This window comes from Balneola sp. (assembly GCA_002694685.1).
Taxonomy (GTDB): Bacteria; Bacteroidota; Rhodothermia; order Balneolales; family Balneolaceae; genus Gracilimonas.
Genome location: NZMW01000010.1, coordinates 57,672 through 173,014, shown reverse-complemented (window position 1 = coordinate 173,014; position 115,343 = coordinate 57,672). Strand labels below are relative to the sequence as shown.

Annotated in this window: 111 protein-coding genes and 1 tRNA gene (2 of these 112 cut by a window edge); 67 read left to right on the top strand and 45 right to left on the bottom strand. The window is 41.6% G+C overall.

The window, feature by feature from the left end:
* Positions 1-134: the 5' portion of a cysteine desulfurase gene (locus CL667_10370; GenBank protein ID MAL18106.1), read on the bottom strand. Its footprint begins 1,039 nt before the window's first position; 134 of the gene's 1,173 nt are visible here — the first part of the coding sequence; it begins with the start codon at positions 132-134; the stop codon falls past the left edge of the window.
* A gap of 80 nt (positions 135-214) precedes the next feature.
* Between CL667_10370 and CL667_10365 the strand changes: the two genes are divergently transcribed.
* From CL667_10365 to CL667_10330, 8 genes are all read left to right on the top strand, one after another.
* The gene (locus CL667_10365; GenBank protein ID MAL18105.1) at positions 215-1,045 is read left to right on the top strand and encodes a nicotinate-nucleotide diphosphorylase (carboxylating); all 831 of its coding nucleotides are present in this window, start codon (positions 215-217) and stop codon (positions 1,043-1,045) included.
* A gap of 117 nt (positions 1,046-1,162) precedes the next feature.
* Complete coding sequence (locus CL667_10360) at positions 1,163-2,272, top strand: quinolinate synthase (protein MAL18104.1); 1,110 nt, start codon at positions 1,163-1,165, stop codon at positions 2,270-2,272.
* Positions 2,273-2,485: 213 nt separating this feature from the next.
* Entirely contained in the window at positions 2,486-4,204 is a 1,719-nt protein-coding gene (locus CL667_10355; protein ID MAL18103.1) for a hypothetical protein, read from the top strand.
* Between the two features lie 6 nt (positions 4,205-4,210).
* Complete coding sequence (locus CL667_10350) at positions 4,211-4,408, top strand: hypothetical protein (GenBank protein ID MAL18102.1); 198 nt, start codon at positions 4,211-4,213, stop codon at positions 4,406-4,408.
* 3 nt (positions 4,409-4,411) lie between these two features.
* The gene (locus CL667_10345; GenBank protein ID MAL18101.1) at positions 4,412-5,998 is read left to right on the top strand and encodes a hypothetical protein; all 1,587 of its coding nucleotides are present in this window, start codon (positions 4,412-4,414) and stop codon (positions 5,996-5,998) included.
* Positions 5,999-6,012: 14 nt separating this feature from the next.
* Positions 6,013-6,720, top strand: a complete 708-nt coding sequence (locus CL667_10340) for a biopolymer transporter ExbB (protein MAL18100.1) — start codon at positions 6,013-6,015, stop codon at positions 6,718-6,720.
* Positions 6,721-6,725: 5 nt separating this feature from the next.
* Positions 6,726-7,139 (top strand): biopolymer transporter ExbD, encoded by a 414-nt coding sequence (locus tag CL667_10335; GenBank protein MAL18099.1) that lies wholly within the window; start codon positions 6,726-6,728, stop codon positions 7,137-7,139.
* Positions 7,140-7,143: 4 nt separating this feature from the next.
* A complete protein-coding gene (locus tag CL667_10330) occupies positions 7,144-7,965 on the top strand; it encodes a hypothetical protein (GenBank protein MAL18098.1) in 822 nt (273 codons plus the stop codon).
* Here the strand turns inward: CL667_10330 and CL667_10325 are convergent.
* From CL667_10325 to CL667_10310, 4 genes are all read right to left on the bottom strand, one after another.
* On the bottom strand, positions 7,962-8,987 hold the full coding sequence (locus tag CL667_10325) for a mechanosensitive ion channel protein MscS (protein MAL18097.1): 1,026 nt from the start codon (positions 8,985-8,987) through the stop codon (positions 7,962-7,964). The two genes, CL667_10330 and CL667_10325, sit on opposite strands and share 4 nt — an antisense overlap.
* A 138-nt stretch (positions 8,988-9,125) precedes the next feature.
* Positions 9,126-11,600: a glycogen phosphorylase gene (locus CL667_10320; GenBank protein ID MAL18096.1), complete on the bottom strand. Its 2,475-nt coding sequence runs from the start codon at positions 11,598-11,600 to the stop codon at positions 9,126-9,128.
* A 102-nt stretch (positions 11,601-11,702) separates the two neighbouring features.
* Positions 11,703-12,581, bottom strand: a complete 879-nt coding sequence (gene ispE, locus CL667_10315) for a 4-(cytidine 5'-diphospho)-2-C-methyl-D-erythritol kinase (GenBank protein MAL18095.1) — start codon at positions 12,579-12,581, stop codon at positions 11,703-11,705.
* Positions 12,581-13,990, bottom strand: coding sequence for a tRNA nucleotidyltransferase (locus CL667_10310; protein ID MAL18094.1), 1,410 nt, complete (start codon positions 13,988-13,990; stop codon positions 12,581-12,583). The genes ispE and CL667_10310 overlap by 1 nt, the downstream gene beginning before the upstream one ends.
* A 115-nt stretch (positions 13,991-14,105) precedes the next feature.
* Here CL667_10310 and CL667_10305 point away from each other — a divergent pair, with 115 nt between their 5' ends.
* Positions 14,106-14,507, top strand: a complete 402-nt coding sequence (locus CL667_10305; protein ID MAL18093.1) for a hypothetical protein — start codon at positions 14,106-14,108, stop codon at positions 14,505-14,507.
* Between the two features lie 3 nt (positions 14,508-14,510).
* On the opposite strand, the gene CL667_10300 is transcribed toward CL667_10305, so the two are convergent.
* A complete protein-coding gene (locus CL667_10300; GenBank protein ID MAL18092.1) occupies positions 14,511-14,741 on the bottom strand; it encodes a hypothetical protein in 231 nt (76 codons plus the stop codon).
* A gap of 209 nt (positions 14,742-14,950) precedes the next feature.
* Between CL667_10300 and CL667_10295 the strand changes: the two genes are divergently transcribed.
* Positions 14,951-15,784, top strand: coding sequence for a nucleotide excision repair endonuclease (locus CL667_10295; protein MAL18091.1), 834 nt, complete (start codon positions 14,951-14,953; stop codon positions 15,782-15,784).
* On the opposite strand, the gene CL667_10290 is transcribed toward CL667_10295, so the two are convergent.
* The 4 genes from CL667_10290 to glpK form a co-directional block, all read right to left on the bottom strand.
* Positions 15,781-16,434, bottom strand: a complete 654-nt coding sequence (locus tag CL667_10290) for a hypothetical protein (protein ID MAL18090.1) — start codon at positions 16,432-16,434, stop codon at positions 15,781-15,783. The two genes, CL667_10295 and CL667_10290, sit on opposite strands and share 4 nt — an antisense overlap.
* A 5-nt stretch (positions 16,435-16,439) precedes the next feature.
* The gene (locus CL667_10285) at positions 16,440-17,153 is read right to left on the bottom strand and encodes an aquaporin (GenBank protein MAL18089.1); all 714 of its coding nucleotides are present in this window, start codon (positions 17,151-17,153) and stop codon (positions 16,440-16,442) included.
* Positions 17,154-17,155: 2 nt separating this feature from the next.
* A complete protein-coding gene (locus tag CL667_10280; GenBank protein MAL18088.1) occupies positions 17,156-18,727 on the bottom strand; it encodes an FAD-dependent oxidoreductase in 1,572 nt (523 codons plus the stop codon).
* A gap of 141 nt (positions 18,728-18,868) precedes the next feature.
* A complete protein-coding gene (gene glpK / locus CL667_10275; protein MAL18087.1) occupies positions 18,869-20,362 on the bottom strand; it encodes a glycerol kinase in 1,494 nt (497 codons plus the stop codon).
* A 162-nt stretch (positions 20,363-20,524) separates the two neighbouring features.
* On the opposite strand from glpK, the gene CL667_10270 reads away from it, so the two are divergent.
* Positions 20,525-22,429 (top strand): sialate O-acetylesterase, encoded by a 1,905-nt coding sequence (locus CL667_10270; protein ID MAL18086.1) that lies wholly within the window; start codon positions 20,525-20,527, stop codon positions 22,427-22,429.
* A gap of 5 nt (positions 22,430-22,434) precedes the next feature.
* Here the strand turns inward: CL667_10270 and CL667_10265 are convergent, their stop codons facing one another.
* From CL667_10265 to CL667_10255, 3 genes are read right to left on the bottom strand one after another with little or no spacing between them, the layout of a single operon-like run.
* Positions 22,435-23,316, bottom strand: a complete 882-nt coding sequence (locus tag CL667_10265) for an esterase (GenBank protein MAL18085.1) — start codon at positions 23,314-23,316, stop codon at positions 22,435-22,437.
* The gene (locus CL667_10260; protein MAL18084.1) at positions 23,310-24,197 is read right to left on the bottom strand and encodes a hypothetical protein; all 888 of its coding nucleotides are present in this window, start codon (positions 24,195-24,197) and stop codon (positions 23,310-23,312) included. The genes CL667_10265 and CL667_10260 overlap by 7 nt, the downstream gene beginning before the upstream one ends.
* Positions 24,198-24,638, bottom strand: a complete 441-nt coding sequence (locus tag CL667_10255) for a D-tyrosyl-tRNA(Tyr) deacylase (protein MAL18083.1) — start codon at positions 24,636-24,638, stop codon at positions 24,198-24,200.
* 441 nt (positions 24,639-25,079) lie between these two features.
* Between CL667_10255 and CL667_10250 the strand changes: the two genes are divergently transcribed.
* The 6 genes from CL667_10250 (at position 25,080) to CL667_10225 (ending at position 29,674) form a co-directional block, all read left to right on the top strand.
* Entirely contained in the window at positions 25,080-25,604 is a 525-nt protein-coding gene (locus CL667_10250) for a metal-dependent hydrolase (GenBank protein MAL18082.1), read from the top strand.
* A 6-nt stretch (positions 25,605-25,610) separates the two neighbouring features.
* Positions 25,611-26,618: a phosphoribosylformylglycinamidine cyclo-ligase gene (locus CL667_10245; protein ID MAL18081.1), complete on the top strand. Its 1,008-nt coding sequence runs from the start codon at positions 25,611-25,613 to the stop codon at positions 26,616-26,618.
* An 18-nt stretch (positions 26,619-26,636) separates the two neighbouring features.
* Positions 26,637-27,422 (top strand): hypothetical protein, encoded by a 786-nt coding sequence (locus CL667_10240; protein ID MAL18080.1) that lies wholly within the window; start codon positions 26,637-26,639, stop codon positions 27,420-27,422.
* A gap of 349 nt (positions 27,423-27,771) precedes the next feature.
* Positions 27,772-27,966 carry a hypothetical protein gene (locus CL667_10235; protein MAL18079.1) on the top strand — a complete coding sequence of 65 codons (195 nt, stop codon included), beginning with the start codon at positions 27,772-27,774 and terminating at the stop codon, positions 27,964-27,966.
* The gene (locus CL667_10230) at positions 27,967-28,254 is read left to right on the top strand and encodes a plasmid stabilization protein (protein ID MAL18078.1); all 288 of its coding nucleotides are present in this window, start codon (positions 27,967-27,969) and stop codon (positions 28,252-28,254) included.
* 328 nt (positions 28,255-28,582) lie between these two features.
* Positions 28,583-29,674, top strand: a complete 1,092-nt coding sequence (locus tag CL667_10225) for a hypothetical protein (protein MAL18077.1) — start codon at positions 28,583-28,585, stop codon at positions 29,672-29,674.
* A gap of 93 nt (positions 29,675-29,767) precedes the next feature.
* Here the strand turns inward: CL667_10225 and CL667_10220 are convergent, their stop codons facing one another.
* From CL667_10220 to CL667_10200, 5 genes are all read right to left on the bottom strand, one after another.
* Positions 29,768-30,187, bottom strand: coding sequence for a hypothetical protein (locus tag CL667_10220; protein ID MAL18076.1), 420 nt, complete (start codon positions 30,185-30,187; stop codon positions 29,768-29,770).
* Positions 30,188-30,198: 11 nt separating this feature from the next.
* Positions 30,199-31,374: a hypothetical protein gene (locus tag CL667_10215; protein MAL18075.1), complete on the bottom strand. Its 1,176-nt coding sequence runs from the start codon at positions 31,372-31,374 to the stop codon at positions 30,199-30,201.
* Between the two features lie 347 nt (positions 31,375-31,721).
* On the bottom strand, positions 31,722-31,934 hold the full coding sequence (locus CL667_10210) for a transcriptional regulator (GenBank protein ID MAL18074.1): 213 nt from the start codon (positions 31,932-31,934) through the stop codon (positions 31,722-31,724).
* Position 31,935: 1 nt separating this feature from the next.
* Complete coding sequence (locus tag CL667_10205; protein MAL18073.1) at positions 31,936-32,382, bottom strand: hypothetical protein; 447 nt, start codon at positions 32,380-32,382, stop codon at positions 31,936-31,938.
* Positions 32,383-32,456: 74 nt separating this feature from the next.
* Complete coding sequence (locus CL667_10200) at positions 32,457-32,678, bottom strand: hypothetical protein (protein MAL18072.1); 222 nt, start codon at positions 32,676-32,678, stop codon at positions 32,457-32,459.
* 88 nt (positions 32,679-32,766) lie between these two features.
* Here CL667_10200 and CL667_10195 point away from each other — a divergent pair, with 88 nt between their 5' ends.
* Positions 32,767-34,503, top strand: a complete 1,737-nt coding sequence (locus CL667_10195; GenBank protein MAL18071.1) for a carbon starvation protein A — start codon at positions 32,767-32,769, stop codon at positions 34,501-34,503.
* Here the strand turns inward: CL667_10195 and CL667_10190 are convergent.
* Complete coding sequence (locus CL667_10190) at positions 34,500-36,197, bottom strand: potassium transporter TrkA (protein ID MAL18070.1); 1,698 nt, start codon at positions 36,195-36,197, stop codon at positions 34,500-34,502. The two genes, CL667_10195 and CL667_10190, sit on opposite strands and share 4 nt — an antisense overlap.
* 199 nt (positions 36,198-36,396) lie before the next feature.
* On the opposite strand from CL667_10190, the gene CL667_10185 reads away from it, so the two are divergent.
* The 4 genes from CL667_10185 to CL667_10170 all read left to right on the top strand — a co-directional run bounded on the left by CL667_10185 (position 36,397) and on the right by CL667_10170 (position 40,034).
* On the top strand, positions 36,397-36,990 hold the full coding sequence (locus tag CL667_10185; GenBank protein ID MAL18069.1) for a 2OG-Fe(II) oxygenase: 594 nt from the start codon (positions 36,397-36,399) through the stop codon (positions 36,988-36,990).
* 143 nt (positions 36,991-37,133) lie between these two features.
* Complete coding sequence (locus CL667_10180; protein ID MAL18068.1) at positions 37,134-37,811, top strand: DNA-binding response regulator; 678 nt, start codon at positions 37,134-37,136, stop codon at positions 37,809-37,811.
* Complete coding sequence (locus CL667_10175; GenBank protein ID MAL18067.1) at positions 37,808-38,893, top strand: hypothetical protein; 1,086 nt, start codon at positions 37,808-37,810, stop codon at positions 38,891-38,893. The genes CL667_10180 and CL667_10175 overlap by 4 nt, the downstream gene beginning before the upstream one ends.
* Before the next feature lie 55 nt (positions 38,894-38,948).
* The gene (locus tag CL667_10170; protein ID MAL18066.1) at positions 38,949-40,034 is read left to right on the top strand and encodes a mannose-1-phosphate guanylyltransferase; all 1,086 of its coding nucleotides are present in this window, start codon (positions 38,949-38,951) and stop codon (positions 40,032-40,034) included.
* On the opposite strand, the gene CL667_10165 is transcribed toward CL667_10170, so the two are convergent.
* The 3 genes from CL667_10165 to CL667_10155 are packed head-to-tail and all read right to left on the bottom strand — an operon-like array spanning position 40,031 to position 41,816.
* Positions 40,031-40,795 (bottom strand): MBL fold metallo-hydrolase, encoded by a 765-nt coding sequence (locus tag CL667_10165; GenBank protein ID MAL18065.1) that lies wholly within the window; start codon positions 40,793-40,795, stop codon positions 40,031-40,033. The two genes, CL667_10170 and CL667_10165, sit on opposite strands and share 4 nt — an antisense overlap.
* Positions 40,792-41,091, bottom strand: a complete 300-nt coding sequence (locus CL667_10160; GenBank protein MAL18064.1) for a hypothetical protein — start codon at positions 41,089-41,091, stop codon at positions 40,792-40,794. Before CL667_10160 ends, CL667_10165 begins: the two co-directional genes overlap by 4 nt.
* Entirely contained in the window at positions 41,088-41,816 is a 729-nt protein-coding gene (locus CL667_10155) for a hypothetical protein (GenBank protein ID MAL18063.1), read from the bottom strand. Before CL667_10155 ends, CL667_10160 begins: the two co-directional genes overlap by 4 nt.
* A gap of 62 nt (positions 41,817-41,878) precedes the next feature.
* On the opposite strand from CL667_10155, the gene CL667_10150 reads away from it, so the two are divergent.
* From CL667_10150 to CL667_10130, 5 genes are all read left to right on the top strand, one after another.
* Positions 41,879-42,427, top strand: coding sequence for a glutathione peroxidase (locus tag CL667_10150; GenBank protein ID MAL18062.1), 549 nt, complete (start codon positions 41,879-41,881; stop codon positions 42,425-42,427).
* Positions 42,428-42,565: 138 nt separating this feature from the next.
* Positions 42,566-42,642: transfer RNA gene (locus CL667_10145), tRNA-Asp, on the top strand.
* Between the two features lie 200 nt (positions 42,643-42,842).
* A complete protein-coding gene (locus CL667_10140; protein MAL18061.1) occupies positions 42,843-44,729 on the top strand; it encodes a tRNA uridine-5-carboxymethylaminomethyl(34) synthesis enzyme MnmG in 1,887 nt (628 codons plus the stop codon).
* 2 nt (positions 44,730-44,731) lie between these two features.
* A complete protein-coding gene (locus tag CL667_10135) occupies positions 44,732-45,382 on the top strand; it encodes a hypothetical protein (protein ID MAL18060.1) in 651 nt (216 codons plus the stop codon).
* A gap of 3 nt (positions 45,383-45,385) precedes the next feature.
* The gene (locus CL667_10130; protein MAL18059.1) at positions 45,386-46,324 is read left to right on the top strand and encodes a transcriptional regulator; all 939 of its coding nucleotides are present in this window, start codon (positions 45,386-45,388) and stop codon (positions 46,322-46,324) included.
* Positions 46,325-46,413: 89 nt separating this feature from the next.
* On the opposite strand, the gene CL667_10125 is transcribed toward CL667_10130, so the two are convergent.
* Both CL667_10125 and gyrB read right to left on the bottom strand, forming a co-directional pair.
* Positions 46,414-48,894 carry a DNA gyrase subunit A gene (locus tag CL667_10125; protein MAL18058.1) on the bottom strand — a complete coding sequence of 827 codons (2,481 nt, stop codon included), beginning with the start codon at positions 48,892-48,894 and terminating at the stop codon, positions 46,414-46,416.
* A gap of 45 nt (positions 48,895-48,939) precedes the next feature.
* On the bottom strand, positions 48,940-50,877 hold the full coding sequence (gyrB, locus tag CL667_10120; protein ID MAL18057.1) for a DNA topoisomerase (ATP-hydrolyzing) subunit B: 1,938 nt from the start codon (positions 50,875-50,877) through the stop codon (positions 48,940-48,942).
* 269 nt (positions 50,878-51,146) lie between these two features.
* On the opposite strand from gyrB, the gene rpmB reads away from it, so the two are divergent.
* The 9 genes from rpmB to CL667_10075 all read left to right on the top strand — a co-directional run bounded on the left by rpmB (position 51,147) and on the right by CL667_10075 (position 56,757).
* Positions 51,147-51,392, top strand: a complete 246-nt coding sequence (gene rpmB / locus CL667_10115; GenBank protein ID MAL18056.1) for a 50S ribosomal protein L28 — start codon at positions 51,147-51,149, stop codon at positions 51,390-51,392.
* A gap of 4 nt (positions 51,393-51,396) precedes the next feature.
* On the top strand, positions 51,397-51,561 hold the full coding sequence (rpmG, locus tag CL667_10110) for a 50S ribosomal protein L33 (GenBank protein ID MAL18055.1): 165 nt from the start codon (positions 51,397-51,399) through the stop codon (positions 51,559-51,561).
* 8 nt (positions 51,562-51,569) lie between these two features.
* Complete coding sequence (locus CL667_10105) at positions 51,570-51,740, top strand: DUF4295 domain-containing protein (protein MAL18054.1); 171 nt, start codon at positions 51,570-51,572, stop codon at positions 51,738-51,740.
* An 86-nt stretch (positions 51,741-51,826) separates the two neighbouring features.
* Positions 51,827-52,285: a glutamyl-tRNA amidotransferase gene (locus tag CL667_10100; GenBank protein ID MAL18053.1), complete on the top strand. Its 459-nt coding sequence runs from the start codon at positions 51,827-51,829 to the stop codon at positions 52,283-52,285.
* 3 nt (positions 52,286-52,288) lie between these two features.
* On the top strand, positions 52,289-52,858 hold the full coding sequence (locus CL667_10095) for a hypothetical protein (protein ID MAL18052.1): 570 nt from the start codon (positions 52,289-52,291) through the stop codon (positions 52,856-52,858).
* Positions 52,859-54,073, top strand: a complete 1,215-nt coding sequence (locus tag CL667_10090; protein ID MAL18051.1) for a tyrosine--tRNA ligase — start codon at positions 52,859-52,861, stop codon at positions 54,071-54,073. It begins immediately after the preceding gene.
* Positions 54,074-54,079: 6 nt separating this feature from the next.
* A complete protein-coding gene (gene xth, locus CL667_10085) occupies positions 54,080-54,847 on the top strand; it encodes an exodeoxyribonuclease III (protein ID MAL18050.1) in 768 nt (255 codons plus the stop codon).
* Between the two features lie 55 nt (positions 54,848-54,902).
* Complete coding sequence (locus CL667_10080) at positions 54,903-55,352, top strand: MarR family transcriptional regulator (GenBank protein ID MAL18049.1); 450 nt, start codon at positions 54,903-54,905, stop codon at positions 55,350-55,352.
* 214 nt (positions 55,353-55,566) lie between these two features.
* The gene (locus tag CL667_10075) at positions 55,567-56,757 is read left to right on the top strand and encodes a hypothetical protein (GenBank protein MAL18048.1); all 1,191 of its coding nucleotides are present in this window, start codon (positions 55,567-55,569) and stop codon (positions 56,755-56,757) included.
* Positions 56,758-56,858: 101 nt separating this feature from the next.
* Here CL667_10075 and CL667_10070 read toward each other — a convergent pair whose 3' ends face one another.
* Entirely contained in the window at positions 56,859-57,416 is a 558-nt protein-coding gene (locus tag CL667_10070; GenBank protein ID MAL18047.1) for a hypothetical protein, read from the bottom strand.
* A gap of 6 nt (positions 57,417-57,422) precedes the next feature.
* On the bottom strand, positions 57,423-59,474 hold the full coding sequence (locus CL667_10065) for an excinuclease ABC subunit B (protein MAL18046.1): 2,052 nt from the start codon (positions 59,472-59,474) through the stop codon (positions 57,423-57,425).
* Between the two features lie 227 nt (positions 59,475-59,701).
* On the opposite strand from CL667_10065, the gene CL667_10060 reads away from it, so the two are divergent.
* From CL667_10060 to CL667_10035, 6 genes are all read left to right on the top strand, one after another.
* Positions 59,702-60,835, top strand: coding sequence for a bifunctional chorismate mutase/prephenate dehydrogenase (locus tag CL667_10060; GenBank protein ID MAL18045.1), 1,134 nt, complete (start codon positions 59,702-59,704; stop codon positions 60,833-60,835).
* 1,247 nt (positions 60,836-62,082) lie between these two features.
* On the top strand, positions 62,083-63,597 hold the full coding sequence (locus CL667_10055; GenBank protein MAL18044.1) for a hypothetical protein: 1,515 nt from the start codon (positions 62,083-62,085) through the stop codon (positions 63,595-63,597).
* Between the two features lie 2 nt (positions 63,598-63,599).
* Positions 63,600-64,127 (top strand): hypothetical protein, encoded by a 528-nt coding sequence (locus tag CL667_10050; GenBank protein ID MAL18043.1) that lies wholly within the window; start codon positions 63,600-63,602, stop codon positions 64,125-64,127.
* 83 nt (positions 64,128-64,210) lie between these two features.
* Entirely contained in the window at positions 64,211-67,354 is a 3,144-nt protein-coding gene (locus tag CL667_10045) for a hypothetical protein (protein MAL18042.1), read from the top strand.
* Positions 67,355-67,436: 82 nt separating this feature from the next.
* Positions 67,437-68,108, top strand: a complete 672-nt coding sequence (locus CL667_10040; protein ID MAL18041.1) for a DNA-binding response regulator — start codon at positions 67,437-67,439, stop codon at positions 68,106-68,108.
* Positions 68,109-69,877: 1,769 nt separating this feature from the next.
* Positions 69,878-70,339: a hypothetical protein gene (locus CL667_10035; protein MAL18040.1), complete on the top strand. Its 462-nt coding sequence runs from the start codon at positions 69,878-69,880 to the stop codon at positions 70,337-70,339.
* Positions 70,340-70,420: 81 nt separating this feature from the next.
* On the opposite strand, the gene CL667_10030 is transcribed toward CL667_10035, so the two are convergent.
* The 3 genes from CL667_10030 to CL667_10020 all read right to left on the bottom strand — a co-directional run bounded on the left by CL667_10030 (position 70,421) and on the right by CL667_10020 (position 73,132).
* Positions 70,421-71,482, bottom strand: coding sequence for a glyoxalase (locus tag CL667_10030; protein ID MAL18039.1), 1,062 nt, complete (start codon positions 71,480-71,482; stop codon positions 70,421-70,423).
* A gap of 246 nt (positions 71,483-71,728) precedes the next feature.
* Positions 71,729-72,337, bottom strand: a complete 609-nt coding sequence (locus tag CL667_10025; protein MAL18038.1) for a thioredoxin — start codon at positions 72,335-72,337, stop codon at positions 71,729-71,731.
* A 126-nt stretch (positions 72,338-72,463) separates the two neighbouring features.
* Positions 72,464-73,132 carry a nitroreductase family protein gene (locus tag CL667_10020; protein ID MAL18037.1) on the bottom strand — a complete coding sequence of 223 codons (669 nt, stop codon included), beginning with the start codon at positions 73,130-73,132 and terminating at the stop codon, positions 72,464-72,466.
* A 260-nt stretch (positions 73,133-73,392) separates the two neighbouring features.
* Between CL667_10020 and CL667_10015 the strand changes: the two genes are divergently transcribed.
* Positions 73,393-74,343 (top strand): hypothetical protein, encoded by a 951-nt coding sequence (locus CL667_10015; protein ID MAL18036.1) that lies wholly within the window; start codon positions 73,393-73,395, stop codon positions 74,341-74,343.
* A 181-nt stretch (positions 74,344-74,524) separates the two neighbouring features.
* On the opposite strand, the gene CL667_10010 is transcribed toward CL667_10015, so the two are convergent.
* The 5 genes from CL667_10010 to CL667_09990 form a co-directional block, all read right to left on the bottom strand.
* Positions 74,525-74,950, bottom strand: coding sequence for a hypothetical protein (locus CL667_10010; GenBank protein MAL18035.1), 426 nt, complete (start codon positions 74,948-74,950; stop codon positions 74,525-74,527).
* A 45-nt stretch (positions 74,951-74,995) separates the two neighbouring features.
* Positions 74,996-76,087 carry a hypothetical protein gene (locus tag CL667_10005; protein ID MAL18034.1) on the bottom strand — a complete coding sequence of 364 codons (1,092 nt, stop codon included), beginning with the start codon at positions 76,085-76,087 and terminating at the stop codon, positions 74,996-74,998.
* Between the two features lie 42 nt (positions 76,088-76,129).
* On the bottom strand, positions 76,130-78,265 hold the full coding sequence (locus tag CL667_10000; protein MAL18033.1) for a hypothetical protein: 2,136 nt from the start codon (positions 78,263-78,265) through the stop codon (positions 76,130-76,132).
* Positions 78,266-78,330: 65 nt separating this feature from the next.
* Positions 78,331-78,708 (bottom strand): hypothetical protein, encoded by a 378-nt coding sequence (locus tag CL667_09995; GenBank protein ID MAL18032.1) that lies wholly within the window; start codon positions 78,706-78,708, stop codon positions 78,331-78,333.
* Positions 78,709-78,795: 87 nt separating this feature from the next.
* Positions 78,796-79,650: a proline dehydrogenase gene (locus CL667_09990; GenBank protein ID MAL18031.1), complete on the bottom strand. Its 855-nt coding sequence runs from the start codon at positions 79,648-79,650 to the stop codon at positions 78,796-78,798.
* A gap of 134 nt (positions 79,651-79,784) precedes the next feature.
* Between CL667_09990 and CL667_09985 the strand changes: the two genes are divergently transcribed.
* The 4 genes from CL667_09985 (at position 79,785) to CL667_09970 (ending at position 86,083) form a co-directional block, all read left to right on the top strand.
* The gene (locus CL667_09985) at positions 79,785-80,723 is read left to right on the top strand and encodes a hypothetical protein (GenBank protein ID MAL18030.1); all 939 of its coding nucleotides are present in this window, start codon (positions 79,785-79,787) and stop codon (positions 80,721-80,723) included.
* Between the two features lie 137 nt (positions 80,724-80,860).
* On the top strand, positions 80,861-83,677 hold the full coding sequence (locus CL667_09980; protein MAL18029.1) for an excinuclease ABC subunit A: 2,817 nt from the start codon (positions 80,861-80,863) through the stop codon (positions 83,675-83,677).
* 112 nt (positions 83,678-83,789) lie between these two features.
* Complete coding sequence (locus CL667_09975; protein ID MAL18028.1) at positions 83,790-85,340, top strand: hypothetical protein; 1,551 nt, start codon at positions 83,790-83,792, stop codon at positions 85,338-85,340.
* Entirely contained in the window at positions 85,325-86,083 is a 759-nt protein-coding gene (locus CL667_09970; GenBank protein ID MAL18027.1) for a hypothetical protein, read from the top strand. The genes CL667_09975 and CL667_09970 overlap by 16 nt, the downstream gene beginning before the upstream one ends.
* Positions 86,084-86,093: 10 nt before the next feature.
* On the opposite strand, the gene CL667_09965 is transcribed toward CL667_09970, so the two are convergent.
* Entirely contained in the window at positions 86,094-86,684 is a 591-nt protein-coding gene (locus CL667_09965; protein MAL18026.1) for a hypothetical protein, read from the bottom strand.
* Positions 86,685-86,686: 2 nt separating this feature from the next.
* On the bottom strand, positions 86,687-88,384 hold the full coding sequence (locus CL667_09960) for a GMC family oxidoreductase (protein ID MAL18025.1): 1,698 nt from the start codon (positions 88,382-88,384) through the stop codon (positions 86,687-86,689).
* Between the two features lie 100 nt (positions 88,385-88,484).
* On the opposite strand from CL667_09960, the gene CL667_09955 reads away from it, so the two are divergent.
* From CL667_09955 to CL667_09940, 4 genes are all read left to right on the top strand, one after another.
* Positions 88,485-89,351 carry a hydroxypyruvate isomerase gene (locus CL667_09955; protein MAL18024.1) on the top strand — a complete coding sequence of 289 codons (867 nt, stop codon included), beginning with the start codon at positions 88,485-88,487 and terminating at the stop codon, positions 89,349-89,351.
* Positions 89,352-89,425: 74 nt separating this feature from the next.
* A complete protein-coding gene (locus CL667_09950; protein MAL18023.1) occupies positions 89,426-90,118 on the top strand; it encodes a hypothetical protein in 693 nt (230 codons plus the stop codon).
* 102 nt (positions 90,119-90,220) lie between these two features.
* On the top strand, positions 90,221-90,637 hold the full coding sequence (locus tag CL667_09945) for a hypothetical protein (protein ID MAL18022.1): 417 nt from the start codon (positions 90,221-90,223) through the stop codon (positions 90,635-90,637).
* 67 nt (positions 90,638-90,704) lie between these two features.
* Entirely contained in the window at positions 90,705-91,556 is an 852-nt protein-coding gene (locus tag CL667_09940; GenBank protein ID MAL18021.1) for a hypothetical protein, read from the top strand.
* Between the two features lie 134 nt (positions 91,557-91,690).
* Here CL667_09940 and CL667_09935 read toward each other — a convergent pair whose 3' ends face one another.
* Entirely contained in the window at positions 91,691-92,164 is a 474-nt protein-coding gene (locus CL667_09935; GenBank protein ID MAL18020.1) for a gaf sensor protein, read from the bottom strand.
* 122 nt (positions 92,165-92,286) lie between these two features.
* Here CL667_09935 and CL667_09930 point away from each other — a divergent pair, with 122 nt between their 5' ends.
* Together CL667_09930 and CL667_09925 are read left to right on the top strand one after the other, a co-directional pair.
* Positions 92,287-92,961 carry a stress protection protein MarC gene (locus tag CL667_09930; protein MAL18019.1) on the top strand — a complete coding sequence of 225 codons (675 nt, stop codon included), beginning with the start codon at positions 92,287-92,289 and terminating at the stop codon, positions 92,959-92,961.
* The gene (locus CL667_09925; GenBank protein MAL18018.1) at positions 92,958-93,401 is read left to right on the top strand and encodes a hypothetical protein; all 444 of its coding nucleotides are present in this window, start codon (positions 92,958-92,960) and stop codon (positions 93,399-93,401) included. The genes CL667_09930 and CL667_09925 overlap by 4 nt, the downstream gene beginning before the upstream one ends.
* Before the next feature lie 6 nt (positions 93,402-93,407).
* Here the strand turns inward: CL667_09925 and CL667_09920 are convergent, their stop codons facing one another.
* Positions 93,408-95,270, bottom strand: a complete 1,863-nt coding sequence (locus CL667_09920) for an aryl-sulfate sulfotransferase (protein ID MAL18017.1) — start codon at positions 95,268-95,270, stop codon at positions 93,408-93,410.
* Between the two features lie 190 nt (positions 95,271-95,460).
* Here CL667_09920 and CL667_09915 point away from each other — a divergent pair, with 190 nt between their 5' ends.
* The 3 genes from CL667_09915 to CL667_09905 all read left to right on the top strand — a co-directional run bounded on the left by CL667_09915 (position 95,461) and on the right by CL667_09905 (position 100,337).
* On the top strand, positions 95,461-96,816 hold the full coding sequence (locus CL667_09915) for a sodium/alanine symporter (protein ID MAL18016.1): 1,356 nt from the start codon (positions 95,461-95,463) through the stop codon (positions 96,814-96,816).
* Positions 96,817-97,187: 371 nt separating this feature from the next.
* Positions 97,188-99,569, top strand: coding sequence for a peptidase (locus CL667_09910; protein ID MAL18015.1), 2,382 nt, complete (start codon positions 97,188-97,190; stop codon positions 99,567-99,569).
* A 183-nt stretch (positions 99,570-99,752) separates the two neighbouring features.
* Positions 99,753-100,337, top strand: a complete 585-nt coding sequence (locus CL667_09905; protein MAL18014.1) for a leucyl/phenylalanyl-tRNA--protein transferase — start codon at positions 99,753-99,755, stop codon at positions 100,335-100,337.
* Positions 100,338-100,559: 222 nt separating this feature from the next.
* Here the strand turns inward: CL667_09905 and CL667_09900 are convergent, their stop codons facing one another.
* The 5 genes from CL667_09900 to CL667_09880 form a co-directional block, all read right to left on the bottom strand.
* On the bottom strand, positions 100,560-101,738 hold the full coding sequence (locus tag CL667_09900; protein MAL18013.1) for a hypothetical protein: 1,179 nt from the start codon (positions 101,736-101,738) through the stop codon (positions 100,560-100,562).
* A 55-nt stretch (positions 101,739-101,793) separates the two neighbouring features.
* The gene (locus CL667_09895; protein ID MAL18012.1) at positions 101,794-102,474 is read right to left on the bottom strand and encodes a hypothetical protein; all 681 of its coding nucleotides are present in this window, start codon (positions 102,472-102,474) and stop codon (positions 101,794-101,796) included.
* On the bottom strand, positions 102,467-103,060 hold the full coding sequence (locus CL667_09890) for a hypothetical protein (GenBank protein MAL18011.1): 594 nt from the start codon (positions 103,058-103,060) through the stop codon (positions 102,467-102,469). The genes CL667_09895 and CL667_09890 overlap by 8 nt, the downstream gene beginning before the upstream one ends.
* A gap of 387 nt (positions 103,061-103,447) precedes the next feature.
* On the bottom strand, positions 103,448-104,335 hold the full coding sequence (locus CL667_09885) for a flagellar motor protein MotB (protein MAL18010.1): 888 nt from the start codon (positions 104,333-104,335) through the stop codon (positions 103,448-103,450).
* A gap of 2 nt (positions 104,336-104,337) precedes the next feature.
* Positions 104,338-104,706, bottom strand: coding sequence for a hypothetical protein (locus tag CL667_09880; protein ID MAL18009.1), 369 nt, complete (start codon positions 104,704-104,706; stop codon positions 104,338-104,340).
* A gap of 551 nt (positions 104,707-105,257) precedes the next feature.
* Between CL667_09880 and CL667_09875 the strand changes: the two genes are divergently transcribed.
* The 7 genes from CL667_09875 to CL667_09845 all read left to right on the top strand — a co-directional run bounded on the left by CL667_09875 (position 105,258) and on the right by CL667_09845 (position 110,768).
* Positions 105,258-106,598, top strand: coding sequence for a signal recognition particle protein (locus CL667_09875; GenBank protein MAL18008.1), 1,341 nt, complete (start codon positions 105,258-105,260; stop codon positions 106,596-106,598).
* A gap of 39 nt (positions 106,599-106,637) precedes the next feature.
* Positions 106,638-107,576, top strand: a complete 939-nt coding sequence (gene rpsP, locus CL667_09870) for a 30S ribosomal protein S16 (protein MAL18007.1) — start codon at positions 106,638-106,640, stop codon at positions 107,574-107,576.
* Positions 107,577-107,593: 17 nt separating this feature from the next.
* On the top strand, positions 107,594-108,130 hold the full coding sequence (rimM, locus tag CL667_09865; protein MAL18006.1) for a 16S rRNA processing protein RimM: 537 nt from the start codon (positions 107,594-107,596) through the stop codon (positions 108,128-108,130).
* Positions 108,130-108,822, top strand: coding sequence for a tRNA (guanosine(37)-N1)-methyltransferase TrmD (locus tag CL667_09860; GenBank protein ID MAL18005.1), 693 nt, complete (start codon positions 108,130-108,132; stop codon positions 108,820-108,822). Before rimM ends, CL667_09860 begins: the two co-directional genes overlap by 1 nt.
* Positions 108,823-108,861: 39 nt before the next feature.
* Positions 108,862-109,212 (top strand): 50S ribosomal protein L19, encoded by a 351-nt coding sequence (locus CL667_09855; GenBank protein ID MAL18004.1) that lies wholly within the window; start codon positions 108,862-108,864, stop codon positions 109,210-109,212.
* A gap of 111 nt (positions 109,213-109,323) precedes the next feature.
* On the top strand, positions 109,324-109,878 hold the full coding sequence (locus CL667_09850; GenBank protein MAL18003.1) for an adenylate kinase: 555 nt from the start codon (positions 109,324-109,326) through the stop codon (positions 109,876-109,878).
* Between the two features lie 149 nt (positions 109,879-110,027).
* Entirely contained in the window at positions 110,028-110,768 is a 741-nt protein-coding gene (locus tag CL667_09845) for a hypothetical protein (GenBank protein ID MAL18002.1), read from the top strand.
* 8 nt (positions 110,769-110,776) lie between these two features.
* Here CL667_09845 and CL667_09840 read toward each other — a convergent pair whose 3' ends face one another.
* Entirely contained in the window at positions 110,777-111,682 is a 906-nt protein-coding gene (locus CL667_09840) for a hypothetical protein (protein MAL18001.1), read from the bottom strand.
* A 134-nt stretch (positions 111,683-111,816) separates the two neighbouring features.
* Between CL667_09840 and CL667_09835 the strand changes: the two genes are divergently transcribed.
* From CL667_09835 to CL667_09820, 4 genes are all read left to right on the top strand, one after another.
* A complete protein-coding gene (locus CL667_09835; protein MAL18000.1) occupies positions 111,817-112,980 on the top strand; it encodes an MFS transporter in 1,164 nt (387 codons plus the stop codon).
* Between the two features lie 101 nt (positions 112,981-113,081).
* Complete coding sequence (locus CL667_09830) at positions 113,082-113,663, top strand: hypothetical protein (GenBank protein ID MAL17999.1); 582 nt, start codon at positions 113,082-113,084, stop codon at positions 113,661-113,663.
* Between the two features lie 97 nt (positions 113,664-113,760).
* Positions 113,761-114,390, top strand: a complete 630-nt coding sequence (locus CL667_09825) for a hypothetical protein (GenBank protein ID MAL17998.1) — start codon at positions 113,761-113,763, stop codon at positions 114,388-114,390.
* Between the two features lie 77 nt (positions 114,391-114,467).
* Positions 114,468-114,905 carry a hypothetical protein gene (locus CL667_09820; GenBank protein ID MAL17997.1) on the top strand — a complete coding sequence of 146 codons (438 nt, stop codon included), beginning with the start codon at positions 114,468-114,470 and terminating at the stop codon, positions 114,903-114,905.
* Here the strand turns inward: CL667_09820 and CL667_09815 are convergent, their stop codons facing one another.
* Positions 114,906-115,343, bottom strand: the 3' portion of a protein-coding gene (locus CL667_09815; GenBank protein ID MAL17996.1) for a hypothetical protein. The gene runs 420 nt beyond the window's last position; only the last 438 of its 858 coding nucleotides appear in the window; the start codon falls outside the window, past its right edge; it ends in the stop codon at positions 114,906-114,908.

Sequence of the window (115,343 nt, the reverse complement as noted above, 5' to 3'; positions counted from 1 at the left end):
AAAATCTGCTTGGCCAAAGAACCCTCATCGTGCATACTGCTGGAATTTCCAAAGTAGTGCTTCGAAACGTTTACATACACCTCCAAAGCTTTGTCGCTGATGGGCGTTGTAGCAGCATGGTCGAGATATATCATCGATGATCGCTCTTATGATTAAAAAAAGGTATCTTTGTTGCCCTTTTAAAATAGACAAATAAAACGGCTGATTCACTTTTATGAACCAACTTGAGCTTAAAGAAATTCTGCGGCACGCTTTCAGTGAAGACATAGGAATGGGAGACCTCACTTCGGATTCCATTTTTCCTCAAAATCAATTTGGTAAAGGAGTTTATACCGCTAAAGCTGATGGGGTTTTAGCGGGACTTGAAATCATTGAGCTTGGGTATGAACTTTTGGGAGAAGCAGCTAACGTTTCTTTTCACAAGAACGATGGAATGCCGGTTAAAAAAGGTGAGATAATTGCCGAGGTTGAAGCACCCGTCAGAGTGTTGCTTTCAGCTGAAAGAGTCATTTTGAATCTAATTCAGCATTTAAGCGGCATTGCAACTTCAACCCGACAGGTTATTGAAAACTTGGGCGACTCTACTATTACAATCACCGATACACGGAAAACACTACCCGGCTTGCGAGCACTTCAGAAGTATGCTGTGCGATGTGGCGGTGGCCGAAATCACCGCTTCCGGCTTGATGATGGAGTCATGATTAAAGACAATCACATTAAAGCCGCAGGAAATATTAAGAGCGCTGTAGAGTTAGTCAGGTCCCGTGTTGGGTATATGGTAAAGATTGAAGTAGAAACGGAAAATAAGCAGCAGGTGTTAGAGGCTGTGAAAGCTGGTGTTGATGTCATTATGATGGATAACAGATCACCTGAAGAAGTAAAAGAGTTGATGGCTTTGATACCTGATGAGATCCTTGTTGAAGTTTCAGGAGGAATCACCCCGGAGAATATTTCAGCTTACAAAGGTTGTGGCGCTGATGTTATTTCTCTTGGCTGGTTGACCCATTCTGTTAAGGCCTTAGACATCAGCTTTAATCTGGAATAAGCCGCTGGTTGATAGGCACGAATTCATTGGTTTTTTTATTAACTTTGATCTTATTCAATAACTTGTATTAAAATAGCTTCAAATCCGGTTATCGGTTTTGTGGCAAATGTGAGTGTTATGGAAGTTTTAGATGTTTTAGAAATTGAGTCAAAAGTATCCCTTCCAAAGAGATACAGCGAGCTTTCTGTGGAAGAAATGGAAGCCCGTATTCTTGAGATCAAAGCTAAATTTGGTGATCGCCTTTTCATCCCCGGACACCATTATCAAAAGGATGAAGTCATTAAGTTTTCTGATGCTCGTGGCGACTCTCTGAAGCTTGCTCAAATATGTGCTGAAATGCCCGATGCTGAATTTATCGCTTTCTGCGGAGTTCACTTTATGGCAGAAACAGCAGATATGCTTACCAAGCCGAACCAAAAAGTTATACTCCCTGATTTACGCGCCGGTTGTTCCATGGCCGACATGGCTGATATTGATCAAACCGAAGCGGGTTGGAAAAAAATGCAGGACATTTGGGGTGATACGATTCTGCCGCTGACCTACGTCAATTCTACAGCCGCTATAAAAGGATTTGTTGGAAAGCACGGTGGAGCTACCGTCACCTCCTCTAACGCTAAGAAAATGCTGGAATGGGCCTTCACCCAAAAAGAGCGTATTCTATTTTTACCTGATCAACATTTAGGGCGAAATACTGCTTTTGATTTAGGAATTTCTCTGGATGAAATGGCAATTTATGCTCCCTTGGAAGGAAAATTTGAGTACGAAGGTGATTTCGATAATGTGAAAGTGATCCTCTGGAAAGGTCACTGCTCTGTTCACGAGAAGTTTAATATCAAGCATATCGAAAATCTCAGAAAGCAAGAGCCGGACATGAAAATCCTGGTTCATCCGGAATGTACTTATGATGTCGTCCAAGCTTCCGATCTCGACGGCTCAACCAGTTTCATTATTGATACTATCGAGAATGCTGAGCCCGGTTCTAAATGGGCCATCGGTACCGAAATGAACCTCGTAAATCGATTGGCTGAAGAAAACCCGGATAAGAAGATTGTTTCTTTGAACCCTTTCATGTGTCCTTGTTTAACCATGAATCGCATTGATCTTCCTCATTTATTATGGTCACTGGAGAAGCTCGAAAAAGGGGAAGTGGTTAATCAAATCACGGTTCCTAAGAACGTAGCTGAAAATGCGGTGCTTGCACTGAATAGGATGCTTGAGCGGTCTTAAGCTGAGTTTCCTTTGCGTCATTCCTGCGAAGTCAGGAATCTGGGATTGATTAAACGTCCAGATCCCGGTTTTCGCCGCGATATGACTTTTCCAAAAACAACTGCTCCATCTTTAAGCCGGAACACAATCCCATAATTCTCAGTACATCTTTTCGTTAGCTAACCCTTAAACCTTCCTTCAAAAATTAGTACATTCAGGAAACGCAGTTCAATGATGAGAAACAGACCGCTATTATTTTCCCTATTTATCGTTTTATGCCCTCTTTTCGCCTTTGCCCAAGGTGGACAGCAAGCTGCAGATAACTCCCTCTTGCCGGAAATTAACCCCCAGGATATTGAGATTAGAAGTGAGTTTCAGGCTCGCTTTCCCGGATTAAGAAGACAACCTATTCTGGGCTTTAACCCAACCCCGCGTGTATTCCAAATTGACCCAAACAGAATGCCTTTCATGGAAACGCGGGATGAGTCCGTTGCAGATATTTCAATCACCCAATTGGGACGGCCCGACCCGCCCACAAGGTCTGTCCTAACAAACCCAAGCCGAATTAATGCATACCTCCGCGGTGGCTTCGGAAGTTTTATTTCACCCGAACTAAACGGATATGGGTTTTATAAGCTCAACGACAAAAGTCTTGTTACAGCTGATATAAATCTCCGTGCCTCAGATGGTCATTTAGACTCACAGGAAAGCGGCTTCCGATATATGGACGCCAATGTAAAGTACATCACCAAGCTGAAGAATGATCTTAAGCTTGTTGTAGATGCTGGAGCGCTCAACGACTTCAATTACCTTTTCAACCTGAATGAAAACAATTTTCAGCAAAATTTTATAGGAGAAACTTCCGATAAGACTTATACCGGCGGTAGTGGACAAGTTTCTCTTCAAAAAACAAAAAATACGCTAGACGGCTGGCAACTTAGCGCTGGAGGTAATTTGTTTAGCACTACTCTTGATGCGGGGAATTCAGGCCTTTCCGGAGACCTTACCGAACGAGTTGGGCATGCTACTTTTTCCTACTACTGGCCTGGTAATCACATTTATGAAACTTTTGATGTTACTGCCAGTGTAGAAGGTGGCAATTATGAAAACGATGCTATTGGTTCTCAAAACTGGATTGACGCCAAGGCTTCTATAGAGTACGAGCGCCTTTTTAACTTCAGTACAAGAATTAGTGGTAAAGGCGGCATCGAATATATTTCAGATCCTTTTTCGAGCAAGTTTTTCTTTACTCCGGAACTGGAGATCAAGCATAACCTAAATAATGCCCTTTCCATTAAAGGAACAGCTTTTGCCCGTCCTGAGATACAGACCATCCAGCAAAACCATCAGTTTAATCGTTTCCTAAATGTTCAAACCCAGTTGCAACACGCTTATAATGTGGGCGCTACTGGAGAGGTGAACTTCCAGCTTTTTGATGGAAACCGTGTATTTGGAGGTGCTAATTATCGGTTTGTTAGAGACTATGCATATTACCAGCGTCAGAATATTGCCCCATCTAATACTTCCGGCTTTTATGATGTGATATATGACAACGCCAATATCTTTGAGTTTTATGCCGGAGCGAGCCAACAACTGGTGCCTGAAAAATTCTGGTTTGATGGAAAAGTTTACTTCCGTAGCCCAAAATTAGATGGGGGTGGAAACATTCCTTATGAAGAGAAACTCGGCATCGAAGGAGCTATTTCTTATAAAGTAGTAAAAGCACTTACAATTAACAGTTGGGCAGAATATATTGGTGCTCGAAGAGCGCCTTCTGCAAACTCAGATTTAAGTGCTTTCGTATTGCTTAATGCGGGCGCTGAATATCAATTTAATGAGACATTTGGCGTGTATGCAAAGTTGCTGAATATTCTGGGACAACAGTATGAAGTGTGGAATGGATATCAGGAACGACCATTTCAAATTTTTGGCGGGTTAACAATTAAATTCTAAAATATTATGACAAACGAATTTTTAGAAACTTTGGGGATTATCATTCGTGATCAAATTATCATGAAAAACTCCGTAGAAATAGACGGACTGGGTACATTTAAGGCGGTTCATCACAATCAGAAACAAGAAAAAAAGCCGGATGGCACCAATGTGATGGTCCCGCCAAAAGATACTGTTGAATTTACAGCTGAAAATAAGGGGTAGGTTATGCATATAGATCATTCAAAATTAGTTGAATTATTGACCGATGCTTCGGGGATTGAGAAGGATAAAGTTGAAGAGCAACTTTCAGAGCTTGTAGCAGAAATTCAAGAGGCGATTGCTGAAGGCGATGCCTATGAAGTGGACGGGCTTGGTGTTTTTAGCGGAATTGGGAATAACGTCATATTTATCCCCGCTGATGAGCTGGCTACCGAAATTAATTATAAGTATGTAGGGATGGAGCCCATTGAGCTGGAATCAGGTTCTGTGTCTGACGAGGACTCTACAGAAGACGATCCGGAAATAGCAACGGACAGTGATTCTGGTGATGAGGATGACCCTTTCGGCGGATTATTAGATGACGAAGATGGTGATGATGAAGTTGAAGATCCTGATGCTTCTTTTTCTCTTGATGTGCCAACACAGGACGAAGGTGAAGAAGAGCATGAAGATTTGGAAGCTGGGGAAGAGGAGGATGCTCCATTTGACTTAGCTGACGAAGAAACCGATGAAAATGAAGAAGATTTAGAAACAGAAAGTCCCGGCCCTGATAAGTGGGGAATTGATACCTACAAAGATGACTCGGACGCCGGCATGTTTTCGGGACTTTTAGGTGATAAAAAAGAAGACCCTGCTCCACAAGCTGAGGAAGAGGATGACGATGATTTAGACAACATCTTTGCAGAATCTGACGATGAGGATGATTTAGAAGCTCAGATAAATAAGCAGCTAAGTGATGAGAAAATTGAAGATTCAAAAGACGACCTAAAGGACGTTTTTGCTGAAGAGGAAGAAGATTTTGATGATGACCCTTTCGAATCCTTAGAAGATGAGCCTGATGATTCGAACGATAAAGAAGAGGTTGTCCCCGTGATTACCAACCTTGCTTCCGATGCGGCTAAAAAGAAGCGCGAGGAAGAGGCACAAGAAGATTCAACAGAAGAGGAAGACGACAGTGCCAGTTCGAAGCGCACTAAACCTTCTCGGGATACCGCTAGCCCCGTTTTATTATGGGTTATTCTTATTATTGTGATTTTTGCTGGCGGCACATATGCACTTGGATACTTTGGGGTCGTGAATATTCCTGGTGTTACTCCGGAGCCTCAGATTGCTGCCACTCAACCTCAACAACCGGCTCCACAAACTCAGCAACCTGTTCAGCAAGAATCAACGCCGCCTGTTCAAGAAACCGAGCCTGAAAATCAGGAGCCCTCACAACCTGCAGAGCCTCAGCCAGGTGAGGAACAGCCCGCTGCGGAACAACCGACTGAGACTCAAGTATCAGAGAGTAGTGCGACTGCCCCAGACGGTCAGCCCAAATATGGACTGCGCGGAGTTTCGACCTCTGCGGCAAATGACGGTTACACCATTGTCGTTTTCTCTTTAAGTAAAGAAGAAAGTGCCCGGGCAAAATTAAATGAACTTAATAACGATGGCTACCGAGCTCTTTTAGCTTCTATTCCATCTCAACAATATGGACAGCTCTGGCGCGTAAGTTTAGGGCAGTTTGAATCGTTGAGGACAGCGGCTTTAGCGGCAGAAACGCTCGAGTCTCCATTTTCAGAAAACTATTTTATTACTAAAATTAAATAAACATCATCATCTACATGCACCAATTGCTGATTTTTTTGCAGGACACCATGCCGGCAGACTCTCTCATTAATATGCAGGAAGAGACTGTCTCATTTTTTGACCTCATGTTAGAAGGCGGAATCTTAATGATTCCTATTTTTCTCCTCTTTGCAATAGCTTGTTATGTGATTGCAGAACGCTGGATTGCTTTAAATAAATCTCACGTAGAGCCTGAAAAATTCTTGGCCACCATCGAAAGTATGCTTAAATCCGGTAAGGGCGGGGCTTCCAATGCAATGGATTATTGCGATGAGTTTGACAAACCTATTGCCCGAATTATTAAAGCCGGTATTAAGCGCTTAGGCCGCCCAATTCGCGATATCGAAGATGCTATCGACAATGCTGGTAAAAAAGAGATCTTCTTTCTTGAAAAAAGAATGAACTGGCTTGCCACCGTTGCTGGTGTAGCCCCGCTTCTTGGATTTACAGGAACTGTTACCGGTATGATTGAAGCTTTTATGGATATTCAATCTCTACAAGGAAATGTAAACCCCAGCGTTCTTGCAGGTGGTATCTGGGAGGCACTAATTACTACAGCTGCCGGGTTAATTGTTGGATTGATTGCATATGGTTTCTACAATTTTCTGTTAGGTAAAATAAACCGTTCTATTTTCGAACTTGAGAATGCCTCAGCTGATTTCCTTGACTTGTTACAATCTCCCGCATCTAAAAAAGAAGGGTAATTACCATGGGACGAGATTTTAGAAGTGGTGACAAAAAACTTGTGCCTCTATCCCTTTTCTCTCAGTCTTCATTGACGGATATTGTGCTCTTACTGCTTATTTTCTTCTTACTTACTTCCTCTTTTGTAACCAATTTTGGGATTCGTGTTGAAGTACCAAAAGCGGAAAGTAGCGCGGCTACTGAACCTCAGTTTATTTCTGTTGCCGTAACTAAAGATGGCCAATTTTATGTAGATGGAGACTTAACCGCACGAGGATCTTTAGCCACAGCTATAAGAAATGCGCGAAATAATAAGCCACAGGGTACCGTTGTATTACGTGCTGACAAAGACGCTAAAGTAGATGATGCCGTTCGCGTAATGAATGTCAGTAAAGCGTTAAACCTCAAAATTGTAATGGCAACCGAGCAAGGCTCTTAGCATAATGGCACGATCAAGATTCACAGAAAGCGACCGGTTTGCCCTTTATATAACTCTTGGTATTAATACGGTTCTTCTGCTTTTCTCGCTTTGGTTCACGCTTGATATGAATAGCAATGCTCGTCCATCATACATTGAAGTTGAGTTTGGAGAATTTAAAACCGGTCAGCTTGCTGAGTATTCTGAAGTAAAAAATGAACAGGTTGCCCAACGTCCTAACCCTTCAGAAGTAGAACCTGATGAGCCCGTTGAAGAGGCTCCTGAGCCAGATGAAACCCCTCAGACTCCAACTGAAGAAAATACTAAGCCTGTTGATCTCCCTGACCAAGTCGAGGAGGTTGTTGAAGAGGCCGTTCAAACTCCTGAAACTGAAGAAATAGACCCCAACCAAGAGCAGACGGAAGTTCAGGAAGAAGAAATTGAAATTCCTCCAGTTGCCCAAGAAAATCAAACAGCTCAAGAAGGAGCCAAGGAAAGCGGAGATGTTGATGGTGCTCGTGGTGATATGAACTCCGATCAGGGTATTGGGAATGATGAAGAGAAAACTTCACCCTATGAATTAAAATGGGAGGGTGAAATTGATCGTGCTCCCATGGTCCAGCCTCTCCCGGAAAATAACTCTAATACAGAGGGTGTAATTACCGTTCGTTTTGAAGTCCGTCCGGATGGAACCGTAGGACGCATTATCCCCATTAAAAAAATGAATCCAGAGCTGGAGCGAGAAGTAATGAGTACCCTCCGAACCTGGCGTTTTTCCCGATTACCTGGTGGTGTTCCTCAGCAAACACAGTGGGGTACCATTACCTTTAGGTTCGTATTTAATTAATCCTCACCGTCTTCCTTTTCTGATGTCTTCGAGTCTTCGGAGCCGTGTCTCGTTTCTTTTTTGGGGTTTAGTCCCGAACGTACATGCAAATCTCTTTGCGGGAAAGGAATTTCAATTTCATATTCACGGAATTTCCTGACAATTGCCTTATTGATCTCTGTTCGTATCCTGGGGTAATTCTTAACATCCGCAATCCAGACTAAAAGCTTCATGTCCCAGGAAGACTCCCCAAACGCCTTAAACTGAATGTCATATTTGGGAGATTTCAAGACGTTCTTATTCTCTTCGGCGACTTCTTTCAGGGCTTTTAACACCATATCTAAATCCGAGCTATACGAAACGCCCACTTCTATACCGAGGCGATAGGTTGGATCTCCATGCGAATAGTTTATCACGCTGGTGGAAACAAACTCTGAATTTGGCACAATGATTGAAATGTTATCCAGCGTTCGGATTTTGGTCGCCCGGATATTAATCTCAATCACGTCCCCTTCAATATTATTTACCATAACCCGATCGCCAACTGATATGGGCCGTTCGAAAAGCACTATCAAACCAGATATAAAGTTTGAGGTCACGTTCTGAAGACCAAAACCAATTCCAACCGACAAAAACCCAAATACAACGGCTAGCCCCGTCATATCTATTCCTAAAAACTGAAAAGAGATAAAAACTCCAATCACCACAATAACATACTGCGATATTCTGGATAAGGTATATCGAAGGCCAGAATCCATGGCGAAACGCGGGAGAATTTTCTTATTTAATACCCCTTTTATAATAGATGCCAAGTATGAAAATCCCACCAGCAACAGAACAAAAACCAAGAGCTTCATAAATGTAACAGGAGTGTTCTGAAGCGTAAATAGCTGAACCTGCAGCAAGTCCCAGATATAAATAAATACTTCAGATATAGAGTACTCCCTCGGGTCAGGAATATTCAAACTATCCGTTCCTATCAATCCACTATCGGGGACCAGAGAATCTACTTGTGTTGGTGTTGTTCGTGGTATTTGTTTCATAGCTGGAAATGTAATGTATAATTATAAAAAACCATGAGCTTTCTTAAACAGTAATTAGTACGCTTTTTATACTTCAAAAAAAGAGGCCAACCTATGGCTGACCTCTTTGAAAATTACTGCTGAATTTGCCTGCAGACTTTATTTTAGTTCTGCCTTCGGAGCTTTCCAGATCTCATCATTATAATCATTAATGGTTCGGTCACTGGAGAACTTGCCAATATTAGCTGTATTCAAGATGGCTTTTCGGTTCCACTCTTGTTGATCTTTAAACAATTCAGAAACTTCTTCCTGCTTGTTTACATAGGCTTCGTAGTCAGCGAGAACCATAAAGTAGTCTCCCTGATGAAGTAGAGCATTTATTATTGGCTCAAAAAGCTCCTTATCACCATCACTAAAGAATCCTTCGCGGATTTGGTCTAGCGCCTGCTTCAATTCCTCATTGGCATTGTAGTAATCCCAGGGATTGTAGCCTTGGCGCCTAAGTGCTTCTACGTCTTCTTCTTCCAGCCCAAAGATGAAGATATTGTCGTCGCCCACCTCTTCCTTGATTTCAACATTGGCTCCATCAAGTGTCCCGATGGTGAGCGCACCGTTGAGGGCAAACTTCATGTTTCCAGTTCCGGAGGCTTCCATTCCCGCAGTTGATATTTGCTCGGATAGATTTGCAGCCGGAATCAGTTTCTCAGCCAGTGTTACGCTGTAGTTCTGAAGGAATACACACTTCAGCTTTTTATTTACTTCGGGGTCGTTATTAACCACTTCAGCTATGCTGTTAATTAGCTTAATATGAAGTTTGGCCATCGTGTATCCCGGAGCAGCTTTACCGGCAAAAATCACGGTTCGTGGAGAAATATCCAGATCCGGGTTTTCTTTCAAGCGGTTATACAGTGTAATTACATGTAGTGCTGCCATCAGCTGCCGCTTGTACTCATGAATACGTTTAATCTGGATATCAAACATGGAGTTTGGATCTACATCCAGATTGTTATGTTCTTTGATATACTTTGCAAGCCGCTTCTTATTCTCAACTTTGATATCAGCAAACTTCTTCTGGAATGTCTTGTCTTCTGCAAACTCGTTGATCTTCTTAAGTTCATCGAGATCGGTAATCCAGTCGTCTCCTATTTTATCTGAAATCAAATTGGAAAGCGCTGGATTACACTGCTTCAGCCAGCGGCGAGGGGTAATTCCATTAGTTTTATTGGTGAATTTATCCGGATACATCTCATCAAAGTCCTTGAACATCGAGTCCTTCAGCAACCGAGAGTGCATAGCTGCTACTCCGTTTACTTTTCGTGCTCCTACAATTCCAAGATGTGCCATATGCACAACCGGGTTTTCGCCTTCGCTTACGATACTCATTCGGCTTTGGAGATTTTTATCATCACCCAGCTTAATTTTTACATCGTTCAGGAAGCGTCGGTTAATTTCGTAAATGATATGTAAATGACGCGGCAGTAGATTTCTAACCAGTGAAACTGGCCATTTTTCCAAGGCCTCAGGAAGTAAGGTGTGGTTGGTATATGCCATCGTTTCAACGGTTATATCCCACGCCTTTTCCCAATCCATGTGTTCTTCATCAAGCAGATATCGCATCAACTCTGGAATGGCCAGATTTGGATGGGTATCGTTACACTGAATGGATACTTTTTCAGGAAATTTGGTGAAGTCTGAGGACTGCTTCTTGAAGCGTCGGATGATATCCTGCATCGAGGCTGAAACGAGGAAGTATTCCTGTTTCAATCTAAGCTCTTGCCCTACAAACACCTTGTCGTTCGGGTAAAGCACGCGGGAGATATTTTGCTCCAGCTGGTTATCACGAACCGCATCAATGTACTGACCCTGGTTAAAGCTCTTTAGGTCAATTCCAGCAGAGGATTCCGCCTTCCACAACCTCAGATAGTTTACAATGCCATTATCATATCCCGGAATAGGAGTGTCATAGGCTACCGCTTTTACACGGTGCGTATTTTCCCAATTATAGTGGGTATTTCCATTGCTGGATTTAACCGTTCCCTGGTTTCCATAAAATTCTACGGGATATTGAACTTTTGGGCGAACCGTATCCCACGGGTTTCCATATTTCAACCAAAGGTCAGGCCGCTCAACCTGAAAGCCATCCTGAATTTTCTGATAAAAAATTCCATAATCATAACGGATACCATGCCCAATCGCAGGAATTCCCAAGGTTGCCATTGAATCGAGGAAGCAAGCCGCAAGGCGACCAAGCCCACCGTTTCCAAGTCCGGCATCCCATTCTTCATCACGAATGTCTTCGTATGAAAGACCCAGATCGTCTAACGCGTCGGCTACCGTATCACGCACATCCAGATTTACCAGCATGTTATCCAACAGTCGGCCAATTAAGTACTCCATTGATAGGTAGTACACCCGCTTGGCGTTGGTTTTATAGAAATGCTGCTGTGTGTCCAGCATGCGGTCGTTGAGGCGATCCATAATGGTCATCGCCACACTTCGGTACTTATCCCAGCTTGTGGTGGAAAATTCATCCTTTGCCAGTGTATGGCGCAGGTGTAATTTAATATCTTCGCGAAGTGAATCTTTATCCATTCCGGATCTGATATTCACTCCATTTGTTTTCTTTTTACTCATAAAATCGTTGATTAATTTTTTCTATCCTCTGAAAACTGAAAGTTGAGTGTTGATAGACTGTCGATATTTTTACTTCCTCAGCCGATCAACTTCCAACTTTCATTATCCATCTTCTTTAACATAAATGCCTAAATCAGGCTCAAATTTGGGTCGGGTTAGGTTTGCCGGAAATCCGAGCTTATGAAACGACTCATAGGCATTAATTGCAACAAAATCCTGATTAAAAACACCAAAAACACTGGAACCGCTTCCGCTCATACTGGCATACTCTGCTCCAAATTCGTACAGCTGATCTTTCAAATTACCCACTAAATGGTGGCGCGGAAATACGACTTTTTCCAAGTCATTCATTAACAAATATCTCCATTCTTCGGGCTCTTCATCCAAAAGTACATTCTTCAATGAAAAGTCAGGTTCCGGGTTTGGTTCACAATATTGATATGCTTCGGCTGTGCTGCTTTCAATATCAGGGAAAACGGTAACAACCCAGGCATCAGGCTGTATATCTAATTCTTCAATTTCATCCCCTAAACCAGTTGCGAAGCCTGTTTTTCCCTTAATGAAAAATGGCACATCTGCCCCAAGCTTTCCTCCGAGCCTCATCAAGTCTTCCTGATTCAATCCCAGATTAGCAATTTTATTCATCATCCGGAGCGTGGTTGCAGCATTACTGCTTCCGCCACCCAGGCCCGCACCTGCCGGTATATTCTTCTCCACTTCTATGTAGAACTCGTCTTTTAGTCCGGCTTCATCCTGAAGTAACTTAAGCGCCTTCACAATTAGATTGGAGTCATCCACAGGAATTTTCTCATCGCTCATTACTAATTCCATGCGGGGGGCGTGCTTCACTTCAAACCGGTCATTCCACTCCAAAAAGCAAAAGCCGGTTTCTATGGTATGATAACCATTATCGAGCCTTTCCAGCACATTAAGGCCCAAATTAATTTTAGCGTATGAATTTGAAATCCAGAGATCTGCCATTACTTCAAAAATTCGTCTTTGTGTTCCATCATAAATTCAAATGCTGCATCATGTTCATTGGGAATGTCTCCATTCAGGATCGCTTCCTTAACAGCATCTTTTACATCGCCTACCGTTCGGGAAGGTTTAATTTCCAATGCCTTCATAATCTCTTCTCCTGAAAGCGGATTCTTCCATTTTCGAATGCGGTCTTTTTCCTCCACTTCCTGAATACGCCGCTCTACATAGTCAAAGTTCTTTTGATAGCGCTCCTGCTTATAATCGTTCTTCGTGGTGATGTCTGCCCGGCATAACTTCATCAAATCATCGATATCCTCACCCGCCTCATAAATTAACCTGCGGATGGCACTATCCGAAACTTCATCCGAAACCAAAGCAATAGGGCGGAGGTGTAATCGCACCAGCTTTCTCACATACCTCATACGTTCATCTAAAGGAAGACCCAAGCGCCTGAAGATTTTCTTGGTCCACTTTGCACCCAATGCATCATGGCCGTGAAAAGTCCACCCGGCTTCTTTATGAAACCGCTGTGTCGGAGGCTTCGCAATGTCGTGCATAATAGCGGACCAGCGCAACCACAGGTCGGCATCCATTTCAATTACATTGTCCAGAACCTGCAGGGTATGCCAAAAATTGTCTTTATGGCGAACACCATTTACTTCTTTCACGCCATGTAAATTATACATTTCGGGAAAGAACTCTTTGAGGAGTTCTGTCTTAAAGAGCATCGTGAATCCTAAGGAAGGATTATCACTGAGAATAATTTTATTCAGTTCTTCAATAATACGCTCTTTAGAAATGATGTTAATCCGCTCCGACATTTTTGTGATGGCATCGAAGGTTTCTTCCTCAATTCTGAAGTCCAGCTGAGATGCAAATCGAATAGCCCGCATCATCCGCAAGGGGTCGTCATCAAACGTCTGCTCTGGATCGATAGGTGTTCGAATGAGCGACTGCTCCAAATCATTCATCCCATTAAATGGGTCGTTAAGCGCACCGTAATCTTCTTTATTGAGTGACCAGGACAGCGCGTTGATTGTCAGGTCTCGGCGAAGCTGATCATCTTCAAGTGTGCCATCTTCTACCAGTGGTTTGCGTGAATTTTTGCGGTAGCTCTCTTTTCGGGCGCCTACAAATTCGAGTTCTAAATCACCCGTTTTAACCTGAGCTGTTCCAAACTGATTATATACAGCCAGGGATGAGCCTTTGATTTTATCGGAAACTTTGCGCGCGAGATTAATTCCCGAGCCAACTGTAACAAAGTCGATGTCGATATCTCCTGATTTTGAGCGGCCGAGATAGTAGTCACGTACATAGCCCCCAACAACATATACGGGGCTTTCTAATTCCTGCGCCGCTTCACTGATGATATTGAATACGGTTTGGTGTTTTTTCGGTATGTTCTGCATGTGTTTCAAAGCATTGCAAAGATAGGAATGTTCACGATTGCTTTCAGATAAGAACTAAGATATTTTAAATGGGGTCAATTCAAGAATTAGGACCTGCTCAACAAATTAATAGTTTATGGCAAATGCAAAAAAATGGGTGATTGCTACCAACGGTACAAAATATGCCAGCGAGGCTTTAAAATATGCAGCCGGACTGTATCGTGACCTCCGCAACGAGCCGGAAGTTTACATACTAGTTGTAGCTATAAATGACGATGCCTTGACCGAAGCTCAGGCAATCGTAGAGCTGGCAAAATATACGTTCGAGGATATTGCCGGAAAAGAAGGGGCATTAACGCCTTACGTTGAAATCGGCGAGCCCGGCAAAGTTATCATTGATCAGATGAATGCGCTGGAAGCAGACCACTTGTTCATTGGCGGCGCTGATTTTAAGTGGGATGTAAACGAAGATGGGCCGGGCGGAATCAGTAATTATATTATCGAGCATATTTCAGGTGGAGTAACCATCCTTAAATAATGGCTAGGAGAAATAAGCCTTGACCTTTTTTATCAGGCCCTTCTTCTTTTGTTCTCCATTTTTAAGGTTTTTCCTTTCGTGGACGCTACAGCTTTGACACGCATATACTTCTTCACCATTCTTTAATTGAACCTCTCTAAGTTCTACAATAAAGCCACCTAAAATACGGGGCTTTCCTTCTTCAGCTTGGCAAAAATAGCATTTACGGCTAGTATTACTTTCTGAGTTGCTCACAATTTGATTACTTTTCTTTCTTCTTCTTAACTAATACGAGTTTTTATCCGTTCTGGATTTAAAACTCAATAACAAAACCAACTTTTAGTATGTTTATTGTAATATTAAGAGTGATGGAAGTTGAATTTGTTTCAAAATGCTTCTAATGTTTGTTTTCTTTATTCTATTTTAGCTCAATAATCAGTTAGCAATCTTCGAAGTATAATTCTGTGACATTAGATCTTTTTGAACCAACAGCCATCACCCAAAAAGACAGGGTAAACCATGCTATGGGAGGGGAGTTACCTCCTCATGAGCCTGGGGTTTATACCATGTATGACAAGCGTGATCAAGTTCTTTATGTGGGAAAGGGTAAAGATCTTCAGCAGCGAATTACTTCTTACAGATATTCCAAGTCTAAGAAAGTACAGCGGATGATTGCTCACCTTGAGCGCATCAGTTATGAAGTTTGTAATTCCGAAACCGATGCAATTCTGTTAGAGAACTTGCTCATCCGCTCACTGAGGCCTCCATTTAATCACGCCAACAAAAAGCCGGAAACCTATTACTATATTTCTACTGCACGTCGTGGAAATAAAAAAGAGTTTCGTTTATCTATGCGCGTTCTTGATGACTTTCCGGAGGTTTACGGATGCTTCAAGGGTCATCTTAAAACAAGAAAAGGGCTGGGGGCTTTACTCAAACTTCTTTTTGTTCAAGAGACAGATATCACCAGTGCTCATTACCTTCCCAGCCAGCTGCTGAATAGAATCACCCCACAAAAATTTCAGATTCGAATAGATGATCAGACGGGTTTGCTGGTCGATCAGTTTCTAAAAGGGTCTTCTAGCTTACTTGCCGATCAATTAGAAGAGCGTGTTATGGGTTTGGACTTTCGAGACCGGTTTACGGAAAATTATTTCGACAATGAGCTGGAGATACTCCGGATGTTTTTTACGCTTGGGCCACAACGAAATTTCCGAATGAAAAATGAACTCGGCCTTCACTCAGAACTCATCAACCAAGATGATATAGATGATCTTTTAGCGCTCATGAAAGGCTAAAATTCTTCTATCCAGTCAAAGTAGTCTTTCAGCTCTCCTTTTGCGTCACGGTTCTTTCCGGTTTTAGTTTCTGCTGTTTCAGGAAACTCATCGGGAAAGAAGAATATGGCTCCTAGTAAAATCTCTCGTTTAGGTATGCCCAAGAACTCCAGCACTTTAGGCTTTCTAAGGCAACCGCCTGAAGACCAGTAATTTATAATTCCTTCCTCTGTCGCAGCCAATAAAAGGTTTTGAATAGCAGCTCCTGTTGCCGCAATATGCTCCATGTTTTTAACATTGGGATGAAATTTGCGGCTAAGAGACCTCGACTTTTCGGGCAGCCATGTTGCCAGAATCAATCCATCTGCTGCAGCCAGCATTTGCTTGATTCCATCACTTGCCTTCATGGGCTTATCCTGATTGAACGCCTCAAGCAAATCACGACATGTCTTAGATTCCAACGCATGAAACCTCCACGGTTCTGCTCCCTTTAATTTCTCATTGCGGTGATGTACCGCACTTTGATAATGAAAAGGGGCCAAACCTGCCAGCTCAGCCAGCTCTTCCATGGTTGACTTGAATTCTTTCCCCTTTGTTACCGGTAGCGGATTGTGAGGATCAACTCTAAGCTTAAGTGTTTGTCGTTTTCTAATCGATTCTTGTGTGCTCATGAATGCTAAAAAGGTAGAATATTATAAATAATGGCTGCTAAACCTGCCCCTAAAACCGGGCCCAACACAGGGATCCAAGAGTAGCCCCAGTCATTGTTTGCTTTTTGCTTGATGGGAAGGAGTGCATGCATAATTCGGGGTCCCAAATCTCGCGCCGGGTTTATGGCATAGCCCGTCGTTCCTCCCAAAGATAAACCAATCCCCAATACCAGCAATGCAACAGGGAGAGCACTGATAGCGCCTAAACCAACTTCAGGTTCTGCTAAGTAGAGTACGCCTATCACCAAGATAAACGTCCCAATAATCTCAGAGAGCAGATTGCTTTTTGTATTTCGTATTTCAGGAGCTGTACAAAATGCCGCCCGTTTCGTTGGCCCATCTTCAGTCTCATCAAAATGGTCTTTATACTGCAAGTAAACGACAACCGAGGCCAGCATCGCCCCACTAAATTGACCTAAAATATAATACCAAACCCGATCCCAGCTAAACATATCTACAAAAGCCAGAGCCAGAGTTACTGCAGGATTAATATGAGCCCCGCTTATTGCCGCTGATGTAAAAACACCTACAAAAACTCCAATTCCCCATCCCCAGGTAATTACTATCCAGCCACTGCCGCTACCTTTTGTCTTCTCAAGCACAACATTGGCAACCACTCCATTCCCCAACACGATAAGCATGAAAGTCCCCAGTAATTCACCGCAGAATTCAACCCACATAGCTATTCTTTTTCGTTTAGGATATAGTTACTCGCCAAGGCTTTATATTCTTTCACTTCCTGTTCAACCCAGGCATCATCTTTGCCAAATTCCTCTGCTAAAATCCTACCAACTTCCGGAGCCATCTCCACACTGGCCTTGGCATCTAATAACAGGGCCCGGGTTCTCCGGGAAAGAAAGTCTTCGATGGTTTGAGCCATCTCATGTCGCACAGCCCAAACTACTTCTGCCTTAATGTAGGGTAGGTCGGGGTGAAGTTGTTCGGCCTGTGATTTATCTTTTTCTATCAGATTTTGCAGAGCGACTTTATCTGAGCCATATACAAACAAGTGATCATCTCTATCTACATTTTTGAGCCATCCGTGAATTCTTAACTCTTTGGTAGGCGTTTCTTTTACATCTAATCCTGCCACCATTGCTGCCTGATCAATTGTATCCTCGGCCATCTTCCTATAGGTCGTCCATTTTCCTCCCGCAATTGTCACCAAGCCTGATTCTGAAACCTGAATATGGTGGCTTCTGGAAATCTCTGATGTGTCTTTAGCATCTGGCGGCTTAACAAGAGGACGGATTCCGGCAAACACACTTTTTACGTCTTTTCTAGTTGGATTTTTAGTGAGATATTTGGCCGCATGCCTCAGTACAAACTCAACTTCTTCTTCCAGAGCAATCGGCTCTAGCGTTGCTTTTTCAACGGGGGTGTCTGTAGTTCCTACGATAACTTTGTCGTGCCAAGGCACAGCAAAAAGTACGCGCCCGTCGTCTGTATGAGGGACCATAATCGCTGAATCTCCCGGTAAGAATTCTTTATCCAGCACCAGGTGAATACCCTGTGCAAACTGTATAATTTTTTTATGTCCCTCTTCGTCCATTTCCAGAACATCATCTGAAAAAATTCCTGTTGCATTCACTACAACCCGAGCATTTATATCATAATCTTTTCCGTCAAGCATATCCCGGGCTTTTACACCTTCAATAAATCCTTTCCCATTTTTTTTGAGTCCGGTTACTTTCATGTAATTAAGCGGAGTGCCTCCTTGCTCATTGATGGTTTGAACGAGGTTTATGGAAAGGCGAGAGTCATCAAACTGACCATCATAATAGATTACTCCGCCTCGCAATCCTTCAGGCTCCAGCGTTGGAATTCGCTCAAGCGTTTCTTCTTTTGAAAGGTTCTTCGATTTGTTAATTCCAAGCTTCCCGGCTAAAGCATCATAAACTTTCATCCCCACGCCATAAAAAGGACCGTTCCACCATTCATAGCTGGGCACTATAAAGGACTGATCGCTTACTAAATGAGGAGCATTTTGAATAAGAAGCCCTCGTTCGTGCAGGGCTTCAATCACCAAAGAGACATCTCCTTGTTGCAGATAGCGTACTCCACCATGAACCAGCTTTGTGCTTCGGCTGGATGTTCCTTTTGAGAAGTCGTGCATTTCCAGCAACAGGGTTTTGTATCCACGAGCTGCCGCATCCACGCCTACTCCGAGCCCGGTTGCGCCACCGCCAATTACCACTACATCCCAATAATCGTTGAAGTCTTTTACTTCTTTCAGAAATTCTGCTCTATCCATTTGCTCTAATTAACCATTCAATGTTCTTTTTTCCAATCTCTCAGGGGTTTAGTTTCCCAAGGATTGCCTTGTTCATCGTTCCGACGCGGAGCGTCAGCAACGAGAAGAATTTAATGTTGAGTTTTTAGCCTCAATCAGCTTTCACTCAATCCAGCCTTTGCTCTTTTCAACAGCTTTGTTCCATTTGTAAAGAAGCGTTTTTGCTTCATCATCACTCATTTTTGGCTCGAAACGTTTGTCGACCTGCCACTGCTTTTTAATCTCATCAGTATCTTTCCAGAAGCCGACGGCAAGTCCTGCTAAGTAAGCTGCTCCGAGTGCGGTCGTCTCCAAAATTTTGGGTCGCACCAGTGGTATTCTTAAGATATCAGATTGGAACTGCATAAGAGTGTCGTTGACTGTTGCCCCTCCATCAACGCGAAGCTCTTTAATTTCGATTCCAGAATCTGCTTCCATCGCGGATAGCACATCTTTAACTTGATACGCAATTCCCTCTAAAGCTGCTCTGGCTATATGTCCTGCCGTAGACCCTCTGGTCAGTCCAAACATCGCTCCTCGTGCCCGCTGATCCCAGTGAGGTGCTCCCAAACCCGCAAAAGCAGGGACCAGGTAAACCCCTCCATTATCTTTTTCCGTTAAAGCCAGTTTCTCTATATCTGATGATGACTTTATAATACCCAGGCCATCCCGCAGCCATTGCACCACGGCGCCGGCTATAAAAATACTTCCTTCCAGCGCATAAGTGATTTTATCATCCTTTCCCCAGCCAATGGTGGTGAGTAAGTTATTTTCAGATTTAATTGGCTTGTCTCCAGTATTGAACATGATAAAAGATCCGGTACCATAGGTGTTCTTCAACATTCCCGGCTGCAGGCACATTTGTCCAAATAAGGCGGCCTGTTGATCTCCGGCAATTCCTGCAATTGGTACTTCATGAGCAAAAATCGTTGTTTTAGTATGGGCATAAACTTCACTGGATGACTTTACTTCCGGCAGCATTTCTACTGGAATATCCATTAGCTTGAGTAATTCCTCGTCCCACTTTTGCTCCCTGATATTGTAGAGCATCGTCCGGGAGGCATTAGTCACATCTGTTACGTGCGTTTCTCCATCGGTGAAGTTCCAAATCAACCAGGAGTCAATGGTGCCGAAGGCTAGTTTTCCTGCTTCAGCTTTTTTACGCGCGCCTTCTACATTTTCTAAAATCCATCTGATTTTTGTGCCTGAGAAATAGCTGTCAATTATCAGGCCTGTCTTTTCTTTGATCTTATCCATCCAGCCTTCCTCCCGCAGTTTATCGCAATAGTCGGATGTTCGGCGATCTTGCCAAACAATTGCATTATAAACAGGCTCTCCGGTTTCTTTATCCCATACAACTGTTGTTTCTCTTTGATTGGTGATCCCAATTCCGGCAATATTCTTCCCGTTGGCGCCACAGTCCATTATGGCTTCCGCAACTACTCCTGCCTGTGTTTTCCAGATATCGTTGGCATCGTGTTCCACCCAACCGTCATTCGGGAAGTGCTGCTTAAATTCTTTTTGGGCAACCGATTGTATCTCACCCTCCTTATTAAATACAATAGCTCTCGAGCTTGTAGTTCCTTGATCTATAGCGAGTATAAACTGTTTTTCCATGATACTTTGATTCCTTTAGGCTTTTCATAATATGATCTAAATTGGGCAAAAAGAAAAAATTATCCTGACCGGTGATCATTTCTTTATTCCAACTTCTTCCGAATTTTAGGTTCATATTTGATACATTTATACTCAGCCTTCACATCAACATATATTCTCATCATGCTTAGATCCCTTTACCTTTCTTTGGTTCTGCTTTTTTCTTCCTTCACGGCCAGTGCTCAGGAAATTAAAATGCCCTCTATTTTTAATGATCACATGGTATTGCAGCGTAATGCTGACATTTATATATGGGGATGGGCTGATGCCAGATCAAAAATCACCGTGGAGCTTGGTAATGATAACCGTACAACTACTGCCGATTTTCAGGGAAGATGGGAAACATTTCTTCCTGCCAGGGAAGCCGGCGGACCGTTTACCTTAACCGCTTCTTCTGATCAACATGAACTTACTTTTGAGGATGTTTACATCGGTGATGTTTGGCTGGCCGGCGGACAGTCAAATATGGAATGGCAGATTGGCGACCAAATTGACAACATGGAAGCTGAGCTAAATGATGCTGATTATCCTGAAATCAGGTTTATCAAAATAGCGCATGATATTTCTATGACTCCTCTTAATGATTTAAAAACGGAAACCGAATGGAAGACCGCAAACAAAGAAAATGCCCGTAACTTTTCAGCGGTTGCGTGGTTCTTTGCCAAACGAAATCACTTAGAAAAAGGAGTTCCTGTTGGTATTATTGATGATAACTGGGGGGGCACCCCGGCTGAATCCTGGACTCCTGCAGCCCGGCTTCTTCACGTTGAGGGTTACAAGGATGAAGCTGCTGAAATGCTACAGGAGGGCATAGACTGGGAAAGCAGGATTGAACAAAATTCACAAAAAAACACCGAGAAATATGCGCGTGTTGGAGACCAAACGGATTTTCTGAAATACGGGGCTCATAAAAAAGACTATGACCAATCGGATTGGGAGGAAATAGAGCTTCCCAACCAAGAGGTTTTAAGAGATTTCGTTTGGCTTAGAAAGTCATTTAGTCTTGATAACATCTCCGAAGCAAAGCTTTCCTTTGGAAACCCAGGAAAATTCACCGTTGCCTTTATAAATGGTGAAAAAGTATATACCAAGATCTGGTCAGATGATCCCAAGGTTATCGATATCGACAAGAGCGTATTAAGAAAGGGCGAAAATATCATCGCTATTCGTACGGTGGAAGACTGGAGCAATAGCACCTTTATCGGTCAGGAAAATGAATTCTGGATAGAAGCCGGTAATCAGAAAATTTCTCTTGAAGGCACATGGAAGTTCTCTAATACCATAGAGCCGCCAATGCCGGAAGTTGTACGCTACGAAAATGAGCCCTCTACGTTATATAATGCCATGATTCATCCTATTGCAGGCTATACCATTAAAGGAGCTATTTGGTATCAGGGTGAAAGTAATGTGGGGGCTAATCAATATTATAATGAGCTTTTTGAAGCAATGATCGAAGAGTGGCGCAGTAGCTGGAATCAAGGTGACTTTCCGTTTTTATTTGTTCAGCTGGCTAATTTTCAGCAAAAATATGATGAGCCTACAGAAAGTGGGTGGGCCAGATTACAGGAAGCCCAGACTCAAACTCTTTCCCTTGCAAATACTGGCATGGCTGTGGCGATTGACATCGGAGAAGCAGACGATATTCACCCCAGAAATAAACAGGATGTTGGAAAACGACTTTGGGCTGCGGCCGACCACATCGCTTTTGGAAGTGACATCGTTTACTCCGGGCCTATGTATGCCGGACACGCCATAGAAGGGAATAAAATACGCCTGGCTTTTGACCACACTGGCTCCGGACTCACGCTTAATCCCAATGGCGAAAGACTCGGTTTTGCCGTTGCCGGACGAGACCGTGAATTTCACTGGGCTTCTGAAGTGAAAATAGAAGGAAATCAAATTGTGGTATGGTCCCGAGAGGTTGATCATCCGGTAGCAGTTCGATATGCATGGGCTGATAACCCGGATGTTTCTGTTTATAATGAAGAAGGTTTCCCGGGTGTGCCTTTCCGGACGGATGATTGGTAAGCACTTTAGTCGGCAGGGGAGTCAATCACCTCGTGATAGGATTTTCTTCCCACTTCCAATATTTTTTTAGCCTGGTCAAAGTCAAAAATGCCCGAGCTGTTTCTTGGGATTTCAATAAGGTAATCGGGTTTGTAAACTTCAATCATCAGCCTGGTCAAGCGATCTTGGGTAAAACTGAATGTGCTATCCATCAATTCGATTAAAGAGAATGAGTCTTCTTCCGGATCTACTTCAACCTTTCGATTATCTTTCATTGATTCCGGAAGCAGATCATGAAACCACTTTTTCATTTCATCGATGCGATCCGGTTCCGGTTTTTTATCATACTTAGGATCATACCTCCCGTTGAGGTTGACCGCTACAATAATCTCATCCTCTTCTTTATCTACTAAGTTTATGGGAAGAGGATTTAAAACACCTCCATCAACCAGCACCCGGCCATGATCTACCACAGGCACAAAAAACCCGGGAATAGAAACCGAAGCACGAAGTGCTTTATATAAGTCTCCCGACTTGAAATGAACTTCTTCATTATGCTTCATATCGGTTGCAACAGCGGTGAATGGGATGGGGAAGTCCTCAATATTTTGTTTCCCTACAACTTCAAGATGTTTTGCAAAAAGCTTTTCACCTTTCACAAATCCTTGTTTAGTAAAGGTGAAATCCAGCAGGTCAAAAACATCTCTGCGCGATAGGCTGGTTAGCCAGGTTTTATATTCTTCTAAATGACCCGCAGCATAAATTCCTCCTACAACGGCGCCCATCGAACAACCAATAACTTCAACGATTTCGTAGCCCTGTTTTTCCAGCTCTTCGATTACCGCAATGTGAGCAATTCCTCTTGCTCCGCCACTGCCTAATACTAAGTGTACTTTTGGTTTCATAATACCTTCAACATATTTTCTTTTATATCCGTCAAGCTTTTTACCCCAACGAACTCCTTACTATTATCACCTAATACAAACAGAGGCACTTTATTTCGGGTATGCGTTTTTGTTGAAAGATCTTCCAGATTTCCATGATCACTCGTAATCACTAAGGTATCAGAACTTCTCTTTTTTTTGATGATCTGTAACAGAAATTCATCCAAGGGCTTTAACACTCGCTCGGCATCTTCCTGATTCTGATTGTGCCCGGCTTTATCGGTGAGATAATATTCATAGAGTACCAGGTCATAATCCGGAACTACATTTAATAGTCGGTTTGCCGCATCGGTTGGTGTTATTTTTGGGATATTGATGTTCAGCTTTTCCCGCCAAGCATTTTGCACTATTTCAGCTGTTAAAGCTGATTCGTTTAGTACATCATCCGTTGAATTTAATTTTACCCCGGCACTTTTTGTCATCAAGGTTGTACAGCTCCATCGATTTCGCCTTTTGGCATGTTCAAAAAAGATGGGCGGATAAGCATTCATAAAGTAGGGCTTCTTTCCTCTTTCCTTCACTCCATGAAATACACTCTCTTTCTTTAAAAAAGGTTTAATGCCCGAATGGGGGAAAGGTCCAAAATGCTTTCCTATTTCTTTAGCGGCATTTCTTCCTGTAAATAGAGCTGTCTGACCCGTACCGCTTTGTGGTAATCCTTCTACTTCTAAATTGGCATCAATTGGTTTATAAAGGTGCCCTTCTTCTGAAATTATTTCGGCTCTATTATTAAAGAGTCCGCCAGTTAGTGTTTCAAACGACTTATACCGGTTGACTGAGAAAGGATTAAGATCTGCATCTTCACCAAGTCCCACACCATCAATAAAAATAAATATTACCGCCATTTACTTCTCCAGTATAATTGTTACCGGGCCGTCATTTTCCAGCTTTACGCTCATCATAGCCCCAAATTCTCCCGTTTGTATATTCAGATCTGTATTGGTTTTAAACCATTCAATCATATCATTATACATAGGTTCAGCTTTTTCAGGCCGGGCTGCTTCTATAAAACTTGGGCGTGTTCCTTTATCAGAATTAGCATAAAGTGTGAATTGAGATACTATTAAAATACCGCCGCCTACATCCTGCACCGAGTTATTCATTTTACCTTCTTCATCCTCAAAAATGCGTAGCTTGGAAATCTTATTGCAGATCCATTCCAGTTGCTGGTCTGTATCGTCTTCATGAATTCCCAGTAATACTAATAATCCGTGCTCAATAGCTCCGGTTATTTCATTATCTACCATTACGGATGAAGATTTTACGCGCTGTATAACTGCTTTCATGGGGGGTATCAGTGTGGATTACTATGTGGATTACTCACTTCTAAACATTGGATAACTCAAAAGCACCAAAGTTGTAAACAAGTTTCCACATTCAAACCGGATAATCAACATTCAAAAAGAATAACTTTTAGTGTTGATGGATATAATGCAATATTTATGTATAAAACATATGGGATTGTGAATAACATTTTATCAACTCTTTTAAAGTACTGATTTTTATGAGCGAGTTACCCACAAAACTATCCACATGTTTTTAAGGGCGCTGGTAAAATAAAGGATAAAAAAGTTATCAACTTATCCACAGTCTCTACTACTACTACAAATTATATAAATCCCATACTTATTGTATTCTGGTGTGGAAAAGAATGGGAAAAAGATTCCAAAACACTCTTGTAAAGATTCTATATTTCAGATGTGATTTTACTCAAATAAGAGCCATCCATGAATAAACAATTTCCCATAGGTAAACTTTCTTTCTCTGAAGATTATACTCAGGAAGATCTTGAACAATGGCTGGATGATATCGCTCTACTCCCAGAGCGTATCAGAAATGAAATCGATGGATCTTCTGATGATGTTTTACTGATCCCATACAGAGAAAATGGATGGACGGTTCGTGAGGTAATCACTCATTTATTGGATTGTCATCTGAATGCTATTGTAAGAATCAAAACCGCTTTAACGGAAGATACTCCAACTATTCGTCCTTATAACCAAAATGGCTGGGTAGAGGTAGATTTCGAGTTTGAACTTCCTTTAGAACTCACTCTTGATATGCTTGAAAACACCCATGAGATGCTCGTTCGTATATATCAAAGTTTAGATGATGACCAGTGGAAGCGAACTTATATTAATCCTGAATCAGGTATAACATTTACACTGGCTCATTCAGCTGCTTTGTATGCATGGCACTCCAATCATCATTTAGCACATATTCGTCTCGTAACCCAAGAAGAAAAATCTTAGTAACCAATGTCAGATAAGAAACAATTTACGTACAAAGATTCCGGTGTAGATATCAAAGCCGGAGAAGAAATGGTAGAGTCCATCAAAGGTGTGGTTAAAGACACTCATGGACCCGAAGTTTTATCCAATATTGGTGGCTTTGGAGGATTTTTCAGTCCGGATTTAAGTGGTTTTAAAAAGCCTGTTTTTGTCAGCTCTGTTGACGGCGTTGGTACAAAGTTAATTGTAGCTTTTAAGGTAGGCCGATATAACACGGTGGGACAGGATCTGGTAAACCATTGTGTAAATGATATTGCTGTATGTGGAGCCAAGCCGCTGTTCTTCCTCGATTATTTTTCAACCGGAAAGCTGGAGCAGCATGTAGGGGTAGATGTAGTAAAAGGATTTGCCAAGGCCTGTAAAGAAAATGGAGTGGCTCTTATTGGTGGTGAAACTGCCGAAATGCCGGATATTTATGATGCCGGTGAATTTGACCTGGCAGGAACCATTGTAGGAATTGTTGATGAAGATAAAGTGATCAACGGATCTGATATCCAAAAGGGTGATATGCTTTTAGGATTCAAAAGTTCGGGTTTGCATACCAACGGATATTCACTGGCAAGGAAAGTGCTTTTCAGTAAACACAATGTAGAAAACTATGTGGAAGAGCTTGGAAGTACGGTTGGGGATGAACTCCTTAAAGTTCATCGTTCATACTTATCCTTGATTACAGAATTAAAAGATCTGGATGGAGTAAACGGATTTTCCCACATAACCGGCGGTGGAATTGTGGGGAACACGAAGCGAATTCTTCCCGAAGGACTTAAACTCGATATCATCTGGGATGGTTGGAAACGCCCACCCGTTTATAATCTCATCCAGGAAATTGGTAATGTACCTGAAGATGATATGCAAGCAACCTTCAACTTAGGCATTGGGTTGATAGCCGTTGTTTCTGAAAGTGAAGTGGATGCCGTAACGAAAAAAGCAGAAGAATTAAGGGAAGAGGTTTTTGTAGTTGGAAAAGTAGCTTAACTATATTCTATTTATAGAATGGAGAGAGAAAAAAAGATAGGCACGCTTATTTATGATTTATCAACAGATTGTGAAAATCTTCTTAAGGAGCATATAAAAACAAGGGATAGAAGTGAGGAAGCTACTATAATTGCCTATTATCTTTCATTAATTGAATACTCTAAAACGATAGCTATTCTCGTAAGAAATAAGAGATTTATTTCAATACCATTAATTTGCAGATCTGCTCTAGAAACAATAATAGATATTCTAAATCTTACTAAGGATAGTGACTATTATTATGTTTTAAGAAAAATTTCATTACGAAATAGCAAAAGAAGAGCAGAATCTTGGTACAAAAATAGAGGTAATCCATTTCACCCAGATATAGAAAATTTACCGGATAATTTTTCTACAGCTCAAAAAAAGCTTAAAAATGAACTAAAGAGCATAGAAAAAATTTTAGAAAAATTCTCTGAGTATGATATTACAGATTTGAAAGCAAGATTTATCAAAGCTGGACTTGAGGATTTATACGAGAGTGTTTATTGGCTAACATCACCTGAAATACACAATGATTTAAATATTGTTTGGGAAAGACATATCGCGCAAAAAGGTGAAGAAATCTTGTTTCACACTATTCCAAAAGGAGGAATTGAAATGTATGATCCTCATATCAATATGGTGAATAATTTTTTAATAGGTGCTTTAGGAGAAATTTTTGAAAAGTATTCAGATATAGATTTCAATAAATATTTTCATCATTTAGAAAAAAAGAGAAAGGAAATAGAACAAATTATTTCTCCGGAAAGTACACATCTGTAATAATTTTCTTCGTCTTTGTTTTTAAGGATCACTAACATATGACCAAGATCTCTGAAGACTTCAGCGAAGCGGTGACATCAAATTTTTAGCCTATGAATTCTCTGACTTTCATTAAAGCAACCCAAGCATAAACCAGTTCATCTTTTTTGAACCATGATTTACCGGATTTGTGGGATTACCAAGATTAAATGATCTCATAAAATCATGCTAATCCTTTCATCCTAAGAATCATCGTTCTAATAATTAGAGATAATAACCATAGACTACCCGCCTCATCCGCGTTCCATCATAAATTGCATTTTAGCCCCTTCCTTACGATAATGAATGAGATTTTAAAAAGAGAAGAACCATGGAAAAAGCCGAATTGAAAAAGGAAATGAACCAGCTGCTGGATGAACTCCCAGCAAATGCCAACTGGAATGATGTGATGTACAAAATTTACGTCCGCCAGTCTATTGAACAGGGATTAAAAGATGTGGAAGAAGGCCGGGTCATTTCTCATGAGAATTTGAAAAACAAGTTCACTGATAAGCTTTCGGGGTAAATGAAAATTATATGGTCTCAAAAATCTGAAAAGCAGTTAGATAAAATCTTTGATTATATAGCTCAGGATTCTCCTTTCTATGCCAATTCAACTGTTTTAGAAATTATTGAAAGAGCGGAAAATGTTACTGATCAACCGTTACAAGGACGAATAGTACCGGAATACAAAAAGGAATTCATAAGAGAGGTTTTTGTACATCCCTATCGAATAATTTATGAATTAAGAGAAGATGAAATTTTCGTTTTAACGGTAATTCACGAAGCGAGAATTATTCCAAAGAAAATATGAGAATGAGAACAAAATATATTCTAGATCTATGAAGACTTCAGAGTTTTAGCTCAGGAAGTTTCTGACTTTCATTAAAGTCACCCAAGCATAAACCAGTTCATCTTTTTTGAACCATGATTTACCGGATTTTTGGGATTACCAAGATTAAATGCTCTCAGAAAATCACGGTAATCTTTTCATCCTAAGAATCAGGTTCTAATAATTAGAGAAAACAATCAGAGACCACCCGTTCAATCCCATCATCCGCGTTCCAAAACAATTTCCTGATTAAAAGATCCCACTGTCCTATCTTGATCTTCAATTTTAAATGAAGTCTTAATTTAAATTCATGTTCAACCGGTTTAAGGCTTTTGTACGAGCAAACCAGCGGTATCTTCCGTTGGTCTTTTTTATGGTTGGTTTTGTGTGGGACTCACTTACTCTGGGCCGGATCGACCGCCTGTATGACCGCATTATTTTATGCACTTATCTTACCTCCCTAAGCGTCTGTTTATATCTTTTCAATGTCGTAGAAGATGATCGATGGAAAGGTACTTTTCTTGAGAAGTATGAGGCATATTTCCCGCTGGCTATTCAGTTTTTTCTGGGAGGATTATGCAGTGCGTATGTAATCTATTTCTCCCGAAGTGTTTCCTTTTCAAAAACGGCTTCATTCTTTGTAATCCTGGTGATTTTATTATTTGCGAATGAGCTGCTGAAGAAAAGAATATCCAACAAGTACCTGCAGTTTGGAGCCTACTTCTTTGTGAACTTTACCTTCTTCACGTTCTTTGTTCCGCTTATCGTTAAGCATATGAATTCCTTTATATTTTTGGTTTCCGGAGGAATTAGCTTAGCCACGACGCTTGGCCTCATTGTCTATATCTTTAACGAAAGTCCTTCAACCCAAAAAGAAGTACACCTTGGGAAACTTACCGGGTTAATTTTTGGGATCTACTTGTTGATCAACAGCTTCTATTTTCTAAACCTTATTCCGCCTGTTCCTCTTGCGCTTGATGAAGGACTTGTTGCCCACAGCATAGATAAACAGGATAACAAGTATTTAGTTACTTATGAGCGTGAACCATGGTATAAATTTTGGACTGATAACCGACATCAGTTTGAGTATAAACCGGGAGATAATATTTACATTTTCACCTCAATTTTTGCTCCTTCTGAATTTGAGAAGGATGTTCTACACCGCTGGAAATGGCATAGTCCTTATACCAATGAGTGGGAAGTAATTGATGAAATAGGATTTGAAATTACCGGTGGAAGAGATAAAGGTTTTCGTGGTTATACATACAAGAATAAAATGATGGAAGGGGAATGGGAGGTGGATGTGATCACCAAAGAAGGCTTGGTTTTAGGTATTATCGACTTTAGGGTAAAAATAGATTCAACTGCTAAACCCTATAGGTTGAAAGAGCAGATTTTTTAAAACGAGTTGATATAAAAAAAGCCGATTATATGCATAACCGGCTTTTTTGTTAATCAGTAATTACTGGACTGATTTAGAACATTGATTACGTTCTTATTTAACAGTCAGAACTTTAACTCCGCTTACATCAGTAGCATCTGAAACATACCCAACCGCTCCCGGATAGGCAGAAACGAAAGCAACCACATCAGCATCACTTTTTCTTTCCAACGGAGGAGTTGCAGATCCAGAGAAAGAAGCTTCCTGCCAGTAACTTCGGATAGCTCCAATACTTTGGCCGTGTACATCTAGAGTAAATGCCGCACGGGTTGTAGAGCGGGTTCCTAAATCAACGGGTGTAGCAGAAGTACCATCTTTCCAGCTTGTTTGCTTTTTAAGGAAGATATCAGACAGATCTTTTTTTGAAATGCTCTCAGTAGAGTTAGCGCTATTTACGATAACCTTGTATGTCTGAGCATTAACTTGTGTTGCCGCAGCAACTGTAAATATTATGAGAAATAATAGATTTTTCATGGTTCGAGTAATTAGAATGAGTAGATAAGGGCAGCAACTAAGCCATTGATATTACCACTGTCATGGTCATATCGCACGTACTCAAGTTTAACCGTTTGTGTAAAGCTGGGTTTGTAATTTACCCCTGCTGAGTATCTTTTATATTTAGCATCAGAAGTATGTTGAAACTCATATCGGACGTATGGTGTAATTTTATCGATACGGTGGCTTGCCTGAATGAACCTTCCTTCCAATTCAACTTCGGATTCCGGCGAAAGTACGGTTGGATTTCCTGATCCCGTAAAATCATATGCAATATTATCTAACTGAATATCTCCGGTCCAGTATTCAGCGTTAATTTTGGTATTTCCATAGCTTAGTTGTGCATTATAACCCCATGTTGGTCGTTTAATGCCAGTTGGTGATGTTAGGTTCATCGCAGGAGATCCTGCACCTAAAGCATTTTCAGGAAGGCTTATCGCAATAGGCATTGTTTCTTTTTTAGGATTAAAGAAACCAGCACCAACTTCTACATAGTCTTCAAAAGCAACGCTTATTTTTCCTCCAACTCCTACATTGTAAGAACCGTTATATGAGTCACCAATAGTAAATTGGGAGTTAATTTGGGTTTTATAGTAAGGCACTTCCTGACCGAAGAAACCAATTGCTCCGGAGGGTTTCCATGTTGAGTTGGTATAACCACCAGCAAAAACATCATATTTTACTTTAAAAGTATTACCAATAGTACCGTTAACAGAAACACCATCTATATTTAAAGGGAAGTTTTCGTTGTTAGTAATAATAATTGGTAGAGTAGCACTAGTGTTAACAGGTGCGTAGTAATAGGTATTCATTGGACTTAATGGAGTAAGGAAACGTCCTGTTTTAAACTTCAGAGCATCTGATATTTTAAGCTCTCCAAATACTTCATTCAGCATAAGATCAAAATCATATCCGGGTCGGTAAACGAATACACTTTTAATGGTAAAATCTGAAGTAGGTCGGTAGGTAACCAATATTCCTGATTCAGCAATAGAGGCACCATAATTAATACCAAAATCATCAATATCATCGAAATAGTTAAACTCGGTAGAAATATAACCAGTGATATTAGTCGTAGGCTCCCAGAATGTCTGAGAATAGGTGTTTTCCAATCCCATAACGAGAACTAGGAAAACGGTCGTAATAAAAAGTTTAATTTTAAGCATGACGGTAAATTTGTTTCTTTTAAGCTGTTACTGAGTTATCAACATCAATAGCAGAATCGGTTTTTTGAGCACTTTGCCCAACGTATGAGTTACATTATCGGCTCTTGATGAAATTTCTTTAGGAAGGAGAGGATTACTAAAGCTTAAAAATGAATACAAAAGTCAGCCTTTTGCTAAGGCAAAAGTTAATAGACGATTAACCCTTTAGATATCTTTAAAAGAAGTGAAGGGATTCTGAAGAAATGAATTTTCTAAAAGTAATCCACAATTGATTTTTTTTGGAAAGGAGAGCCTTTTCGGGGTAAATGATTTAAAAAAATGATAATGAAAAGAAGAAGTATCCAACTCTAAGGTTTATACCTAAACACTTCTTCCAGTGGCTTTTCAAAAACGGCTGCAATTTTAAATGCGAGCTCTAAGGAAGGAGCATATTTAGCAGCTTCAATGGCATTAATGGTTTGTCGGGTTACGCCTACTTTATCGGCCAATTCTGCCTGAGTCATTTCACCGGCCAAAAACCGGAGCTTTCGAATGTTATTTGTGATTTGTCCGTCTTCCATATCAATAGCTCTTTCGGTAATGATAAATCATAGTTAAGCGTTTAATAATACTTGCGCTAAATAAGACAAGGAAAAGGGCATGGAAAATCATTTTAGGTTGTCCAAATAAAAGATATTCACTTCCGCTTTTACCGAGTAAATTGGAGAGAAGTATCTGAAATAGAATGGCAACGATCATAAAAGTTAAAAAACGATATGCGTAGCGGTGACCAACAGCTTCAATTTTTTCGTCACGCTCATCTTTATTAACCCGGTTTTTACTTTCAGTGAAATCGATAATCAGCTCAACGATTATGGCGATCCAAAAAACATTAAAGAATATTTTGGTGAAGCGGGCTGAATAATCAGGAAGGACTTCAGGCCATCCGAAAACAAACATCACATAAAAAAAGACTAAGGAAAATGAGAAACTGATGGAAGTCCAGGATAAAATTTCTTGCTTTGACATAATAAGTAATTTAGTTGAGTGTCAAATGTTCTTTACGCGATGTAAAAAATATGTTACACTAGAAATTAAAAATTTTATCGGTGCTGACGGATAATAGGTTTTAGAACGTCATCCAGTCCGTTGGTCTTAATTTCAAACATCGTTGCCAAATACTGTCCAAGCTTTCCACTGGGCCATCCCTGGCGTGAAAACCATTCCAGATAATGAACGGGAAGCTGAGTGATATACCGATCCTTATACTGTCCAAAAGGCATCCGGGCTTGTACTAATTTTATAAGAAAAGTTCGATCATACATGAGTTTTAGACTATTTGCATCACAAATCGAAAAATAGTAATTAAAGCGCAATCTGTTGGAGTAAACTCAAAACAAATCAGGATAATTTATGCAAGCAAGTTGGGTGGCCGCCGCATCATTAATACTCTTCTTTATTGGGTATAGATACTATTCAAAATTCCTTGCTGAAAAGATTTACAAGCTAAATCCTGATTTTATGACTCCGGCTCATAAGTACAATGATGAGGTGGACTTTGTGCCAACGAACAAATGGGTACTGTTAGGGCATCACTTTACCTCTATTGCAGGTGCAGCACCCATTGTCGGGCCCGCCATAGCTGTTTACTGGGGTTGGGTTCCTGCGATGCTTTGGGTCGTCTTAGGGACGATTTTTGCAGCCGGGGTCCATGATTTTGGAACCATGGTTCTATCCGTAAGAAATAAAGGACAATCGGTTGGCACACTGGCTGATAAACTGATAGGGTCTCGTGCAAAACTGCTTTTTCTCTTCATTATCCTGATTTTAGTGCTGATGGTAAATGCTGTTTTTGCGTGGGTGATTTCTAACCTCTTTATAACCTTCCCGGCGACAGTTCTTTCTATCTTTATTCAAATTCCACTAGCCATTTGGATTGGGTATAGATCTTTTAAGAAAACCGGAGGAATGATTATTCCAACACTACTGGTCCTTTTTGTGATGTATTTCACAGCCATTATTGCCAGTTATGTTCCAATTCTTCAGATCGATCTTGTTCAATATTTTGGAGGGGCTGAAAGTATAGTTCTGTTTGGATTAAGCGGAATTGAAATGGCATTCTTCATCTGGATTTTGGTTTTGATGATCTATGTCTATTTCGCATCGACGCTTCCGGTTTGGCTTTTACTGCAGCCCAGAGACTTAATAAATGCCTACCAGTTGGTTTTAGGTTTGGGAATTTTATATCTGGGACTTTTTATAAGCAGTCCCGAAATAACTGCCCCGGCAACCAATCCTGAAACATCAGATGTAAGCTGGTTTCCCTTACTGTTTATAACCATTGCCTGTGGAGCTATTTCAGGTTTTCATGGATTGGTTTCTTCAGGAACAACTGCTAAGCAGTTAGATAAAGAAACGGACGCTCGGTTTGTTGGATATTTGGGAGCTATCGGAGAAGGCTCGCTCGCTTTAATAACCATCGTGGCAATTGTTACTTATTTCAATAGCACGGGGGAATTTATGGATGTCTATCATTCCTTTTCTGAAGCCGGAGCTGTGGGACTAAATATTTTTGTAGAAGGAGCTGCTCAGCTTACAACGGCGTTGTTGATTCCTCTGGAAGTAGCCAAAACCATTATTGCTGTGATCGTAATTAGCTTTGCAGCAACGACTCTGGACACATCGGTACGGCTTATGCGATACATTATTAACGAGCTGGGGGAAGAATATAAAATTAAGCCTTTAACTAAACTCCATACCTCAACAGTGATTGCGGTGGGAGCAAGTGCCGCCTTGGTTTTACTTCCTGAAGGACCTCGCGGATTGGGCTCTGGTGGTTATTTGCTATGGCCATTGTTTGGTACTTCAAATCAGTTGCTGGCGGGAATAAGTTTACTACTGGTTACCATCTGGCTGAAGAAGAAAGGAAGAAGTATAATTTATACAGTTGTCCCCATGATCTTTCTTTTGATTATGACTCTTTGGGCTATGACCAAACAAGTGCTCTTTGATTGGTCGGGCTATGGCGAAACAGAAGGGAATATGCTCCTCTTTATTTTTGGGGCAATTATTCTGGGCTTCACAATATGGATTATTTTAGAAGCTATAGTTTTGGCCCGAAAGTTATCCGCTGAAGATAACGAGGATTAGTCCCCGGCTTTTTTATAAAAGTTGATGAATTTATCCTCATCCTTTGATTCACCGATCAGTATAATTTCACTGTCGCTTGGGATGGGGTCATTTGGATTAGGATTTATAACCTGCATCCCATCTTTTTGATAAGCAATGACGTTGCATCCAGTTTTGTTTCTGATGTCACATTCTATCAAAGATTTGCCCTGAATTTTAGAAGGCGTTTTAAGACTGAATACATTAAGTCCTTCCGCTATCATTACGATGTCATTTTCTTCATAAATATTGAAGATGGCATTGGCGCCCATAGAAGCATAAGACATTACAAAATCAGCTCCGGCACGGTGAAGAGTATTCACATTTCTCTCTAGTGTAGATCTGGAAATGATGTGAATATTTGGACGAAGGCTTCTGCAATAGATGGTTAGATAAATATTAACATCATCTAGGTGAGTGGTGATAATTACACTGGGAGCTTGTTCGATACCCGCTTTTTTAAGCGTTTTTAGATCAGCAGCATCACCGTGAATATAGGTTTCGGGATCAAGAATTCGATCCGGGTTTTTATCAACGATTTTATATTTGATGTTTCTTTGTTCGAGGTTTCGAGCAGCGGCTCTTCCTACCCGTCCTGCGCCAATTATGACGACCGGTTCGTCACTTACGCTATAAATTCCAAAAAGCTCATTATAAAGACGAAGCTGATCAATGGTTCCTGCTAAAACCAATACGCTATGTTCTTTGATTTCAAGATCAGGGTGAGAGCCTTCAAAAGTTCCGCGCTCCCAAACCCCAACCACGTTGATTCCTAAATCTTCACGAAGTCGACTTTCTTTCAGCGTTTTACCAACCAGCGGAGTCATAAAAGTGGTGGCTTCAGCGATCACTAATTCCCCAAAACGTCCCACGGTATGTACCCGGGCATCTTGGCCTAAGGTTCTTCTAGATAAAGCTCTTCCAAGAATTTCACCCATATGGAGCACATGGTTGCTTCCTGCTAATTTCAGGATGTCTATGGAATCAAATGAATTTGCTATAGAGATGATCTGGACATCATCACTGAGCTCTCTGATGGTGTGAGCAACATTGGTATTAAACATATCCGTGCCACCAGCAACCACAAGGGATGCATTTTGCACACACATTTTTCGGTAAGTTTCGGGGTCATCAGCTTCACCGAGCATAACACGATAACCCTGGTCGTATAAGTCCAGGGCCTCCTGAAGCTCACCAACTAAAAGCACATATTCATGGTCATACTGATCTAGCTTTTCAATAAGTGCCTTGGTGATGGCGTCAAAGCTGGTAATAATAATATGGTCTTTTGTTCCTTTTGGGAGTTCCCGAGGAGCTCGGGCGCGGTGCTGAGCCTCCATCCATGGAGCGTAGAAAAATTCAATAAAAGTAAAAGGAAGCATAATCAGCAGCGAAATCACACCAGAGACTAAAACAAGTATGGAAAATGCTCTCCCTAAATCAGAAGTAAAAGTGATATCACCAAAACCCAGAGTCGTCATGGTGGTAAGCGTCCAGTAGAAGCCGGTCATCCAGGAATGTTTCTGGCCCTCCATTTCCATGATTTCATGAAAAATAACACCATAAGCAGCAATCATAAGTATCAGAATGAGCAAAAACCTGATAAGTCGCTTTATATTGGTTTTGGTGTTCCGGTTAGAAACAAAATAGCTGATCTGCGAGGTGAAAAATTTCATAAGGTAATATTAGGCATAGCTATGTGAAAAGAAAGAGAAGTTATTACGAGGAACATAAAATATAATTTCAACCAACAAACACCGATTATTCTTTTCTATTTAAAAAGCCCGTATCATTGATTTCTATTCTTTAACGGAAACAAAGCCACTCTCATTTCCAAAAGCTATGAATTACACCGAAGAAACCTGGATTAACTGGATGGACCAGTTAGCCGAAAATGATTATGTAGTTGTAGACGACTTTATTTCTGATGAACTATACAACCACATTATGAAATTCTTTTCCGATGTTGAGAATAGTGACAAGCTTAAGAAAGCAGGAATTGGAGCACAACAAGACTTTCAGCTTAAAGCTGAGGTTAGGGGAGATTTCATTTATTGGCTTGAAGAAGAACGAGATACAGAACTATCCCCCTTTTTCGAACTTAAAAATGAGCTCATTTATAACCTCAAACGATTTTGCTACCTAAGCCTTTCCGGATCAGAGTTTCACATCGCTAAATACCCTGTTGGAACCCATTATCACCGGCATTTAGATCAGTTTAATGAGCGCACAAATCGCCAAATCACGGTATTGATTTATCTGAATAAAAATTGGCAAAAGGGTGATGGAGGAGAGCTTGTGATCTATAAAGATGAGCAAGAGATCATAATAGAACCCCTTGGAAAAAGACTGCTTTTAATTAAAAGCGATACCATAGAGCATGAAGTATTAACCACCAATATTCAGCGTTACAGTTTAACGGGGTGGCTGTTACGCCAACCGGCAAGTGTTGGTTATTTGTTAGGGTAGCTTTTTCCAAAAAAGTAAAAAGACTATTCTGCTTATTTTAAACAAGGATTTGCATAACAATTTCTTAATGCCTATTCATTTTCTATTAATATGGGACATTAGTACCATTGTTTATCTGAAATCCTTCACAAAACCCATCAACCGTGGCTAAAAATACCATACTTGTAGTAGATGATGAAAAAGATCTGCTCGATCTGATTGAATACAATCTCAAAAAAGAAGGCTTTGCCGTTTTGAAAGCCGAGAATGGCGAGGAGGGGATAGAAATTGCCAAGGAGCATAAACCGGATTTAGTACTGATGGACATTATGATGCCAAAGATGGATGGCATGGAAGCAGTTGAAACCATGCGGGCCGATGATGAGCTTAAATCTACCCCCATAATATTTCTTACCGCACGAAGTGACGAAAAAACAGAGGTCGAGGGTTTAGATAAAGGTGGAGACGATTATATCACCAAGCCCATTAGTACGACAAAGCTTATTTCCAGAATTAAAGCCGTTATGCGAAGGTTTGATGAAACGGAAGAAGAGGTGAACCGGCTTGATGTTCATGACCTCTCTATCGATAAAGACCGCTACATCGTCACAAAAGGAGAAGAAGAGTTTCAGTTGCCGAGAAAGGAATTTGAGCTGTTGTTCTATTTAGCCAGCCGAAGAGGTAAAGTAAGAGATCGCCAAACGCTATTGAACAAGGTTTGGGGTGATAATGTTTATGTGGTAGATCGCACTGTAGATGTACATGTGAGAAAGATCCGGGAAAAACTGGGAGACCATTACATTGAAACTGTAAAAGGAGTGGGCTACAGATTTAAAGAATGAGTAAATCTAAAAAGAAAAAACAACGAGGTGTTTTTAGGTTTGGCTTTCGGGTAGCTATATATGTTTCTATATGCACCTCGGTCATTTTATTTCTCCTGTTGCTTCTCGGTTTTGGGTTTGTTGCTAAAGAGGCTGGAACAATTTCGGTATTATTTGCAGGCATCGTTCTTGTTGTGACCTATGCGATTACATATTACATCACCAATAAGCGCATTGATACTATAAACCAGCTATTCAAAAATATGGCGCGCAAAAGGTTTGTGGAATATGAAAATGTGACTACCCCTTATCACGATGAGGTGGACTATTTGATAAAACAGGGGGTAAAATCAAGCCGTACAATAGAGAGAGAAATACAGCGATTAAATCGAATAGAGAATTATAGGAAAGAGTTTATTGGAGATATTTCTCATGAACTGAAAACTCCAATTTTTGCTATCCAGGGTTTCATAGAAACATTACTGAACGGGGCATTGGAAGATGAGGAGGTTAACAGGGACTTCCTTAAAAAGGCCATGAGAAATGTTAATAGGCTTATCTATTTGACTAAAGATTTGATGGAGATTTCGAAACTTGAAACCGGTGAGCTGAAGTCTGAAATCGAAGATGTTTATTTATATGAAGTGCTTCATGATATTATTGAAAGCCTGAATTACAAAGCCGAAAAAGAAAATATCGAACTAACGATTCATGATTTTGATAAAAACATCAGGGTTAAAGCAGACAAGAATCAGGTTAAACAGGTTTTAATTAACCTGATAGAAAATGGAATAAAGTATAATATGCCGAATGGCAAAGTTGAGGTGAACGTATTTACTAAGCCAAAACAGCCGGAACGAGTTTTTGTCTCTGTTAAAGATACAGGCATGGGAATCGATGAAAAGGATATTCCTCGTGTAACAGAGCGGTTCTTCCGTGTAGATAAGTCTCGGTCAAGAGAGCGTGGCGGAACCGGACTTGGTCTTGCTATAGTAAAACACATTATGGAAGCTCATGGAGAAAAGTTTAGCATAGAGAGTGAACCCAATGTAGGCTCTACATTCACCATTAGCTTACGCCGGTCAGATCCGGTTCGAGTTTAATCTTTTTAGTTGTACCTTTTCCATCCTCTAACAACAAACAAAAAAGATATTTTAGATGGTGTACGCAGTAATTATGGCGGGTGGATCAGGAACTCGTTTTTGGCCGAAAAGCACAAAGAAGCTTCCTAAACAATTTTTAAGACTCGTCGGTGAAGAAACGATGATTCAAAATACCGCCCGGCGAATTGAATCAATGATACCACAGGAAAGGATATTGGTAGTTACTAACAATAGCTATGTGGATATTGTGAAAGAGCAGCTTCCAGAGGTGCCGGAACATAATATTGTCGGAGAGCCGGTCGCTAAAAACACGGCTCCGTGTGTAGCAATTGCAGCACAGATGTTATATAAAAAAGATCCCGAAGCGGTTATGGTTGTGCTTCCTGCCGATCATCATATTACTGAACCAGAAGCCTTCAAAAAATATTTAAAAGCGGCTGTTGAAAAAGCGAAACAAGGTGAGAATCTGCTTACCATAGGGATTAACCCTGACAGGCCGGAAACAGGATATGGATATATTCATGGGGATAATACCGTATCAGAAGAACTCAATAAAAAAGAAATTCACCCTGTAAAAGCGTTTAAAGAAAAGCCGGATCTTGAAACTGCAAAAGCATTTTTAGCCTCCGGTGATTACTTCTGGAACAGCGGAATGTTTATCTGGTCTGCAAAAACGGTATTAGCAGAGTTTGAAAAACATTTACCTGATATGTTTGGACATGTTAGCGCCACAAAAGACAGCTTATTTAACCAAGGTCATGATGAGGCAATTAATGAGTTTTACCATGCCTGTGAATCCGTATCAATTGATTATGGGATTATGGAGCACGCAACAAATGTATATGTAGTGCCGGGAGAATTTGGCTGGAATGATGTTGGGAGCTGGACGGCTGCTTATGATCTTGGTGATAAAGATGCTAATCAAAATGTAGTTAACGCAGAGACGGCTACTTTCAGCGAGGCAAAGAAGAATTACATCTATACTGAGTCTGGAAAGATGGTTTCAGTAGTAGGTGTTGATGGTGTTGCCGTTGTTGAGACTGACGACGCAATTCTTGTTTGTAAACTTGATAAAGCACAAAATGTAAAAGACATCGTAAATCAGCTTAAAGAAAAAGAAGAGTTTAAAAAGTTTCTTTAATCTGGAATCTCTATAGAGAGTTGGTCATATGCCAGATTGATGTGTTCAGGTAACCGCTTATTGGTTGGTTCATGATCAACATAACTGTTCATGTGAATAAGGTAAGCTTCAGGTATGTCTAACTCCTCAAGGACTTCTACAGCTTCAGGAATGGTAAGATGAGTTGGGTGTTGGGGCTCCCACCGCAACGCGCTTAGGGCGATTACTTTAGATCCTTTTATTTTCTGAAGGGTTTCTTCAGGGATATGCTTTACGTCTGTCAGGTAAGAAAAGTCGTTTACCCTGAATCCAAGAATATCAAGAGAGCCATGCTTTACGGGTAGGGGTGTAATGTCCACACCATCTAATACAAAGGGGGCAGAAACTTCTTTTAAATCAAGTGAAGTTGATCCGGGATACTTATCATCACCAAACATATAATCAAAACGCTTTTCTATAGATCGTATGCACTGTGCTGAGGAATAAGAAGGAATGGGGGCATCGTTTATGTAGGAATAAACACGAAGATCATCGATCCCTGATATATGGTCCATGTGTTCGTGAGTGATAAGAAAGTGATCAACTTTTTTAATTCTTGCCCGAATGCTTTGAATTCTAAACTCAGGTCCGGCATCAATTAAAATAGACTTCCCGTTTACCTGAATCCAAACTGAGCACCGAGTCCGCTCGTTTCTAGGGTCGTGGGCTAGTTTCTCGCGCCTGAATCCCCCCGCTACCGGAACGCCCATTGATGTGCCTGTTCCTAAAAAAGTTATTTTCATTCTAACTCAAAGTCCTCAGATGTTTCTTCGGGAGTTACAGCAAGTTGGTCCCAAAGGTCATCCAGTTTTTTTCTCACAGCCGGCTTAATGTAAACTCCTGTTAGATCGATTTGGCCAAGTACTCGCCCCATTGTTCCAAGCTGAGACTCTACAGGTTTATTCTTATTCACCATCACGAGCTTTTGTCCCTCTATAATACACTCGTTACCTCTAAAAGAACCCCGCTCTTTGCGAAGGGTATAGCCTGCTTGTTCTAGTATTTGTTCAAGCTCGAGAAGGAATTTTTCAGGTTTCACAAAGAGATGCCTAAGGTTATTGCATGACCGGATAGATCATAATCGTATTCTTGCCCGTCAATATTATAAGAATCAAAAATGTAATCGTATCCAATACTTATGTTTTTACTAAAAATGAGGTTATAAAAATCTATACGGGCTTTTCCTTTCATTGAAAATACATTACCTCCAATTAAACCTCCACTTGCTGTACTGAACCCAACACTTGGAATAAACTTCGTTGTTATCCCAAACTTCTCAGGGGTGATAAAACGGACAATTGCACCCGCGCCTGCGCTGAGATTGGTTTGTGAAAATTCATCGCTAATAGCATCACTCCTCACACTGGTAAGCTTGGTGCCTAGTTGGATGGGTACGCCTGCTCCAAAGTTCGGTCTTCTTATGAAATAAAATGGATTTGTAAACTCAAGACTTAGGTCAAAATACTTTCTGTCATCGAGCCCGCTAAAGTCGCCCCCCATACTCACTCCCAAATTAAACCCCCCTTGTTCGAAAGCAAGGTGTGCGGTGGTTCCGCTAAAGGCTAGGGATGATCCGTTCGATAGCGCTGAAGGATCGCCGGTGAAGCTAAAGTCGATCGGAAGAACACCAACACGAAGGAAGGGGGCAAAAGGGTTCGCTCTTCTCTCGGCTTCATTCCCAACAGAAAACATTTGTGCAGTTGCCCAGATAGGAATCAGACAAAGAGCAGTAAGCAGCGAAAATTTAATTAGAGCTTTATTCATTGGGAATGATTTTATTGATTGAAATAGTTTAAAGACTAACGATCGAAGAAAAAAATATTTCAATGAAAATTTTTATAACACTTCTAATGATGTTTGCAATGGCTTCAGGCAATGGTACCGTTGAAACAGCTTTTTATAACTTCAACGTTCAAAACATAGATGGCGAAGAAGTTTCGCTGAGCGAGTATAAAGGCAAAGTTGTCCTGGTAGTAAACGTGGCTTCTAAATGTGGATATACTCCTCAATATGAAGGCCTACAAAATATTTATGAAGCTCATAAGGATGATGGCTTGATAATCCTTGGGTTCCCAGCGAATAACTTTAATGGTCAGGAGCCAGGAAGCGATGAAGAGATTAAGCAGTTCTGTACCCTTGAGTATGGAGTTGACTTCCCAATGTTCTCTAAAGTATCAGTTAAAGGGGAAGATCAGGCTGAGCTGTTTAAGTACCTGACTTCTCAATCAAATCCTGATTTTGAAGGAGAGATAAAATGGAATTTCGAGAAATTTTTAATTGATAAAAATGGTTCTCTACAAAGAAGGTTTAGAAGTGGAGTTAAGCCAGAGAGTGAAGAACTGCTGAGCGCTCTGGAAAAAGAATTAGCGAAATAAGAAAAAGTTTTTTTCCATTACCATCCCGATAAGAGGGTCACGATTGAGTTCGTGATCCTCATTTTTTTGAAATGAAGTTTTTTAAGAAAGAGCTTGACTTCCAATCGATATGGTTGGTATATTTGATGCTCTCAAAAAGGTCCGGTAGTTCAGTTGGTTAGAACGCCTGCCTGTCACGCAGGAGGTCGAGGGTTCGAGTCCCTTCCGGATCGCAAATTAAAGCTTCCATTTTATGGAAGCTTTTTTTGTTTGGGGCAACTTCACCTATAGTTGTCTTTAACGAAAACATTGGTTAGCTGCATTATAATTATAGGTGTTCAGTTTTGTCAAATAGTGCAGAGAAAAAACAATTTCTTATCTTAGAGAGAAGTAACTGATTTTTTAAGTAAGTTAAATCATTAAAAAACAGAGAGTAATGTCCGTTTTAGATCCTCAATATGATGTTATTGTAGTTGGTGGAGGCCACGCAGGAAGTGAAGCCGCGGGGGCTGCAGCTCAGGTTGGAGCAAAAACACTTTTAATTACAATGAATCTTGAAGCTATAGCCAAAATGTCTTGTAACCCGGCCATGGGAGGTGTTGCTAAAGGACAACTAGTTAGAGAAATTGATGCTTTAGGGGGGCTTTCCGGTATTGTAAGTGATGAGTCCGGAGTCCAGTTCAGGATGCTTAATAAAAGCAAAGGTCCAGCGATGTGGAGCCCACGATGCCAAAGCGACCGAATGTTGTATGCTCAAAAGATGAGGGAAAAGCTTGAGCAGAAAGAGAACCTATTCTTCAGGCAAGACAACGTTGTTGACCTTATCTCTGAAGATGGCAATAAAGTGAAAGGAGTTGTTACTCAAACGGGGCAAAAGTTTTATGCAAAAGCTGTGATTCTGACTAGCGGGACTTTTCTCAACGGGCTTATACATATCGGTGAATCTAATTACGGCGGAGGTCGCTCCGGAGAGAGAGCTTCTGTTGGTATCTCTGCTTCTCTTGAAGAGTTGGGTTTCGAAGTTGGCCGTCTTAAAACAGGAACCCCGCCAAGAGTAGATGGGAGAACGGTGGACTATTCTCAATTAGAAGAACAATATGGAGATGATGAGCCAACTGCATTTTCTTTTTTAACCGACAAACTTCCTTCTTTGGAAGAGCAGATGTCTTGTTGGATTGGATACACAAATACTGAAGTACACGAAGTCTTAAAAACGGGTTTCGACAGAAGTCCGATGTTTAATGGAAGAATTAAATCTATAGGCCCAAGGTACTGCCCAAGTATAGAGGACAAGATTAACAGATTCGCAGACAAAGATCAGCACCAGCTGTTTCTCGAGCCTGAGGGATGGAATACTTATGAGATGTATTTAAATGGTTTTTCAACCTCTCTTCCAGAAGATGTTCAGTATAAAGCACTAAGAAGTATCCCTGGTTTTGAAGAAGTAATTATGATTCGTCCCGGGTATGCTATCGAGTATGATTATTTTCCACCGCACCAAATTAAGCGCTCTTTGGAAACAAAGATCGTATCAGGGCTTTTCTTTGCCGGTCAAATCAACGGGACCACTGGTTATGAAGAAGCAGCCTGTCAGGGTTTGATGGCTGGAATAAACGCAGGCCTTTCCGCACAGGGCAAAGAGCCTCTTATCTTACAAAGATCCGAAGCTTACATAGGGGTTCTCATTGACGATCTTATTAATAAAGGGACAGAAGAACCATATAGAATGTTCACCTCCCGAGCAGAACATCGCATACTGCTTCGCCAGGATAATGCCGATTTAAGACTTACAGAAATAGGTCATAAGATAGGGCTTGCTTCAGATGAGCGGCTAGAAAAAGTCCGCATTAAGCAAGAGGCCATTGATAAACTTGATGATTTAATTAAGGATTATACTGTTCGACCAGAGAAAACCGACCCGCTTTTAGAGAGTAAAGATAGTTCGACAATGAGTCAGCCGATGAAGGCGGTTAAGATTCTATTGCGCCCCGAGATTTCTTTACAAGAGATGATGGAATATGATGGAGAGCTAGCTAATCGAATAGATGAAATCAGTCAGGACGAAAAGGTTCTTGAGCAAGTTGAGATTCAAATTAAGTATGCCGGCTATATAGAAAAAGAATTCGAGATGGTGAGGGAGATGGAGAAACAGGAGAATATGAACATCCCAGAACAAGTCGAATACTCTAACATCAAGAGCTTATCAACAGAGGGTGCGCAGAAGCTATCGAAAATAAAGCCCGAAACAATTGGACAGGCCAGCAGGATTAGCGGCGTATCGGCCAGCGACCTCTCTGTACTGATGGTTTACCTCAAAAACTAAAGGTGTTTCACGTGAAACATGAAATTATTCGCGAGGAATTTAAACCCGAGCACGTCGCGGGGGTTCATGCTTTGTGGCAGGCGAATAAGCAAAACCTTAGCGAGTACATTGACCGGTTAATGTGGTGGAACAAAAGAGTGAACCTTATAAGCCGGGATGTTTCACGTGAAACAATAACACATCATGTAGAGCATTCACTTGTGGTGACCCAGTCTAAGTTGTTCAAGGAAAGCAAGTTGATTATAGACTCGGGTACCGGTGGGGGGCTACCGGGTATCCCTCTGGCAATTACTTATCCTTCAAAGCATATAATGCTAAATGATATTGTTTCCAAGAAAGTTATGGCTTGTAAGCATATGGCTACAGGGATAGGGTTGAGCAACATTAGCTCTAGCACGGTTTCAATTAAAAAGGTCGACATCCCGAAAGGAGGGGTGGTAGTGTCAAAGCACGCTTTTAAGGTTAACGATCTTATAGATCTTTTGGGTGAAAAGCCGTGGACTTCGATTGTTCTTTTGAAGGGTGGAGAAGAAGTTGAAGAAGAACTCGAGGGTATTAATGAGCCTCTAAGTATTAAGGTCGTTGATTTGGAGAAGGGGTTTAATCATTCTTTCTATGAAGGAAAGGCGATGGTAGAAATCACAAAACAATAAAAGATGAATAGCTCAGAAAGAAGACTCAAGTTAATGCTTTTACTTCAACAGCCCGGGAAGCGATTAACAGTAGACGAGCTGGCTGAGCGTTTTGATGTAAGCAGGCGAACTATATTCCGAGATTTCAATGCTTTACAAGAAATTAATGTGCCGGTAACCTGGGACCGCTATTCGGGGTATGGTTTAATTGAGGGTTATAAGGTTCCCCCGTTAATGTTTACATCTAAAGAGCTTGCAACCATAATGGTAGGGCTGAATTTTGTGAAGTCTCAAGTTGATCAGGGACTAGTAGAAGACGCAAAAGGAGTTGAGGTCAAAATAAAGAACGTTCTTCCGGATGAACTAAAAACTTTTATGACTTCCCTGGAGGGGCGCACTATTGTAGATCCATTTCTAAAATTTGGAGGCAAGAAAAAGAAAGGGGGAAGTTGGTATTTAATTAGCAGCGCTATAGCTCAGCAAAAAAGAATGCAATTTGAATACACAACAAAGTCAGGAGAAAAAGGGATAAGAAAAATTGACCCGTATATTTTAGTGTTTTACCAGGATCACTGGAATGTCATTGGAAAATCCCACTTGAGAGGAGAAATACGGAATTTTATTCTCGAAGAAGTAAACGATGTGCAAATTTTGGAAGAAAAATACGAGCTAAAGAAAGAATTAGACGTAGAGGGGTTAATTTTTCGTTCTGACGAGAGCTCTCAATCTATAATACTACAAGTCAATGAGGGCGCGTTGAGGCGGTTAGAAGCGAATCTGCCGGCTAAAATAATTAAGAAAAAAGACGGAAATTCTAAAATTATTAAGATAGAGTTTGAATTTGATAATTTGGACTATATCAATGAATGGCTTCTTCAGTTTGGAAATAAAGTGAAAATTGAAAAACCTGAAGCACTGGTTGAAAAAAGAAAAGCTCTTCTGGAAAAAATGTTAGAAGATTAGGGGATAAAATTTTGAGTAATAAAAAAGGGCTTCAATAAATTGAAGCCCTTTTTTTGATATTTATTTAGAGTAAAAACTCAATGAAGAAATTAATCTTCATCGCCTTCTCCTCCTTCGTCGTCATCACCTTCTTCTTCATTGACAACTCTTGTTACGGCTGCAATAGCACCATCAGAGTCGAGGCGCATGATTCGAACACCTTGAGTATTTCGACCCATTGTTCGAATACCTCCACAACTCATTCTAATTACCTTCCCTTTCTCAGTGATGATCATTAAATCATCATGATCGGTAACTTCTTTAAGGGCAATCAGGTCACCGGTCTTAGGAGTTATCTTCAATGTAATAACGCCTTTACCGCCCCTTGATTGTTCTCTGTAATCATCTACAAGAGAGCGTTTACCATAACCGTTTTCTGACATTGCAAGAACAGTTGCTTCATGAGTGTTCTTAATGACAACCATGTCCACAATTTCATCTTTCTTGCCGAGTGTCATACCTTTTACACCGGAAGTGTTTCGGCCCATATCTCGAACGTCACTTTCGTGGAATCGTATAGCTCTACCATTTTTGTTGGCAAGAATGATATTACTTTCACCATCAGTTAGCTCAGCAGCTAATAAGCTGTCGCCTTCCTTAATGTTGATAGCAATGATTCCATCCCTTCTTGGGCGACTATAAGCCTCGAGGGTAGTTTTCTTAACCTGCCCATCTTTTGTGGCCATGATGATAGAGTGTTCGTTAATGTACTCTTCATCTTCAAGGGTTTTGACCGGAACAAAGGCTTTAATGGCATCATCCTTATCTAATTCGATAAGGTTGACAATAGCACGACCTCTTGCGAGTCGACCTCCTTCTGGTATTTCATAAACCTTCAACCAGTAACACATTCCTTTCTCTGTAAAGAATAGAATATAGTTGTGGGTTGTGGCTACGAATAAATGTTCTACATATTCCTCATCGCGGGTTGTGGTGCCTTTCATTCCTTTTCCACCACGGCGCTGTCGGCGATATCCACTTACGGGCATGCGTTTTATAAACCCTTTGTTGGAAATAGTCACAACGACATCTTCATTCGCGATCATGTCTTCGATGTTGAAGTCGTCAGCAGAGTGAACTACCTGAGTTCTTCGCCCATCGCCATATCGTTTTTTTAGATCTGCAAGCTCTTCCTTAATAATAGATGTTTGCTTGTCACGGTTAGATAAGATTTCGCGATAATCAGAAATTTTGTCAATAATCTCTCTGTATTCACCATCAATCTTTTCACGCTCTAAGCCGGTAAGCTTTTGTAAGCGCATGTCCAGGATTGCCTTAGCCTGAATATCTGTAAGGGCAAACTTCTTACGAAGTTCAATGTTAGCTTCTGAAGGATTATTAGATGCCCGAATGGTTTTAATAACTTCATCCAGGTTATCAAGAGCAATTTTAAGACCTTCAAGAATATGCGCCCGAGCTTCCGCTTGATCCAGGTCATACATGGTACGTCGGATGATAATATCAACTCTGTGCTCTACAAAGTGATAAATCAGCTCTTTGAGATCCATTACTTTTGGCCTGCCTTTTACAAGGGCGAGGTTGATAATACCAAAAGTAGTCTGCATCTGGGTGTACTTATATAATTGATTAAGTACAACGCCTGCATTTGCAGATCGCTTCAAAATAATGACAACGCGAATTCCTTCTCTGTCAGACTCATCACGAACCTCTGAGATTTCAGTAATCTTCTCATCATTTACAAGAGAGGCAATTTTCTGAATAAGCGTGCTTTTATTAACCTGATAAGGAATCTCAGTAATAACGATTTGCTCACGATTACCACGAAGCTCTTCAGTATTGGCACGTGCACGGAGCGTTACTTTACCACGACCCGTTTCATAAGCGTTTTTAACACCTTCATATCCATAAATAATACCAGCAGTAGGGAAATCAGGAGCCGTAATGTGTTCCATTAGTGCCTTAATTTCGATATCCGGATTGTCGATATAGGCGGTAACTCCGTCAATGACTTCCGTCATATTATGTGGAGCCATATTAGTCGCCATACCAACAGCGATACCGGAAGCTCCATTTAGCAGGAGATTCGGCAACATACTTGGAAGAACGGTTGGCTCTTCAAGGGTATCATCAAAGTTAGGCTGGTAGTCAACCGTTTCTTTGTTGATGTCAGAAAGAAGTTCTTCTGAAAGGCGATCCATGCGGACTTCAGTATAACGCATAGCAGCCGCGCTATCACCGTCAATGGAGCCAAAGTTTCCCTGACCGTCAACGAGTGGGTAGCGAAGCGAAAAATCCTGAACCATTCGAACAATGGAATCATAAACAGCAGTATCACCGTGAGGGTGGTACTTACCAAGAACCTCACCAACAATACGGGCACTTTTCTTGTAGTTACGATTATGATACATCCCCAGGTCGTTCATTCCGTAAAGTGCACGTCGGTGAACAGGCTTTAAGCCATCTCTAACATCAGGAAGAGCCCTGGATACAATAACCGACATCGAATAATCGATGTAGGAAGACTGCATTTCGTCTTCTATAGTAATAGGTATAATTTTTTCTCTGGCCATAAATCAGGTAGTAAAAAAGGTTAGTCTGTATTCAGATTAATTGGATCAAATATCGATAGTGGCGTACTTAGCATTACGCTCAATGAATTCCCGGCGAGGTTCTACATCACCACCCATTAAGGTGGAAAAAAGTTTATCAGCTCCGGCGGCACTTTCAATCGTTACTTGCTGAAGGGTGCGCGTTTCAGGATCCATCGTAGTTTCCCAAAGTTGTTCAGGGTTCATTTCACCCAGTCCTTTATATCGGGAAACGTCGAATTTCTTACGCGTTTTCTTGAGTTCTTTTACAAGCTTATCGCGAGTGGCATCATCCCAGGCGTATTCAAGATCCTTGCTTGTGGTTATTCTATATAATGGAGGAGTAGCAATGTATATAAATCCATTCTCGATGAGCGGACGCATATATCTGTAGAAAAATGTCAGAAGTAAGGTTCGAATGTGTGAACCATCAACATCAGCATCCGTCATTAATATAATTTTATGATAACGAAGTTTCTCTAATTCGAAATCTTCTTCACCATGGCCAACTCCCGTTCCAAAGGCAGTAATCATAGCCTGGATTTCTTTGTTCTCAAGAATGCGGTTAATCTTGGCTTTCTCAACGTTTAAGATTTTACCCCTCAGAGGAAGAATAGCTTGAAAGCTTCGATTACGACCCATCTTAGCAGAACCACCGGCAGAGTCACCCTCAACCAGGTAAATTTCAGAATGTTCCGGATCTTTGATTGAGCAATCAGCCAGTTTTCCAGGAAGTCCGCCGCCGCTCATAACACTTTTACGCTGAACGAGTTGACGAGCTTTTCTAGCTGCTTCACGAGCTTCGGCTGCAAGCACTACTTTTTGAATGACTTTTTTAGCAGCCTTCGGATTTTGCTCCAGGTATTCATTCAATTGATCATAAACAACAATCTCTGCCGCACTTTGAACTTCGGAGTTCCCAAGTTTGGTTTTGGTCTGACCTTCAAACTGAGGTTCCTGAACCTTAACACTCAATACAGCCGTCATTCCTTCACGAAAATCCTCACCTGAAACAGAAATCTTACTGTTAGATTTAATCAGGTTATTCTTCTCTGCATACGATTTAAGTGATCGAGTTAATGCACGGCGAAAACCGGAAACATGTGTTCCACCCTCGCGTGTATTAATGTTGTTCACATAAGAGTGTACATTTTCTGAGTAAGAGTTGTTGTAAGAAATAGCAATTTCAACGGGCACTTCATCAAGCTCTCCGGTTATATGGATTGGCTTGTCGAGCATGGATTCGCGATGCTCATCAAGGAAATCAACAAAGTCTTTTACTCCACCTTCATAATGGTAAGTTTCGCTTTTGAGCTCTTCGTCCTCTTCCCGCTCATCAACAAGTTCAATGGTAATTTCAGGATTAAGAAAAGCCAGCTCTCTCATGCGCTCAGCAATAATGTTGAACTTAAATTCAACAGTCTGCGTGAAAATAGTTTCGTCAGGAGTGAAAGAGATTTTAGTACCGGTCTCTTTTGTTTTTCCTTTAACAGATAGAGGTACTGTAGTGCCTCCGTGCGCAAACTCCATAACATGGATTTCACCATCACGGTGAATTTCAGCTCTAAAGTGGCTTGAAAGAGCGTTTACACAACTAACGCCCACTCCGTGAAGTCCACCGGAAACTTTATAAGTATCTTTATCAAACTTACCACCAGCGTGTAGCTTGGTAAGCACAACTTCAACAGCGGGAATACCCAGCTTCTCGTGAGTATCAACCGGAATACCGCGACCATTATCTTCAATGGTCATGGAGCCGTCTTCATTAATAGTTACAATGATATGATCGCAATAGCCTGCAAGAGCTTCATCAATGGAGTTGTCGACCACCTCGTTTATTAAGTGGTGAAGGCCGCGCTGACCCGTATCCCCGATATACATTGCAGGGCGCTTCCGTACTGCTTCAAGACCCTCCAAAACCTGTATGTTTGACGCCTTGTAGTCAGAACCTTGTTTTTTTGCCATAAGTATGGTGTGATAGCTTTCTTAGATGAGTTTGTTAACGCCTGAAAATATAGCTTGCGCGGGCAAAATCAAAAAAAGGAAGGGTTTTTATTGAAAATATTAGAGCTGTCGCTTCTGGGGTGAAATTCAGCAAGAGAAAAGCGATCGGAAATGTGGATAATTCGAGAAAATGTTAATAATTAGAATTTTCATACCAGCTGCCGTTGAACTTTGATGATTATACCTCTATCTTTGGTGTCTATTTTCATTATGAATTAACCGAATTAACAATGTCGCGAAAAGACGATATTACTGGAAAAGGAGCTTTGAACGGATACCGTTCTTCTAAGTCGAATAATAAAACGAAACATCGCTTTGAATTGAATTTACAAAAGCGTCGTTTTTACGTACCCGAAGAAGACAAATGGGTAACACTCAAAGTTTCTGCGAAAACTGTAAGAACAATTAACAAGAAGGGAATTTCTGCAGTATTGAAAGACGCGCGGAAAAAAGGAACTCTTATAAAAGACGTATAGAATTATGGCAAAAGGAAGCAGAGTTCAGGTAATCTTAGAATGCACCGAAAAACCCGGTTCATCTCGTTACGTTACTACTAAAAACCGAAGAACAACTACCGATAGACTTGAACTGAAAAAATACAATCCGGTTCTTCGTAAACATACTGTTCACAAAGAAATTAAATAACCAGAGTTATGGCTAAGAAGCAATCATTTGGACAAGAAGCACTACAAGCGAAAGCGGCTCACCGCAAAATGGCAAAGGTTATCATTTCTACCAAGAATGATAAAGGAAAGTATGCCTACAAAGAGGTGATGATGGATCAGGAAAATGTTAATGAATACATCAAAGAAAATAGATCCTGATAATTCATTCATAAGGAATATATAAGGTTACGCAATTTTGATTGTGTAACCTTTTTTTTTGGTTATTTTCAGCTACGGAGGAAATCATGACAATAAAAGAACAAATTATTTCGGACATCAAGGAAGCTATGAAGGCTAAGGCTAAAGACCGCCTTCAGGTGCTGAGATCTTTAAAAGCAAAACTGATGGAAAAGGAAATCAGTGAGCGAAAGGATGGAGAGGCAGAGCTTAATGATGAGCAGGCTGTAGAAGTGCTAATGAAAGCAGCCAAACAAAGAAAAGAATCCATTGATCAGTTTGAAGAAGGTGGTCGTGAAGATTTAGCCGAGAAAGAAAAAGAGGAGCTTAAGATTATTGAAGAGTACCTTCCTGAAATGATGGACGAGGATGACGTTCGAAAAATCGTTCAGGATAAAATAAAAGCTCTTGGCGCTTCCGGTATCCAGGATATGGGGAAAGTAATGGGCCCACTTATGGGGCAGCTGAAAGGAAAAGCCGATGGTTCTATGGTGAGCCGGGTTGTAAAAGAGGAGCTCGGGGGATAACGAATGCTGATCCTGGATCTGATTATTGCCACACCTATTCTATACTTTGGCTACAAAGGTGCAGTGAATGGATTGGTAAAAGAAGTGCTCAATATTGTAGCTATTATTCTGGCTGTTTTCCTCACCTTTAACTACCTGGATGCCTTTACCGGAATGGTTGCACCCCTTTTTGAAGAGGGAGCATCTTTTGTGCCCTTTGTTTCTGGAGCTATTCTATTTATAGGAACCATTGGTTTAGTAGCTCTATTAGCATATGCCACCAAGGAACTACTGAAAGCCGTAAAGCTTAGCATGGTGAATCGGATTTTAGGAGCGACTTTTGGAGCCTTGAAAAGTGGATTGGTGGTTAGTGCCGTGCTTCTGCTTTTAGCCGGCTTTAATGTACCTGGTGAACAAGCTAGAAATGATTCCTATTTATACCCCTACGTAATTTACTTGGCTCCATTGACTTACAACGGAGTAGCTTTAGTCTATCCGGGAGCTGAAAATTATACAGAAACGCTGAAAGCTAATATCAGCGATCATAACCCATTAGAAAACATTCCATTTTTAAACGATAACTCAGATAATTAGATGTCATTTTTACCTGTAGAGGAACAACTTGAAATTATTCGTCGAGGAACCACAGAGATTGTTCCGGAAGAAGAACTTGTTGAGAAGCTTAAGAAATCAAGAAAAGAGAATAAGCCGCTTAAGATAAAGCTTGGGGTTGATCCGACTCGTCCAGATCTCCATTTAGGTCATTCCGTTATCCTGAGGAAGATGAGACAATTTCAGGATTTAGGGCATGAAGTTATTTTGATTATTGGTGGTTTTACGGCGATGATTGGCGACCCAACCGGCCAAAATAAAACGCGTCCACCATTGACGCTGGAAGAAGTAAAAGAGAATGCCAAAACCTACATTGAACAGGCTAATAGCATTCTGGATGAAAGTAAACTCACATTGACCAACAACAACGATTGGTTGGGCGAAATGGATTTCATGGACGTGATTAAGCTGTCATCTAAACTGACGGTTGCCCGAATGATTGAGCGGGATGATTTTTCAAAACGCTTTGAAGGCAATGAGCCGATTTCTTTGCACGAATTTTTATATCCACTGGCTCAGGGACAAGATTCCGTTTACCTGAAATCAGATGTAGAGCTTGGCGGAACCGACCAGAAGTTTAACCTTTTGGTAGGCCGTCAGCTTCAAAAAGAAGATGGACAAGAGCCTCAGGTTTGTTTGATGATGCCACTGTTGGTGGGAACCGACGGTTCGGCAAAAATGTCCAAATCATACGATAATTACATCGGGATTAACGAAGCGCCAAATGATATGTATGGCAAATCCCTGTCCATTCCGGATGACTTGATTTACACCTATTTTGAGTTAGTTACAGATGTGGATACTGCAGAACTTCCGGCTATTAAAGAAAAGATTAAAACCGATCCAAGAAATGCCAAACATGATTTAGCGTTCACTATTGTCCGTATGTATCACGGTGAGGAAGCTGCTAAAGGAGCAAAGAACCACTTCGAGCAAACGGTCATCAACAAGGAAGTGCCGGACGACGCACCGGAATTCTATTTTGAAACCGGAGAAGAAATTCGCCTGCTCGATATTGTTGCTGAAACCGGCTTTTCTCCAAGTAACGGAGAAACTAAGCGCATGATTAAACAGGGTGGTGTTAGTATTGACGACAAGAAAGTCACGGACAAAAATCACTCTATTACCTTTTCTGACGGGGATGAATTTTCCCTGAAAGTTGGAAAGAGAAATTTCGGAATTCTTAAAGCCAAGTAACCCATTTTGACAAAGATCAGCTCGTACAACGTAAATGGAATAAGGGCGGCACATCGAAAAGGTTTTATAGACTGGGTTGAAGAGAGTAATCCCGATGTTATTTGTATTCAGGAGCTTCGCGCGCTTGAAGAGCAGGTTCCAGAAGAGATTAAAGAACTCGGCTATCACGAATCCTACCACATCGCTGAGAAAAAGGGGTATTCAGGAGTAGCAATTTACTCAAAAGAAAAGCCTATTAAAGTTGAGCAAGGTCTCGGAGTAGATTGGATAGACAAAGAAGGCCGTGTGATTATGGCTGAATTTGAAAACTACCGGGTATTCAGTATTTATGCCCCCAGTGGAACAACAGGTGACATTCGCCAGGATATGAAAATGGATTTCTTGGATAACTTCATCCGCTTTGGAAAAAAGGTTGTTGAAGGAGAAAAGCCCGCAGTTTTTTGTGGAGACTTTAATATTTGCCACACTGAAATTGATATTCATAATCCCAGCAAGCAGCATAAAACGTCTGGCTTTTTACCGGAGGAAAGGAAGTGGGTGACGGAATTTCTGGAAGTTGGCTACCATGATGTATTTCGTCAACTTCACCCCGAGAAAGAAGACTTATATAGCTGGTGGAGTTATCGGGCGGCCTCAAAAGATCGAAATAAAGGGTGGAGAATTGATTATCATTTGGCAACCAGTGCCTTAGCCGAAAAAGCAAAAGTGGCTGAAATAGAAAAAAAGTGGGATATTTCAGATCATGCTCCGGTTAGCATCACTTATGAAGTGTGAGTGAACGAAGCTTTTTTGGTTGAAGTTTTAGGTAATAGAATAGATAAAGGATTGTATGGGAACGCATTACGAAGGATCGGAAGAAGATAAATCAACCCTGAATGCATTTATTAAGTTAATGCGTGCCACCGAAAGTATGAACGGGAGGTTGTCTCGCCACCTCTCTGAAGCAAATCTAACGGTGAGTCAGTTTGGCACTCTGGAGGCCTTACTTCATTTAGGTCCTCTTAATCAAAGAGAATTAGGGCAGAAGTTGTTAAAAAGTGGAGGAAATATCACGCTGGTGATTGATAACCTTCAGAAGAGTGGAATGGTTGAAAAGAAAACAGACCCCAATGATCGCAGGGCTGTAATTATCTCGTTAACAAAAAAAGGGCGATCATATATTGAAGACTTTTTCCCACAGCACCTCGGGAAAATTAAGGAAGAGTTTAGCTGCCTCAGTAATAAAGAAAAAGAACAGCTGGGTTCTTTATGCAAAAAACTGGGCAAGAAGCCAGAGTAAAGTAACCCTACTTAATCACCGACTCATAAATAAAATATACTGGGGTTCTATAGTATGAATCAGGCTAAATCGTGATTAGGTGTATATATGGAGCTGGTACATGTGAAGCAGAAAACCAATACACCTATGATGAAATGCCTGTTGACCCAGAGGAATGGTAGGTCCTATCAGAAAGAAAGCATAATCTAAAGACTGACTCTTTAAAGTAGATCTTATGGACAAAATTATACTAACACTGTTAACTTTTTTCCTAATATTTGGATGCTCCGATACAGAAAAGAAAAAGAAGGGGTCAAAAATTGAGGCGACAGAAATTAATCCTGAAAAAACTGAATTTGTAAATACAAGTTCAATAATATCTAATGTAAAGTATCTAAAGCTATCTGAAGAAGGCGGAAATTATATCGGTCAGATAGAGAAAGTTTTATTGAAGAACAACAAAATATATGTATTGGATGCAGAGCAATCATTAGCACTGTATGTATATAATGAAGAGGGGAGATTATTATTTGATATATCAAATTATGGTAGAGGACCAGGAGAATTTATGAGTCCCAACGATTTTGATGTTGATCTAAAAAACAATCAAATTATTATATATGATACCGGTGGAAGTAAGTTTATATACTATAATTCAAACAATGGAGAATACATTGAGGAAAAAACTTTCAAACATCGGTTAAGTAGATTTAAAAAAATTGAAAGTGGTTATTTAATCTTTATGAATAATGTTTTAACAAACTCAATGGATGATAGCCATAACATGCTGATAACAGATAATGATTTTAATATAAGAGAGGAGAGTATTGATATTGATCCTGACCTAATAGATTACCATTACAATTTGCCTACAAACTTTTCTGTATTTAATGATAAAGTATTTTTTACAGCCCCATCAGATTATATTATCTATAGCTATGACAAAGAAAAATTTAAAAAAATCAAAAAAATAGATTTTGGAGAAAAAGAATTACCGGAGAGTTTTTTTGAAGAGAAAGAAAATGTTATAGAGAGAATTAAACTATTAGAAGAGTACGCTAATAATATATCAAACTATTATGAAGCTGAAGATTTTTCATTTTTTACATATAGATATAAAAGAAATCATAACTATGTGTTTGCATCTAATAAAGAAAACAAAATGCTTCACACAAGTAACATTAAGCTTAAAGATGATATAGGATTAGGTCCAATGATGCGACGGCCGATTCAAATAAAAGGAGATACTTTGGTGTGGTTTCAACAATCTACATCCCTTGTAGAATATATTTCAAATAAGAAAAAGAAGGGATCCGAGTGGTCTAGCTTAAAACAAAAAAACCCTTCTTTGGTAGCTTTTGAAAAGGAAATTGACAAGAATGATAACCCATATTTAATCTTTACAAAAATAGACCCGGAATGGTAAAAAGCTAAATGAAATCCTTTAAAAGGGTGTTATTTATGTTAATAAAAATGAAGCAAGAACTAATAATTATATGAAAAGAATAGCATCTAGATACTTTTGAACTATAGCTCATTCACCGACTCATAAATAAAATACGGCGGGATGTTCTTCCAGCAGAAGTCAGTCGTGTAGTTATCAAATACTTCGGTAAGCGGCTTTTTTAGATGCCCGGATGTTTGATAGGCTAAGAAAGATCCGTTCTCGTGGAGCACTTCTTTAGTTTTATTCAGGATGTCGATTTTCATATCCCAGTCAAAGAAAGAGAAGGGAATACCGGAAACTACATGATCAACATTGCCAATCAGTTCTTCCGGCATCAAAGACATTATATTTTCAACACTGTCAGGGAAAATAGTAAGTCTGTCGTCGTCAATTTTAGAAAGCGTGTTTATAAAATTGTCGTTGGTTTCAAACACAAAAAGCTGAGCATCAGGACTCATTTTCTTTAAGAAATGCTTAGTGAATACCCCGGTCCCGCCACCATATTCTACAATTGTTTTGGTGGCCTTGAAATCAATATGCTCGCAAAGCTTACGCACACAGTATTGAGAAGATGGCGTAATAGAAGCAACATCTTTATCCGTTGCGAATGATTTCAAAAATGTAATAGTATTCTTCATGGTAAACTATAATTCTTGTTCTAATTGTCCGATTTGGTCCCTGATTCGGGCCGCCTCCTCAAACTCCATGTTTTTGGCAGCATGAATCATGGTTTCCCGGAGATGTTCAATTAACTTGTCTTTGCTTTCAAAGGTGACTTCTTTCATCGCCGGACTGGCTTTATACTGAATGCCATCCTCAGCAACTTTAACAATTTCAAGCGCTTCTTCGCTCGCATCGTCGTCACCCTGAGCAAAATCAAAGCTTTTGTTAGATATCAATGCCGGGTCAACCAAAGGCTTCAATTCCTTCTTAATGGTTTCAGGAGTGATTCCATGTTTCTCATTATACTCTTCCTGAACTTTGCGCCGGCGCTCGGTTTCATCTACTACCTTTTGGATGCTTTTCGTCATTTTGTTTGCATACAAAATGGCTTTTCCGCCAACATTTCGGGCGGCGCGCCCTACAATCTGAAACAATGATGTTTCTGATCTAAGAAAGCCTTCCTTGTCGGCATCCATAATAGCAACTAAACTCAGCTCAGGAATATCAATCCCCTCACGCAACAGGTTAATTCCAACGAGAACATCGAAATCTCCGCGGCGGAATTTATATAAAACTTCGATTCTTTCAAGGGCATTTAACTCGCTATGCATATATGCCGCGCTGATGCCAAGGTTTTTAAGGTATTCACTGAGCTCTTCACTAAGCCGTTTGGTTAAAGTAATAACCAGAACCCGTTCTTTCTTTTTAACTTTTTCCTGAATTTCACTCAATAAATCATCCACCTGGTTATCCAGCGGGCGGATTTCAATCTCGGGTTCCATCAACCCGGTTGGTCGAATAATTTGTTCGGTATAAACACCGCCGGACTTTTCCAGTTCATAATCACTGGGTGTAGCACTTACAAAAATGGCCTGATTTACTAAACCTTCCCACTCATCAAATGTAAGTGGACGGTTATCAAGCGCGGAAGGTAGTCGGAACCCGTGTTCAACCAATTCGACTTTTCGAGAGCGATCTCCGCCGTACATAGCTGAAATTTGGGGAATAGTTTGGTGACTTTCATCTACAACCACCAAAAAATCATCCGGGAAATAATCGAGCAAACAGTAGGGGCGTTCGCCGGGCTTTCGGGCACTTAAATATCGGGAGTAGTTTTCGATCCCAGAGCAGTATCCGATTTCCTGAATCATCTCAATATCAAAAAGGGTGCGCTGCTCTATGCGTTTAGCTTCCAGAAATTTTTCTTCATCCACGAGGACTTTTCTTCGCCACTCTAATTCTTCTCGAATTTGCTCAATGGATTGTTCAAGTCTAGCCTTAGAAGTCACATAATGTGAAGCAGGATAAACCCGAAACTCATCCACAGAGTCATGAACAGTTCCATCGTTTACATCAAAAAGCTGAAGGGATTCAATTTCATCCCCCCACTGTGTAATTCGAAGTCCTTCGTCAGAATAGGCCGGATAGACATCTATCACATCACCCCGAACCCGGAAAGTCCCTCGCTTAAAGTCCAGGTCATTTCGGTTATAATGAAGGTCCACCAAATCATACAAAATAGTATTGCGCGGAATCTCCTGACCTTTATTCAGGGTCAAAATTAATTTCTCATATTCAGAAGGTGAGCCAATACCGTAAATACAACTCACTGAAGAAACAATGATTACATCCCGTCGCCCGGAGAGTAAAGAGCTTGTCGCCCGAAGCCTCAGTCGCTGGATTTCTTCATTGATAGAAAGATCTTTTTCAATGAATTTATCCTGTGTAGAGAGGTAGGCTTCCGGCTGATAATAGTCATAGTAAGAGATAAAAAACTCTACACGATTCTCGGGGAAAAAGTCACTAAGCTCCCGATAGAGCTGAGCGGCCAGCGTTTTATTATGACTCATTACCAGGGTGGGTTTCTCCACATTTTCAATAACGTTGGCAACGGTACGCGTTTTACCGGAGCCGGTTATTCCCAGCAAAGTTTGAAATTTATCTCCCGCATTGAGGCCTTCTGTAAGTTCAGCTATGGCACTAGGCTGATCGCCTGCGGGTTCGTAAGGTGAGTGAAGTTTAAATTGGGACATATATGCCTTTCAAAGGTACAAACTGTAACGTAACTTAGGAAACAAGAACACAGAAAAATTAATGCCACAAAATCGCTAAAACACGAAAAAGATTTGAAATTATAGTGTTTAAAGAAGTTCATTGAACTCAAAAGGCTGATTAGCGGAGAGAACCGCTGATTCAAGCTTCAGCCTAGCCAAAACATTTTGTGATTTAGCGATTTTGTGGCTAATAAAACCAAATACAGATGTCTCATCGGCATAAAGATTTAGAGTCGCCCCGTAAGCGTATAGATGAAATTGACGAGCAAATTCTGGACTTGCTTTCAGAGCGGGGGGATATTGTTCGGGATGTAATTAAGCGAAAAGTTGAGAATCAGCTACCGGTTTTTGTGCCGGCGCGCGAAGAAGAGAAGTCAAAAGCATTTAAAGATCTTGCGAAAACTAAAGGTATTGATCCTGACTGGGCGGAAGATTTTTTAAGAATGATTATGACTGCTTCCAGAGCAACTCAATCACAAGAGACTTTTCCTATAGCTACTGAATCTCCTAAACATATTCTATTTGTTGGAGGTGAAGGAGGGATGGGCAAGCTGTACAAACGGATAGCAGATCAATCCGGACATGAAACCTACTCCATCGACAAGAAAAACTGGCACGAGCTTGAGGAAATATCTCCCAAGTTGGATATGGTAATTGTAACGGTTCCTATCAATGTTACAGAAAGCGTGATCGAAAGACTGAGCGGGCGCCTTAAGAAAGAGACCATTCTTGCGGATTTCACCAGCAACAAATCTAACCCAATTGATGCAATGTTAGCGGCGCATAACGGCCCGGTAGTTGGGCTTCACCCTATGCATGGTCCGGATGTTCAAAACCTTTCCAAACAGCTGATGGTATTTTGTAATGCCCGGGATGGAGAAAACGCAAAATGGTTTATGGAGCAATGTGAATTATGGGGCATGCGTGTAATTGAAGCAGATCCCCAAAAACATGACCATGTGATGCACCTGGTTCAGGGCTTACGTCACTTTGTGGCTCTTTTGCATGGTTCTTTTATGGAAGAGTTTGACTTGAAACCCACGGATATGCTGGATTACTCCTCCCCAATTTACCGCGCTGAATTAATGATGACCGGCCGAATCTTCGCTCAGGATGCAGAACTTTATGCTGATATTGTATTTGCCAATAAAGAGCGCCGGGATCTGTTGTTAAAGTTCTTTGAGCACCACAAAAAGCTGGTAAAAATGGTGGAACAAAATGACCGCGAAGGGTTTATTAAAGAGTTTGAAGGAGTTACAGACTTCTTTGGAAAATTTGCAACTCAGGCGCTCACTGAAAGTGGTTATCTAATTAATCGGCTGGCAGACCGTTTTGCCTAGAGGAAGAATTAGTCCTTATTATTTACAATATTGTACAAAATAAATCTATTAGCAGAGAAGAGATGAAAAAACTATTAGCAGTAGCTATCATTGCGTTCCTGACCTTTTCAACGGTTGTTAAAGCGCAGGAAAGCACACCATTAAAAATTAACTCTTTAGATGAAGTTTCCCTGAACAAAGCGGAAGCAAATCAAAGTGACAAAACGTTCTTTACCCTAAATAGCTCTGCCTTAGAGAGCGCTGATTTTAAAAAAGGCGCCATCTTTGAAATGGAAACCGGACAAAACAAGACGGCTCTTTTCAGAATAGATCGCCAAAAGAATTATCGGGCGGGAATCACTTCTTATATGGCAACGGAGTTAGGCAAGCCAGACAATAAGTTCACTTTCTCTTATGGTGATGGCACTTTGATTGGTTTATACCATGAATCCCACTCGAGCGCCGTGATGATTGCTGAAGACCAAGAAATAGGCAAAGCATTTCTGACCCGGAATAAATCGATACTGGGAACCACAGAATCTTGTGCTGTTCATGAAAATGAAAACCTTGAGGCTATACCCAACCTTAAAAGCAGGTTTTCAGACAACAGAAAAAAATCTATTTCAGATGCCGAAAGTGGCGCGATGGTAGCTCCGGTTTATGCATCCGTGGACGACAGTATTTCTATCGATATAATGCTTGTTTATACCGATTCTGCTGAGGTTTGGGCAGAAAGTTCAGCCTTTGGGAACATAGATTTTATCCTTGCTCAATCCATTAATCTCTCTCAAACAGCTCTGGATAATAGTGAAACAGGAATCGAGCTAAGAGTAGCTCACATCCACAAAACCGCATACCGCGGAGATAATGATGAGGATATTTCGGCAGGAGATCATTTAAGAAGATTTACCCAAGATCGCGATAACCCTTCTTTTGGAGAAGATGACACAGACTACATCGGCTATATGGAAGAGGTTCATGACCTGAGGGAAGAGTATGGGGTAGATCTCATGGCTCTTATAATGAGCGAACCAAATACAGGAGGAATTGCCTGGGTGTTAAATAGTGTGTCCGGAGCTCCTTTAAGAAGTTTTTCCGTGAATAGAGTTCAGCAGGTGGCAACTAATTATACGCTTGTGCATGAGATCGGGCACAACATGGGTAATTCACACTCAAGAACCCAGCAAAGTGCAGCGGCATCTGAAAGTGGAGCCTTATTCCATTATTCAGTTGGGTTTCAAAATGCGGCAGAGAACTTTGTTACGGTTATGGCATATAGTGATGCAGGGCAATTGGAGGCACCCATATTTTCAAGTCCGGTTTTGATGTTTGATGGGGCTAGTGTAGGAACTAGCAACAGAAACACTCCTGAAGACGCCACCTTAACACTAAAGCAGGTCAAAAGAACGATAGCAGGATATAGGCCTTCCATTGTTGATTCCCCGGTAGTTTCTGTTTCTACTGATGAAATAGAAGTAACGATTAACAGGGAAGACGAAATCAGCGTACCGTTCAGTATTTCAAATGGAGGGGAGAGCGGTCTTGTGTGGGATATAGACTTTGATTTTCCCGGCGCTACTGTTAATAAAACAAGGGCAAAAGCTGGATTAAAGACAATGCAGCCGGAGCTTATGGAAAACACCATTGGTATTCCTGCAAACCACTCATTCCACAGTGAAAAAGCTAGAAAGGGCTTAAAGACAGAAGAAGTTTTATACAGCACCTCTTTTGAAAACTTCCCAACAGGAGAGTTTTCCGGCTATGACAACTGGACTGTTTTAAGCGGATCACCATTTGAGATCGTTTCAGGCAGTGGTAGTGATGGAAACCGAAACCTTCGAATAACTCATGACGGGACTAGTAACACACAATTTATTTCAGCACCATTTTTTGGGTACCAGCCTTTTGGCAACTATGAACTAAGTGTAGACTTTTCCATTTCCGGGGTAGAGGTTAATTCTGAAGTCTATGACTTTTACTTCTTTGATGGAGAAAACGGAGAGTTTTCAAGTGGAGTAATTATTAGCGAGGGAACCATTTTTGCTGCAGATTTAGGTGAAAACGATCAACTACAGTTCTTTGGGACAAACGCTGTGGTCCCGCCAAATACCTACAACACACTCAAAATTGTATATAATGTTGAAGATGAAGTTATAGAGTATTACCTGAATGGAACTCCAATTTATGAAGCGGGATTCTTGAATGGCAAAACTCCAAGCGAGATGCGTGTGCTTCAGCGTAATGAGGCAACATCAGGAACCCGGATTGATGTAGATAATTTTGAGCTGAAGCAGCTAAACACACCCTACAGATGGCTATCAGTAGAAAATATGAGCGGTGTTGCGTTTGAGGAAGAGACTAATGAAGCAACGCTCAATTTCAATTCAACAGGCTTGACCGCCGGAACCTACGAAACGACCCTTGTTGTTAGAACAAACGATCCCGAAAACAGAGTTATCGAGGTTCCTGTAACGCTATCTGTTAATGATGTTGTTTCGAATGAAATGGCAACAACACCTGAGGCCGTCACTCTTGGGCAAAACTATCCAAACCCATTCAACCCGACTACCACCATAAACTATACTCTGAAGCAGGCAGGAGAAGTGCAGATTGAGATCTTTAATATGCAGGGGCAAAAAGTTGCGACTCTGATGAATGAGAATAAGGGAGCCGGAGATTATGAGGTTAACTTTGACGCAGCAAACCTGGCTAGCGGAATCTATGTATATCGCCTTCAAGCCGGAACAACAACGTTAACCAAGAAAATGGCGCTAATTAAATAACTATGAGAAATTCAAAAAGAGTGTTTTTGCTGGCAGTATTGGTTACCGGAATGGTCACTATGATTAGCTGCGGTGAAGAAAAGAAAAGCGCGGAACAGCCTCAGGCATTAGCAGAAAATGAGCAGATGGAAAATCAGCCCATCAAGAACTCAGACAGCCTTTCCACTGATAAAGAATTGATTGAAGTAGATATGAATGTGGTAAACTCAATCAAAAAAGGAGGCTCATTTGTTATTCGTAAAGAAGAAGGAGGCGAAGAATTTAATCTTCAGGTTCGCCGTGTACAGCAAACGATTCCGGGAATCACTTCTATTTCTGCAAACATTGAAGATCAGGGAACGGGTTTAGCGTCATTACTCCTTCGGGACGGACAACTGACGGGCATCATGGATTTATACAAGCAAAAAGTTCGCTACAGAGTAGGGTATGATTCTGTTGCGGGAGCACACTATGTTCAGGAAATGCTGAAAGAAGAAATGGATGTGCTGCAGGGCAGTGAGCCTTTAGTACCTGACAGAGAGGGTCAATAAGGGTACGTTAAATTTTTATTATGATCATTTAAAAGCCCTAAAAATTATAGATATTACCTCAAAGGGTAACTAGCAGAGGTTTTTTGGTTAGGGTAATAGGATTCATTGTTTTTGGGGTTTTGTGGGCAGGGCTTGCTAATAGTCAGCCCTATCATTTTAGCGTTACACAGTATAATGCTCAAAACATTGGCTTATCTCATAATACGGTAACAAATCTGGCTCTGGATAAAAGTGGATTTCTGTGGGTTGGCACCATTGATGGGTTAAACCGATTTGACGGAAAGTCAGTGAAGACCTATAGGCATAATTCGTCTGACAGTACAAGCATTTCTGATAATTTCATTCACGGGATTTTAGTTGATGATGATGGGACTATTTGGGTTGGAACAAGGGATGGAGGCATTAATAAATTCAACCCTAGAACCGAGAAGTTTGCCCGTTACCAATACAGTGAAAAAATAAGAAACGGATTTCCAAGCGCGCCCATCTACCTTTTTATGAAGGATCGTGAGGGAGCTTTCTGGGCGTCAATAGGAGCTCAGGCATTTGGATTATTTGACCCGGATAAAGGGAGCTTCCGAGGGGTTGAAATAAAGGATAAAAAGACCGGCATAGAACTCTACAGCCCAAATGCAGTTGTAGAATTTAAAGATGGAAGTTTTTTAGGAGCGTCTTTTACCGGTCTGTATCATATTCCATCAGAAGAGGTTGAGGCATACAAATCAAATCCGCAAAAAAGGGTTTTAACAGCAGAAAGGGTTGATCAGTTTAAAGGTGAGAATGTTCAAAACCTGTCAAGAGTAATCGTTGATGAGCTAAACCAAATTTGGGTGTATAGCCAAAACTCTGGCAACCAGAAAGTTCCAAAAGAGCTGCTTTCAGAAAGCATTATTCAATCATTAGAAAGTGGTATGGCCTCTGAACATAATCAACAGCTATATGTGGAAAAAGAGGAATACCTGATTGGCACATCTGAGGAAAAAGGGCTTCAATTTATTAACAAAAATACGGGTGAGCGAAGTTATCAGGAATTGAAGACTGGGAGTAAAGATTTTTCACCAACAGCATTATATCATGATCCACAAGGTGGGATATGGAGCTATAGCTGGGGACAGGGCTTTGTAAGGCTTGAAGAACAAACCGCAATAAAGCTAGTTAACGAAGATACGAATCCTGAAATGGGAGCTCCATTTATTCTGGCGCTGGAAGAGGAACAGGGAAAAGGTATTTGGTTTGCCGGCGCTGAAGGAATCCGATTTTGGAATGAAGAAGCAGTAAATACAGAACGTTTCCAAGGGCTCCCAAAAGAGCTGATTGAAAACCAAATCTGGTCACTGGAAAGAAGTGAAAACGGGTTATGGGTAGTAACGGTAACGAATGGGTTATTCTATATTCCGATCAATGGAGAAGGAAAGCCTGAAGGATCGGCTCGTAACTTCAACCCGGAGAATAGCTTCATAAACTCATATCTAATTCATCAGGTATTTATAGATAGCAGAGGGTGGATGTGGGTTGGATATGAGGGGGATGGCCTTCAGCTAGTGAAAAATCCGGTAGGCTTGCTCGAAAATGAACCGGTTAATGTTACTCATTTTAATAGCAATACAGGCGGGGAAAATGTAATAGGCGGAGAGAAAATTCGCCGAATCTATGAAGATAGAGATGGAGGTATATGGCTGGCAACTATGGAAAATGGCTTTACAAAAATTGAAGTACAAGAAGGTCAGTTTGGAAGAATTTCTGTTTTTCGACATGATCCATCAAACTCCAATTCGGTTTCATTTAACGATGGGCGCAGTATTTATCATCAAAACGACAGCACTTTTTGGTTTGCAACCTATGGGGGCGGAATAACACGGTGGAATCCCATAAAAAATGAGTTTAGAAGGTTTGGTACGGAACAAGGGCTTTCAAATAACAGCACCTATGGCATTCTCCCTGATGTTGATCCAGACTTCATCTGGATTAGCACAAACAATGGATTAGCCAGGCTGCATACACCAACACTAAGTTTTACTGCTTTTACTGAAGAGGATGGCATTCAGAATAAAGAATTTAATACCGGCGCCTACTTAAGACTGTCAGATGAGAGAGTTGTTTTTGGGGGGATTGGCGGCTTTAATATTCTTGATACAGAAGAGCTTACCACGAATAAGAAAGAACCGGTTGTTCAGCTTACTGGTATTCGGCTATTTAATGAACCTTATAATACCGATACGAGCAGCGTATTTGAAAAGGAGCTTATTCTTCCATACAACAAAAACTTTCTTTCTTTTGAGTTTGCTGCTTTGGATTACGAGAAACCGCAGCAGAATAAGTACGCCTATAAAATGGTGGGTGTGGACGAGCAATGGGTGGAAGCAGGAAACCGAACCTTCGCGGACTATCCAAATCTTGAGCCAGGGGAATATAATTTCAGGGTAAAAGCTGCGAATAGCTATGGTGTATGGAATGAAGAGGGAATACAGCTCGCAGTAAATATTACGCCTCCTTGGTGGCAGACCTGGTGGTTTCGCTCTCTTTCAGGGTTGACAGGGCTTGTTTTGTTGGTTGTAGGAATCAGGCATATTTCACAGAGAAGGCTCCGCGAGCAAATTCGTAAAATGGAAGTTGAAAATAGACTTAGAAACGAAAGGGAGCGAATTTCCCGGGATCTTCATGATCATGTAGGAGCTCAGTTAGCGAATATAATATCTGGATTAACACTGATTGAAAAATATAATGAAAAGAAGAACACGGCCCGCTCAGCAGAGCTAATGAACTCGCTGCGAGGAGACGCCAATGTTACCATCAAGCAGTTACGAGAAACCATTTGGGCGCTTAATCAGAACAGTTTAGACCTGGAAGGTTTTGTTGATCACCTAAAGAAATACTTCAAGTCTCAAAGTGCGTTGTGTGATGAGTTGCAGGTTCATTACCACCAGGAAGTAGAGGACAAAGTAACACTGAGCTCAACCCAGGCATTGAATGTTTTCAGGATCATCCAGGAAGCGGCTCAAAACACACTGAAGTATGCAGGTGCAGAAAATCTTGATATACATTTCAGTAGAAATAATGGGTCGCTGAAGGTATGCATAAAAGATGATGGGACCTTTAAGGAAAACGGACAGGCATTAAATGGGGGCTATGGTTTGGGGAATATGCGAAAAAGAGCAGAAGAGCTGGGAGGAACCTTAGACATGGATAAAAAAAATGGAACAGAAATAAAGCTCTCTTTCAATTTATAAATACCAAATTCAGGGGATATGCTTAATCAAAAAAAGAAGCATTTTGAAAGTCAACGAACACGATTAGCATAAATATTCGGGAATGGAAAAGATAAAAGTTGCCATTATTGAAGATCACAGCATTTTTAGGAAGCGCCTTTCCGAGCTGCTTTCCTTTTACGATGAGATTGATCTGGTTTTTGCGGTAGAAGATGCTGAGCTCTGTATAAAATATCTTGATAAGGCAGAAGAGCTTCCTGACGTCCTGCTTATGGATATTGAATTGCCTGGGCTTTCGGGGATCGAGGCAACCTTTCAGATCAAAGAAAAGCATCAAGACATTGACATCATCATGTTTACGGTTTTTGAGGACGATGAGCGAATATTTGAATCCATTCAGGTTGGTGCCACGGGATACTTATTAAAAGATGAACCGATTGAAGAGGTAGTTCAGTCGATTAAGGATGTTAAAAAAGGCGGGTCTCCAATATCACCATCTATTGCCAGAAAACTTATGAGTTTAGTTTCGGGGCTAAGAAAAGATCCTACACAAAAAAAGAAAGAACCGGAAGTAGTGCCTTTCGATTTAACGCCGGCAGAAATTCGAATTCTCGAGCATGTTATTGAGGGAAAATCCAATAAAGAGATAGCAGAAGATGTTATCCTGAGTCCGTGGACGGTGAAAACGCACATCAAAAACATCTACAAAAAGATGCAGGTGAATTCACGGGCTGCTGCTGTGCGGTTAGCGTTAAGGCGAAACGTTGTGAAGTAGAGGTAGAAAAATACTCCGTTCGGGCGATAACAGTTAGTTGATGAATATTTGAAATTTGATGTATTCCTGTAGCTCATGCAGGCTTCATTATTAAAAGAATCAGATATACAATGAAAAAAATACAGCTACTACTAATAGGTTTTTTAGGTTTCAGCATAGCAGCTTCGGCACAACAGGTGGATATTCAGAAGCAGATAAATAATCAGTATCTGGATTTGTCACATAAAGCATTTATTTATCAGGTTTCTCCACAAACAAAAAAAGCAGATCTGTTACTACTGAATGCTGGAGTTCAGGAAAAAAGAAACTTCATGAAGGAGTTTAATCAGTTGCGAAAGAAAGGTGTCTTTCTGAATAATCCAGATACCTCCTGGAGATTTGAAGAGTACAAAGCCCCTAATGATTCTATGTATCGTCCGTCTTCTCTTGGCTGGCGCTGGACTGAGGGCTTGATAGAATCGGGCTCTTACTTAATTAGCGATGAGGCCTACAATTGGAACCAGGATAGTATGGCGTTATTTCCAGAAAGGTTCATGTATAGTAAGGCTTATGATTCGGGTAATGACACAACCGAAACACTCTACTTTAATTATGGGAGCAGAACACCATACTATGGTTTAAGAACGGCTTTTGTAGGTGAACCATCACGGGGAGCTGACTACGAGACATATTCAGAAAACTATGATACTGAAGAAGGGTGGGTTAAATATGCTCACCTATTGAGTTATCAAAATGAGCAGGGGTGGGACACATTACGCATTGAGGAAAGGTACAACCCTGAGAACATGGAATATTATCCGGAATCGGAACAAAGAAATATTTCTAACGAAAATTATGAGTTGAGTTCTTATCGCTCATATGGCTTTGATGGATCTACTTTTAGCTGGAGCTATAGCTACACTAAGTTTGGAGATGGAAGAAGGACTATTTATCAGGTTTCCAAACAATGGGATAATAATAAAGATCAGCTCATAGGGCGTGATAGTGTTTACTATATGTATAACAATAATGTGATTGAGGGGCGTCAATATACCTGGACAGATTCTCAATGGGTAGCTACCGGATTGTATAAGACCTTTCAGAACCCGAATGATGAAACGTTGGTTGACTCATTAATCCTTTACAGCGTCTATCCTGATAGCCTAAACAATGAAGGAGGCCCTGTCATTGATGACCCCATCAGTAAAACGGAATTTGATTATGATGAAGCCGGAAATCAAACAGAGATAAGAATATTTCGATTAGACAATGGCGAATTGGTATTAAGCTCATATTCAACTTCACAGTACATGCTCTTTGGTGAAACGTATCAAATGGTGTTGCGAGAAACCTTTAGCATCGATTTCTTAACCGGAGAAATGTATAAGACAGGGGTCTTTAAGAGGCTGTTCAATGAAGACGGTACAAGCATCGGAGATCGGAGTTATAACCTGAACGCTTCAGGAGATACGACAAATGGAGGTGGTAACGATTATCGCTCACTGGAAGATGGAACCCAGGTTTATGTTACTCTGAGATGGGATATCAACATCCAAGAAATGGTAATACAATATTACAGAGCTTACCCAAGGGCATTTTTTGATGATGGTTATATGAACCAGAGCACATACTTTGATGTAATAACCAATGGCGGAACTCGAAGTGTTAACGTGGGGGGTAATTATCCAGGAGTATTTAATGACGGCCCTATTCCTTTCTCGGTTGGAGACACTCTTTCATTTTTTATAAGTGCAGTGAATCTGGATTTAAGTATCCCGGAGGTTTCAGTAATGAACAAACCGGCTTCGGCAACTTTTGATCCAGAAACAAGAAAGTTCTGGTGGATCGTTGACGAGGAAAATCCAGGCCCGATGACATACACAGCTACCAATAAAAACGGAAGCTCTGAGGTGGTAGTTTACTTTGCGAATGTTGATTCGGAAAATGATGGTACTTCGGTGAGCAATGAAGAAGGTGATTTCAACCCCAATCAATTCAGTCTTTCACAAAACTATCCCAACCCATTCAACCCGACAACAAACATTAGTTTCAATTTACCGAAAGCAAGCGATGTGAGCCTTAAGGTGTATAATATGCTTGGGCAAGAAGTGGCTTCTTTGGTGAATGGGAAAACGGCATCAGGAGTCCAGACCGTCACATTCGATGCCTCCGCATTATCAAGCGGGATGTATATCTACCGAATACAAGCAGGAAGCTTTGTAGAAACCCGCAAAATGATGTTGATTAAGTGATCAAGTAATATGGTGATAAAGTGATATGGTGATTTACGATTTCATCACTCATCACTTTATCACTCTATCACCAAATCACTTTCAATCCTTCATTCGGCTAAAGCGAAGAGCAGAAATCATCCAGTTGGGAAGGTTCTTTTTTGGATCACGTTTAGTCATATCAATGTACCAACCTATTTTTTTCATAATGGGGACTTTATGAGTTTCAACAAACTCAATAAGTGTTCCGTCAGGATCTTCAACATAAGTAAACCGACCAGCAGCTTCGCCCATATCAAAGCTATCTGCAGAATCTACGGTAAAGGGGAAGCCATTTTCTTCCAGGTCTTCTTTTAAAGCGTCCATGCCCTGTACGTCAAAGCAAAGGTGAATGAATCCCAAATCTCCCCAGTAACGATCTTCAAAAAGCTTGCGGGGTTTTCTTCCCAAAACCTCAATGAGTTCGATTTCAGTAGGGCCAAACATCTTACTAAAGCCACCTTGCCGAGGCTCAGAATGCCGAAGCAGCACACGGCGAAATTTATGATCTCCACCCGGCAGACCTTCGTAATCAGCATGAGTAGCCGTCATATCAAAAACGACTTCATCGTAGCCCAGAACATCAGAATATAGCGTCTTCGCTTTTTCAATATTTGTGGAGCCGATCACAGCGCCAACCACACCGCCGGTAGATGACGGCGTTTTCTTTTTGAAGAAATCGAGACCTTTTACTACCTGCCAGATATTTCCATATAAGTCCTTAACAAAAAAGTTGTAGTCGCCGGCCGGGTTTTTCTCCAGCGGAGTTAGGATATCCAGTCCGGCTGCTTCCATCTCATCGTAAGTTCCCGGGACATTAATCGACTTAATCTTTCCACAGTTAATACCCAGATCTCCCATCATTAGATCAAAATCTGCAGGCTGGGGCTCGCGACTGGTGTATTGCCAGATCTCAAAACCGCCACCGCCCTTCATGTTCAGGGCGAGAATAGCAGTTCGGTCATGGGGCTTACCGCCTGTATAAGGAAGCATAAGCTCAGCCGTAGCGGCGTCTTCAAAAACTTTGATATCCATACCAAAATTTCGGCGATACCAATCTGTAGCTTTGTGAACATCAGGAATGCCGATTCCGATTTGCTGAATGCCGGAGATAACTTTTTCCATACTTTTGATTTGTCATCCTGAACAAAGACCAGCGGGATGCCATGAAGGACCTTTGTTCCAGAGAGTTGTTTTAAATAAAATTTATAGCCTTAAAAGACCATCGCCAAGGTACGTTTTTTTAATTTCGATGTCATTAAAAAAGGTGTTTTGGTTAACTCTGGCAGATAAATTGAATTGTTGGGGATTTAATGAAATTCATCAGCGACTATCTGAATTGTCAGTGTCGTCCGCGTTCCATTAGACGGTTTATTGATCAGAAAAGCCGGTGAGAAAAGCCCTGAAATCATCGGTGTTGTATTTAGCCATTCCCGCATGCATCATAACAATGGTTCCATCAGGAGAAATAACATAGGTCGTAGGAACCATAGAGGTGTCATAAATTCTCGGCTTTCTGATAACCGAGTAAACAGGAAAAGTGAACTCTTTTCGCTTGGTGAAGTCCCAGGCTTTCTGAGGATCGCGATCTAAAGAGGCCATTACAAAGACAATGTCGTCATCGTCAATCCCATCATAAAGAGCTTGAATGTTGGGCATCTCGGCGATACAAGGCGGACACCAGGTCGCCCAGAAATTTAGAAAAATAGTTTTGCCTTCGAATTCAGAAAGAGAAGTGCGCTCGCCATTTATAGTAAGTAAAGGCATATCGTAATCAGCCAGATTTCCATGCTGAATGGATTCCTCAACATCCGGTTGAAAAAGGCCGGTATATAAAATCACGCTCTGAAGCTTCCCGATCACTTCGGTGTGATAACCGGTTCCATACAGAATAGCTCCCACCAAAAAAATAAGCCCCCATTGAAGGAGCTCTTTTTTGAAGGTGGAGGTTTTTTTTGATGTGCTCTTATCTTTACTCAAGGAATAATGTTTTAATGGTCATTCCTGCGTAGGCAGGAATCTAAATGTTGATATAAACTATAATTTGATGTCTGAAAACCATCCAGGTTTCGGGCATTCGCCGCGAAATGACTAGATCTAGATAGGTTAAATAAAAGTAGAAATCTCATCCAGCGACTTTTTCGAAATATCCGGAACCTTTGTTCCTTCTTCAGGATAGCCCACCACCAATAACAAGAATGGCTTTTCATGTGATGGCCGGCCCATAATTTCATTCAGAAAACCCATAGGACTTGGGGTGTGAGTTAACGTAGCCAAACCGGCATTATGCAGGGCGGTGATCAGGATTCCAGTCGCAATACCGACTGATTCTTTCACATAGTAATGTTTCTCTTTTTCCCCGTCTTCATCCAGCTTATAACTTTGGGCGAAGATTCCAATCAGATAGGGGGCTTTTTCGAGGAAGGGCTTGTTTTCATCGGTACCAAAAGGGCGGAGGTCATCGAGCCAGTCTTCCGGCGCGCGGCGATTATAAAACTCATGCTCCTCTTTCTCAGCTTCTATGCGAATCGTCTTTTTAATCTCAGGGTCTGAAACGGCCACAAAATGCCAGGGCTGTTTGTTGGCGCCATTGGGGGCGGTTCCCGCAGCAAGCAGGCAATTCTCAATAATTTCTTTGGGTACCGGGCGGTCACTGAAATCCCGAACCGTTCGGCGCTTTTTAACCAGCTCATAAAAATCAGAAGCTCGCTTTTTCATTTCCTCTTCAGGAAGTTCACTGTAGGATTCGAGCGGGACAAAGATGGCTTCGCGCATGGGGAGGATATTTGTTTTTAATTGAGTTTACTTAAAGTACTGTTAGTTTGAGATAAAATTAATCTTTGGTTGTCACCCTTCGCGTTCAAAAAATGTGTTTAGTATAGCTTTTAAGCGCTCAGGATGACAACTTTAGTGACCTTATCTAAACTCATGATAAAGTAAGAAAAGGGAGGGGCTGAAAAAAATAGACCAAATCAGTCTTGTGTTAGTTCTATAGTATAAATAGCTTAACAAGAAATAAGTAGTTAAGAGAACAAATGACCATACGAACTTTTTTATTTACCATTAGTTTTGCCTGTATTATTTCGGGATGTGATCTGCTTGATGACAATAACCCAAAGCCTGAGATCCCCGGAAAAATTGTCTTTTCAAAAATTGAAAATGCCAATGGCAATGCTGGAACCCAAATCTATAAAATGAATACGGATGGATCTGGTCTAAAGAAGCTGACTAATTTTAATAAGAATTCAGCTTTTGAGCCATCCTGGAGTCCAGACGGATCTAAGATTGTATTTACTACTTCCAAGAAATCTTCAGTGCATTCCTCATCTATCTATTTAATGAATGCAGACGGGTCCAATAAAAGACCCATGAAAATAAACGACAATGAGATTGGACTTCCTTATACGGGACGTCATCCGGTATGGAGCCCCGATGGTTCAAAAATAGCTTTTGAATCAGGGTACAGTAGTATACGAGTGTATGATTTTGAAGCCGACTCTGTAACCAATGTTAATAACAGCTGGGGTGCATGGGACCCTGCCTGGAGTCCTGACGGGTCGAAATTGGCATTCTCTACCAAAGCAGCTTATGCCGATTCTGTAAGATCAGGGTACTATCGAGATATTTATACCATTGAATTGGAAAGTGGTAGGTTGACCAGAATTACCGAAACAGGAAATGCAGTTGAACCTAAATGGAGCCCTGATGGTCGATTTATTTCTTACCAAACTGCCGTAGGTGGAGTACAAGCTTATTTATATGATTCCGAAACGGACAGCCATAAGATTATACTACCAGACTTTAGAACGTCTGGAGGAGTACAATGGAGTAAAGATGGCACCATTTTATATATTCGAGCATCGGGATATGAGAAGGCCGCTGATCAAAGTAGGTTTTATAAATTTTCAGACGGGGAGTACGAACTCATCCATATTGAACTCGATCCATTTAAGCCTACCGGTGGTAGTTATAAGTGGTATAACTAAATAATAAACCCAGACAATATCTCCATTCTACTGGTTCCGCCACTCTGCTGCGGAACCCCGGGTTGAGGCGGAGCCTCGTATTGGCATCACGCAGCGGAGCAACGTGACGAGAATAAATGGTTTAACTAAATAAAAATACCCCAACAAGACATCCATCGCTCTGATTAAAGAAAAGTAAACCCTACTTCACTCCCGAGCCTTTTGCCAGCCACCAGGGATGAACTTCTACTTCCAGCCTTCCGGCTTTAACCATGGGATCGTTATTGGCCAGCTCGCGGGCTTTTTCGATGTTGGCGACATTATAAACGGAAAACCCTCTAATATCACCCGTCCCATCTGTAGGCCCATTCAGGTTTATGATGCCCTTCTCATAAAGACCGCCAAGGTAAGCGAGGTGCTGTTCCTGCAGTTTCATGGCTTCTGCTTCAGTCTGACTCCTTTCCGGACCACTCTTCAAAAACACGATGAAGTATTTCTGCATCATTATTTTTTCACCGGCCCATTCATACTCAAAAGTTTGAGGTTGCTGAGCGGTTGAGTCTGCTTCTTGAGCTTGTAAGCTAAAGGCGATAGCAAGGAATAGGGATAAGAGTAATGTCTTTTTCATAAGTAATAAGGCTTGAATTCAGATAGAAAATCAGAAAAAAGAACCTTAAAACCGAACATAAGATTGAGGGTTCACAGCTTTACCATCTTTAAGGATCTCAAAGTGAAGATGAACTCCCGTTGACGTTCCGGTATTTCCTGCTTTGCCAACCAACTGTCCTTTGCTTACGCGGTCGCCTTCTTTAACCCGGATTCTGCTCATGTGGGCATACACCGTTTCAAAGCCTCCGGCATGTTTGATACGAACCATTTTACCGTAACCACTTCCTTTGCCGGCCTTTACGACAATCCCTTTTTCGGCAGCATAGATGTTGTCACGCAGATTAGCATCTAAATCAACGCCTTTGTGCGTGCTTCTCCAGCGTGGGCCGAACTTTGAAGTGACAAAGGTGTCCTTCATCGGCTTGTCAAAGTTGACGGATGAAAGGTTCATTAATGGAGGCAACTTGGTGTTACTTCCTTTGGGGCGTGATGGTTTATTCCATGGGATGCTGATTGAAATTCCAACTGAAAAGGAAATAGGGTTAAAATCAAAAGATCGAAAAGCCGGGTTTTCGGTGAAGCTATTTTGAGGGACTATATTCTGTGGAAGATTATGTGTTTGGGTGATTTCTGCTTTGAGTCGCAAGAAATTAAGCAGGTAATATTTTATGCCCCCGGTAAATGAGGTGGTAAGGCGGTCAGCATTATCAACCGGTTTTACCCAGAATTCATCACCACTCGCGTTGGAAGCATGGATATTAAAATTCCAAACCGAGCCTGTTTTCACACCACCATAAATCCCAAACTTAGGCCACTGAAGTCCGGCAATGGCACCAAGGTTAAACTGATTATAGTTCACCGGCCCGCCGATAAAAAGGTCTTGTTGGTTGTGTAATAAAACTTCAGCTTTCCCAGCAATATACAGCCGATATAAAAGATAGCGCTCAAGTTCTAATTCAAGGATTCCTTTTGAAGCAGCGCCAACACTTCCGTTATAGGTGCGGTTAGGAACATAATTAAACCCAACACTTTCGATATTGTAACTTCCCGATAAGCGCCAGTCTTGAGAAAACCCTGTAGCAGGCAAAAGGGAAATAAAAATACTTATAACCAACACTCCTGCTATCGAAAAAAATGATCTGCTTATGTAACCCATCTACCCAGCTTTTTTGTTTCCTTAAACTTGAATATAAAATCTCTAATCTGCAACCCCTTGGTTAGACTTTAAGAAAGCGACCCATTCTTGTTGCTCTCCCAGTCGCTCCATGTACCTTAGCCGGAGGTTTAGCGGTTCGGCTAATGCTATCCAGTTTTCGGTTAAATCGAAATACCCCAATAAAGGTAGTTGTTGTATAGTCTGTTCATAGATATCAAACCAGTCATCCTTGGGTGAGTGGTCCTGAAGAAGCGTTGCATACAAAACAATCTCTGAATTATGGTTCCCTTGAAGTGCTTTATTCAGGCTCAACATTTGGTTCGGAAGGTTTAAGCTTTCAAAAAGAACACTGTCAGGGAGTTGGTTTAAGTATCTGCGCTGTAGACGGTTGCTCCATTGGGTCGAGTCTTCCCTAAGCTCCAGAGTGTAGCGGAATGTTCGTGCAGGATTATCGATGATACGCGAGCTCAAAGATTCTAAAAGCTGAAAAGCTTGTGATTTATTATCAGATAAATAAAGGGCATCTGCTTTAAGAACTTGCAGGGTCAACAAACTGTCTTTTGGGGTGATTGCATTTGTGGCCTCTTCATAATTTCCCTGTAAGAGCTGAGACCGAACCCAAGCGTCTTTAACTAAGCTGTTTTGTGAATCTCTTTTGTAGAGTTGGTCCAGCGTTTCATAAGCACCCGTGGTGTCCAGGTCGGCTAACTGAAATTGATAACGATCCCAAAGCTGTAATTCTTGAGTAATAGAATGAGGACATTTTTTTTGAAATAAAGAACGCTGAGCAAAAACAAACTCAGAAACTTGTTGATCCACCGAATCAAGCGGGGTCTGATCCAATGTTTGATGCCACTCAGAAATTATTTCATCAAAAGAAGGATAGTTCGAATCAACTAAACTTCCGGATGGGTAGGAAGTCTTGAAAAAATCAGGTGGATAAGTATCCAGTAAATATTCTACAAACGACCCTGCCGTGGTGTAGCTGATAGCGCCGGCGCTTCCATAAAACCCTGAAAAGGAGAGGGCATCTTTCATTTTATCAGAGGATGGATACGGGGATTCTGCGGCTACAATCTGATGAAGGGTAGAGCGGGAAGACGCATCTTTAGCAATTCCTTCAGCAAGGCCTTCGATCAACCCAATACTCCAGCTTCCGTTAAAGAGGCCGTTCCCAAATTGCTTGGAAATGACATGAACAAGTTCATGTTTTAATACACCATCCAGTTGTTGCTTGGCAATGTGCAGTTGATCCTGTTCCAGCCAAATGGGCACATAGCTGGTAAACTTAGCGCCGGTTATTTCTTTCTTTTGCCATGCATGGGCGTACAGATAGCTTTCTATTTTCCTTCCTTTAGGCCATTTCAAATCTAACTGCTTTATAATTTGCTCAAAGTGAAATTCATGCCGGGCAGCCCAAAAGTTAATTTCTTCTTCAGAATAAAAATCCTCCGGGAAATAGTAATCAAAATGCTTGGTTTGATGATGGCCGCCAAGCTGAGCCTGAATAGATTCTCGAGGGCTAATAATTCCGGCTTCATCTAAATTCATATAGCTGAATAACAAGCTCACAAGAGCAAGCCCGGTTATTAGTTTTTTCTGAAGAGTAGAACTCCAGTCAGGAAGGAGCCAGAGGAGCAGTATCCACAAAAAAGTAAGCCAGCGGAAGTAGAAAAAAGAACCGGTAAGCTGTACGGCTTCATCATAAATAGGTCCGGGCCAAACTCCCCAAACATGATTATAAAAGTAAACTTGCGGATAGTTCAGCATCTCGAAAAGCCAAACCCCAATAGCACAAAATAACAGCACGAAAACGGTTAATAATTTTGGCCAAGGCAAACTAAATTTTCTGATAAGTCGGCCGGTAGCCGTTCCAAAAAATACACTTGGAAGTGGGATGAAAATCCAAAAACCAAGCCCATCTATAGTAAGGCACCCTAAGATAACCGAGGAAATAAAAAGAGGAATAGCTGATAGATAAAGAAAGCCGAGAACTCGAATTGCATAGAAAAAATCCTGGCTAGCTGATTTCTTTGAGGCGTGAATTCCTCCCCAAAAACAACCAATTATTGCTGCAAGCATGGCTGACTCAAAATGGAGGTCTCTCAATAGCGGGATAAAAAGCAGAGTGCTTCCTATAACAATGGGGAGAATATATGGGGAATACTTTTTCAGCAACGGGATTATGTAGGGGTGATTTTTGTATGTAAGTAAGGTATCAAAAACTTTTACTTAGTCACTAATCACTTTATGCCGGCCCAATAAACCCAGTATATCAGCAGAAATTGAAGAGGAAGACGGCCCAATAAAACCCAGGTATAGACGGTGAGTCCGTGATTTTTATATCCCTTCAAAGCCATATCGATATTAGCCGGGAAAACGGCGAGTAACAAAAGAATGAGGCCAACAGCAGCATATACACGGTAGGGTGAAATCATGATGCCAAGCCCTCCCAGCATTTCAGCTACGCCACTTATCAGAACCATCGCTTTGTGGTAAGGAATATAATCGGGCATAATGCCGATATACATTCCGGGCTTTAAAAAGTGGAGTAATCCCGCTAGGATAAATATCCCGCCAATAATATATCGGTGTACGGCCGGGTCAAAAAGGAAAGACATGGGTAAAAGTATTAGGGTGTGAAGGTGTTGAAGTGTTAAGGTGTTTACGCTTTACCCAAACACCTTAACACTCTCACACTTTGTAACTTACTTCTTAAACATGGTACTTAAAACGAACCATATATTTTCTTTACGCTCAGCGAGGCGCCGGGTAAAATAAGGGAACCAGTCAGTGCCAAAGGGAACATAAACACGGGCAGAATAACCTTCATCAGAAAGCTCGACCATTGTTTCTTCCCGCAGACCATAGAGCATCTGAAATTCAAAGCTGTCTTTAGGAAGATTATTTTCAGCGGCATACTCTTTAAGCCAGTTTATGAGCTCGTCATCGTGTGTTCCAAAACGCGGGAAAGCAGTTTTCTCTAGTAAAACTTTAGCGGACTCTTTAAAAGCCTCCCTGATAGCCGGCATATTCTGGAGGGCAATTTTTGAAGACTCCCCGTAAGCTCCTTTCACCAGGCGAATGTCTGCACCCATTTCTGCCAGCTCAATAATGTCATCTTTACTTCGGTATAGCATAGACTGTATTACAGTCCCGATGTGCTTGCTGCCATACTTTTCATGAGCTTCTTTAAAGATGTCGAGGGTAATCTGGGTATTGTCTGAACCTTCCATATCAATGCGCACAAACTGATCATGCTTTTGAGCGACATCGAGTAGTTTAAATAAATTTTCTCGGGTGAAGTCATGGTCAATATCTAAACCCATCATAGTTAGCTTGATGGAAATACTGCTGATTAATCCATGCTCCTTAATTCCGTCAAGAAGCCGGATGTAGGCATCAGCTGTATCAGAAGCTTTTTGGCGGTCGTCAACATTCTCGCCCAAGAGGTCGAGCGTGAGCTTCAGGTCTTTTTTATTTAATTCTTTTGCTTTGGGGATGGACTCCGTGAAGGATTCTCCTGCTACAAAGCGTTTCGCTAAAATGAAAGGTAATTTCATAAGACTCCAGATGTTTAGGCGGGCAAATTTAATCAATTGTTAACAATGCCACACCATGTAAAAATGTAACTACTTTATAAATCATTCGTGTAACAAGAGTGGTGAGAAAAACTAATGGAGAAAATATGGGTTCAATGATTAAATATTTAAATAAAACCGGGCGGGCAGCTTTATTGATGGCTGCTTTTCTTTTGTCAACCGGTTTACACGTGTATGCACAGTCGAGCAGCGACGCTTACTTGATTAACAATTTTAATGTTTCCGGCGATGTTAACCTTCAGGTTGAAACGTCAGGTGGAAGCATTTCAGTAATTGGCTCCAATCAGGATGAAGTTGTTGTTGAAATGTATGTCCGCAAAAAAGGAGATTATGTTGAAAAAGGTGAAGCAGATCTGGATGATTATGAAATTGACATCTCCAAAGATGGTAATACCATAAGGGCGATAGTAGACCGTAAAAATAAAAGGGGATGGAACTGGAATAGTAGCTACTCCATATCTTTTGTCGTTTATACACCCAGGGAAACCAGAACACGACTTAGAACAAGTGGCGGCAGTTTAACCGCTAAAAATATGGATGGCACGCAAGAGCTCAGAACAAGCGGGGGAAGTATTACAACAGAGGGAATTAGAGGTGAAATGGTACTCAAAACCTCTGGCGGCAGTATCAATATGACGGAAATACAAGGAAACGTTGAGGCGAACACCAGTGGTGGCACCATTCGTGCTGAGACCTTAGTTGGCAATCTTGATGCCCGGACGAGCGGCGGAAGTATTCGCCTGAAAGGCATGCAAGGAAATATTGATGCACGCACCAGCGGCGGCTCTATAACTGCGGAGGTGTTAGCACCGGCTGAATATATCGAGCTGAGAACGAGCGGTGGAAGCATAACCGTAACTGTACCTGAAGAGAACGGCTACAATTTAGATTTAGATGGAAACAGGGTATATGTGAAACTGAACAACTTTAGCGGGCAGGCTGAAAAGGATGAAATTAGCGGCGTTATGAATGGAGGAGGAACCCTTATTGAAGCTAAAACAAGTGGCGGATCGGTGAGGGTAGAATATTTGTAAAGGGCACTTCAAAACTCAGATTAGTTTAGAAAGCGAGGGATAGAATCTCTCGCTTTTTTTGTTTGGTGATGTTGTCGGCACACTGCCAACAAATGTGTATATTCAGGGTTCGATAAAATTCAGGATTGATAGCAAATATGTCCACGACAAAAACGGCAACAAAAGAAGCGAAGGAACAGGAAGAAGAACGCCCGATAATTATAAAGGGGGCCAGAACTCATAATCTCAAAGAGATTGATGTAGAGATTCCACGCAACAAGCTTACCGTTGTTACCGGAGTGTCCGGTTCAGGAAAATCCAGCCTCGCCTTTGACACTATTTATGCAGAAGGTCAGCGGCGCTACGTAGAAAGTCTGTCTAGTTATGCCCGGCAGTTTTTAGAGCGTATGGATAAGCCGGATGTCGATTTCATGCAGGGAATTTCACCTGCCATGGCCATTCAGCAGAAAACAACTTCATCCAATCCAAGATCTACCGTTGGTACCACTACCGAGATTTATGATTATGTCCGGTTACTGTTTGCCCGAATAGGAAAAACTATTTCGCCCGTTTCCGGCGAGCGAGTAAAAAAGGACTCTCCGAGAACAGCCATCAAAAAGCTATTCGAAAGTCAGAAAGAAGGGGAAAGGTTCTATGTAGTACATCCCATCCCAAAGCACGATAAAAAGAAGCTGGATGAAGAGCTAAAAGTTCTGAAGGAAAAAGGACTGACAAGACTCTTAAAGGTTGATGACGAAAGCATGATTGACCTTACCACAGATGAGGTCAACATCAAAAAATTCAAAGCCGATAAGCATCGCGTGCTTATTGACCGGCTGGTTTTAAAAGATGATGAGAGCACCCGAACCCGAATTGCAGATTCATTGGAGACAGCTTTTCAGGAAGGACAGGGACGCTGTTCCATTAAAATGAAGGATGGAGAAGAGCTTTCGTTCAGCGAACGGTTCGAGATGGACGGGATTGAATTCACAGAGCCTACACCTCAAATGTTTTCGTTCAACAATCCATTTGGAGCTTGCGATAATTGCGAAGGGATCGGTAAGGTGTCAGGGATTGATGAAGATCTTGTTATTCCGGAGTACCAAAAAACAATACGGAACGGTACGATTGCCCCGTTTGATTCCCAGAAGTTCAGCATGCACTTGCGTGACCTGATTAAAGTTTGTGCCCGCGAAAAGTATTCCATCGATACGGCCTACGCCGACCTCCCAAAAGAAGTGAAGGATGTAATCTGGAAAGGGAAGGATGAATATATTGGTATTTGGAAGTTTTTCGATCAGATTAAGAATCAGTCTTATAAAGTTCATATGCGGGTGCTTTATTCGCGCTATCGTGGATATAGTCGCTGCCCGGAATGCGAGGGCTACCGGGTGAGAAAAGATGCCCTGTATGTTAAAGTTGGAGACCTGCATGTTGGCGAAGTTTCTGAGTTAACTATAGGTCATGCCCGGAAGTATTTTGAAGACCTCGAGCTTACCGAGTTTGAAGAGGGCGTGGCAGGACAAATTTTGTATGAAATCAGGAAGCGCCTGAAATATCTGGATGAAGTTGGCCTTGATTACCTCACCTTAGATCGGCTTGCAAATACGTTGAGCGGGGGAGAATCCCAGCGAATCAGCTTGGCGAATGCTCTCGGGAGTTCACTAATTGGAAGTCTGTATGTACTCGATGAGCCCACGATAGGCCTTCATCCCAGAGATAATGATCGTCTGATAAAAATTCTGGAATCACTACGCGATATTGGAAACACTGTGTTAGTTGTAGAACATGATCCGGAAATGATCAAGGCTGCAGATAATATAATCGACATCGGTCCTTTTGCTGGAACCCATGGTGGTGAAGTTGTTTTCCAGGGGCCGGTAGAAAAACTGCTGAAAGCCGATACGCTGACCGGAAAATTCCTGAGTGGGCGAAAAGAAATCCCGGTTCCTAAAAAAAGAAGGAAAGGGAGCGGTAAAGTAATTTCACTGGAAGGCGCTTCGGAACATAACTTGAAAATGGTAGATGTGGACTTCCCTTTAGGAATGATGACCGTGGTTACGGGAGTATCCGGCTCCGGTAAATCAACGCTTGTGCATGATACTTTATATGCGGGCATTCAAAAACATATTGGCTCTTACAATGATAAAGTAGGCCGTTTTTCTGATCTGTCTGGAATGGCGGCTGTTCATGGGGTTGAAATGGTGGATCAAAGTCCGATCGGTCGCTCTTCCCGCTCAAACCCTGCGACCTACACCAAAGCTTTTGACGGTATTCGGGATCTGTTTTCAAATACCAAGCAGGCAAAAATCATGGGATATACTCCGGGGCACTTTTCATTTAACGTACCCGGCGGTAGGTGTGAAAACTGCCAGGGAGAAGGAGTTCAGCGAATTGAAATGCAGTTTATGGCTGACATTGAACTCACCTGTGAAGTTTGTAATGGAACCCGGTTCCGCAAAGACGTACTCAACGTTAAGTATCGCGGAAAAAATATTCACAATGTGTTAGAGATGCCGGTTTCTGAGGCTATCGAGTTTTTTGTGGATGAGAATACCATCATCAATAAGCTGCAGCCACTGGAAGATGTCGGGCTTGGGTATCTGCAACTCGGTCAAAGTGCTACCACGCTTTCAGGTGGAGAGGCTCAGCGAGTAAAACTGGCAAAGTTCTTGTCAAAGACATCAACTGATCACACGCTCTATTTCTTTGATGAGCCAACAACAGGCCTTCACTTTGAAGATGTAGCGAAGCTACTGGATTCTTTCAATGAACTCGTTCAGCTGGGGCACTCTGTTATTATTATTGAGCACAATCTCGATATTATTAAATGTGCGGACTGGGTAATAGATATTGGTCCAGAAGGTGGATTTGGGGGAGGTCAAATTGTGGCTGAGGGAACTCCGGAAGATATCATGGAACAAGAGGGCAGTTATACCGGTAAGTTTTTAAAAGATTATTTGGAAGGAGCATAGTTCAGAACATCTCTTTTTAAGACAGCTTTATATGTTTAAAACTTTCAAATAGTAAAATCAGGACGATACCTTTATAATGGGCATCCATATTTCACCCGAATAAAATCAACCCTTGTTCTACCGGCTACTCACATTAAACTGGAGGATCTTCATCTCCAACCTGAATCGATTTCAGCTGCTGCTGACAATCGGTTATATCATGTTTTTGGGGATCATGCTGGTGAATCTGGCAGGTACTGCATTAGTAGTCGTGCTGATGGATAGTGACCCATGGATGCAAATGCAGCTCCCTTGGCTTACGCCGGATATTTACACCTTCATACTGCTCGTGTTTGGAAATGCGTATTGGATTATGCACTTCTCATTCACCAATATGCGGTTAATGAATATTGAAGAAAACCGGAAGCTTCTGGGCTTTGGTTTCCCATTAAAACGATTAGCTAAATACCTGACCATCATTGGGTTTTGCCATCCGGTTAATATCATCTACAACTTAACCTGGTTAGTTTTCTTGCTGATTCAGGTACGCTCAGTGTATCAGGCTTTTGTGGCCATTGCGGCGGTTGCATTAAATTACGTACTCATTTACTCCATAAAGCATCGGTTTATTCGAGTTGTTGAAAAACGATTTATAGCTGTAGTGGTTGGATTTCTATTTTTGGTTTTTGGATTGTTTCAATTAGTATCGCTATTCGCTTCAAATTCCCGTCGCATCTTTGCTGAACTTATTCCACAGGTTGAAACCGTAAATGCGTTTCTTTCCTGGCTACCCGGTGGAATGCTTATACAAACGGTCACAAAAGATTATGGCTGGCTGAATGCATCTATCATTTTCTTTTTTGCGGTAATATTGATTGGGTTGACTGTGATTGATCACTTCAACAAAACTAAAGAAGGCCTGTTAAACCCTGGATTAAAGAAGGCCGAAGAGGAAAGCAGTAAGCTATGGGTATTTTTAAGAAAGGTGATGGGGCGGAATGCAGGAAAGTATTATTTCTACGTAATGAAGCACCCATACAACAGGCTTCAAGTATTGACTCTTACAGTAATTCCTATTGTGTATGTCCCGCTGCTTCTTAATGTAGAGTTTGAAATGGCTAAAACCATCCTGATTCCTACCATCCTGGCTGGTATTCCTGTTGCGCTACTGGCTATGGGTATGGCGAATATGTATGGATATGAAAACCGGGAATTTCTATTGCATCTCCAATTTCCTATTAATCTAGAAAAGCAGCTTAAAGAGCGCTTTCTGGGAGTTGTTCTATTGCCACTTTTAGTCTTTTATCTGATTACAGTATTTGAACTGCTGGTAATCCCTGAAATTGGCTCACCGATACAGATCTTTGTAGCGAACACGTTTTTCTTTTTAATGTTTATGCTGCTTTTTGTGTGGAGCTCTTACTTCCAGTATCAAAAAGCGACGTATTCATCCTTTAGTTATAAACATCCTATTATCCCGCAGAAGGTAACCTTCGCTATTTCATTTCTGATATTTTCGATGGGCTACCTTGTATTTGTCCCTTTGAATGGGTTGGAGTGGTATCGGCTGACCATTATGAGTACAGTAATTGTGATTATGGCAATATATTTGTGGCGACATATGGATGTATTAGTTAACCTGTTTAAAAATCGAGTGTTGATGAGATTATGGAGCGAGCTGTAGAAATAAAAAATCTGGATAAGAGCTACGAAGAAACGCCGGTGCTCAAAAGCCTTAACCTGGATATTCCCAAGGGAACAGTGTTTGGGTTGATCGGTCCCAATGGTGCGGGAAAGAGTACACTAATCGGCATCCTGACGGGCCTGCTTAGTTTTGAAGGAGGCGAGATTTCAATCCACGGAATGAAGCTCGTGCCTAAAAACGAACTCGAGATAAAAAAAATAACGGCAGCAGTATTACAGCCGCCGTTACTGTTTGAGCAATTCAGCAGTGTGGAGTTCATCGAGTATGTTTGCGAAATCTATGAGGTAAATAAGGAGGGATTGATAGAGAAGGCCTACTCCCTGATGGACTATTTTGATATTAAAGACTTTGCCAAAATTAAAGTGAATAAGCTGTCGTCTGGAAGCCGTAAGAAGCTGGCTTTTGTCACGTCTGTTTTGGTTGAACCAAAATTACTTCTGCTTGATGAACCCTTTGAAGCGGTAGATGTTATTTCTATCGAACGGATGAAAACCGTAATCAGGAAGCTTAAGGCGAAGGGCGTCACCATCATTGTGACCAGCCATATTCTGGAAGTTGTCGAAAACCTATGCGATGACATCGCCATTCTACATAAAGGATCAATCAAAGCCTATCTTGATTCGGTAAGCCGGAAAGAGCTACAAAAAGACTCCAGCCTCCACGAAATATTTGAAAAGTATGTAGAGGTGGAGAAAAAAGAAGAAATAGTGGATTGGTTGTAAACGCTAAGTTTTAACCCGCCCAGACTTTCCCTCCGGCTTCATCAAAAGGCATACAGCCATTAAAATAACCGGGCACCATCTGATATTGCATCACCTGAGTCATGCCGACTTCGGTTGCAAAATAGCTATTTAGCATCGCTTGCTTCATTTCCCAAATAAAGGGCCTAGGAGCATCCCAGTCGATATTTCCACCAAATACTTCGTCGTGTATTTTCTGAATATAGTTTTTCTGCTGCTCAGCGCTTGCTGAAATAAATGATACTCCAAGGTCAGATTTCGCTTGTTCTTCAAATTCACCAAGGGCCGTTAAGAATTGTTCTGAGCGATCTTTTTCAAGCACATCAAAAAGCACATCTTCAAAGATTCGAACAGCTCCTGATTTAGTAGCTCCAGCGGTGTCAGTATCTGGGATAATAATATCTCCAACAGTTTCAACTGTGGCGCGTTGAGCATCTGTAAAACGGTTGGTTGAAGTTCGGGGGCCACTACAGTTTGCAAGAAGCGTTAATGCTGCCGGAGTTGAAAGTATTCCTCCAAAAGCCAGAGCAGCTTTTTTAAGAGCTTCCCGTCTTGAAATAAGTTTTTTTTCTTCAGAGTTCATGATTACAAGTTTCCTTTTTTAAGTTCTTCAACAGCATGGTCGGCTGCTCTGGCTGTTAGCGCCATGTAGGTAAGTGATGGATTTTGGCATCCTGCAGAAGTCATGCAGGCTCCGTCAGTAACAAATACATTTTTAACCTCATGAACCTGATTCCATTTATTTAAAACGGATGTTTTTGGATCTCTTCCCATTCGTGCGGTTCCCATCTCATGAATTCCTAACCCGGGGTTAGGGTCGTCTTTCCATTTGCGAACGTTTTTTAAACCCGCGGCTTCAAGGATTTCTGCAGCCGAGTCGGCCATATCATCCCGCATCTTATATTCATTTTCGAAAGCGGCGACATCAAATACCACTGTTGGAAGCCCAAATTTGTCAACAACCTTGTTTGTGAGATACATCTTATTATCATGATAAGGAAGCCACTCACCAAAGCCTCCCATGCCAAATTCCCATGGGCCGGGCTCATTAACCTCATTCTTTAAGTCTTCACCAATACTCAGTTCAGCTACGGTTTTTTTCCAGCCATTTCGGCTTGCTCCACCCTGATACCCATATCCCCGGATGAAGTCAGGATGTTTTTCAGTAATGTTTCTAAATCTTGGAATATAAATTCCATTAGGGCGCTTGCCGTGATAATAAATATCTTCAAATCCTTCGACCGTGCCAGCGGCTCCAACATTCAGGTGATGGTCCATCATATTGCGGCCTAATTCACCAGAGGCATTTCCCATGCCGTTCGCGAAGTGTTCTTTTGAGTTTAAAAGAATCCAGGTACTGCCTACAGTAGAAGCATTAAGGAAGACGATTTTAGAGTAATACTCTTTGTACTCCCGGGTTTCTGTATCAAGTATTCTAACGCCAGTAGCTTTTTGCGTTTCCGGATCGTAAAGGACTTCTGTTACAACAGAATCCGGGCGCAAAGTTAGTTTTCCTGTTGCCATTGCAGGGGGCAGTGTAGAAGACTGAGTGCTGAAATAGGCGCTGTAAGGGCATCCCTGCATACACATATTGCGATATTGACATCCGGCCCGCCCTTTATGAGAAGTAGAGAGATTAGCCGTTCTGCCAATAGTCATCATTCGGTCATTAAACTTGGACTCAATCCGCTTTTTTAACTCTTTCTCTACACAGTTGAACTCCATGGGGGGAAGAAATTGACCGTCAGGAAGTTGAGGAAGACCTTCGTTACGTCCGCTCACTCCGATATGGCGTTCTACATGATCGTACCACGGTGCAATATCTGCATACCGGATTGGCCAGTCTACACCAATTCCATCTTTGAGGTTTGCCTCAAAATCCATTTCACTAAGCCGATAAGACTGACGCCCCCACATAATGGAACGTCCGCCAACATGGTATCCTCGAATCCAGTCAAACCGCTTCTCTTCCGTGTAAGGGTGTTCCGTATCTTTAACCCACCAGTGTTTAGTAGACTGTCTGATATTATAACCGGGACGTTTTTGTTTCTCGTAGTGCTTCATCTCTTCTCGAGGAACCCGATTGTTGTACTTCAATTCCCAAGGCGGTGTTGAGTGGGTAGGGTAATCTTTTATGTGTTCAACCTGCCTGCCCCGCTCAAGCATCAGGGTGTTAAGGCCTTTTTCTGTGAGTTCTTTAGCAGCCCATCCGCCACTTATTCCGCTTCCTACAACAATAGCGTCGTAGGTGTTTTCTTTTTTAGACTTGAGATTCAGATTCATAACAAAGATCGGTTAGGTTTTTGGTAACCTAATAAAAAAAAACTATTCTCACTTTAATTGATTTAACCCAGTTGAATAATCTGAACAAACCCTGTATAAAATGAAGATATCTCGAAAAAATGCTCTAAAAGGAATGGCTGGGCTAACTTTTGCGGGCACATTTGGGTTGCCTTCAATAGCTGCGGCAAAAAAAAGATCTTCTTATAAACAGGCGTACAAACATTCTGTGTGCAGATGGCCATATAGTGGGAAGAGTTTGGAAGAGCTTTGTGAAGTTGCGGTAGATATAGGAATTGAGTCGATCGAATTGTTAAACCCAGATCAATATGAGACGGTTCAGAAATATGGGTTAACATGTGCAATGGCGAATAGTGTGCCGCTGAGTTTAACGGATGGATTTAATGACCCTTCAATTCATGAAAAGCTTAAAAAAGAGTACTTCGAGTTATTTCCGAAAGTAGCAGATGCAGGATTAGAGAAAGTGATTTGTTTTTCCGGAAACCGAAAAGGTCTTGATGATGAACAAGGGCTTGAAAACTGCGCTGTGGGTTTAGAGCCGGTCGTAAAAAAGGCTCAAGAATATGGGCTGACACTCTGTATGGAACTCTTGAATTCCAAAGTAGACCACAAAGATTATCAATGTGACCACACTGAGTGGGGAGTGAAGTTGGCAGAAAAACTAGGGCTTGATAATTTTAGGCTTCTCTATGATATCTACCACATGCAAATAATGGAAGGAGATGTAATCCGGACGATCAGGGATAATGCAGAGTACATTGCCCATTATCATACAGGAGGAGTTCCGGGAAGGAATGAAATAGATGAAACCCAGGAACTGAACTACAGAGCGATAATGGAAGCCATTGCTGAAACAGGTTTTGATGGATATGTAGCCCAGGAATTTATACCAGCAAATGAAGATGTATTCAAGTCTTTAAAAGAGGGAGTAGAAATATGTAGTCTTTAGCCACGGTTTATTTGCCCATTTCCGCATTACCTCTATTTATCGTATAATCTGACAGGTTAGTTAAATAATTATTTATGGGGAAAGATATGAGGGCACTTTTTAAAGCGGTTCTTGGGATACTTTTAATTACTTCAACAGCAGTGGCTCAGGAACGGCCTGACCCCAATAATCCTCAGGGTGTAAACTTTGAGGTTCCGGAAGGCTGGGAGGTTCGGCTAGACCATGAAATGGAAGATGTTATAATAGGCTCACAGCCGGATTCATCAGACATCTACTTTGTGAACATGACCCCGGGCTGGCACATAACAACAGGGCCGGCCGGTATCTTTTATCATTCTGCCAACACTGCTTCCGGCTCTTTTAGCATAGAAACAGAAATTCACTTTTTTGATCCGGGTGAAAGAAACCGGGAGGGCTATGGAATTTTTTGGGGAGGGGCTAACCTGCAGGATGATAATCAGGAATACGCCTACTTTTTACTTAGAAACACCGGAGAGTTTTTGATTAAGACCAGAAGCGGGGAAGAAACCGGGGTAGTACAGGGCTGGACAGAAAGCGATGCAATTTTGAAGTATGAGAATAAAGAGGAATCATCAGTGCTTAATTCGCTGATGGTGAAAGTAGATGAAGAGCTGGTTAGGTTTTACATAAATAGTGAGGAGGTTACTTCAGTTCCATCTTCAGAAATTAAAAGCGACGGGATTTTTGGTCTGCGAGCTAATCATAGCGTAAACCTGCATATTTCAGAATTAAGGTCTTTAAATTAGTAATAAAATTCTTGAATGATCTTTTTTAAGCCCGTAAAAATGCAACTAAAGAGGGAGTAAGGCGTACTGGGTTCCATCTCAAATAAATAAAAGGAGCAAGAGATGGAAAAATTAAAAATAGTTTTAGCGTTGTTAATAATCGGAGTAATCACTTCAGCCTGTAGTTCATCAACTCATCAGTCTACCAACACCCACATTAAAGACCTTGTCCAATCAGATGTATTTGGAGTACTTCCAGAGACTGAGATGGACATCATGGTTTACAATAACTCGTCTGAAATAGAAGGCGAATATTTTGAATTGGCTACGGTAGAAATAAAAGAAACCGGTGATGATAGTTCTTCAGAAGAAGTAATAGAGATGCTTAAAAAAGAAGCTAAAGACCTTGGTGGAAACGGGGTTCTGCTTTTAGAGCAAAAGGAAAACGAAAACGGCAAAGCTATTACAAAGGAAATTAAAGCAATTGCTGTTTATGCCCTTGATAGGGTACATGTTGGAACACAAATAGTTTCTTTATAGGGTTGTTTTTTTAATCCGGGGTATGAGTACTATATTTCAAAATACATTCTAAGAAATATAGCTATACATGCAGGAAAGCTTTGATCTACTGGTTGAAAGAATAATATCTACAGCCCCTCAAATTTTAGCAGCTATAGTAACGTTTGTGTTGCTAGTTATTATTGGGCAATTGGCCAGTAATGGTGTGGGCAAAATATTAGGTAACGACAGGGGTAAGGCCGTTAAGCAAACTCGGCTTATTAAGAGACTCATCCGGTGGGCGTTTAACGTTCTAGGATTAGTAATAGCTTTAAACTTTGTTGGGCTTACACAAGTAGCGACTAGTTTCCTTGCAGCAGGCGGAGTTGTAGCTGTGGTATTAGGTTTTGCTTTCCGGGAAATTGGTGAAAATTTACTGGCCGGGCTTTTCCTTTCTATAAGCCGTTCTTTTGATGTTGGTGATTTAATAGAGAGCAATGGTATAAGGGGAGTGGTAAAGAGAATTGAGATCAGAGATGTACACATTAGAACGGCAGATGGGTGTGATATCTTTATACCGAGTGCAACAATATATAAAAATGCCCTTCATAACTTCACACGAGATGGGCTTAGAAGAGGTAGTTTTAAAATTGGAATTGATTACGGTGATGATCTGCAAAAGGCAAGAGAATTATTATTAGCCAAGGTGCAAGAAAACCCTCTTTCACTAACTGAACCCAGTGTAAATATTCAGGTTTCAGGGTTTACACCAAGTTATGTTGAGTTAGAAGTCTTCTTTTGGATAAATACATTTGTTGAAGGTCCGGGATTGGCCGAGGCCCGATCACAAATAATGAATGCATGCCATCAAGCTTTAGCTAAAAACGGATTTACGTTTAGCTCTAACGTGACTACTGCGGTAGATATGCTCCCTGTGAGTGTTAAGATGAGTTCAGAGTAAAACAAACTCCCGCCATCTCTTTTTTGGGATTTTGAGGAAGTTATTTTCAACCTTCCTCAAATTCTATGAACAACGGTTCCCGGCACTTTCACCCAAAGCTTGGGTATGAGCGGGCGGGGAATTCTAAAGAAAGGTTAAAATTCGTCAGTAAGGAGGGCGCAAATTTCTTCCAAAAGTTCTCGCTGCTCTTTGGTGATAGAGTTTTTCGTGTTGGAGTCGATATCCATTTGTCCAACAAATTCATCTCCTTTCATAATGGGGACTACGATCTCAGACTTAACATCAACGCTGCAAGCAAGGTAATTATCCTCACTGTGAACATCTTGTGATACAAAAGTCTCATGGTTCAATGCAACCTGTCCACAAATGCCTCTGCCATAAGGAATGCGGGTGTGATCTGTTGAAGGCCCCACAAATGGTCCAAGCACAAGCTCTTCTTTTCCATCAGGGTCTGGCAGGTAAAAGCCAACCCAATTAAAGGTGTTGATTTCATCTGCGAGGAGTTCACAGATTGCAAAAAGCTTTTCATTACGGGTAACATCTCTTTCTAAAATGCCTTCGGCTGCGGCGAGCAGTTGGTCGTACGCAGTAAGTTGTGCTGTGCTCATAGTTGTTAGTGAGTTAAGTGGAACAGAAAATAAAATAATATAAATGATTTAAAAGTTAAGCTTTGTTTAAAGCAAAAACTCAATCTAATAATTGGTAAAAAGGTCCGTATCTTTGATCCATCATGGAAGATTTTTTTAGAGACATATTACCTTTTTCGACAGTGTTTATGAGTATTGCAGGATTGTTTTTTGCCAGCTTTTCATCACTTTTTTCTGTTGTAAACCCATTTGCCGCCATGCCCGTTTACATTTCGCTGGTGGAGGGGAATACAGACAACGAAAAGATAAAGATTGCACGAAAGGCTACGACGTATATGTTCTTTGTGCTCATTACGTTCTTGCTGGTCGGAACGTATATCCTTAGTTTTTTTGGAATCAGCCTTCCGGGAATACAAATTGCGGGTGGACTGGTAATTGTTCGCGCCGGTTTCTCAATGTTAAGCCCCGATAATGGTGGCAGAAAGCTGACTAAAAAAGATCAGGAAGCGGCGATGGAAAAAGAGGATATATCATTTAGCCCGCTTGCTCTTCCTTTGCTGTCGGGCCCTGGTAGTATCGCCGTTGTAATTGGCTTCGGTTCTGATGCTCAGGGGGTTACAGATTATCTGGTGCATGGAGCTGCTGTGTTTATGACCGCGTTGGTCGCCTACGGGATTTTAAGAGTAGCACCGGCGCTGGTTAAATATATTGGCAAGACCGGGATGACGGTTATTACCCGAATGATGGGTTTCATCGCCTTATCCATTGGGGTACAATTTGTGATAAATGGCATTTCTAAGTTTTTTGGGATTGGATGATGAATTTCGAAAGGCTAATTTCCTACGACCAGTGGGCTAATCAAAAGATATACGAAGCATTTCAAGCGGTAGAGGAAGATGAAGTCCGTGCTGAAATAGAGGCTATGTTTTCTCATTTACTTGCAACCCAAGCTGTTTGGATGAGCAGAATTACCGGAGAAAAAGTAACCTTTGGAATCTGGCCTTCATTTGACTCATCAGAGATGGAAAAGCTCATAAAAAACCACCCGAGCAAGTTGAAGGGTTTAATAGACAGGCAGGAAGAAGTGATCAGCTATGAGAACTCGAAAGGAGTAGCTCATGAAAGTAAAGTGAGTGATATTTTGATGCACCTGATCATTCATGGACAGCATCATCGGGCACAGATCGCTAAAATGTTGAGAGCCGATAGAGCGACACCCCCGGGCACAGACTTTATCTTTTTTACGAGGGAGAACTAAGAACTTTTAAGGGTATAAAGAAACCCGTTCTGCACGATAAGTAATATCAAGATTGCCCCAACCCTGCCCATCGACAAGTTGATTTTTGAAATATAAAGTGGACTCAAATATTACTTCCTTATCCGGATAACTCACTTCCACTACTTTTGAATAGGGATTCGAACCGCCCATCCGAACAACTCCGGGCATGATTAGCCGGTTTTGAGTTTCAGGCAAATAGTCGACATCACTAATGATGGATGAATAAAAAGCATCTTGTCTAGATTTTCCATAGCTCCAAACCTGTTTTATCGTCATATCATCTTCGTTAACCTCATATTCTGTTCCCATTGAGTAGTTTGATGCAGAACCAAAATTGCGGTTAAATCCATTATCAAAAATGAAAATATTACCATTAGGTAAAACTAAGGGAGCATGTTGACCCCAGGTCCAGGAGAACTCGTTACTTTCGGCTGTGCCTTGCTGAATCTCGTCGCTATATGGAGTGCCGGCATCATCTACAGCAGTTAGTAAAAAGGGAGAGGTTTCGGCTGTTTTTTCATAGCGCCCGGCTTTACCCCAGCCTTTATGAGGAGACAAAATCCATTGTAGTTCATTCTGCCAATTTACCTTTACAACTCCTTGGTTTCTTCCTGAGATAATTAGGGTGTTGTCGGTTTCATCGTGCCAAATGGCATTCATATGGAACCAGTCGACGCCTCCGTCTGTAAGGTCGGTTCGATTAACATCTAAAATCTCAGCCATATCCCACTCCGTGACAATATTGCCAGAGGGGTCAACTTCAATGATGTAATCTTCAACACTTTCAATTTCTTCTCCATTTTTAATCATAGTGATTCCAACACGGCTTACAGCTACCACATAATTTCCATTAGGCAATTTAATGACCTCATGATGCATGTTGTTTTCTTCCACCACTATCCGGTTTAATTCATTTCCGAACATATCGAATTCAATTATAGTCACCCCAAAAACGGCAAAGAAAGTACCGTTGTCATTAAACTGAATGGGCCAGGTGATTCGGTCAAATTCACTTAAATCCAAATACCACCGGATGTCGCCGTTATTATCGAAAATAATGGGGTGTGAATTAAAGGTCCCTGCATTGCCAATATGAACCTCATTGAAATGCATTCCGGGTTCCATTCTGGATTCTTTGACAACGTTAATTTCAGGAGTGGGAAGAAAGTCGGGCAGAGCGGCAGTTTCAGCAATAAGGGTATCAGTGATGCTACGGTTTCCGGAATCTTCTATGGATAGAACTATCCTGTTTCGGGTATCGGGATATAGTCCCAAAACAGGAATTTGATATTCAGATAATGGTTTAGAGTAAGTTTGTTCAATTGGTATTTCTCCCAAAACTGTAATAGTTACAGAAGATCGTTTTCGGGTTGTAAACTGCAGCTCTGCTGATAAAGGATTTCTTCCTGTGGGGTTAAGTTCAACGACAGGCGCCTCTGTTAGAAAATAATTGAGAGGAATCTGCTCACTTAAGTAGACAAAATAGGTCTCTTGCTGAGTCTCATCTTCAGATATTATGGTGTAAAAAACACCCTCTGAAAAGTCGTTTACCGTTTCTCCTGAAGTTTGGCGCATGGTTCCCACCATCATGTAAGCACCTTCGGAAAGTGTAAATGTAGCTGTAAGGGAGGACAAATCTGTGCTTGGGTCAATAGCACCGAGATTAGTTACCTCAATTATTTTATCCTCTTGGTTGATTGAAAAGTCGACTGAGGGTAGTTCCGAAATACCAAACTCGCTTATAACCGCCTGGGCGTTAGGTTTGGGGCCGGTACTATTTTGACAGGCCGAAATAAAAATGATACCAAATAGTAATAAGGCAGATAGGCTCTTCTTGAAGTAATTCATCTCTTAAGCAGTGCGTAAATAATTGTTTAATACGCTTCATAAGCTAAGACAAGAAATAATAAAATGGTAAAAAAAGTTGAAGCCTTTCGACAATTAACCCGTCTATTCATTAGTTTCTATGCTTAAGATTTAATAAACGGGCAATACTCTGGTACTCATCGAAGAATTTCTTGCAGCATTTTCATCCTTTATGTGGGGATATCCTCTGGTCATTTTACTAGTTGGTGGAGGACTGTTTTTTCTGATCTCGTCCGGCTTCACGCCGTTCCGCTTTTTCTTTCACGCTATTGATTTGGTGCGTGGTAAATATGATAACCCGGATGATCCCGGAGACATCAATCACTTTGAAGCTCTTTCAACCGCGCTCGCTTCCACCGTTGGGATGGGGAATATTAGTGGGGTAGCAGTGGCTATTTTTATGGGGGGACCCGGAGCATTATTCTGGATGTGGATGAGTGCGATTGTAGGTATGGCAACAAAGTACTTCACCTGCACGCTTTCCATCATGTACCGAGGAAAAGATACTCAGGGGAAATTACAAGGTGGCCCGATGTATGTAATCCGGGAAGGGCTCGGAAAGAAATGGATGCCGTTAGCTTACTTATTTGCTTTAGCGGGATTGTTTGGACCGCTGCCGATTTTTCAAACCAACCAGCTGGTTCAGATTTTAAGAGATTTTATTTATATCCCCAATGGCTGGGTTGAGGCTGATGCTGCTTTCACCGGAAACCTGATTACTGGAATTGCACTGGTAGGCTTGGTTTCACTGGTAATCTTTGGAGGGATTACAAAAATTGGGAAAGTAGCATCAAAGCTTGTCCCTTCTATGGTTGTGATTTATGTGGTTTCAGTGCTGTTCATTTTGGCCGTTCATATTGGCGACATTCCTTATTACTTAGGGCTGATAGTAACCGATGCATTCACCGGAAAAGCTGTTATGGGTGGAGCGATTGGCCAGTTGATTATTATCGGTGTTCAGCGAGCTGCCTTTTCTAATGAAGCCGGAATCGGTACAGAATCTCTTGCTCACGGAGCCTCCAAAACCAAAGAGCCTGTTCGGGAAGGATTGGTTGCAATGATGGAGCCGGCTATCGACACCTTGCTGGTTTGTACAATGACAGCCCTTGCCATTTTGGTAACCGGTGTGTGGCAATCTACCGAGGCTAATGGGGTCACACTTACCCTAAATGCTTTTAATGAAGCTCTGCCCGCTTTTGGAACCTATCTGCTAATTATTTCTGTGCTGACCTTCAGTGTGAGCTCCATGCTTTCTTACTCATACTATGGCACAAAATGCTTAGGGTTTTTACTGGGTGCTGAAAGGCAGAATCTCTATAACTATTTCTATGTGTTTTCCATCATTTTTGGCGCCGTTGCCTCACTCGATGCTGTGATAAACCTGATTGACGGAATGTTTGCTTTGATGGCAATCCCAACCATGATATCTGCGCTGCTTCTCTCACCAAAAGTTCGCGAAGCTTCAAAAGAGTATTTCACTAAACTGAAAAACGGCGAGTTCAAAGAGTATACCGGCAAGAAGGAGTGATTCACTGCAAATACTCCTCACGGCAGATGTTAGATCATTCGAGGTCAGCACTGGCTTCCTTCAATTAGGAGAAAGACGCGTTGATAAGGTTTCTACACTTTAACTCGGTATAAGTACGACTACCAGGCACGAATAAGTCTCTCCTTGAGAAGGAGAGATTTAGAAAGGTCGGAGTATAGGGCTTGGAATAGCATGAGGGCTCTGCAATATATTTCAACTCAAAAAAAAAAGAGCTAATGTTCTCCCCTAAACTTTAACATTTTTCTTATCGTCTCTTCTTTCAGATTTTAGCTAAAACTGTTATTTAGCGAACCTTCATCCAACTCAAATAAAATTCCGGATTCATGAAAAAAGCATTCCCCATTATCCTGATGATGTTGCTCACCTATCAGGTATCGGCACAAACCCCAACCATTTCCGAAAAAACAGAAGGGCTTACTAAAACAGAAGGCTATTTTGATTACTACTTTGATGAATCCAAGGATCAGATTTGGGTAGAAATCGATAAGCTGGATACGGAATTTATATATGTGAATTCACTTACGGCTGGAATTGGATCCAACGATATAGGTTTGGATAGAGGTCAGCTTGGGGATACCCGGATAGTTTACTTTGAAAGAAGAGGACCTAAAGTGCTGATGGTTCAACCCAACTATGGATTCCGGGCAGAAACAGACAATGAGCTGGAGAAAAAGTCGGTTCGTGAAGCTTTCGCTTCATCCATTATTGCGGGATTTAAAGTAGAAGCAGAGGAAGATGGGAAAGTACTTATTGATCTAACAGATTTCTTGCTGCGGGATGCCCATGGTGTTTCTGACCGCTTAAGGGGAATGGGGCAGGGCTCTTTTAGTCTAGATAAAAGCCGATCCGCACTTTACAGTGAGGGAACCATGAACTTCCCGAAAAACACAGAATTTGAAGCCACCCTTACCTTCGGCGGAAGTGGTGCCGGTGGATATCTTCGATCCGTGGCTCCCAGCTCGGATGCCATCACGGTTCGTCAGCACCACTCATTTGTGGAGTTGCCGGATGATGGGTATCAAAAAAGAGAAACGGATCCAAGGTCAGGGTTTTTTGGAATTTCATATCAAGATTACGGAACACCAATCAATCAGCCACTAACGAAAAGATTTATAGCCCGGCATCGACTGGAGAAAAAGAATCCGGAAGCAGCAATGAGTGAGCCGGTAGAGCCGATTGTCTATTATCTGGATAACGGAACTCCAGAACCGGTTCGAAGTGCCCTGCTTGATGGCGCCCGCTGGTGGAATCAGGCATTTGAGGCGGCAGGATATAAGGATGCTTTTATTGTGAAGGTGCTTCCTGAAGATGCTCATCCATTGGACGTACGATATAATGTAATTCAGTGGATCCACCGGTCAACGCGCGGTTGGTCTTATGGTTCTTCGGTTACTGACCCACGAACTGGAGAGATCATAAAGGGCCATGTTTCATTGGGGTCATTAAGGGTTCGTCAAGATTATTTAATAGCTGTTGGTTTATTAGCCCCGTACCAAGATGACGAGATGAATACAGCCATGCAGGAAATGGCTCTGGCCCGTATTCGCCAACTTTCTGCTCATGAGATTGGGCATACGATTGGTATTGCACATAACTTTGCTGCCAGTGTAACAAATGATGCCTCTGTGATGGATTACCCACACCCTCAACCGAAATTAGTAAATGGAGAGATCGACCTTTCAACTCCTTATGATGTTGGAATTGGTGAGTGGGATAAAGCCGTAGTTAATTATGGCTATCAGGATTTTCCCGAAGGCACGAACGAAAAAGAAGCCCTCAATGAAATTATAAGAGAAGCCTACGACTCTGGGTTGAAATTTATTTCTGATGCCGATGCCCGCCCACAAAGCGGAGCCCACCCGGATGCGCATCTTTGGGATTTTGGTTCTGATCCTGCTTCGCAACTATCAAAAGTTCTTGAAATCAGAAAAGTAGCATTAGAGAATTTTGGAGAAGCTAATCTAAAATCAGGACAGGCAATGGCCGAGCTTGAAGACGCTTTGGTGCCCATGTATTTCTTTCATCGGTATCAGTTAGAAGGAACCGTGAAACTGATTGGTGGGCTTGATTACAGCTATAATCTAAAAGGCGACAATCTTCCCGGCCCTAAAATTGTCGACAAATCAACCCAGCAAAAAGCGTTAGCTGAAATGTTGAAGGCCATCGAGCCAAGTACTTTAGCTATTCCTGAAAACCTGTTGAGCCTTATTCCTCCAAGACCTTCAACGCTTGGGTATTCACGAGAACTGTTTAGTGGAAATACAGGCCCGGCGCTGGATGCTTTAGGAATCGCAGAAACGGCAGCCGACGTACCGGTAAGTCTGATTCTGAATCCGGATCGAGCAAATCGATTGGTAGAATATAGCGCTCGTGATAATAACCTTAGTTTAGAAACTGTTCTGGATGAACTCATTAAAGCGAGCTGGGACAAAAAAGCTCAGGGCGGATATCTTGGGTCTATCCAACGAGTCGTAAACCATGTGGTGTTGAAGAATATGATTGCTCTTGCAGCGGATCGAGATGCAAATCCTGTAACCAAAGCCATCACCCATAAAAAACTAACCGACCTTCAATCCAAGCTATCTGGTAAAAATGATGCGGACAGCCGGTATGCGGTTTATACCATTGGGATGTACTTGACTAACCCAGAAGATTTCGAGATTGAAAATGCACCGTCAGCACCTCCGGGCTCGCCAATTGGTTCTGATGCTTTGTTTTATTGTGAATTTTAAGATTGATCGTCATTGCGAGGAGAATAGATAGCTTAATTAGTCTAATAATTTTACGATGAAGCAATCTCCATAATCGAAATGCCAAGTGGTTCGTGGAGATCGCCGCGTTGAAAAGCTGTAAATTTAGAAGCTCGGCAATGATACTCCTCGCGATGACAGTAATTGTATTAATAAAGTAATCGAATGAAAATACTTCCACCCGAAGGATTACTTGAAGCATATAGCCAGGGAATCTTCCCGATGGCTAAAAGTAAAGATGCAGAAGGAGTGGACTGGTATTCAGCCCGAAAGCGGGGGATTATTCCTATTGGTGAATTTCACACCTCAGATAACCTTGCCCGAATTATTAGGCAGGAAAGATTTGAAATACGAGTGAATAGTAACTTTCGGCAGGTGGTTACAGAATGTGCCAATCGGGAGACTTCCTGGATTAACGACTTGATTATCAACTCCTATGATGTTTTGAATCAGTATGGAAATGCCTGCAGCGTAGAATGCTATAAAGATGAAAAGCTGGTGGGTGGTTTATATGGGGTGAAATTAAAGGCTGCTTTCTTTGGGGAGAGCATGTTCAAAAAAGAGAAGTGGGCTGATAAGGTAGCTTTATATTACTGCCACAAAATTTTAGAAAAAAACAACTTCCTGCTTTGGGATACTCAGTTCTATACAGATCACTTAGCTCAGTTCGGCTGTATTGAAATTGAAGCTGAAGAGTATGAAGAAATGCTTGAACGAGCCTTGAAAAAAGCTACTAGCTTTAGTTTGTAAGGGCGTATTGCGATACGCCCTTACGCAGCACTAGCGCAAGCGTCCCGCTTGTGCGGTGTTTAATTCAACCGATGAAGTACGAAAAAAACGTCCAAGCGGACGTTTGAACAAAGGGGGCACACAAAAATACAGTGGTATAAAAAAAGCCACCCCAAATACGGATCGATGAAAATCATGAACCGGTACCCAGGGCAGCTTTTTGGATAGGATATTAGTTACACTTTAATATTCTGTGAGGGTTACAGCATTTAATGCCGCTTCCCGGGAAATTTGCCCCTTATCAAGCTGGTCGAAAACGGATTTCTTCACCTGAAAGTCTACACGGTCGGGAACCACGTCACTTGATTCGGAAATGTTTAATGAGACCATCAGGTATTGATCATCTTTTAACGAGCTAAGGGTTCTGCCGTAATCAATAATGAACTCTTTGGTTCTTGCAACCATAGCGTCAAATTCCTCTTCTAAGGTCTCGCTGAGTTTTCTTTCGCGCTCTTCAAGCTTAACCTTTACTTCTGCCTGTGTTTGTTCATTATAGTTTGTGGGGAAAAGCCGGGCGGATACGGTGCCGAATCCATGTCCCCGGTGTAAGTTCAGAGAGTACAGCGCTCCAAAATTCTCCAAGTACATGTACGAAAGTGAATTACTGTTTATCAAGTGGAACTCATTTCCATCGCCCTCTCCTAAAGCGGTACCGAAAATATTACCAAGCACTTTCAGGTCGAGGCGTTCTTTGTCCTGAGAAGTTGAGACAGAAAGACGGTTTTGGAAAGCATCAGCATTCAGCCGTCCTGCCCGGTAAGAGTCTAAATCAGATTTCTTAGCAGAGACTGAGATAGCAGGAAGGGGCTTATTCTGATCTTCCTCATCACTATTGCCTCCCAGGGCATCTACAACAGCACCCCGTAAATTATATACGGAAACTCTTCCAGTGTTAGAATTGGTAGATCCATAAATAACCAGGATGCTTTCATCAGCCTTAAGCTGCCCAATGGTGGATGCATAATCCTGCAGAAATTCCCCAATGCGGGTTTTTACTGATTCCTCATCAATTTTTCGGTCAGAGTTCTTGTCGTCAGAGCTATACTGAAATACTACTTGTTGGTTTGAATTGGAATTACTGCCACGTACAATAAACCGATTGCTTGTCGATGGAATCATAAAGATTACCCCGTAACCCGGGATGTATGTTCCTTTAACATTGCCGGAGGAGTTACCGCCAAAGAAAGCATAGCTGCTTTCGCCTATGGTAACGGTTCCGCCAGTGTTTTTGGAGCCGGCCGTTGTGACCAATTGGGTTTTAAACATTTCACCCAAGATATTCTCCATAATTTTGATGTCCCGATTCATTCGGTTGGTATCAAAGTCTTGGGCGAAAGAAAGGGTGGTCAGCATAAGTGCCATCAGCCCTGTAGTAAGTATTCGTTTCATTGTTTTCATAATGTGTCCTTATATAAAGTTAATTTCCTGTGCTTACGGTTTGTATGAGTTCGCCTAATACCTGGTCGGTTTGTCTGAACCGGTCGTAATACGTTTCTTCCATGTCATATAATCCTGAGCTGATCATCTGAAGGTCGGACTGCCGCTGCTGCTCGATGTAGTCCGCGAAATTAATGAGCGTTTTTTCAAACTGGCTTTCCTGTTGCTGTTGGGCGGCTTGTACTGCATCCGAGATCATGAGTGCATTATCTTTTCTAACCTGGCGGATCAGCATTTCTACTTGCTGAGGAGTAAACCCCTGCTGGATAATTTCCTGCTTATCGCCAAAGGCCAGATTAAACTCGCCATTATTAACAGTGATATTCATTTTTGTGAAGGCCCCTAAAACCACAAACACCACTAAGAGTGAAGCCATGGCGAAGCTGGCACGCGCAAATCCGTTTCGGGGAAGTAACCCACCAACGAAATCATTCCACCATTCCTGGAATCCAGTCTTATCCGGCTCCAGCATTACCAGCTGCTCGGCTGGATCCTGAACGGGAAGGTGGGATATCATAGAGCGTACATCAGACAACTCATCCAGCTCTTTCTTTAGTTCGGGGTTTTGGGATAAAAATTGTTCTAATTCGTTTCGTTGATCTTGTTCAAGTTCATCATACAGATAATCCATGAAGAGCGATCGGGCAGTTTCTTTATTCATAATCAAACACCTCTTTGTTGATATTCCAGGAGTCGAACGTCTTTTTGAGGGCGCTCAACCCGTAATACAATCTTGACTTTACTGTGTTTTCGGGTTCGTCCAAAATTCCAGCTATTTCTCTGAAGGTCAGGCCTTCATATTCTTTCATTATCACCACCACTCGCTGGTCAACCGGTAATTGAAGGAGTGCTTTGTGAAGCAATACCAATCCTTCGTTTCGGAGAACCGCGCCATCGGCAGGAGTGGCGGTGTCGGTTTGCGGGGCGACTTTGAGCGTTTCATAAGAAGTTGCTCGTTTTCGTCCCACACGTTTCAATTCATCGAGACACAAATTATTGGCGATGGTGTACAGCCAGGATCCAAATTTAGTCACATCATCCAGCGTATCCAGCTTGTGGTATGCTTTGATGAATGTTTTCTGGGTGATCTCAGCGGCATCATCAGAACTCGCAAAAAACCGGTATGCAAAGTGGTGGATGCGATCTTGCCATCGCGTTACCAGCGTGTTAAAGGCTTGGTGATTTCCACCTCGAAAATCATGTACCAGTTGTGCGTCTTCCATGTGTTCGTGTTGTCCCGAGTTCATTCTGAAGTAAAGACGAGGAAAGCCGGAAGATAGTTTTAAAAGAAATGAAAGTTGATAGGTGATAAATGAGAGTTGAAAGTTGAGGCGGGTGACATAAGTAAGTTTCGTCCGACCGCTTTGGCAAGCTGTTTTATCAGGAGAGCATGTTTTAGCGGTCTGACGAATGAGAGGGTATGAAAAATACGATGCGTAAAAATTCATCGGACGAACTGTAGTCGTCAGATGAGTTTGGTTGGTCCAAGCGGACGCTTGAACTAGGTGGGTGGGTAAGATCAAGAGGATAGTTTCAAGGCCAAGTCACCTTATTAACTTTCAACCCTCATTCATCAACATAAAAAAAGGGCGAAAGTGATCAACCTTCCGCCCTGTCTCTCTTCGAGTATGGAGTTATTGCGTACGTTGCGTAACTACTCCATTCTCGTTAGATATAATAACCTCTACCCGGCGATTTTGTTGTCTGCCGGCTTCATTCATATTTGTAGCTACCGGGTATTCTTCTCCATAGCCAATGGTTTCAATTCTTCGGCTGGAAATTCCTGCGTTTACCAAGGCGTCCTGTAATGCATCAGCCCTGCGCTGAGATAAATTCTTGTTGTACTCGGCTGACCCAACACTATCGGTAAATCCTTCAATTTGAATAGAACGCTGAGGATATTCTTTAAGGAAGTTCGCCAACTCATTCACAACTTTATTAGCTCCGGCTTTTAGGTTCGAGCTGTTGAAATCAAAAAGTACATCACCAAGAGTAAGAACCATGCCTCGCTCACTTTGTCGAGCCTCCATTTCTGAAAGGCGACTGGCTAATTCACTGGCTTCCTGACGAGCTTTTTCCGCTTCAGCACGTTCTTTCTTTACTTGCTCGAGTGCATTTTCCGCCCTGCGCTCTGCTGCAATAGCCTCTGCCTTTCGGGCTTCTATGAGTACTTGCTTACGCTCGGCTTCTGCTTGTTCCACTTCATCCTGAGCGGCATTTAATTTTGCGGTTTCCCTGGCGACTTTCGTTTTTTGCTGGGCGATGTAAGCGTAGTGTTCAACCAATGTGGCTTTGTCTTCACCTTCCTCTTTCCAAATTTGCTGGCTTTGTTCAAGGGCTTCTTCCGCTTCTTTTAAAGCTACGGGAGCTTTCAACACAACAAGAGAATCATTTTCGGCTTGGTTGTATGAGTTTTCTGCTTCCATAAGGAGAGGATTATTCTGAGGTGGTCCACCGCAACCAATTAGCAGGGCGGTAACAACAATACTTAATAGGGGTATTTTGAGTGAAAAGAATTTCATGGTTAGTCTCTCTCTTTGTCTATGTTATTCTGAATTTCCTCTTTTAGCACCCGAATACTTTCCCGGAGTTCTCTGACCGCTTTTTGTGCTTTTTCAGATAAGGATTTCATTTGGGCGAGTTCTGCATCCACCATAGCGCGATCGGCTGAGCGTTTTGCTTTCTCATACTTTTCTTTACCGACCAACTCTCTAGCCTTGTTCAATTTCTTTCGGGCTTCACGGATTTCAAGCGGAGCATAATTTTCAGCACCAACTTGTTCGGCTTGCTGAATGGATGCCTCAACTTGGGTAAGCTTTTCATTTGGGGGTTTGGTACTTGCGCAGGCACTAATAAGTACCGCTAAGGGAACAATAAGAGTTAACTTTCTCATGACCTTCGATATTTGTTTGAAGAGATTTCAAACAGTTAAATAAGGAAGGGATAGATTTGTTCCCGAGAATTGGAAGGAGGATGGGGTAATGGGGTTTAACCAACCTAGGGTTTCTCACAAATAGCACAAGTGTCCACTTATGCACTGTTGGTTTAAGCTAAGCATGCTTGTGTCTAAAAAGGCTTGTCCAAGCGGACGCTTGAACTAAGTGTGCTTCGTCCAACCGCTTCGGGAAGTTTGATAATTAGAAGACAATGCCTGAGCGGTCTGACGAATGAAGCAGTGGAGAAAGCCCTGTAAATTCATCGGACGAGCTACAGTCGTCAGATGAAGATGAGTTCTGCTAAGGAACCAGTTTGCTAGGCTCAGCCTCTGATGGCTTTAGGTAGCCAAACACCGGAAAAGTTGAGCAGCTAAATCAACTATCACCCGACCAACTTTCACCCCTCAAAGACCAATTAAAATAATTATCCACATTACTGTTGATAAGCCTGTAAAGATGCCGTATTTTTACAGGCTCTGTAATTGGCGGAGAAAAATCAGTTAATACAATGTTTGAAGATTTATCCTCAAAATTAGATAAAGCCTTTCAGTCACTGAAAGGAGAAGCTCGAATCACCGATGTGAATATAGCGGAGACTGTCCGTGAAATTCGCCGCGCGTTATTGGATGCTGATGTTAACTATGAGGTTGCCCGCCAGTTTACCGAAGATGTAAAAGAGCAGGTGCTCGGTTCCGATGTACTCACCAGTGTTAATCCCGGCCAACAGTTCACAAAAATTGTGTTCGATAAGCTGGTTGAAACATTTGGTGGCGAAAAGGCCGATATCGCACTGGCTCAAACTCCCCCTACAGTAATTCTTATAGCCGGACTTCAGGGTTCGGGTAAAACAACCTTTGTTGGTAAGTTAGCCCGACACTTAAAGCAGGAGCATAAAAGGAATCCTCTTCTTGCTGCCGCCGATGTTTATCGCCCTGCTGCTGTAGACCAGCTTAAGACACTCGCTTCGCAAATTGATGTTCCGGTGTATTCCATCGAGCAGAAAGATGCAGTTCGTGTTGCCAAAGAAGCCGTTTCCATGGCTAAAAGTTTGGCACTCGATACGGTTATCATTGATACCGCGGGTCGTTTACATGTAGATGAGGAGATGATGAACGAGGTAGCGGAAATTAAAAAAGCCGTTAATCCTCATGAGATTCTGTTTGTAGTCGATTCTATGACCGGACAGGATGCTGTTAATACAGCCAAAGAATTTAACGAACGCATTAATTACGACGGCGTGGTTTTAACCAAGCTGGATGGTGACACCCGCGGTGGTGCTGCACTATCTATCAAGTCCGTTGTAAATAAGCCCATCAAATTTGTGAGTACCGGCGAAAAGCTGGAAGCTCTCTCTCCTTTTTATCCCGACCGAATGGCTCAGCGTATTCTGGGCATGGGAGATGTGGTATCGTTTGTTGAAAAAGCTCAAAAAGAATTTGACGAGAAAGAAGCTGAAAAACTTCAAAAGAAAATACGGTCTGATAAATTCGACCTGAACGACTTTCTCGAGCAAATTCAAAAGATCAAGAAAATGGGAGACTTTTCTGATCTCGTATCTATGATACCCGGCGCCAGCAAAGCATTGGATGATACCGAAATCGATGATGATGCATTCAAACCGATTGAAGCTATAATCTTATCAATGACGCCGGAGGAGCGCCAGGAACCTGAGCTATTAAATGGAAGTCGAAGACGACGTATAGCAAAAGGATCTGGCACCACAGTTCGTGAGATCAATCAACTCATGAAGCAGTTCGATCAAATGAAAAAAATGATGAAGACCATGTCAAAAATGGGTAAAGCCGGACGTGCTCTTCAAGGACTGAAAAATCTGCCTATTGGCCGATAAGAAATTATATAATCAAACACACATAATTGGAGAACATCATTGTTAAGAATCAGATTACAACGCAAAGGACGTAAGAAACGACCGATCTGGCATATTGTAGTAGCCGAAAGACATGAAGCCCGCGATGGCCGTATTGTTGAGCAGGTTGGACGTTATGACAACGTAACCGAGAAAAAAGAAGTAGTTATAAACGAAGAGCGTATTCTTTACTGGTTAGATTCCGGTGCACAGCCTACCGATACTGTACGCAAAATCCTTCGCCACGAAGGCATTCTTTATAAGCGCCACCTCATCAACTGGGGCAAGAGCGAAGAAGAAGTTGAAGCAGCTCTGGCTGAGTGGAAAGAATACAGAGATTCTAAAAAAGAAGACGCTTCCAGCCGTAAAGCAGATTACAAAGAAGTACTTGCAGCTGAAGAAAGAGAATACAAGGAGCAACTTCAGAAGAAAGCGAAACAAGCTGCTGCTGAAGTAGAAGCAGAAAAAGCTGCTGCTGAAGCCGAAGAAAAGGAAGATGACGCTCCGAAGTCAGAAGCAGATAAAATTGAAGAAGCGCTAGAAAAAGCTGACTCTGATGATTCTTCTGAAGAAGCAAAAGAAGAAGTAGCTGAAACCGAAGCAGAAGATACAACTGAAGCGGAAGCTGAGGAAGAGTCGGCTGCTGATGAGGCTGAAGAAGAAACAGAAGCCAAAGAAGAAGCTCCTGCTGAAGAAGAAGATTCCGAAGAAGAATCTGCTGACGAGCCTGAGGAAGAAAAAGCTGAGGAAGCTGAAGAGTCCGAAGAAGAAACCAAAGATGAAGAACCAGCTGAAGAAGAAGCTGAAGAAACATCAGGACAAGTTTCTACGGACATGACTGCAAAAGAAGCTATTGATCACATCGATAGTACTGACCTTGCAGACCTCAAAGGATTTGTACCAGAAGACGAAGACCGTGTAACGGTTCAGCGTGCCTGGGAAAGTAAACAAGAAGGATAATTTAATATCCGGCGCCGATGAATCAGGACGCCAATACACCGGGCTTTGTTCAGGTGGGGCATGTAGAACGCTCCCATGGACTTGAAGGCGAGGTCAAAGTTTTCTTTGATGTCGATGATCCACAAAAGGTGGAGACACTAAAGCTTGTGTATTTGCGGAATGAACGTGGCGACTTTTATCCTGCCCGCATTATTGATATGCGGGTTGAAGGAAAAAGAAACAAGATTTCGTTCTTTGTACAATTTGACCATATCGCTGATCGCACAGGCGCTGAAGCACTAAAAGGGAAAAGTATTTTTCTGGAAACAGAAGATGCTGAGCCATTTGTTAGTGCGGAAGAAGAGTCTGAAGATTCACTCATAGATCATGAAGTTTATGATGATGAAGAATCGATAGGACTGGTGGTTGATGTGATGAACAACCCGGCTCACCCCATATTAGTAGTAGCTACTACTTCGGGAAGCCGGTTAATTCCATACATTGATCATTTTGTGAAAGAAACCCGCGATGGTAATATCTATTGCCAAAACCTGGATGAACTGGAGGGTATATGATGAGAATTGATATCATATCCGCTGTTCCTGCTTTATTGGATGGACCGCTTAATCACAGTATTGTGAAACGGGCTGTTGATAAAGAACAGGTTGAAATACATGTGCACGACCTTCGGGATTACACCGAAGACAAGCACAAAAAAATAGATGATTACCCTTACGGAGGCGAGCCCGGAATGGTGTTAACTCCGCAGCCAATTTTTAGCTGTATAGAAAAGCTCCAGTCCGAACGTGATTATGATGAACTCATTTTCACTGCACCCGATGGTGAAGTTTTTGAACAGGCTGATGCAAATGCATTATCACTCAAAGAAAACATCATCATTCTATGCGGGCATTATAAAGGCGTTGATCAGCGCATACGAGATGAACTCATTACCAAAGAGTTTTCCATTGGTGATTATGTGCTTTCAGGAGGCGAACTCCCGGCAATGGTGATAACAGATGCCATTGTGCGACTACTCCCCGGTGTGTTGGGAGATGCAGGAAGCGCATTAAATGATTCATTTCAGGATGGACTGCTGGAAGGTCCGGTTTATACGCGTCCGGCAGAATTCAAAGGATTAAAAGTTCCTGATGTGTTGCTTTCCGGAGACCACAAGAAAGTGGAAAACTGGAAACAGGAGCAGTCAGAAAAACGGACTAAAGAACGAAGAAAAGATTTGTACGAAAAATTTAAGAAAGAACATTAATAACAATCTCAACAGCGGTTGGGGTTAAATTTAGAAATCATGGATAAGTTAAAACTTGTAGAGCAAAGCCTGATAAATGAGGACATTCCTCAGTTTACTGCCGGAGATACAGTAAACGTACATTACCGTGTACGAGAAGGTGAAAAAGAACGTATTCAGCAATATGAAGGCGTTGTGCTTTCTGAGCGTGGAAGCGGCCCTAACAAAACATTCACTGTAAGAAAAATCAGTAGTAATGTTGGTGTAGAGCGTGTTTTCCCACTGAACTCTCCTTTCATCGCTCAAATTGAAGTGAAGAAAAAAGGAAAAGTAAGACGTTCTAAATTATTCTATCTGCGCGACCTTCGTGGTAAAGCAGCTCGTATTAAAGACAAAGAAGTTAAGAAGTAAATACTTTTACCGGCTGATTGCAGGCAATCTACTGGCTTCATTGAAGCCTTGGGATGATTGTCTGTTAGCCTAAGTAAATTATTTATAATTGATAACCAAGCTTTTTTAAGAATGAATATTATTCTGTTTGGCCCTCCGGGCGCGGGAAAAGGAACACAGGCAAAATTGTTGCAAAACGAGTATAACATCCCTCATCTTTCGACCGGGGATATATTTCGGGCGGCAATTAAAAATAAAACTCCCCTTGGCGTTAAAGTGAAGTCAATTCTTGACGCCGGTGAGCTAGTCCCTGATGAAACCGTTGTAGACTTGGTAGCTGATGAGCTTGCCAAAGAAAAGTATCAGGATGGATATATTTTGGATGGCTTTCCGAGAACAGTTGTACAGGCGGAAGCTTTTGATGCTTTCCTTGAGAAGAACAATGATTCGCTCGATGCTTTTATCCTCCTTTCCGTTCCGGAAGAAGAGTTGATTAAGCGCATTCTCTCCAGAGGTGAAGGTCGTTCAGATGATACAGAAGAGAAAGTTAAAACAAGGCTTAAGGTTTATTATGATGAAACTGAGCCAGTTATGAAGCACTACCAAAAGCAAAACAAGGTGCAGAAAATAGAGGGTATGGGGTCCATTGATGAGATATTCGAGCGGATAACCGACCAGCTTTCCTGATTAAAATGATTGTCCCGCTTCGGCGGGATTTTTTTTGCCTATATATTTTGGCGGCTGTAACAAAGAGTAGTAAAAGGTTCGGCTGGAACGATTAAGAGCCTTTTTTATGTATTAAAACTGAGCATTAGCTAAAAAATAGGAGATAAAAAATGACGGAACCCGCAGAAAAAGGGACAGGTCTTATAAAATGGGGAACAAGTATTTCAATAGCAGGGGGACTTGCAGTTATACTTTCCGGCTATGGCTATCAGTGGGGTTGGTGGCATTTTAGTACGGGCTTCAGCATTATCCCATGGGGGACAGGAGCTGCAATAGTTGGAGGTATATTGGCGGGCATCGGCTTATTCCGAATGAAGAATAAGACTCAAAACATGGCAGTTTCCGGAATGGCCGGAATGTTTTTAGCTGTACTTGCGATCATAAATATTGGTTATTGGTATAGTGAAGTTCAGCAGGGTTACCCCCCAATACATGATATTTCTACAGATACTGAAAATCCGCCAGAATTTGTGGCTATTGCTCCGCTAAGAAAAGACGCACCAAATCCGGTAGAATATGCAGGTGAGGAAACAGCTGAAGCACAAAAAGAATTCTATACGAACTTAGAACCACTGCAAGTTGCCCTCAACTACGATGAAGCTTACGACCGCGCACTGGAAGCAGCTCGTGAAATGCCTTGGAAGCTGGTAGGAGAAAACAGAGAGCAAGGGCGAATTGAGGCTTTTGAAAAACTAGCCTGGTTCGGTTTTATTGATGATGTAGTAATACGGGTAGATACTGCCGCATCAGGAAGTACAATTGATGTGCGTTCAAAATCAAGAATAGGACGGGGTGATCTGGGAGTGAATGCGAAACGCATTAAAGCGTACTTTGAAGAATATCAGAACTGAGATTCTCATCAGGATTTTGGCAATCGCTTGATCACTTCGTCTGCCAACAACGCCGTTGATTCAGGATGCAACCGGAACCATAACTCCGGTTCTACCAGCTCCAATTCTGAAACCGCTAAATATCCCTCATTATCTAGTATTACATCTACCCTGGCATAGGCTGGGATTTCTGGGCAGGCAAAAAGAGCACTTCTGGCAAATTCAATTTCACTTTCAGTGGGTTGATACTTGTGAACAGTTCCTCCAAAGTCATCCTGAACGCGAAAATCCCCCTTCTTTGCTTTCTTTAAAACGGCGTGGCTAAAGGTGGTTCCAAAAAATACAAATGACCACTCCCCACGCGACAATATGGACCTCAGGAATGGCTGAAGCATAAAGTCTTCTTCTAACAAAACGCTTTCAAGTTTACTGGAAATAGTATTTAGGGTCTCAGGTTTAATCCGATGAGTATGTCTGCCAGCTCCACCCACGGTTGGTTTAATAACGGTGTCATTCCAGCCGGTGATTTCATGAATTTTTGAAATTGACAAATTACCCGAACGATTAAGATAGCGGGTAGGCACAACGCGCACTCCGCTTTTGCCTAAGTCATCCAGATAATGTTTGTCCACATTCCAGGTTATAATCTGGCTGCTGTTTATAAAGTGAGTTTTTGATGATGTGTTAGAAATCCATGTTGTAAATTCCTGAAATCGGTCAAAATAATCCCAGACCGTTCGAAAGAGAACTGACTTTGTAGAAGTCCAGTCAAAGTCCGGATCGGCCCAATCCTTACGATCTACAGACAATCCTTTTTCTTCCAAAGCACTTCTAACGAGTTGATCCTCGTTCAAAATATTCTGGACATAAGCCCCCGGAGCAGGGGGATTTATGTACCGAGAGTCCGTAAGTATAACAACATCAATATCTGCCATTGCCAACGATTAGAAAATAATTTGAGCACTAATTAAGAGGAATATTTTTCAAAAAACAAATCATCAATAGGCATGGTTAAGTTTATGATGTTTACTGCAATCCCTGTATTTTTGGTTGCTCACAAAACTCACACATGGATAAAGCGGAAAGAAGTACTTCACATCATTCAGATATTTCGCCACGGCTTCAGCTCATAGCCACATGTGCGGCATTTTTTATTTTAGGGGCAGCGTTTGCGACATGGGCTTCCAGGATACCAGCAATTCGGGATATTGCCTCACTTACTCCGGTTACGCTTGGCTATGTGTTATTGGTAAAAGGAATTGGGGCGGTAGTTATTATGCCGGCCGTAACGGCAGCCATTCACAGAATAGGGGCAAAGAAATCAGCTGCATTATTTGGCTTGGTGCTTATCCTAATTCTTATTCCGATGACCTTAGCGTCAGGCTGGAAGGTACTTGCTTTGGTTTTGTTCATTTCAGGAGCGGCAGGGAGCGGTTATAACATTTGTATAAATGCATTGGGCGCAAAAATTGAGGCTAGTACCGGAAAGTCTCATATGTCTATGATTCATTCCTGGTTTGGTGTAGGGAATTTTGCAGGGGCGCTTATTGGAACCGGGCTGGCCTCTCAGCAGTTTTCAGCTTCCAGCCATTTTTGGAGTATGGCATTTCTGATGGTTGTGCTTCTTATCATGCTCTACAAATATCTTCCCGAAGATGATCCTCAACAAGGCACGGCCAGGCCGGGATTCAAGCTGCCTCATGGCGGATTAATTTGGCTGGGAGTAATCTGTTTTATGGCAGCTTCTATCGAAGAATCAATTAGTAACTGGGTAGTATTATTTTTTACAGACTATGTAGGGACAAGTGATGGAGTTGCGCCTATAGGTTTTGCGGCATACGCTGGAGCACTGCTTCTAATGCGATTGGTGGGTGACAGGCTGAAACCAAGATTTGGGGCCAAGACGCTTTTAACAGTAGGCTCACTAACCGCTGCTGCAGGAATTATGACCGCAATTTTATCACCAAGCATTATAGTTGCTACAGTTGGCTTTTTGGTTGCTGGAGCCGGTGTGGCGCTAAACTTCCCGATGGTATTTAGTGCAGCCGGTAAAGAAGGGGCTGTCGCTTTGGCATCGGTTGCTACATTGGGTGTTGTTGGTGGGATGATTTCTCAGCCTATTATGGGCTTTCTTGTCGAAAAATTTCAACTAACAGGCGGCTTTACTTTTATCGTGATTTGCATGGTTGCAGTAGCGGCCGGAAGCTGGAAAGCTGAATTACTAAAGAAATAGTTTTGCTTGGCTTACCTCTTTTGAGTATTTATCAAGAAAAGAGAACAATGAGGTATTTCGTAACGATAATTCTAGCGCTGTTAATAGGTAATTCAACTTCGTTGATTGCACAGACTAAAGGCAACACAAGCGAAATTCAGCGGGTAGAAAGCGGAAACTATTCATTTGCCAAAGGAGAGGTTCAGGTTGTATTTGTAGATACAGTTTCGCCGGGCTTTGTAGAAAAGCAATTAAAGCTGTTGGGTTATGAAGCCATCAACCTGAATATAAATAGAGTAACGGCGCACATTAATGGTGAAACTGATATGGAAGTACTGGCGAAAATTGAGCAGAATCCCGAGGTGTATTCTATAGAAGTTAGTCAGACATCCATTCCTGAAAGAGCCCTTCAGGATATGTTTGAAAGAGACTCACTGACAGTGGAAGAACAGCAGGCTGTGAGAAAGAGATTTGAGTCAATGGAGCAGCAAAAATTCGTGAGGGTTTATTTCCAATATCACATCAATCATGAAAAAGCTACAGCTTTTCTTGAAAGCTATCCGGGGATTGACTTTAGAATTAGCATGGCACCCGTAAAATCCGGACGAGTTAAAACACAGGTTGGGAAAGAGGAAGAGGTAATGAAGAGTCTTGAAAGATTGATCTATGTTGAAAGCACTGCCTTTGTTGGGATCATGGAATGAGTGGAAGGGTACTTATTATATTTGAACAGAGAACGGGGAACAAAAAAAAGTATATTGCGTTAGACCCATATCAAATAATTAATAAAAGGGGTTTTTGATGAGACAGTTAGCAATTACGATTTTTTGTGTGTTTATGCCGCTCTTGGTTGGAGCGCAAGTAATGGATGACACCAATATTAAGAAGCTCGAGCAGGGTGGGTATAACCTGGAAGCAGGCAAGGTTCAAGTCACATTTAGCGATACCGTATCTCCGGACTTTGTAAATCATCAGCTTTCAGAACTTGGTTATGAAATCCTTAGCAGTACCTTTCAAAACATCATTCTGTCTATAGAGAACAACCCCAAACCAGGACAGCTAAACGAAATCGAAAGTCTGGATTATGTAGACTTTGTGATGAGCGAATCCGCTGGGATCAAAGATGAAGATATTGAAGAAATGAGCAGAAAAGATACGGTAGACAGCGACCGTATTAATACCGTCCTTACTCAGCTTAATCAAACCGGTCAGTATGAGTTTATTATAGTTGGTTTAACACACAATGCTTCGCAAGAAATGGTTGAAGAGCTTAGAAGTGCTTATCCGGAGCTTGAGATTCTTGTTGAAGAAAACAGTGAACGTACAGCTATTGTAAAAACCGAAGTTGATAAAGAACTCGAAGCAATGGATGAGTTAAAGAAATTGCATTTCGTTAAGAACACAGCTCTTATTGGTAGTCTGGAACAGTAGCGGCCGACGTCTTTTAAAGTGAAATGCTGAAGCGTTCTATCTCGTTTAATAAGTGAATTCGAAGAAAAGAGATCGTTATGGAACAGCAAAAAGCACCCGTCAATAATTCTCTATTTTCTAAAGAAGAACTACAGCACTTCAAAGAGCTACTTCAAGATGAAAAAGAAGATGCTCAGGATAAGATAGATAACTTTCAGGAGCGGCTAGACGAACTTGAAAACAAATTAGATGACACTACTTCCTCATCTGCTCATCACCAGGGAAACATTGCATCCTCAGAAGAAGAAAGAGAGAAATATTATGCGATGATCGAAAAGCAGAAAGAAAAGATCGCAGATATCAAATTATCGTTAGACAAGATTGAAGCTGGCAACTACGGTATATGCAATGTTACCGGAGATCCGATTAAAAAAGAAAGATTAGAGGTTAAGCCATATGCGAAATACAGTGTGGATGCCATAAAAGAGGCAAATAACCTTGAAAGTAAATCTATGAGCGTAAAAGATACCGCGTGATTAAAAAAGCCCCAGCTGTTTATCCTGCCTATCAATGGGCCAGGCTGAAAGTGGGGGCAATCCAATAAGTTGGGCTAACAGCTTATGAAAATGCCGGCAAAGTTCAGGTTGCTTTGCCTTATTTGGGGCATGAATAAAAACATAAGGATGAAGTCCTTCCCGGATCCATTCCGCCACAATGATAGCCCATTCTTTTAAATAAGGCTCATTATTAAGCACATCATTTGTTCCTACGTACCTCAGAACAGGATGGGAGGCAGTAGTATCAAAACGAACAGGTACTTTGGGCTTTTTCTTTTGAGCTTCAATAACCGAAGACTCTGTTGCTTTAACGGAGTGTAGCTTTCTGGTATCAAAAATAACCCGATCTACATCATAACTTTTGAGCAGCGAGATAAGGTTACGTTCGTGTTTACCATGGTCAAAAAAGTCTCTGTG

What these genes read in the sequence shown, in the direction of transcription:
- CL667_09915 (MAL18016.1), top strand. Translation starts at nt 95,461, where the DNA reads ATGTGGGGATATCCTCTGGTCATTTTACTAGTTGGTGGAGGACTGTTT.
- CL667_09850 (MAL18003.1), top strand. Translation starts at nt 109,324, where the DNA reads ATGAATATTATTCTGTTTGGCCCTCCGGGCGCGGGAAAAGGAACACAG.
- CL667_10250 (MAL18082.1), top strand. Translation starts at nt 25,080, where the DNA reads ATGAATAAACAATTTCCCATAGGTAAACTTTCTTTCTCTGAAGATTAT.
- CL667_10365 (MAL18105.1), top strand. Translation starts at nt 215, where the DNA reads ATGAACCAACTTGAGCTTAAAGAAATTCTGCGGCACGCTTTCAGTGAA.
- CL667_10345 (MAL18101.1), top strand. Translation starts at nt 4,412, where the DNA reads ATGCATATAGATCATTCAAAATTAGTTGAATTATTGACCGATGCTTCG.
- CL667_09930 (MAL18019.1), top strand. Translation starts at nt 92,287, where the DNA reads ATGGAAGATTTTTTTAGAGACATATTACCTTTTTCGACAGTGTTTATG.
- CL667_09880 (MAL18009.1), bottom strand. Translation starts at nt 104,706, where the DNA reads ATGAGAAAGTTAACTCTTATTGTTCCCTTAGCGGTACTTATTAGTGCC.
- CL667_09945 (MAL18022.1), top strand. Translation starts at nt 90,221, where the DNA reads ATGGAAAAATTAAAAATAGTTTTAGCGTTGTTAATAATCGGAGTAATC.
- CL667_10230 (MAL18078.1), top strand. Translation starts at nt 27,967, where the DNA reads ATGAAAATTATATGGTCTCAAAAATCTGAAAAGCAGTTAGATAAAATC.
- CL667_10040 (MAL18041.1), top strand. Translation starts at nt 67,437, where the DNA reads ATGGAAAAGATAAAAGTTGCCATTATTGAAGATCACAGCATTTTTAGG.
- CL667_09825 (MAL17998.1), top strand. Translation starts at nt 113,761, where the DNA reads ATGAGACAGTTAGCAATTACGATTTTTTGTGTGTTTATGCCGCTCTTG.
- CL667_10285 (MAL18089.1), bottom strand. Translation starts at nt 17,153, where the DNA reads ATGTGGGTTGAATTCTGCGGTGAATTACTGGGGACTTTCATGCTTATC.
- CL667_10125 (MAL18058.1), bottom strand. Translation starts at nt 48,894, where the DNA reads ATGGCCAGAGAAAAAATTATACCTATTACTATAGAAGACGAAATGCAG.
- CL667_10215 (MAL18075.1), bottom strand. Translation starts at nt 31,374, where the DNA reads ATGCTTAAAATTAAACTTTTTATTACGACCGTTTTCCTAGTTCTCGTT.
- CL667_09895 (MAL18012.1), bottom strand. Translation starts at nt 102,474, where the DNA reads ATGAATAAAGAAACTGCCCGATCGCTCTTCATGGATTATCTGTATGAT.
- CL667_10035 (MAL18040.1), top strand. Translation starts at nt 69,878, where the DNA reads ATGAACAAACCGGCTTCGGCAACTTTTGATCCAGAAACAAGAAAGTTC.
- CL667_10335 (MAL18099.1), top strand. Translation starts at nt 6,726, where the DNA reads ATGGGACGAGATTTTAGAAGTGGTGACAAAAAACTTGTGCCTCTATCC.
- CL667_09940 (MAL18021.1), top strand. Translation starts at nt 90,705, where the DNA reads ATGCAGGAAAGCTTTGATCTACTGGTTGAAAGAATAATATCTACAGCC.
- CL667_10320 (MAL18096.1), bottom strand. Translation starts at nt 11,600, where the DNA reads ATGAGTAAAAAGAAAACAAATGGAGTGAATATCAGATCCGGAATGGAT.
- CL667_09910 (MAL18015.1), top strand. Translation starts at nt 97,188, where the DNA reads ATGATGTTGCTCACCTATCAGGTATCGGCACAAACCCCAACCATTTCC.
- CL667_10150 (MAL18062.1), top strand. Translation starts at nt 41,879, where the DNA reads ATGAAAATTTTTATAACACTTCTAATGATGTTTGCAATGGCTTCAGGC.
- CL667_10140 (MAL18061.1), top strand. Translation starts at nt 42,843, where the DNA reads ATGTCCGTTTTAGATCCTCAATATGATGTTATTGTAGTTGGTGGAGGC.
- CL667_10305 (MAL18093.1), top strand. Translation starts at nt 14,106, where the DNA reads ATGGCAAATGCAAAAAAATGGGTGATTGCTACCAACGGTACAAAATAT.
- CL667_09860 (MAL18005.1), top strand. Translation starts at nt 108,130, where the DNA reads ATGAGAATTGATATCATATCCGCTGTTCCTGCTTTATTGGATGGACCG.
- CL667_10055 (MAL18044.1), top strand. Translation starts at nt 62,083, where the DNA reads ATGGCATATAGTGATGCAGGGCAATTGGAGGCACCCATATTTTCAAGT.
- CL667_09980 (MAL18029.1), top strand. Translation starts at nt 80,861, where the DNA reads ATGTCCACGACAAAAACGGCAACAAAAGAAGCGAAGGAACAGGAAGAA.
- CL667_10350 (MAL18102.1), top strand. Translation starts at nt 4,211, where the DNA reads ATGACAAACGAATTTTTAGAAACTTTGGGGATTATCATTCGTGATCAA.
- CL667_10290 (MAL18090.1), bottom strand. Translation starts at nt 16,434, where the DNA reads ATGAGCACACAAGAATCGATTAGAAAACGACAAACACTTAAGCTTAGA.
- CL667_09840 (MAL18001.1), bottom strand. Translation starts at nt 111,682, where the DNA reads ATGGCAGATATTGATGTTGTTATACTTACGGACTCTCGGTACATAAAT.
- CL667_10225 (MAL18077.1), top strand. Translation starts at nt 28,583, where the DNA reads ATGTTCAACCGGTTTAAGGCTTTTGTACGAGCAAACCAGCGGTATCTT.
- CL667_10080 (MAL18049.1), top strand. Translation starts at nt 54,903, where the DNA reads ATGGGAACGCATTACGAAGGATCGGAAGAAGATAAATCAACCCTGAAT.
- CL667_10030 (MAL18039.1), bottom strand. Translation starts at nt 71,482, where the DNA reads ATGGAAAAAGTTATCTCCGGCATTCAGCAAATCGGAATCGGCATTCCT.
- CL667_10340 (MAL18100.1), top strand. Translation starts at nt 6,013, where the DNA reads ATGCACCAATTGCTGATTTTTTTGCAGGACACCATGCCGGCAGACTCT.
- CL667_09875 (MAL18008.1), top strand. Translation starts at nt 105,258, where the DNA reads ATGTTTGAAGATTTATCCTCAAAATTAGATAAAGCCTTTCAGTCACTG.
- CL667_09935 (MAL18020.1), bottom strand. Translation starts at nt 92,164, where the DNA reads ATGAGCACAGCACAACTTACTGCGTACGACCAACTGCTCGCCGCAGCC.
- CL667_09960 (MAL18025.1), bottom strand. Translation starts at nt 88,384, where the DNA reads ATGAATCTGAATCTCAAGTCTAAAAAAGAAAACACCTACGACGCTATT.
- CL667_09925 (MAL18018.1), top strand. Translation starts at nt 92,958, where the DNA reads ATGATGAATTTCGAAAGGCTAATTTCCTACGACCAGTGGGCTAATCAA.
- CL667_10355 (MAL18103.1), top strand. Translation starts at nt 2,486, where the DNA reads ATGAGAAACAGACCGCTATTATTTTCCCTATTTATCGTTTTATGCCCT.
- CL667_09855 (MAL18004.1), top strand. Translation starts at nt 108,862, where the DNA reads ATGGATAAGTTAAAACTTGTAGAGCAAAGCCTGATAAATGAGGACATT.
- CL667_10195 (MAL18071.1), top strand. Translation starts at nt 32,767, where the DNA reads ATGCAAGCAAGTTGGGTGGCCGCCGCATCATTAATACTCTTCTTTATT.
- CL667_10015 (MAL18036.1), top strand. Translation starts at nt 73,393, where the DNA reads ATGACCATACGAACTTTTTTATTTACCATTAGTTTTGCCTGTATTATT.
- CL667_10240 (MAL18080.1), top strand. Translation starts at nt 26,637, where the DNA reads ATGGAGAGAGAAAAAAAGATAGGCACGCTTATTTATGATTTATCAACA.
- CL667_09835 (MAL18000.1), top strand. Translation starts at nt 111,817, where the DNA reads ATGGATAAAGCGGAAAGAAGTACTTCACATCATTCAGATATTTCGCCA.
- CL667_09995 (MAL18032.1), bottom strand. Translation starts at nt 78,708, where the DNA reads ATGTCTTTCCTTTTTGACCCGGCCGTACACCGATATATTATTGGCGGG.
- CL667_10325 (MAL18097.1), bottom strand. Translation starts at nt 8,987, where the DNA reads ATGAAACAAATACCACGAACAACACCAACACAAGTAGATTCTCTGGTC.
- CL667_09820 (MAL17997.1), top strand. Translation starts at nt 114,468, where the DNA reads ATGGAACAGCAAAAAGCACCCGTCAATAATTCTCTATTTTCTAAAGAA.
- CL667_10175 (MAL18067.1), top strand. Translation starts at nt 37,808, where the DNA reads ATGAGTAAATCTAAAAAGAAAAAACAACGAGGTGTTTTTAGGTTTGGC.
- CL667_10075 (MAL18048.1), top strand. Translation starts at nt 55,567, where the DNA reads ATGGACAAAATTATACTAACACTGTTAACTTTTTTCCTAATATTTGGA.
- CL667_10005 (MAL18034.1), bottom strand. Translation starts at nt 76,087, where the DNA reads ATGGGTTACATAAGCAGATCATTTTTTTCGATAGCAGGAGTGTTGGTT.
- CL667_09970 (MAL18027.1), top strand. Translation starts at nt 85,325, where the DNA reads ATGGAGCGAGCTGTAGAAATAAAAAATCTGGATAAGAGCTACGAAGAA.
- CL667_10220 (MAL18076.1), bottom strand. Translation starts at nt 30,187, where the DNA reads ATGAAAAATCTATTATTTCTCATAATATTTACAGTTGCTGCGGCAACA.
- CL667_10095 (MAL18052.1), top strand. Translation starts at nt 52,289, where the DNA reads ATGCTGATCCTGGATCTGATTATTGCCACACCTATTCTATACTTTGGC.
- CL667_09965 (MAL18026.1), bottom strand. Translation starts at nt 86,684, where the DNA reads ATGAACTCTGAAGAAAAAAAACTTATTTCAAGACGGGAAGCTCTTAAA.
- CL667_10060 (MAL18045.1), top strand. Translation starts at nt 59,702, where the DNA reads ATGTCTCATCGGCATAAAGATTTAGAGTCGCCCCGTAAGCGTATAGAT.
- CL667_10050 (MAL18043.1), top strand. Translation starts at nt 63,600, where the DNA reads ATGAGAAATTCAAAAAGAGTGTTTTTGCTGGCAGTATTGGTTACCGGA.
- CL667_10205 (MAL18073.1), bottom strand. Translation starts at nt 32,382, where the DNA reads ATGTCAAAGCAAGAAATTTTATCCTGGACTTCCATCAGTTTCTCATTT.
- CL667_09920 (MAL18017.1), bottom strand. Translation starts at nt 95,270, where the DNA reads ATGAATTACTTCAAGAAGAGCCTATCTGCCTTATTACTATTTGGTATC.
- CL667_10200 (MAL18072.1), bottom strand. Translation starts at nt 32,678, where the DNA reads ATGTATGATCGAACTTTTCTTATAAAATTAGTACAAGCCCGGATGCCT.
- CL667_09900 (MAL18013.1), bottom strand. Translation starts at nt 101,738, where the DNA reads ATGGCACTTATGCTGACCACCCTTTCTTTCGCCCAAGACTTTGATACC.
- CL667_10185 (MAL18069.1), top strand. Translation starts at nt 36,397, where the DNA reads ATGGACCAGTTAGCCGAAAATGATTATGTAGTTGTAGACGACTTTATT.
- CL667_10280 (MAL18088.1), bottom strand. Translation starts at nt 18,727, where the DNA reads ATGGATAGAGCAGAATTTCTGAAAGAAGTAAAAGACTTCAACGATTAT.
- CL667_10270 (MAL18086.1), top strand. Translation starts at nt 20,525, where the DNA reads ATGCTTAGATCCCTTTACCTTTCTTTGGTTCTGCTTTTTTCTTCCTTC.
- CL667_10020 (MAL18037.1), bottom strand. Translation starts at nt 73,132, where the DNA reads ATGCGCGAAGCCATCTTTGTCCCGCTCGAATCCTACAGTGAACTTCCT.
- rpmG (MAL18055.1), top strand. Translation starts at nt 51,397, where the DNA reads ATGGCAAAAGGAAGCAGAGTTCAGGTAATCTTAGAATGCACCGAAAAA.
- CL667_09985 (MAL18030.1), top strand. Translation starts at nt 79,785, where the DNA reads ATGATTAAATATTTAAATAAAACCGGGCGGGCAGCTTTATTGATGGCT.
- rimM (MAL18006.1), top strand. Translation starts at nt 107,594, where the DNA reads ATGAATCAGGACGCCAATACACCGGGCTTTGTTCAGGTGGGGCATGTA.
- CL667_10210 (MAL18074.1), bottom strand. Translation starts at nt 31,934, where the DNA reads ATGGAAGACGGACAAATCACAAATAACATTCGAAAGCTCCGGTTTTTG.
- CL667_10010 (MAL18035.1), bottom strand. Translation starts at nt 74,950, where the DNA reads ATGAAAAAGACATTACTCTTATCCCTATTCCTTGCTATCGCCTTTAGC.
- CL667_10330 (MAL18098.1), top strand. Translation starts at nt 7,144, where the DNA reads ATGGCACGATCAAGATTCACAGAAAGCGACCGGTTTGCCCTTTATATA.
- rpmB (MAL18056.1), top strand. Translation starts at nt 51,147, where the DNA reads ATGTCGCGAAAAGACGATATTACTGGAAAAGGAGCTTTGAACGGATAC.
- glpK (MAL18087.1), bottom strand. Translation starts at nt 20,362, where the DNA reads ATGGAAAAACAGTTTATACTCGCTATAGATCAAGGAACTACAAGCTCG.
- CL667_10255 (MAL18083.1), bottom strand. Translation starts at nt 24,638, where the DNA reads ATGAAAGCAGTTATACAGCGCGTAAAATCTTCATCCGTAATGGTAGAT.
- CL667_09950 (MAL18023.1), top strand. Translation starts at nt 89,426, where the DNA reads ATGGGGAAAGATATGAGGGCACTTTTTAAAGCGGTTCTTGGGATACTT.
- CL667_10130 (MAL18059.1), top strand. Translation starts at nt 45,386, where the DNA reads ATGAATAGCTCAGAAAGAAGACTCAAGTTAATGCTTTTACTTCAACAG.
- CL667_09890 (MAL18011.1), bottom strand. Translation starts at nt 103,060, where the DNA reads ATGAACTCGGGACAACACGAACACATGGAAGACGCACAACTGGTACAT.
- CL667_09955 (MAL18024.1), top strand. Translation starts at nt 88,485, where the DNA reads ATGAAGATATCTCGAAAAAATGCTCTAAAAGGAATGGCTGGGCTAACT.
- CL667_10165 (MAL18065.1), bottom strand. Translation starts at nt 40,795, where the DNA reads ATGAAAATAACTTTTTTAGGAACAGGCACATCAATGGGCGTTCCGGTA.
- CL667_10245 (MAL18081.1), top strand. Translation starts at nt 25,611, where the DNA reads ATGTCAGATAAGAAACAATTTACGTACAAAGATTCCGGTGTAGATATC.
- CL667_10105 (MAL18054.1), top strand. Translation starts at nt 51,570, where the DNA reads ATGGCTAAGAAGCAATCATTTGGACAAGAAGCACTACAAGCGAAAGCG.
- CL667_09990 (MAL18031.1), bottom strand. Translation starts at nt 79,650, where the DNA reads ATGAAATTACCTTTCATTTTAGCGAAACGCTTTGTAGCAGGAGAATCC.
- CL667_10100 (MAL18053.1), top strand. Translation starts at nt 51,827, where the DNA reads ATGACAATAAAAGAACAAATTATTTCGGACATCAAGGAAGCTATGAAG.
- CL667_09885 (MAL18010.1), bottom strand. Translation starts at nt 104,335, where the DNA reads ATGAAATTCTTTTCACTCAAAATACCCCTATTAAGTATTGTTGTTACC.
- CL667_10065 (MAL18046.1), bottom strand. Translation starts at nt 59,474, where the DNA reads ATGTCCCAATTTAAACTTCACTCACCTTACGAACCCGCAGGCGATCAG.
- CL667_10310 (MAL18094.1), bottom strand. Translation starts at nt 13,990, where the DNA reads ATGCAGAACATACCGAAAAAACACCAAACCGTATTCAATATCATCAGT.
- CL667_10235 (MAL18079.1), top strand. Translation starts at nt 27,772, where the DNA reads ATGGAAAAAGCCGAATTGAAAAAGGAAATGAACCAGCTGCTGGATGAA.
- CL667_09845 (MAL18002.1), top strand. Translation starts at nt 110,028, where the DNA reads ATGACGGAACCCGCAGAAAAAGGGACAGGTCTTATAAAATGGGGAACA.
- CL667_10070 (MAL18047.1), bottom strand. Translation starts at nt 57,416, where the DNA reads ATGAAGAATACTATTACATTTTTGAAATCATTCGCAACGGATAAAGAT.
- gyrB (MAL18057.1), bottom strand. Translation starts at nt 50,877, where the DNA reads ATGGCAAAAAAACAAGGTTCTGACTACAAGGCGTCAAACATACAGGTT.
- CL667_10090 (MAL18051.1), top strand. Translation starts at nt 52,859, where the DNA reads ATGTCATTTTTACCTGTAGAGGAACAACTTGAAATTATTCGTCGAGGA.
- ispE (MAL18095.1), bottom strand. Translation starts at nt 12,581, where the DNA reads ATGGCAGATCTCTGGATTTCAAATTCATACGCTAAAATTAATTTGGGC.
- CL667_10190 (MAL18070.1), bottom strand. Translation starts at nt 36,197, where the DNA reads ATGAAATTTTTCACCTCGCAGATCAGCTATTTTGTTTCTAACCGGAAC.
- CL667_10170 (MAL18066.1), top strand. Translation starts at nt 38,949, where the DNA reads ATGGTGTACGCAGTAATTATGGCGGGTGGATCAGGAACTCGTTTTTGG.
- CL667_10360 (MAL18104.1), top strand. Translation starts at nt 1,163, where the DNA reads ATGGAAGTTTTAGATGTTTTAGAAATTGAGTCAAAAGTATCCCTTCCA.
- CL667_09905 (MAL18014.1), top strand. Translation starts at nt 99,753, where the DNA reads ATGAAAATACTTCCACCCGAAGGATTACTTGAAGCATATAGCCAGGGA.
- CL667_10260 (MAL18084.1), bottom strand. Translation starts at nt 24,197, where the DNA reads ATGGCGGTAATATTTATTTTTATTGATGGTGTGGGACTTGGTGAAGAT.
- CL667_10155 (MAL18063.1), bottom strand. Translation starts at nt 41,816, where the DNA reads ATGAATAAAGCTCTAATTAAATTTTCGCTGCTTACTGCTCTTTGTCTG.